This is a genomic window from Pseudoxanthomonas sp. USHLN014, from assembly GCF_037153335.1.
In the GTDB taxonomy this organism is placed as follows: domain Bacteria; phylum Pseudomonadota; class Gammaproteobacteria; order Xanthomonadales; family Xanthomonadaceae; genus Pseudoxanthomonas_A; species Pseudoxanthomonas_A winnipegensis.
In genome coordinates, this window is sequence record NZ_JBBCKO010000002.1 from 456,533 (window position 1) to 570,447 (window position 113,915).

General features: G+C 68.6%; 96 protein-coding genes and 3 pseudogenes (1 of these 99 cut by a window edge). 38 read left to right on the forward strand and 61 right to left on the reverse strand.

Annotation, left to right across the window (positions count from 1 at the left end):
* Nucleotides 1-412 precede the first annotated feature (412 nt).
* Genes WFQ05_RS05945 through WFQ05_RS05955 form a run of 3 tightly spaced genes read right to left on the reverse strand, consistent with a single transcriptional unit; the run spans nt 413 to nt 4,133 of the window.
* Nucleotides 413-1,216 carry an SDR family oxidoreductase gene (locus tag WFQ05_RS05945; protein WP_337053068.1) on the reverse strand — a complete coding sequence of 268 codons (804 nt, stop codon included), beginning with the start codon at nt 1,214-1,216 and terminating at the stop codon, nt 413-415.
* A gap of 29 nt (nt 1,217-1,245) precedes the next feature.
* On the reverse strand, nt 1,246-2,769 hold the full coding sequence (locus tag WFQ05_RS05950; protein WP_337053069.1) for a GMC family oxidoreductase: 1,524 nt from the start codon (nt 2,767-2,769) through the stop codon (nt 1,246-1,248).
* A complete protein-coding gene (locus tag WFQ05_RS05955) occupies nt 2,766-4,133 on the reverse strand; it encodes an alpha/beta fold hydrolase (protein WP_337053070.1) in 1,368 nt (455 codons plus the stop codon). Before WFQ05_RS05955 ends, WFQ05_RS05950 begins: the two co-directional genes overlap by 4 nt.
* 450 nt (nt 4,134-4,583) lie before the next feature.
* On the opposite strand from WFQ05_RS05955, the gene WFQ05_RS05960 reads away from it, so the two are divergent.
* Complete coding sequence (locus tag WFQ05_RS05960; protein WP_337053071.1) at nt 4,584-5,690, forward strand: catalase family protein; 1,107 nt, start codon at nt 4,584-4,586, stop codon at nt 5,688-5,690.
* A 211-nt stretch (nt 5,691-5,901) separates the two neighbouring features.
* On the opposite strand, the gene WFQ05_RS05965 is transcribed toward WFQ05_RS05960, so the two are convergent.
* On the reverse strand, nt 5,902-6,762 hold the full coding sequence (locus tag WFQ05_RS05965) for an SDR family oxidoreductase (protein WP_337053072.1): 861 nt from the start codon (nt 6,760-6,762) through the stop codon (nt 5,902-5,904).
* 281 nt (nt 6,763-7,043) lie between these two features.
* On the reverse strand, nt 7,044-9,170 hold the full coding sequence (gene glgX / locus WFQ05_RS05970; protein ID WP_337053073.1) for a glycogen debranching protein GlgX: 2,127 nt from the start codon (nt 9,168-9,170) through the stop codon (nt 7,044-7,046).
* A 228-nt stretch (nt 9,171-9,398) separates the two neighbouring features.
* Here glgX and WFQ05_RS05975 point away from each other — a divergent pair, with 228 nt between their 5' ends.
* Nucleotides 9,399-9,809 carry a MarR family transcriptional regulator gene (locus WFQ05_RS05975; protein ID WP_235872472.1) on the forward strand — a complete coding sequence of 137 codons (411 nt, stop codon included), beginning with the start codon at nt 9,399-9,401 and terminating at the stop codon, nt 9,807-9,809.
* Nucleotides 9,810-10,112: 303 nt separating this feature from the next.
* Here the strand turns inward: WFQ05_RS05975 and WFQ05_RS05980 are convergent, their stop codons facing one another.
* On the reverse strand, nt 10,113-12,059 hold the full coding sequence (locus tag WFQ05_RS05980) for a peptidase M61 (RefSeq protein WP_337053075.1): 1,947 nt from the start codon (nt 12,057-12,059) through the stop codon (nt 10,113-10,115).
* 277 nt (nt 12,060-12,336) lie between these two features.
* On the opposite strand from WFQ05_RS05980, the gene WFQ05_RS05985 reads away from it, so the two are divergent.
* Complete coding sequence (locus WFQ05_RS05985; RefSeq protein WP_337053076.1) at nt 12,337-13,737, forward strand: hypothetical protein; 1,401 nt, start codon at nt 12,337-12,339, stop codon at nt 13,735-13,737.
* 10 nt (nt 13,738-13,747) lie between these two features.
* Here the strand turns inward: WFQ05_RS05985 and WFQ05_RS05990 are convergent, their stop codons facing one another.
* On the reverse strand, nt 13,748-14,449 hold the full coding sequence (locus WFQ05_RS05990) for an SDR family NAD(P)-dependent oxidoreductase (RefSeq protein ID WP_130524029.1): 702 nt from the start codon (nt 14,447-14,449) through the stop codon (nt 13,748-13,750).
* A gap of 131 nt (nt 14,450-14,580) precedes the next feature.
* Between WFQ05_RS05990 and WFQ05_RS05995 the strand changes: the two genes are divergently transcribed.
* Nucleotides 14,581-15,489: a LysR family transcriptional regulator gene (locus WFQ05_RS05995; protein ID WP_337053077.1), complete on the forward strand. Its 909-nt coding sequence runs from the start codon at nt 14,581-14,583 to the stop codon at nt 15,487-15,489.
* Nucleotides 15,490-15,736: 247 nt separating this feature from the next.
* On the forward strand, nt 15,737-16,354 hold the full coding sequence (locus tag WFQ05_RS06000) for a glutathione S-transferase N-terminal domain-containing protein (protein ID WP_205954209.1): 618 nt from the start codon (nt 15,737-15,739) through the stop codon (nt 16,352-16,354).
* 770 nt (nt 16,355-17,124) lie between these two features.
* Here WFQ05_RS06000 and WFQ05_RS06005 read toward each other — a convergent pair.
* Entirely contained in the window at nt 17,125-18,789 is a 1,665-nt protein-coding gene (locus WFQ05_RS06005; protein WP_337053078.1) for a diguanylate cyclase, read from the reverse strand.
* Between the two features lie 385 nt (nt 18,790-19,174).
* Between WFQ05_RS06005 and WFQ05_RS06010 the strand changes: the two genes are divergently transcribed.
* Entirely contained in the window at nt 19,175-20,068 is an 894-nt protein-coding gene (locus WFQ05_RS06010) for a type II toxin-antitoxin system RelE/ParE family toxin (RefSeq protein ID WP_337053079.1), read from the forward strand.
* A 278-nt stretch (nt 20,069-20,346) separates the two neighbouring features.
* Nucleotides 20,347-20,889, forward strand: coding sequence for a GNAT family N-acetyltransferase (locus WFQ05_RS06015; RefSeq protein WP_337053080.1), 543 nt, complete (start codon nt 20,347-20,349; stop codon nt 20,887-20,889).
* A gap of 28 nt (nt 20,890-20,917) precedes the next feature.
* On the opposite strand, the gene WFQ05_RS06020 is transcribed toward WFQ05_RS06015, so the two are convergent.
* Nucleotides 20,918-21,643, reverse strand: a complete 726-nt coding sequence (locus WFQ05_RS06020; RefSeq protein WP_337053081.1) for an SDR family NAD(P)-dependent oxidoreductase — start codon at nt 21,641-21,643, stop codon at nt 20,918-20,920.
* A 94-nt stretch (nt 21,644-21,737) separates the two neighbouring features.
* Here WFQ05_RS06020 and WFQ05_RS06025 point away from each other — a divergent pair, with 94 nt between their 5' ends.
* A complete protein-coding gene (locus WFQ05_RS06025; protein ID WP_337053082.1) occupies nt 21,738-22,154 on the forward strand; it encodes a MarR family winged helix-turn-helix transcriptional regulator in 417 nt (138 codons plus the stop codon).
* A 203-nt stretch (nt 22,155-22,357) separates the two neighbouring features.
* Here the strand turns inward: WFQ05_RS06025 and WFQ05_RS06030 are convergent, their stop codons facing one another.
* On the reverse strand, nt 22,358-22,996 hold the full coding sequence (locus WFQ05_RS06030) for a DUF2306 domain-containing protein (protein WP_337053083.1): 639 nt from the start codon (nt 22,994-22,996) through the stop codon (nt 22,358-22,360).
* Between the two features lie 342 nt (nt 22,997-23,338).
* Nucleotides 23,339-23,599 (reverse strand): annotated as a pseudogene (locus tag WFQ05_RS06035) (hypothetical protein); the annotation flags it as partial.
* Nucleotides 23,600-23,728: 129 nt separating this feature from the next.
* Here WFQ05_RS06035 and WFQ05_RS06040 point away from each other — a divergent pair.
* The 5 genes from WFQ05_RS06040 (at nt 23,729) to WFQ05_RS06060 (ending at nt 27,324) form a co-directional block, all read left to right on the forward strand.
* Nucleotides 23,729-23,977 (forward strand): helix-turn-helix transcriptional regulator, encoded by a 249-nt coding sequence (locus WFQ05_RS06040; protein ID WP_337053085.1) that lies wholly within the window; start codon nt 23,729-23,731, stop codon nt 23,975-23,977.
* Nucleotides 23,978-24,145: 168 nt separating this feature from the next.
* Complete coding sequence (locus WFQ05_RS06045; RefSeq protein WP_337053086.1) at nt 24,146-24,976, forward strand: restriction endonuclease; 831 nt, start codon at nt 24,146-24,148, stop codon at nt 24,974-24,976.
* A gap of 158 nt (nt 24,977-25,134) precedes the next feature.
* A complete protein-coding gene (locus WFQ05_RS06050; protein ID WP_337053087.1) occupies nt 25,135-26,055 on the forward strand; it encodes a hypothetical protein in 921 nt (306 codons plus the stop codon).
* Between the two features lie 71 nt (nt 26,056-26,126).
* A complete protein-coding gene (locus WFQ05_RS06055; protein WP_337053088.1) occupies nt 26,127-26,870 on the forward strand; it encodes an abortive infection family protein in 744 nt (247 codons plus the stop codon).
* Between the two features lie 121 nt (nt 26,871-26,991).
* On the forward strand, nt 26,992-27,324 hold the full coding sequence (locus WFQ05_RS06060) for a hypothetical protein (RefSeq protein ID WP_337053089.1): 333 nt from the start codon (nt 26,992-26,994) through the stop codon (nt 27,322-27,324).
* 581 nt (nt 27,325-27,905) lie between these two features.
* Here the strand turns inward: WFQ05_RS06060 and WFQ05_RS06065 are convergent.
* Entirely contained in the window at nt 27,906-28,442 is a 537-nt protein-coding gene (locus tag WFQ05_RS06065) for an MAPEG family protein (protein ID WP_337053090.1), read from the reverse strand.
* Nucleotides 28,443-28,860: 418 nt separating this feature from the next.
* Here WFQ05_RS06065 and WFQ05_RS06070 point away from each other — a divergent pair.
* Nucleotides 28,861-29,022 (forward strand): annotated as a pseudogene (locus WFQ05_RS06070) (SDR family oxidoreductase); the annotation flags it as partial.
* Nucleotides 29,023-29,478: 456 nt separating this feature from the next.
* On the opposite strand, the gene WFQ05_RS06075 reads toward WFQ05_RS06070, so the two are convergent.
* From WFQ05_RS06075 to WFQ05_RS06085, 3 genes are all read right to left on the reverse strand, one after another.
* Nucleotides 29,479-29,886: a hypothetical protein gene (locus WFQ05_RS06075; RefSeq protein ID WP_337053091.1), complete on the reverse strand. Its 408-nt coding sequence runs from the start codon at nt 29,884-29,886 to the stop codon at nt 29,479-29,481.
* A gap of 380 nt (nt 29,887-30,266) precedes the next feature.
* Nucleotides 30,267-31,034 carry a tetratricopeptide repeat protein gene (locus tag WFQ05_RS06080; protein WP_337053261.1) on the reverse strand — a complete coding sequence of 256 codons (768 nt, stop codon included), beginning with the start codon at nt 31,032-31,034 and terminating at the stop codon, nt 30,267-30,269.
* Between the two features lie 36 nt (nt 31,035-31,070).
* Nucleotides 31,071-35,597 carry an RHS repeat-associated core domain-containing protein gene (locus tag WFQ05_RS06085; RefSeq protein WP_337053092.1) on the reverse strand — a complete coding sequence of 1,509 codons (4,527 nt, stop codon included), beginning with the start codon at nt 35,595-35,597 and terminating at the stop codon, nt 31,071-31,073.
* A 541-nt stretch (nt 35,598-36,138) separates the two neighbouring features.
* Between WFQ05_RS06085 and WFQ05_RS06090 the strand changes: the two are divergent.
* Nucleotides 36,139-36,472: pseudogene (locus WFQ05_RS06090) on the forward strand (hypothetical protein).
* Between the two features lie 132 nt (nt 36,473-36,604).
* Here WFQ05_RS06090 and recD read toward each other — a convergent pair.
* The 4 genes from recD to WFQ05_RS06110 form a co-directional block, all read right to left on the reverse strand.
* The gene (gene recD, locus WFQ05_RS06095) at nt 36,605-38,662 is read right to left on the reverse strand and encodes an exodeoxyribonuclease V subunit alpha (RefSeq protein WP_337053093.1); all 2,058 of its coding nucleotides are present in this window, start codon (nt 38,660-38,662) and stop codon (nt 36,605-36,607) included.
* A gap of 301 nt (nt 38,663-38,963) precedes the next feature.
* Nucleotides 38,964-42,722, reverse strand: coding sequence for an exodeoxyribonuclease V subunit beta (locus tag WFQ05_RS06100; RefSeq protein ID WP_337053094.1), 3,759 nt, complete (start codon nt 42,720-42,722; stop codon nt 38,964-38,966).
* 292 nt (nt 42,723-43,014) lie between these two features.
* Nucleotides 43,015-46,419 carry an exodeoxyribonuclease V subunit gamma gene (gene recC, locus WFQ05_RS06105; RefSeq protein ID WP_337053095.1) on the reverse strand — a complete coding sequence of 1,135 codons (3,405 nt, stop codon included), beginning with the start codon at nt 46,417-46,419 and terminating at the stop codon, nt 43,015-43,017.
* Between the two features lie 274 nt (nt 46,420-46,693).
* Entirely contained in the window at nt 46,694-47,116 is a 423-nt protein-coding gene (locus WFQ05_RS06110) for a hypothetical protein (protein ID WP_337053096.1), read from the reverse strand.
* 750 nt (nt 47,117-47,866) lie between these two features.
* Between WFQ05_RS06110 and WFQ05_RS06115 the strand changes: the two genes are divergently transcribed.
* From WFQ05_RS06115 to WFQ05_RS06140, 6 genes are read left to right on the forward strand one after another with little or no spacing between them, the layout of a single operon-like run.
* Nucleotides 47,867-48,655, forward strand: a complete 789-nt coding sequence (locus WFQ05_RS06115; RefSeq protein ID WP_337053097.1) for an ATP-binding cassette domain-containing protein — start codon at nt 47,867-47,869, stop codon at nt 48,653-48,655.
* 11 nt (nt 48,656-48,666) lie between these two features.
* A complete protein-coding gene (locus WFQ05_RS06120; RefSeq protein WP_130520537.1) occupies nt 48,667-49,416 on the forward strand; it encodes an MlaE family lipid ABC transporter permease subunit in 750 nt (249 codons plus the stop codon).
* Between the two features lie 10 nt (nt 49,417-49,426).
* On the forward strand, nt 49,427-49,963 hold the full coding sequence (mlaD, locus tag WFQ05_RS06125) for an outer membrane lipid asymmetry maintenance protein MlaD (protein ID WP_130520535.1): 537 nt from the start codon (nt 49,427-49,429) through the stop codon (nt 49,961-49,963).
* The gene (locus WFQ05_RS06130) at nt 49,960-50,625 is read left to right on the forward strand and encodes an ABC transporter substrate-binding protein (protein ID WP_130520533.1); all 666 of its coding nucleotides are present in this window, start codon (nt 49,960-49,962) and stop codon (nt 50,623-50,625) included. The genes mlaD and WFQ05_RS06130 overlap by 4 nt, the downstream gene beginning before the upstream one ends.
* Nucleotides 50,626-50,632: 7 nt before the next feature.
* Nucleotides 50,633-50,932, forward strand: a complete 300-nt coding sequence (locus tag WFQ05_RS06135; protein ID WP_130520532.1) for an STAS domain-containing protein — start codon at nt 50,633-50,635, stop codon at nt 50,930-50,932.
* Between the two features lie 51 nt (nt 50,933-50,983).
* Nucleotides 50,984-52,006 (forward strand): VacJ family lipoprotein, encoded by a 1,023-nt coding sequence (locus WFQ05_RS06140; RefSeq protein ID WP_337053099.1) that lies wholly within the window; start codon nt 50,984-50,986, stop codon nt 52,004-52,006.
* Nucleotides 52,007-52,078: 72 nt separating this feature from the next.
* On the opposite strand, the gene WFQ05_RS06145 is transcribed toward WFQ05_RS06140, so the two are convergent.
* From WFQ05_RS06145 to WFQ05_RS06170, 6 genes are all read right to left on the reverse strand, one after another.
* Nucleotides 52,079-52,621 carry a glutathione peroxidase gene (locus WFQ05_RS06145; RefSeq protein WP_130529948.1) on the reverse strand — a complete coding sequence of 181 codons (543 nt, stop codon included), beginning with the start codon at nt 52,619-52,621 and terminating at the stop codon, nt 52,079-52,081.
* Between the two features lie 35 nt (nt 52,622-52,656).
* Nucleotides 52,657-52,983 (reverse strand): hypothetical protein, encoded by a 327-nt coding sequence (locus tag WFQ05_RS06150; RefSeq protein ID WP_337053100.1) that lies wholly within the window; start codon nt 52,981-52,983, stop codon nt 52,657-52,659.
* 61 nt (nt 52,984-53,044) lie between these two features.
* On the reverse strand, nt 53,045-53,326 hold the full coding sequence (locus WFQ05_RS06155) for a hypothetical protein (protein WP_337053101.1): 282 nt from the start codon (nt 53,324-53,326) through the stop codon (nt 53,045-53,047).
* A gap of 445 nt (nt 53,327-53,771) precedes the next feature.
* Nucleotides 53,772-55,358 (reverse strand): DNA recombination protein RmuC, encoded by a 1,587-nt coding sequence (rmuC, locus tag WFQ05_RS06160; protein ID WP_286576043.1) that lies wholly within the window; start codon nt 55,356-55,358, stop codon nt 53,772-53,774.
* Nucleotides 55,359-55,412: 54 nt separating this feature from the next.
* On the reverse strand, nt 55,413-55,910 hold the full coding sequence (locus WFQ05_RS06165; protein WP_337053103.1) for a hypothetical protein: 498 nt from the start codon (nt 55,908-55,910) through the stop codon (nt 55,413-55,415).
* Nucleotides 55,911-56,010: 100 nt separating this feature from the next.
* Nucleotides 56,011-57,021 carry a zinc-binding alcohol dehydrogenase family protein gene (locus tag WFQ05_RS06170; RefSeq protein WP_337053104.1) on the reverse strand — a complete coding sequence of 337 codons (1,011 nt, stop codon included), beginning with the start codon at nt 57,019-57,021 and terminating at the stop codon, nt 56,011-56,013.
* A 100-nt stretch (nt 57,022-57,121) separates the two neighbouring features.
* Between WFQ05_RS06170 and WFQ05_RS06175 the strand changes: the two genes are divergently transcribed.
* Nucleotides 57,122-58,036, forward strand: a complete 915-nt coding sequence (locus WFQ05_RS06175) for a LysR family transcriptional regulator (RefSeq protein WP_337053105.1) — start codon at nt 57,122-57,124, stop codon at nt 58,034-58,036.
* Between the two features lie 292 nt (nt 58,037-58,328).
* Here the strand turns inward: WFQ05_RS06175 and WFQ05_RS06180 are convergent, their stop codons facing one another.
* The 4 genes from WFQ05_RS06180 to WFQ05_RS06195 form a co-directional block, all read right to left on the reverse strand.
* The gene (locus WFQ05_RS06180; RefSeq protein WP_337053106.1) at nt 58,329-58,835 is read right to left on the reverse strand and encodes a hypothetical protein; all 507 of its coding nucleotides are present in this window, start codon (nt 58,833-58,835) and stop codon (nt 58,329-58,331) included.
* 66 nt (nt 58,836-58,901) lie between these two features.
* Nucleotides 58,902-60,347 (reverse strand): heavy metal sensor histidine kinase, encoded by a 1,446-nt coding sequence (locus tag WFQ05_RS06185; protein ID WP_130524062.1) that lies wholly within the window; start codon nt 60,345-60,347, stop codon nt 58,902-58,904.
* Nucleotides 60,344-61,027, reverse strand: a complete 684-nt coding sequence (locus tag WFQ05_RS06190) for a heavy metal response regulator transcription factor (RefSeq protein WP_130520616.1) — start codon at nt 61,025-61,027, stop codon at nt 60,344-60,346. Before WFQ05_RS06190 ends, WFQ05_RS06185 begins: the two co-directional genes overlap by 4 nt.
* Nucleotides 61,028-61,349: 322 nt before the next feature.
* Nucleotides 61,350-64,097, reverse strand: a complete 2,748-nt coding sequence (locus WFQ05_RS06195) for a TonB-dependent receptor (protein ID WP_337053107.1) — start codon at nt 64,095-64,097, stop codon at nt 61,350-61,352.
* A 257-nt stretch (nt 64,098-64,354) separates the two neighbouring features.
* Between WFQ05_RS06195 and WFQ05_RS06200 the strand changes: the two genes are divergently transcribed.
* A complete protein-coding gene (locus WFQ05_RS06200) occupies nt 64,355-65,785 on the forward strand; it encodes a glycoside hydrolase family 30 beta sandwich domain-containing protein (protein ID WP_337053108.1) in 1,431 nt (476 codons plus the stop codon).
* 15 nt (nt 65,786-65,800) lie between these two features.
* On the opposite strand, the gene WFQ05_RS06205 is transcribed toward WFQ05_RS06200, so the two are convergent.
* From WFQ05_RS06205 to WFQ05_RS06230, 6 genes are all read right to left on the reverse strand, one after another.
* Nucleotides 65,801-67,789 (reverse strand): S9 family peptidase, encoded by a 1,989-nt coding sequence (locus WFQ05_RS06205; protein ID WP_337053109.1) that lies wholly within the window; start codon nt 67,787-67,789, stop codon nt 65,801-65,803.
* Nucleotides 67,786-68,769: an alpha/beta hydrolase gene (locus tag WFQ05_RS06210; protein WP_337053110.1), complete on the reverse strand. Its 984-nt coding sequence runs from the start codon at nt 68,767-68,769 to the stop codon at nt 67,786-67,788. Before WFQ05_RS06210 ends, WFQ05_RS06205 begins: the two co-directional genes overlap by 4 nt.
* On the reverse strand, nt 68,766-69,407 hold the full coding sequence (locus WFQ05_RS06215; protein WP_337053111.1) for an FMN-binding negative transcriptional regulator: 642 nt from the start codon (nt 69,405-69,407) through the stop codon (nt 68,766-68,768). The genes WFQ05_RS06210 and WFQ05_RS06215 overlap by 4 nt, the downstream gene beginning before the upstream one ends.
* Nucleotides 69,407-70,858, reverse strand: coding sequence for an amidase family protein (locus WFQ05_RS06220; protein ID WP_337053112.1), 1,452 nt, complete (start codon nt 70,856-70,858; stop codon nt 69,407-69,409). The genes WFQ05_RS06215 and WFQ05_RS06220 overlap by 1 nt, the downstream gene beginning before the upstream one ends.
* Nucleotides 70,858-72,411 (reverse strand): amino acid permease, encoded by a 1,554-nt coding sequence (locus WFQ05_RS06225; protein WP_337053113.1) that lies wholly within the window; start codon nt 72,409-72,411, stop codon nt 70,858-70,860. The genes WFQ05_RS06220 and WFQ05_RS06225 overlap by 1 nt, the downstream gene beginning before the upstream one ends.
* A 150-nt stretch (nt 72,412-72,561) precedes the next feature.
* Entirely contained in the window at nt 72,562-74,811 is a 2,250-nt protein-coding gene (locus WFQ05_RS06230; protein ID WP_337053114.1) for a TonB-dependent receptor, read from the reverse strand.
* A 317-nt stretch (nt 74,812-75,128) separates the two neighbouring features.
* Here WFQ05_RS06230 and WFQ05_RS06235 point away from each other — a divergent pair, with 317 nt between their 5' ends.
* On the forward strand, nt 75,129-75,617 hold the full coding sequence (locus WFQ05_RS06235) for an Lrp/AsnC family transcriptional regulator (RefSeq protein WP_130520497.1): 489 nt from the start codon (nt 75,129-75,131) through the stop codon (nt 75,615-75,617).
* 10 nt (nt 75,618-75,627) lie between these two features.
* Here WFQ05_RS06235 and WFQ05_RS06240 read toward each other — a convergent pair whose 3' ends face one another.
* The 15 genes from WFQ05_RS06240 to WFQ05_RS06310 form a co-directional block, all read right to left on the reverse strand.
* Nucleotides 75,628-75,837, reverse strand: coding sequence for a hypothetical protein (locus WFQ05_RS06240; RefSeq protein WP_131660505.1), 210 nt, complete (start codon nt 75,835-75,837; stop codon nt 75,628-75,630).
* Nucleotides 75,838-75,917: 80 nt separating this feature from the next.
* On the reverse strand, nt 75,918-76,343 hold the full coding sequence (locus WFQ05_RS06245) for a VOC family protein (RefSeq protein WP_337053115.1): 426 nt from the start codon (nt 76,341-76,343) through the stop codon (nt 75,918-75,920).
* A gap of 69 nt (nt 76,344-76,412) precedes the next feature.
* Complete coding sequence (locus WFQ05_RS06250) at nt 76,413-77,024, reverse strand: nucleoside deaminase (protein ID WP_337053116.1); 612 nt, start codon at nt 77,022-77,024, stop codon at nt 76,413-76,415.
* Between the two features lie 62 nt (nt 77,025-77,086).
* A complete protein-coding gene (locus WFQ05_RS06255) occupies nt 77,087-77,506 on the reverse strand; it encodes a hypothetical protein (RefSeq protein ID WP_337053117.1) in 420 nt (139 codons plus the stop codon).
* 346 nt (nt 77,507-77,852) lie between these two features.
* Nucleotides 77,853-78,248 (reverse strand): hypothetical protein, encoded by a 396-nt coding sequence (locus WFQ05_RS06260; protein WP_337053118.1) that lies wholly within the window; start codon nt 78,246-78,248, stop codon nt 77,853-77,855.
* A gap of 6 nt (nt 78,249-78,254) precedes the next feature.
* Complete coding sequence (locus WFQ05_RS06265; protein ID WP_131660500.1) at nt 78,255-78,629, reverse strand: hypothetical protein; 375 nt, start codon at nt 78,627-78,629, stop codon at nt 78,255-78,257.
* Between the two features lie 42 nt (nt 78,630-78,671).
* Nucleotides 78,672-79,079 (reverse strand): hypothetical protein, encoded by a 408-nt coding sequence (locus WFQ05_RS06270; RefSeq protein ID WP_337053119.1) that lies wholly within the window; start codon nt 79,077-79,079, stop codon nt 78,672-78,674.
* Between the two features lie 123 nt (nt 79,080-79,202).
* Nucleotides 79,203-79,550 carry a hypothetical protein gene (locus tag WFQ05_RS06275; RefSeq protein WP_337053120.1) on the reverse strand — a complete coding sequence of 116 codons (348 nt, stop codon included), beginning with the start codon at nt 79,548-79,550 and terminating at the stop codon, nt 79,203-79,205.
* 239 nt (nt 79,551-79,789) lie between these two features.
* A complete protein-coding gene (locus tag WFQ05_RS06280) occupies nt 79,790-80,623 on the reverse strand; it encodes a trypsin-like serine protease (RefSeq protein ID WP_337053121.1) in 834 nt (277 codons plus the stop codon).
* 23 nt (nt 80,624-80,646) lie between these two features.
* Nucleotides 80,647-80,898 (reverse strand): hypothetical protein, encoded by a 252-nt coding sequence (locus WFQ05_RS06285; RefSeq protein ID WP_337053122.1) that lies wholly within the window; start codon nt 80,896-80,898, stop codon nt 80,647-80,649.
* A gap of 16 nt (nt 80,899-80,914) precedes the next feature.
* The gene (locus WFQ05_RS06290; RefSeq protein WP_337053123.1) at nt 80,915-81,322 is read right to left on the reverse strand and encodes an MAPEG family protein; all 408 of its coding nucleotides are present in this window, start codon (nt 81,320-81,322) and stop codon (nt 80,915-80,917) included.
* 50 nt (nt 81,323-81,372) lie between these two features.
* Nucleotides 81,373-82,614, reverse strand: a complete 1,242-nt coding sequence (locus WFQ05_RS06295; protein WP_337053124.1) for a dipeptidase — start codon at nt 82,612-82,614, stop codon at nt 81,373-81,375.
* Between the two features lie 73 nt (nt 82,615-82,687).
* The gene (locus WFQ05_RS06300) at nt 82,688-84,778 is read right to left on the reverse strand and encodes a S9 family peptidase (RefSeq protein ID WP_337053125.1); all 2,091 of its coding nucleotides are present in this window, start codon (nt 84,776-84,778) and stop codon (nt 82,688-82,690) included.
* Between the two features lie 2 nt (nt 84,779-84,780).
* A complete protein-coding gene (locus tag WFQ05_RS06305) occupies nt 84,781-86,928 on the reverse strand; it encodes a TonB-dependent receptor (protein WP_337053127.1) in 2,148 nt (715 codons plus the stop codon).
* A 264-nt stretch (nt 86,929-87,192) separates the two neighbouring features.
* Nucleotides 87,193-88,161 carry a LysR family transcriptional regulator gene (locus tag WFQ05_RS06310; RefSeq protein WP_337053128.1) on the reverse strand — a complete coding sequence of 323 codons (969 nt, stop codon included), beginning with the start codon at nt 88,159-88,161 and terminating at the stop codon, nt 87,193-87,195.
* 420 nt (nt 88,162-88,581) lie between these two features.
* On the opposite strand from WFQ05_RS06310, the gene WFQ05_RS06315 reads away from it, so the two are divergent.
* The 3 genes from WFQ05_RS06315 to WFQ05_RS06325 are packed head-to-tail and all read left to right on the forward strand — an operon-like array spanning nt 88,582 to nt 90,898.
* Nucleotides 88,582-89,079: a hypothetical protein gene (locus WFQ05_RS06315; RefSeq protein ID WP_337053129.1), complete on the forward strand. Its 498-nt coding sequence runs from the start codon at nt 88,582-88,584 to the stop codon at nt 89,077-89,079.
* An 18-nt stretch (nt 89,080-89,097) separates the two neighbouring features.
* Nucleotides 89,098-90,507 (forward strand): XVIPCD domain-containing protein, encoded by a 1,410-nt coding sequence (locus tag WFQ05_RS06320; protein ID WP_337053130.1) that lies wholly within the window; start codon nt 89,098-89,100, stop codon nt 90,505-90,507.
* Between the two features lie 28 nt (nt 90,508-90,535).
* Nucleotides 90,536-90,898: a hypothetical protein gene (locus tag WFQ05_RS06325; RefSeq protein ID WP_337053132.1), complete on the forward strand. Its 363-nt coding sequence runs from the start codon at nt 90,536-90,538 to the stop codon at nt 90,896-90,898.
* A gap of 210 nt (nt 90,899-91,108) precedes the next feature.
* Here WFQ05_RS06325 and WFQ05_RS06330 read toward each other — a convergent pair whose 3' ends face one another.
* From WFQ05_RS06330 to WFQ05_RS06340, 3 genes are all read right to left on the reverse strand, one after another.
* The gene (locus tag WFQ05_RS06330) at nt 91,109-91,702 is read right to left on the reverse strand and encodes a hypothetical protein (RefSeq protein WP_337053133.1); all 594 of its coding nucleotides are present in this window, start codon (nt 91,700-91,702) and stop codon (nt 91,109-91,111) included.
* An 88-nt stretch (nt 91,703-91,790) separates the two neighbouring features.
* The gene (locus WFQ05_RS06335) at nt 91,791-92,375 is read right to left on the reverse strand and encodes an ATP-binding protein (RefSeq protein WP_337053134.1); all 585 of its coding nucleotides are present in this window, start codon (nt 92,373-92,375) and stop codon (nt 91,791-91,793) included.
* Nucleotides 92,376-92,829: 454 nt separating this feature from the next.
* The gene (locus WFQ05_RS06340; RefSeq protein WP_337053135.1) at nt 92,830-93,996 is read right to left on the reverse strand and encodes a class I SAM-dependent rRNA methyltransferase; all 1,167 of its coding nucleotides are present in this window, start codon (nt 93,994-93,996) and stop codon (nt 92,830-92,832) included.
* Between the two features lie 359 nt (nt 93,997-94,355).
* Here WFQ05_RS06340 and WFQ05_RS06345 point away from each other — a divergent pair, with 359 nt between their 5' ends.
* Nucleotides 94,356-96,587: an NADP-dependent isocitrate dehydrogenase gene (locus tag WFQ05_RS06345; protein ID WP_337053136.1), complete on the forward strand. Its 2,232-nt coding sequence runs from the start codon at nt 94,356-94,358 to the stop codon at nt 96,585-96,587.
* 72 nt (nt 96,588-96,659) lie between these two features.
* Here the strand turns inward: WFQ05_RS06345 and WFQ05_RS06350 are convergent, their stop codons facing one another.
* A complete protein-coding gene (locus WFQ05_RS06350; protein ID WP_130524084.1) occupies nt 96,660-96,854 on the reverse strand; it encodes a hypothetical protein in 195 nt (64 codons plus the stop codon).
* Nucleotides 96,855-96,957: 103 nt separating this feature from the next.
* On the opposite strand from WFQ05_RS06350, the gene WFQ05_RS06355 reads away from it, so the two are divergent.
* On the forward strand, nt 96,958-97,896 hold the full coding sequence (locus tag WFQ05_RS06355; protein WP_337053137.1) for a LysR substrate-binding domain-containing protein: 939 nt from the start codon (nt 96,958-96,960) through the stop codon (nt 97,894-97,896).
* Between the two features lie 26 nt (nt 97,897-97,922).
* On the opposite strand, the gene WFQ05_RS06360 is transcribed toward WFQ05_RS06355, so the two are convergent.
* The 5 genes from WFQ05_RS06360 to WFQ05_RS06380 all read right to left on the reverse strand — a co-directional run bounded on the left by WFQ05_RS06360 (nt 97,923) and on the right by WFQ05_RS06380 (nt 100,512).
* Nucleotides 97,923-98,567 (reverse strand): Vat family streptogramin A O-acetyltransferase, encoded by a 645-nt coding sequence (locus WFQ05_RS06360; RefSeq protein ID WP_130534233.1) that lies wholly within the window; start codon nt 98,565-98,567, stop codon nt 97,923-97,925.
* Between the two features lie 61 nt (nt 98,568-98,628).
* Nucleotides 98,629-99,012: a TfoX/Sxy family protein gene (locus tag WFQ05_RS06365; RefSeq protein ID WP_337053139.1), complete on the reverse strand. Its 384-nt coding sequence runs from the start codon at nt 99,010-99,012 to the stop codon at nt 98,629-98,631.
* 18 nt (nt 99,013-99,030) lie between these two features.
* Entirely contained in the window at nt 99,031-99,645 is a 615-nt protein-coding gene (locus WFQ05_RS06370) for a glutathione S-transferase N-terminal domain-containing protein (RefSeq protein WP_130532273.1), read from the reverse strand.
* Between the two features lie 9 nt (nt 99,646-99,654).
* Complete coding sequence (locus tag WFQ05_RS06375) at nt 99,655-100,020, reverse strand: glyoxalase (protein WP_337053140.1); 366 nt, start codon at nt 100,018-100,020, stop codon at nt 99,655-99,657.
* Between the two features lie 12 nt (nt 100,021-100,032).
* Nucleotides 100,033-100,512 (reverse strand): Lrp/AsnC family transcriptional regulator, encoded by a 480-nt coding sequence (locus WFQ05_RS06380; RefSeq protein ID WP_337053141.1) that lies wholly within the window; start codon nt 100,510-100,512, stop codon nt 100,033-100,035.
* Nucleotides 100,513-100,644: 132 nt separating this feature from the next.
* Here WFQ05_RS06380 and phhA point away from each other — a divergent pair, with 132 nt between their 5' ends.
* From phhA to WFQ05_RS06405, 5 genes are all read left to right on the forward strand, one after another.
* Nucleotides 100,645-101,535, forward strand: a complete 891-nt coding sequence (phhA, locus tag WFQ05_RS06385) for a phenylalanine 4-monooxygenase (protein WP_337053142.1) — start codon at nt 100,645-100,647, stop codon at nt 101,533-101,535.
* Nucleotides 101,536-101,601: 66 nt separating this feature from the next.
* Nucleotides 101,602-102,045 carry a hypothetical protein gene (locus WFQ05_RS06390; RefSeq protein WP_337053143.1) on the forward strand — a complete coding sequence of 148 codons (444 nt, stop codon included), beginning with the start codon at nt 101,602-101,604 and terminating at the stop codon, nt 102,043-102,045.
* Between the two features lie 98 nt (nt 102,046-102,143).
* On the forward strand, nt 102,144-103,115 hold the full coding sequence (locus WFQ05_RS06395) for an alpha/beta hydrolase (RefSeq protein WP_337053262.1): 972 nt from the start codon (nt 102,144-102,146) through the stop codon (nt 103,113-103,115).
* 369 nt (nt 103,116-103,484) lie between these two features.
* Nucleotides 103,485-104,138: an HAD-IA family hydrolase gene (locus tag WFQ05_RS06400; RefSeq protein ID WP_337053144.1), complete on the forward strand. Its 654-nt coding sequence runs from the start codon at nt 103,485-103,487 to the stop codon at nt 104,136-104,138.
* A gap of 108 nt (nt 104,139-104,246) precedes the next feature.
* Nucleotides 104,247-104,561, forward strand: coding sequence for a hypothetical protein (locus WFQ05_RS06405; protein ID WP_130532269.1), 315 nt, complete (start codon nt 104,247-104,249; stop codon nt 104,559-104,561).
* A 63-nt stretch (nt 104,562-104,624) separates the two neighbouring features.
* On the opposite strand, the gene WFQ05_RS06410 is transcribed toward WFQ05_RS06405, so the two are convergent.
* A complete protein-coding gene (locus tag WFQ05_RS06410; RefSeq protein WP_337053145.1) occupies nt 104,625-105,539 on the reverse strand; it encodes an NmrA family NAD(P)-binding protein in 915 nt (304 codons plus the stop codon).
* 239 nt (nt 105,540-105,778) lie between these two features.
* Nucleotides 105,779-107,683: a sigma-54-dependent Fis family transcriptional regulator gene (locus WFQ05_RS06415; RefSeq protein ID WP_337053146.1), complete on the reverse strand. Its 1,905-nt coding sequence runs from the start codon at nt 107,681-107,683 to the stop codon at nt 105,779-105,781.
* Nucleotides 107,684-107,923: 240 nt separating this feature from the next.
* Here WFQ05_RS06415 and adh point away from each other — a divergent pair, with 240 nt between their 5' ends.
* The 4 genes from adh to WFQ05_RS06435 form a co-directional block, all read left to right on the forward strand.
* Nucleotides 107,924-109,453, forward strand: coding sequence for an aldehyde dehydrogenase (gene adh / locus WFQ05_RS06420; protein ID WP_337053147.1), 1,530 nt, complete (start codon nt 107,924-107,926; stop codon nt 109,451-109,453).
* Nucleotides 109,454-109,738: 285 nt separating this feature from the next.
* A complete protein-coding gene (locus WFQ05_RS06425; RefSeq protein ID WP_337053148.1) occupies nt 109,739-111,991 on the forward strand; it encodes a TonB-dependent receptor in 2,253 nt (750 codons plus the stop codon).
* Nucleotides 111,992-112,035: 44 nt separating this feature from the next.
* On the forward strand, nt 112,036-113,748 hold the full coding sequence (locus tag WFQ05_RS06430; RefSeq protein WP_337053149.1) for a methanol/ethanol family PQQ-dependent dehydrogenase: 1,713 nt from the start codon (nt 112,036-112,038) through the stop codon (nt 113,746-113,748).
* Nucleotides 113,749-113,772: 24 nt separating this feature from the next.
* Nucleotides 113,773-113,915, forward strand: the 5' end (the start) of a protein-coding gene (locus WFQ05_RS06435) for a cytochrome c (protein WP_337053150.1). It continues 1,090 nt past the right edge of the window; only the first 143 of its 1,233 coding nucleotides appear in the window; its start codon is at nt 113,773-113,775; its stop codon lies beyond the right edge, outside the window.

A 113,915-nucleotide genomic window follows, 5' to 3' on the forward strand; every position in this document is an offset into this window, starting at 1 on the left:
CCAACCCACCGTCACTCCCGCGAACGCGGGAGTCCAGCGACTTCGCGCGATCGGACAGAAAGTCCCTGGATCCCCGCGTTCGCGGGGATGACGAATTCAAGTGCTCCGCGGATGATGCAGCCTCCCTCTCCGACATCCAAACGCTCGTCGCTCTCGCGGAAGCGGGAGCCCATGGACGTTGTGCGACCTGGCCGGACGTCCATAGATCCCCGCGTCCGCGGGGATGGCGAATTTAAGTGCTTCGCGGGCGGCGCAGCTCTCTCTCCGACATCTAAACGCTCGTCGCTCCCGCGGAAGCGGGAGTCCATGGACGTTACGCAACCCGGCCGGACGTCCATGGATCCCCGCGTTCGCGGGGATGACGGCGTGGAGTTGGAGGGGATAAAAGGCGACCGCGCGCCTCTGCGTGCGATCACCCTGCGATGGTGAACACCGAGCCCGAATCCACGCGCAGGCCGGCGCCGTTGATGAAGCTGGCGCGCTCGGAGCACAGGAAGGCCACCGCCGCGGCCACTTCCTCGGCGCGGCCGCGGCGCTTGAGCACCATGCCGGGCCGCTCCTCGTCCAGGAAGCTGGCGATGGCCTCCTCGAAGCTCACGCCCTTCTCCTTGGCGCGCTTTTTCATCATCGCGTCGGTCATGGGCGTGGCGATGAACGCCGGCGAGACCGTATTGACCAGCACGTTGTCGCACCCGTAGGCCTTGGACAGGCCCTTGGCCAGGCTGAGGATGCCGGCCTTGGAGGCGCAGTACGGCAGTTCGTCCACATAGGGCTGCACGGCGTCCTCGGAGGCGAACAGCACGATGCGGCCCCAGCCGCGCTTGCGCATCGCCGGGATCGCCTCGCGGCACATGCGCACCGCGCCCATCAGATTGATGTCCAGGGTCCGCAGCCAGCCGGCATCGTCCACCTCGAGGAAGTCGCCGGTGGCGCCGGTCACGCCGGCGGCGTTGACGTAGATATCCGGCTCGCCCAGCCGCGCACGCACCTGCTGCCAGATGTCCTCGACGTCCTGCGCCTGGGTGACGTCGCCGGGCACGGCGATGACCTCGCCCAGCGGCGAGAGCTCTTCCAGCGCCTGCGGCAAGGTGCCGTCGGCGCGGTCGGTGATGGCCACGCGCACGCCGGCCTGCAGCAGCAGGCGCGCGGTCTCCTTGCCCATGCCGGAGTCGGCGCCGCTGATCAGGGCGATGCGGCCGTTGATTTCGAGATCCATGCTGTGCTCCTCGTGGTGGATAGGGGAAGTCAGGCCGCCAGGAAGCGCTCGGCCGTACGCAGGCCCAGCGCCATCTGGGTCAGGGCCGGGTTGGCCGCCAGCGCGCTGGGGAAGGTGGAGTTGTCGCAGACGTAGAGGTTGTCGATGTCGAAGCTGCGGCCGTCGGCATCGACCACGGCGTGCTCGGGATCGCTGCCCATGCGGCAGGTGCCCAGCGTGTGCGCCGAACGGTCGGCGGCGAGGATGTCGCGCGCGCCGGCGGCCTCCCAGATGGCGGTGAGCGTGCGCCGGGCATGGGCATCGAGCGCGCGTTCGTTGGGGCCGTAGCTGAAGTCGATGCGCGCCTTGCGCAGGCCGAAGGCATCCACCTCGTCGGACAGCGTCAGGCGATTGCCCTGCGCCGGCAGGCAGTCGCCGTTGATGCCGATGCCGGCCAGCTGGTTGTAGTCGCGCAGCCGCGAGGTCAGCGCACGGCCCCACAGCCCGGCGCCGCGCGCCAGCGTGTTGGCCAGGGTCAGCGGCTGCACGCCGAGGCTCTGGATCAGATAGCCGCCGGCGAAGTCGGCATCGGCCGGCGCACGCATGTCCTCGCTGATCAGGGACGAGGGGTAGCCACGGTTCATGCGCATGTCCGCGTCGAACCTGCCCCACACCTGGGTGGCCACGTGCGCCATGAAGTTGCGCCCGACCTGGCCGCTGGAGTTGGCCAGCCCCAGGTTGAGCAGCAGGCGCGGGGTCTCCACGCCGCCGGCGCACAGGAACAGCGCGTCGCAGCCCACGCTCACTTCGCGCCCGTCATGGCGATAGACCACACCGGCGATGCGGCCGCGCGCGTCGCGATGCACGTCGACCACGCGGCAGTCGGCGCGCACCTGCGCACCGTGCGCACGCGCCAGCGGCAGCCAGCTGGTGTCGGTGGCGGCCTTGGAGGCATAGATGCAGCCCTGATGGCAGGCGCCGCAGTTGGTGCAGGCGCGCCGCGTGCCCCAGTGCGGCTGTGCGTGCGCGGCGGTGACCAGCGCGGCGGGGCTGTCGGTGGCGGTGATGCCCAGCGCAGCGCAGCCGCGCGCCATGGCCTGCGCCGGCGCATTGCGCAACGGCGGCGCGTACGCATAGGCGCGCGCCGGGTCCCAGGGATAGGGCGAGGGGCCGGACACGCCGATGAAGGCCTCGACCCGGGCGATGTAGTCGATCAGCTCGGCGTGCGCGATCGGCCAGTCCCAGCCCTGGCCGCTGCTGCGGCGCAGGCGCAGCTCGGCCGCATCCGGACGCGGGCAGAACGCGCCCCAGTGCAAGGTCGAGCCGCCCACGCCCTGGCCGGAGTTGTTGGCCCCGAAGGCCGTCGGCGTGGCGCCGCCGCTCAGGCGTTCCTCCATCCAGTACAGGTCGGTGGTCAGCTCGTCGGGCAGATGATCGGTCGGCGCGAACGCCGCACCCGCTTCCAGCACCAGCACCGAGACACCCGCCTGCGCCAGGCGCGCGGCCAGCGGCGCACCGCCGGCGCCGCTGCCCACGATCACCGCTTCGACGCGGTCCGTCCGCGCCACCGTCATTCGCGCGGGTCCGGCAGCCGCTGCCAGGGCTCGCGCTGGTCGGCGCCGGCCAGGACATAGCCTTCGCCCTCGCCTGGCGCGCTGCCGGTGGCGAAGCCGTCGTAGCCCATCGCCGCCATCGTCGCCGGCAGGCTGGCCCAGGTGCGCGCGATCTCGGCGCGTACGTCCTCGAACCAGCGCGCCAGCTGCGCGCCATCCAGCGCGCTCTGCGGGCCGGGCTGCGCGTCACCGCGCGCGATGCGGGTCAGCCACGCCTCCTGCGCGAGCGAATCGCGCGCGCACCAGCCGCCGGTCATCGCGTCGAGCGCATCCAGCCCGAGCGGCCAGGCCTGCGCATCGGCCGGCAGATCGGCGAAGCGCCAGCCATCGCCGGCCTGGGTGGCGAGGCCCACGTCCAGGCGACGAGCCAGGTCGGCCGCCTGCGGCGCATCGTCCAGCGCCAGCACGCTGGCCACCACGGCGGCCAGCACCGCGCGCTGCGCGTCGGACAGCACGCGCGGCGCATCGCGCGGCGGGCCGCGGTGGCGCGCCAGCAGCGTGGCGCGCATGCGCGGCTGCACGCGCGGCAGGTTGAGCAGGTCGATGAACGCGGGCGGCAAGGCGCTGGCTTCCGCCCATTGCAGCAACGCGTCGATGTGCGCGGCCAGCGCTTCGGGCTGTTCGTAGGGAATCAGATGCGCGGCATCGGCGATGGCGACGACCTCGCCCGCCTCCGGGTAGTGCGGCAGGTTCAGGCGCCGCTGCGCATCGGCGTCCAGGTCGCCGTCCTCGGCGCCAGCCAGGAGCAGCGCCGGCAATGCGATCCGGCCTGCCTGGGCGGAGGCATCCTGCTTGCTGCCCTGTTCCAGCCAGGCGCGCCAGGCGCGCGGATCGCTGCGCCGCACATCGGCGATGGCCTGCTCGCGCGGTGCCTCGTCCAACCGGCGCGCGCTGTTGTCGTCGACGAACTGCGCGGCTTGCCCGGGCGTGGGCGCGCCATCGGCGAACCAGTCCAGCATCTGTTGGCGGCGCTGCTCCTCCATCGGCTCGGGCGATGGCGGCGAAGCGGCGACCAGCACCACCCCACACAGGCCGGCCAGGCCCGGCGCGCCCTCCCGCGCGCGCGCGGCGGCGAGCGTGGCGATCTTGCCGCCCATGCTGTGGCCGACCACACACCAGCGCGAGGGCGCACGCGCGGCCACGGTGGCGCAGAACCAGTCCACCAGCGCCGGCACATCGGTGCATTCGCCCGCGGACGTGCCGCCGAAGCCGGGGATATCCAGCGCAATGCAATCGGCCCGGTCTCCCAGCCGCGCGATCACCCGCTCCCATTCGCCCGCACTGGCGCCGAGCGCGTGGAGGAAGAACAGCTGGAGCTGGGGCATGGCCTGGCCGGGGGGTTGAGGTGGAGCGCGAGCATTGCGTCCGCCTGGTGTGGGGCGTGTGCAGGTTGGCTTCGCACGGCGTGTACATCGCGCGGCCGAGGAAACTGCCTCAGCCAACCTCGGCACGTCATCCCCGCGAACGCGGGGATCCATGGACGTCCGGTCCGGTGGCGCAACGTCCATGGGCTCCCGCGTGCGCGGGAGCGACGAGGATTTGGATCGCGCGACAGTTCAGAGCCCGGCGAAGGCCAGGTCTACGGCAGCGTCCCACGGTGCTCGGTTCGACAAGCAGGCGCGTGGAAAGTCCAACGGGTTACACACGCCCCTAGCCCCGCGCTCGCGTAACGCCAGGTGAGGCGTGCGCGCCGCTTGCTTCGCAGCCCATTTACCGCACCCGGGCAAGGCTCGCGCGATCTCGCTCGCCTCCGCCGGCCACAGGACCGCCCCGCCATGTCAGACGCCCGCCGCTATGCCGCCTACTCACCGCAGATGGCCCTCCCCCATCCGGACGAGGCCGCGCTGGCCGAGGAGATGAGCGAAGTCCTGCTGCGCATCTCGCAGCAGACCTGGGAGGACAGCCACCACGCGCTGCGCAGCGTGCACGCCAAGAGCCACGGCCTGCTCGCCGCCACGCTGGAGGTGCTGCCCGGCCTGCCACCGGAACTGGCCCAGGGCCTGTTCGCGCAGCCCGGCCGCTACGAGGCGGTGATGCGCTTCTCCACCACGCCCGGCGACCTGCTGCCCGACCGCGTGTCCACGCCGCGCGGGCTGGCGCTGAAGTTCCTCGATGTCCCCGGCGAGCGCCTGGAAGGCAGCGAAGCGGCGCACTGCCAGGACCTGCTCATGGTCAACGGCCCGCAGTTCAACGCGCCCAACGCCAAGGCCTTCCTGCGCAGCCTCAAGCTGCTGGCGCCGACCACCGACCGCGCCGAGCGCACCAAGCAGGTGCTCTCCGCCCTGCTGCGTGGCACCGAACGCGCGCTCGAAGCGGTCGGCGGCCAGAGCGCCAAGCTCAAGGCGATGGGCGGCGAGCCGCCGCACCACATCCTGGGCGAGACCTTCTTCACCCAGCTGCCGCTGCGCTACGGCGCGCACGTGGCCAAGCTGCAGCTGGTCCCGGTGGACCCGGCGCTGCTGGCGCACCAGGACGAACGGATCGACCTCAAGCAGGCCAATGCACTGCGCGATGCGGTCAGCGCACACTTCGCCTCGCAGGGCGGCGTGTGGGAACTGCGCGCGCAGCTGTCCACCGATCTGGAGCGCATGCCCATCGACGATGCCACCGTGGTCTGGGACGAAGACGAGAGCCCGTTCCGCACCGTGGCGCGCCTGACCGCATCGCCGCAGGTCGGCTGGAGCCAGGACAGGGCCCGCCTGGTCGACGATCAGATGGGCTTCAGTCCCTGGCACGGCGTGCAGGACCACCGCCCGCTGGGCGACATCATGCGCATCCGCAAGCGCGCCTACCAGGCCTCGCAGGACTTCCGCGCCCGCAAGTCCGGCTGCCCGCTGCACGATCGTTCGCTGTCGGCCAGCGCGCAGGGCGAAAGCGAATAAGCCGACCTCGCTCGGGCAATGCCGATAGCGCTTCATTGCCGCCATTGGCCGAAAAAGTCACAACGGCGCCGCCCACCTGTAGAGCGGAGCTTGCTCCGCTGGGGCCTTCCCTACGAACCAGAAGCAGGTGAGCCTGCTCAGCTGGAGGCTTCCCACGAACTGAGCGAAGAGCAGCGGAGCAAGCTCCGCTCTACAGGTGAGGCGCTGCGCCTTACAGCACCGCCTGCGCCCCGGCGATGGTGATCAACGCACCCGAGGTGTAGCTGGAGCTGTCGCTGGCCAGCATGACGTAGGTCGAGGCGAGTTCCGCCGGCTGGCCAGGACGGCCGAAAGGCGTCTGCGAACCGAAGTTCTTCACTTTGTCCTCGGCCATGCCGGCCGGAATGAACGGCGTCCATATCGGCCCCGGCAGCACCGCATTGACGCGGATCTTGCGCTCGGCCAGCCACTGCGCCAGGCCCAGAGTGAGGTTGGCCACCGCACCCTTGGTGGTCGAGTAGGGCAGGATGTTGGGCGTGGGGTCCTTGGAATTGACCGAAGCCGTATTGATGATCGAAGCACCCTCGCCAAGCAGCTCCAGCGCGCACTTGGTCAGATAGAAGGTGCCATGCACGTTGGTGTCGAAGGTCTTGCGCCATTCCTCCAGCGTGACCTCGTCGATGGACTGGAAGTACTTCTGGTAGGCCGCGTTGTTGACCAGCACGTCGAGGCCGCCGAAGGCGGACTTCACCTCGCCGACCAGGCGCTCGACCTCGCTCGGCTGGCTGATGTCGCAGGCCACCTTGAGCACTTTGACGCCGGCCTGCTCCATCAGCGAGGCGACCTCATCGGCATCGTCCTGCTCGCTGGGCAGGTACGCGATAGCCACGTCGGCGCCTTCGCGCGCGAAGGCCAGCGCCACGGCCGCACCGATGCCGCTGTCGCCACCGGTCACCAGGGTGCGCTTGCCCTTGAGCAAGCCATGACCCTGATAGCTGTCCTCACCGATATCGGGCTTGGGGTCCATCTTGCTGGTCTTGCCCGGGAAGCTCTGCTGCTGCGGCGGGAACGGCGGGCGGGGATAGTCGGGCATGGCGAGACTCCTGCGGTCGATGTGTCGATGGGGCACGGCGATGCGCGTGCGGGAGTGACCCATCCTCATGGCTCGCGTAAAAAGCGACCGTGAACTTATCCGCGGCGATTCGTCATGCGGGCATGACAAAGCGCTGCGACACGAGTGCCACGCATGCGCGAAGCCGCACCACGCCCCAGCGCGCGCACAACGCAAGAAGCGCCGCCCTCGCAAGCGACGCTTCACCTTGCATCTTCAAAAAAGGCGCGCGGCGCCGATCGCTCAGCTTCTGCGCCCGGCCCTCAGCTCTTGCACTCGAACACACTGATGCTGCGCGGCGGTGCCAGGAAATCCTGCGCCCCCTCGGGCACCACATCGGTACCGAGCGCCTCGTCTGTGGACAGCACCAGCTCCCACTTCAGATGCGTCTCCGAATCGGGCAGCCTGAAGTTGACGCCCTCGTGATACGCGTTGATCAGGATCAGCAGCGTCGCGTCCTGACCGTACTCGCGCACACCGGACACCTGCGCCTTGCCCTCCAGCAGCAGACCCACCGAACGCGCGCCGCCATCGCTCCAGTGCGCGTCCTCCATCTCGCTACCGCCCGGGTTGAGCCAGGTCAGGTCGCGCACCCCGGCCTGCTCGTTGTACTGGCCATTGAGGAAGCGGCCACGGGTCAGGATGGGATAGCGACGACGCAGCGCGGTGAGCTGGCGCACGAAGTCGGCCAGGCGGCCCTCGGTCGGGTCGGCGTCCCAGTTGATCCAGGTGATCTCGTTGTCCTGGCAATAGGTGTTGTTGTTGCCGCCCTGGGTCTGCGCGCGCTCGTCGCCGGCCAGCAGCATCGGCGTGCCCTTTGCCAGCAGCAGCGTGGCCAGCAGGTTGCGCATCTGCCGCTCGCGCAGCGCGTTGATCTGCGCATCGTCGGTCGGCCCCTCCGCACCGTAGTTGCACGAGCCGTCGTTGTTGGAGCCGTCCTGGTTGTTCTCGCCGTTGGCCTCGTTGTGCTTCTCGTTGTAGCTGACCAGGTCGCGCAGGGTGAAGCCGTCATGGGCGGTGATGAAGTTCACCGACGACCACGGCCGCCGCCCGCGTCGGTCGAACAGATCGGCCGAGCCGGTGAAGCGCGTGGCGAACTCGGCGAGCTTGCCCTCGTCGCCGCGCCAGAATGCGCGGGCGTTGTCGCGGAACTTGTCGTTCCACTCGGCCCAGCCCGGCGGGAAGTGACCCACCTGGTAGCCACCCGGCCCGCAGTCCCATGGTTCGGCGATCAGCTTGACCTGGCTCAGCAGCGGGTCCTGGCCGCAGGCGTCGAGGAAGCCGCCGCGCTGGTCGAAGCCGCTGGGTTCGCGCCCCAGGATGGTCGCCAGGTCGAAGCGGAAACCGTCCACATGCATCTCGCGCGCCCAGTAGCGCAGCGAGTCGTTGACGAACTGCACCACGCGGAAGTTGCTCAGGTTGAGCGTGTTGCCGGTGCCGGTGTCGTTGATGTAGTAGCGCGGGTCGTCGGCCAGGCGGTAGTAGCTGGCGTTGTCGATGCCCTTGAACGACAGCGTCGGCCCCATCTCGTTGCCTTCGGCGGTGTGGTTGTAGACCACATCCAGGATCACCTCCAGGCCCTTGCGATGCATGGCCTTGACCATGTCGCGGAACTCGTCGCGATGGCCGCTGGCCAGGTAGCGCGACTTCAGCGCGAAGAAGCCCAGCGTGTTGTAGCCCCAGTAGTTGCGCAGGTCGCGATCCAGCAGGTGCTGGTCGTCCAGGTACGCGTGCACCGGCAGCAGTTCGACCGCGCTGACGCCCAGCGACTTGATGTAGTCCAGCACCGGCGCCTGGGCCAGGCCGGCGAACGTGCCCTGCAGGTCCTGCGGCACCTGCGGGTGGCGCTTGGTGTAACCGCGCACGTGGGTCTCGTAGACCAGGGTCTGGCTCCACGGCGTGAGCAGCCGCTCGTCGTCCTCCCAGTCGTAGTCGTCCTGCACCACCACGGCCTTGGGCATGAACGGCGCGCTGTCGCGTTCGTCGAAGCTCAGATCGCCATCGGGGTGCCCGACGGTGTAGCCGTAGAGCTCGTCGGCCCAGATCAGGTCGCCCTCGATCTCCACCGCGTACGGGTCCAGCAGCAGTTTGTTGGGGTTGAAGCGGTGGCCCTCGGCCGGCGCGTAGGGGCCGTGCACCCGGTAGCCGTAGCGCTGCCCGGGGCCGACGTCGGGCAGATAGCCGTGCCAGATCTCGTTGGTGTACTCGGGCAGCTCGATGCGGGTCTCGTTGCCGGCCTCGTCGAACAGGCACAGCTCCACGGCGGTGGCGTTGGCACTGAACAAGGCGAAGTTGGTGCCCTTGCCGTCATAGGTGGCGCCGCGGGGAAACGGGCGGCCTTCGCGCACGCGCGAGGGGCTGGCGTACTTCGGGGTTGGAGCGTTGGGCATCGTGGGGGGGCCGCAGTGGGGAGGACGGAGCATGTGGGCGCTCTTGTCGAGGTCGCGTCAGCACATGGCGCCCGTCGCCCCGCGGTCGGCTTCGATCGCCGTCCGCGCCGCCCAGACAAAAAGAGCGTGAATTCGGCGTGACAAGCGTCGCGCAATCGATAGTATGTTCATCACTCCCCGCGCGTCCCCACCGCCCCGATGGCCGCCTCCGATCCGCTTCGTTTCCGCATGTCCTCCGGCCTGATGCAGGCCGGCCGTCAATGGCAGAAGGTGGTGGACGCGGCGCTGGCCGGCCACGGCCTGTCCAACGCAATGACCACGCCCCTGCTGATGATCGGCCGTGCCGGCGGCGGCGTGCGCCAGATCGAGCTGGCCCAGCTGATCGGCGTCGAGGGCCCCTCGCTGGTGCGCATCCTGGACAAGCTGGCCGCCGCCGGCCTGGTCCGGCGCGAGAACGACGTCAGCGACCGCCGCGCCAACAAGCTCTGGCTGACCGAGGCCGGCGAAGCCATCCGCCAGCAGCTGGAGACCCAGTTGAACGCCCTGCGCAAGAAGACCTTCGGCGACATGAGCGACGCCGAGATGGAGGCAGTCCTCAAGCTTTACCGCATCGTCGAGACCGCGGCGCGCGGCGGCTGAGCGCCGGGCCGGCGGCCTACGCGGTCGTTCCGGCGAAGGGCGATCGCGCTGCGCAACGCAGCGCCGCTTCAGCACACGCAGACCGCTCTACCGTCATTCCCGCGAAAGCGGGAATCCATGGACTCCCGCGCCAACGGCAAAGGCGCTGGATGGTCAGACATGCGTCTGTAACGCGCTGCGCAAACGTCCATGGGTTCCCGCGTTCGCGGGAACGACGGCTGTGGATGCGCGGACGAGTGGAAGTTCTTACGGGATGACCGTGGCTTGTCCGCCCCCCGGCCACCACCGCCCCGCCAGCCGCCGTCAACCCCGGGGCTGGATGATCTGACTCAAGTAATCCGGCGTGCCCTCCACGCGCACCAGGTGCGGATACTGCAGCCCGTCGTGGTAGTCCACCTGCACCGTGCGCAGCCCGCCCTGGAACTGCAGCAGCAGGGTGATCGGCGTCTGGCCGCCCTTGGCCGCGGTGATCGCCTGGGCCAGCGTCTCGGTTGAATATTCCTGCCCGTTCACCGCCACCAGCTTGGCGCCGGTGCTGACCCCGGCCTTGAACGCCGGCCCGTTCCAGCGCACGTCGTTGATGCTGCCGTCCGGGTTCATGGTCAGGCCGATCGACCAGGCGAAGTTGTAGCGATGCCGCGGCGACTGCGCGGCGCGGTTGTACTGGGCCTCGTACTCGCTGGGCGTGTCGGTGTAGACCAGCTTCCAGCCGCTGGCGGCGATGCCGTCCAGCAGCGGCGGGGCCACCGTCTGCACGCGCGTCTTGAGGAAGCCCGCCCAGTCGTCGTGGGCCACGCCATCCAGCGTGTTGACCACGTCCTGGAAGGTGTAGGGATGGACCACGTAGCTGCCGTCGTCCACGCCGAAGAAGGCCTTGGCGAAATCGTCCAGCGACTTGCGGTTGCCGGTGAGCTGGCGCAGGCGTGCGTCGATCTGCAGCCACACCATCTGCCCGGCGCTGTAGTACTCCTCGCTCATCTGCCAGCTGCGGTAGGGCAGCGCCTCGCGATGGGCGGCGGTGGGATCGTTGGTGGTGTCCTCCAGCGTGCGCCACTGGAAGCCGACCCGGTTGCGGTCGTAGTTGGCCGCCACCATCGCCAGCGCGTCGCGGAACTGCTGCGGCGTCCACAGCCCGGCGCGCGCGGTCAGCACGAAGCCCCAGTACTGCGTGGCGCCCTCGTACACCCACAGCAGCGAGTCGCCCATCGGCTCGCTGAAGTTGGGCGTGGACAGGTCCGCGCCGCGGCGGAACTTGCCATTCCAGGAGTGGGTGAACTCGTGCGCCAGCAGGTCGCGTTCGGTCGGGTTGTCCTTCCAGCCGGTGAAGTAGCTGCGGTCCAGGCCGTTCTCGCTGGACTGGTGATGCTCCAGGCCGTTGCCGGCCAGCTCGTCGGACAGCGAGAACAGGAAGTCGTAGTGGTCGTAATGGTGCGAGCCGAACAGGCGCGTGGCCTGCACCGGCAGCGCGCGATGCGCGGCCAGCTGCTCGGGCGTGATCTCCAGGTCCTTGGGCTCGTCGGCGACAATGTTGAGCATCACCGGCGCGCCGCCCTTGGGCGTCAGATCGACCTGCTTGAAGTGCAGGCCGGCGTAGATCGGCGAATCGACCAGCGTCTCGTAGGACACCGGGTTGAAGGTGGTGCTGGCGCCGTCCTTCGACGCCGCGCGCAGGGCGCTGCCGAACTGCCAGCCGGCCGGCAGCGTCACGCTGGGCTGCACCTGGATGCCGTGCGTGTAGTAGCCGGCCGGATACAGCGACATCTGGTCCCAGTCCAGCATCAGCATGCGGTCGGTCATCTGGAAACCGCCGCCGCGGCTGGACAGATACTGGAAGTCCGCCTCCAGCGTGGTCGCGCCGGCCGGCACGTCCACATGGAAGGCGTAGACGTCATAGGGATCGCGCTTCCACGGCAGCGGCTTGCCGTTGGCGCTGAAGCTCAGCCCGGCCAGCTGCGCGACCGGGCCGCTGGGCGAATGCGCGCCGGGGATCCACTCTGGATACAGCAGCGTGACCCGGCCGGCCTGCACCAGCAGGGACTCGTGGACGCGGAAGATGCCCTGGCGCGTATCGCTGGCATCGACCTTGAGCTGGATCTGGCCGGGATAGGCCACGTCCTGCGGCGGCGGGACATCGGCCTTGCGCACGATCTGCGCCGAGGCCGTGCCGGCCAGCAGCGCCAGGCCCAGCGCGGCGGCCAGTCGGGTGTGGGGACGCGGCACCGAAGCGGCGGCGCGGTGGATGAAGGGCATGACGGGCTCCAGCACAGGATCAGGGCGATGGACCACCGTAGCATCGGTCCGCCGACCTGACATCGGGCGCCCGTCCGGTCTGGATCCTGCCCGCTGTAATCCCCGTGCGGTGCGCTGTCGCCGCGACTGCATCATCGCCGACCCCGCCGATGCCGGATGCCATGCACATGGCACCGGCGACACGTCACACGCATGCCGTTGCCGATGCGGCACCCCGCGACCTATCCGCCGACGCGGGACGCCCCTACACTCGCCCGCGGGGAACCGGGGAGTCAGGATGGATCACACCGACCAGGCCGTGCAGGACGGCGACGCCGACATGCCTGCGGGTCGCCGCATCAGCTTCGAGCGCCTGCGCGAGCGCACCGACGAGCTGGAACTGCTGATCTCCGGCCTGCTCGCCTTCGCGCTGCTCACGCTGCCGCCGCGCCTGTTCGAGGCCTGGGTCGGCAGCGAGCTGCACGCCGAGGGCGCGACCTGGTACGTGCTGCAGTTCGCCTTCAACATCGGCGTCGGACTGAGCTACGCGCTGGGGTTCGCCTTCCTCGTCCACCTGGCGATCCGCGGCTACTGGGTCGGCCTGGTCGGCCTGAAATCGCACTTCCCCGGCGGCATCCGCTGGGAGCGCCTGTCGGCGATGGGCCCGGTCTCGCGCCGCTTCTATCGCGGCGCGATCGGTGACCTGGGCCAGGTGATCGATCGCGTCGACCGCACCGCCTCGGTGTTGTTCGCCACCACCGTGCTGGTCGCGCTGACGCTGGCGTGGATCGGCGTGCTCGGCCTGGGGCTGCTGATCCCGGCGACGCTGATCGGCCTGCTGTTCGAGGACAGCGAGCGCGCGACGTTCATCGCCTTCGCGGTGCCCTATGTCGCGTTCCTGTTCGGCGGCATGGCGATCTTCGTGCTCGACAAGCTCGTTGCGCGCCGCGCCCAGCGCGATCAGCCCGCGCAAGGCCTGGAGGGGACGACGGATCGCCTGCTGCAGGTGTTCTCCACGATCGCGCTGCAGCGCCTGGGCGGCCCGGTGCAGTTCACCCTGCAGAGCAATCTGGGCAACCGCGGCTTCAGCGCGGTGTATTTCCTCGTCCTCTCCGCGGCGATGGTGATCGGCGGGATGCAGATCGTCTCCTCGGCCAGCTTCTCCCTGCTCAGCCGCTATCGCGTGGTCACCAGCGAGGCGGTCGATCACGGCATGCTCAGCGCCCACTACGAATCCATGCGCGGGCCGGACGATGTGATGCTGCGCTATCCGATGATTCCCTCCGACCGTATCGAGGAGGGACGGCTGCGGGTGTTCATCCCGCATCGCCCGCGTCTGGACAATCCACGCGCCGAGCAGGCCTGTCCGACCCTGGCGCACGGCCGCAACGCGGCCCAGGGCCGCGCCGCCGCCGATCAGGCCGTCGCCTGCCTGGCGAAGATCTGGACCGTGACGCTGGATGGCCGGCCGGTCACGCTGACCGACTTCGTCCCGATGGAGCGTCGCGACCTGGGCATGCGCGGCCTGGTCGGCTATCTCGACCTGGAGGGCGAGGCGCCGGGCCGGCACGACCTGCGCCTGCTGTGGAACGCCGGCGGCGGGGAGCGCGGCGTGCAGCGCCAGCGCGACTACTTCATCCCGTTCTGGTACGACCCGCAGGGCGCCCCGCCGCCCGCCGCACAGGCTGCCGACGCCTGAGCCGCCTGCCTCACCATGGCACCGTGCGGCCCAGATAATCCAGGTACTGCAGCCCGGCGCGGCCGCGCTGCGCCTCCATGGTGTCGAGCAGGTTCGGGATGCTCTCCTCGATGGTCAGCCGCGCATCCGGCCCGCCCATGTCGGTCTTGACCCAGCCCGGCGCCATCAGCAGCAGCGTGCGCGGGTCCTCGGCATGGCGCGCGGCGAAGCTGCGCATGCACATGTTCAGCGCCGCCTTGCTGGCCCGGTAGGCCTCATGCCCGGCCCGGGTGTTGTTGGCCAGGCTGCCCTGGCCCGAGGACATCAGCCCGATCGTGCCGCTCGGCGGCACCAGGTCCTGCAGCGCTTCGACCACGCGCATCGGGCTCAGGGTGTTGGTCAGCATCACCCGCAGGAATTCGTCGGTGGCCACGTTCGCCACGATCGCCTCGTCATCGGTGTTGACCACGCCGGCATTGACGAACAGCAGGTCGATCGTCTCGCCTTCCAGGCGTGCGCGCAGAGCGGCGACCTGCGCCGGCTCGGTGATATCCACCGTCTCCACGCGCAACGCCCCGGGATGCTGGCGCGACAGCGCGTCCAGGCGCTCGGTGGAATGCGCGCGGGCCGTGGCGATCACCCGCCAGCCGCGCGCCAAGTACTGCTCCACCATCGCGTAGCCAAGCCCGCGCGAAGCGCCGATCAGCAGGACGGTGTTGGATGAGGGTTTCATGGTGCGACTCCCGTGCGGCGCCATGCGCCAGTCCCCTCAGGCTAGGGGCGGCCCCACGCATGCGGAAGACGCACGGCATGCATTGATAGAGTGCATGGCATGCACGCGTCCCCGACCCGCCGCCGCACGCCATGTCCGTCCCCGACCTCAACCTGCTGATCGCCCTGGACGCGCTGCTGGCCAGCGGCAGCGTCGCCGGCGCCGCGCGCAGGCTGGGCCTGAGCCCCTCGGCGATGAGCCGCACGCTCACCCGGCTGCGCGACACCACCGGCGATGCGCTGCTGGTGCGCGCTGGCCGGCAGATGGTGCTCACGCCCTATGCCGAGGCGCTCCGCGACCGTGCGCGCACCGCGGTCGAGGATGCGCGCGCCGTCCTGCAGCCGCCGCCGACGACACTCGACCTGGCCACGCTGCAACGCGTGTTCACCCTCCGCGCCAACGACGGCTTCATCGAAGCCTTCGGCCCGCGCCTGATCGCCGCCGTCGCGCACGCGGCCCCTGGCGTGCAGCTGCGCTTCGCGGCCAAGGCGCAGAAGACCGCCGCGCCGCTGCGCGCGGGCGAGGCCGATCTGGAGATCGGCGTGCTGAACGCCATGGGTCCTGAAGTGCGCGTGCAGGCGCTGTTCCGCGACCACTTCGTCGGCGTGGTCCGCGCTGGACATCCGCTGGCCAGGCCACGCGAGGTCACGGCACAGGACTACGTCGCGCATGGCCATGTGGTCGCCTCGCGCCATGCGCGCGACCACGGCCCGGTCGATGACGCCCTGGCCAGGCTCGGCCTGCGGCGTCGCATCGTTGCGGTGGTACCCGGCTTTCCAGCCGCGGTGGCCGTGGCCCGCGCTTCGGACCTGATCGCGCTGGTGCCCGCCTCCTATGCCGCCAGCCAGTGCACCGCGGACGCGGCGGCGCTCCACGCTTTCAAGTTGCCGGTGCCGCTGGCCGGCATCACCGTCTCGCAGATGTGGCACCCGCGCCTGCACGGCGACGCGGCGCATCGCTGGCTGCGCGAGCTGGTCCTGGCGCAATGCCGGGAGCCGTAAGAACGCGGCACTGTTCACCCGGCGCAGGCGACCGGCACGGCGGCGATTGATGCTGCTGCTTTTGACGACGCCGACCAGCAGCACAGTGGGAGAGCGGACGACATGGCAGGAGGAAGCTCGGAATCCGCATCGACCATGCCCGATGGCACGGGCCTGCAACGCCGCAGTGCACCCGACGACAGCAGATCGACCCGGCACATGGAATCATGCGGCCCGCACCCGCCGGACATACGCAAGGAACAGTCCCATGATGAAGCTCTACTACGCCCCCGGCACCTGCGCCCTGGCCTGTTGGATCGCCCTGGAATGGGCCGGTGCCGACTACGAGGCGGTGAAGGTCGACCCGCACGCGGACGCCTACCGCGCCATCAACCCGCTGGGCACGGTGCCGGCGCTGGACATCGGCGGCGCACGCGCGATGACCCAGGCCGATGCCATCCTGCAGTACATCGTCCAGCGCCATCCCGAGGCCGGGCTGGGCGCCGACGCAGGCATCGAGGCGCAGTTCGTGTTCAACGAGACGCTGGCCTTCCTGACCGGCGACATGCATCCGGCGTTCTGGCCCTTCTTCACCCCTGAGCGCTACACCACCGACGCCAGCGAGGCGGCGCTGCAGGCGGTGCGCGACGCCGCACCCGCACGCATCGCGCGCGTGCTGGCCCACCTGGACGCGCTGATCGGCGACACCGACCACGTCTACGCCGGCCGCCGCAGCGTGGCCGACGCCTACGCCTTCGTCATGGCACGCTGGTCGGACAAGGCCGGCGAGAGCTGGCGCAAGTACCCCAACCTGGCCCGCTTCATGCAGGCCATGGCGCACGACCCCGCCGTCAAGACCGTGCTGGAACGCTCGAGCGGCCGCTGAAGGCGCAAGGAACCGTCAATCCCGCGAAGGCTGGCATCCAGCGCCTTGGGCGCTGTGCGCGAAAGTCCCTGGATTCCCGCCTTCGCGGGAATGACGGGAGGAAGTGGCTGGCGGCTATCAGTCACTGCACTTGTGGGGACAACTGTCTCCTCAAATCCCGCGACGGTCTGCCTGTAGAGCGGAGCTTGCTCCGCTGGGGCCTTCCGCCACGAACTGAACGAAGAGCAGCGGAGCAAGCTCCGCTCTACAGGGGAGCCGCCCGTAGCGACGGGCTTTCCCCCCCTTTCTTGGCCCTCCCAGCTGTACCCAGAAATCAGACTTTCCTTCCTGAGAAAACCCAACCCGTCGTTCCCGCGAACGCGGGAATGACGGCAGGAAGTGGCTGGCGGCTATCAGTCACTGCACTTGTGGGGACAACTGTCTCCTCAAATCTCGCGACGGTCTGCCTGTAGAGCGGAGCTTGCTCCGCTGGGGCCTTTCCCACGAACTGAACGAAAAGCAGCGGAGCAAGCTCCGCTCTACAGGGGAGCCGCCCGTGGCGACGACGGGCTTTCCCGGGAGAGCCCCATCGCTGGCATGCCGCCTCTCACCACAAGCACTGCGCTGGCTGCAAATTTCGCATTACTGAGGCAGAACGGCCCGCAACCCCGTCGCTGCCAAGATCTTCCCCATCCGTCATTCCCGCGAACGCGGGAATCCATGGACGTCGACGCTTTGATGCAAAAGTCCCTGGGTTCCCGCCTTCCCGGCAACGACGGTAGCCGCACCCATCACCCCTCCGACGCAAGCGTCTGGCGCACGATCACGTACTGATCGCGGCCGCGGCGCTTGGCTTCGTACAGGGCGGCGTCGCTGGCGGCCAGGATGGTCTCGACCTGGTCCGGCGCCGCGTCATGGCAGACCACGCAGCCGCAGCTGATGGTCAGGATGCCGGCCTGGGTCCCGGCGTGGGCGATGCCCAGCGCATGCACGCGCTCGAACACGCGCCGCAGGAAGGGCTCGGGGTTCTCCGTGCCGGCGAGCACGAAGACGAACTCCTCGCCGCCATAGCGCGCGACCAGATCGGTGGGCCGCACCGCATCGCCCAACGCCTGCGCCACTTGGCGCAGCGCGCGGTCGCCTTCCAGATGGCCGTGCAGGTCGTTGAACGCCTTGAAGTCGTCCAGGTCGATCATGCCTACGCACACCGGTGCGCCGCCCGCGCCGGCCAGCAGGTCGTCCAGCTGCCGGTCCATGCCGCGCCGGTTGGCCACGCCGGTCAGCGCGTCTTCCTGCGCCTCGCGGCTGAGGACATCGCGCTCGTGCCGCAGCCGGCGGTTGGCGTCGCGCAGGGCGTGCTCGCCGCGCATCGCATCGGTGACATCGACCGCGAAGCCCACCGCGCGCGGCGCGGCGCCGCCGCGGGTCTCCATCCGCGCGGCCGAACGGATCCAGCGCACCTCGCCGTCCGGACGCACGATGCGGTAGGCCGTCGAATACTGCTTGGCGCCGGTCAGCATCTCGGCGGCGAGCGTCTCCACCTGGGTGGCGCGCTCGCGATCGTCCGGATGGATCAGCCGCCGGAACTCCTCCAGTGTGGACACCGCCTGCCCCGGCGGCAGGCCCATGATCCGGCACCAGGTCTCGTCGCAGTCGAAGTGATCCTCGGACACGTTGTAGTCCCAGATGCCCAGCCCGCCGACCTGGGCAGCGACCACCAGCCGCGCCTCGCTGTCGCGCGCGGCCTCCAGCGCCAGCCGCTCGCCGGTGATGTTGCGCGAGATGCACAGGATCGCCGTGGGCTGCTGGGCCTCGTCGAGCATCGGCGTCAGCAGGTTGTCCCAGTATTCCGGCGCCCCGCCCTCCACCTCGCTGCGGCCGGTGAAGCGGTCGGCGTGCCCCTCCCGCACGCGCTCCAGGGCCCGTGCGCCGGGCCGATGCACGTCCTGCGGCAGCAGCGGCAGCCACGGCATGCCGAAGCCCGAGTCGGCCGCCACGCCCAGCGCCTGGCAGCCGGCCCGGTTCATGTGCAGCAGGCGGCCGTCGAGGGAGATGATCTTGATGCAGTCCTGGCTGACATCGAGCATGCGCGACTGCGCCGTGGTCAGCCGTTCCAGCTCGGCGATGCGCTGCTTGTAGCGGTGGATGTCGGTGCCCTGCCAAAGCAGGATGGGCGCGCCGCCGTCCAGCGCCGGCTGCGCGCTGACTTCGAAGGCGCACCAGCGCAGGCCGGCCGGCGTGCGCAGCGGCAGCTCCAGCGTCTGCGGCGCGGCGTCGGACGCCAGCGCATCCAGGGCGTCGCGCAGCCCGGGCCGGCCCTGCACCGCCACCAGGTCGAGCAGCGAGGTCGGCATCTCGGCCTCATCGGCCAGGGTCAGCCGCCGCAGGTCCTGGCCCAGCTGCAGCAGGCGGCCGGCGCGGTCGGTGACGCAGGCCAGCCCGTGCAACGGCGCCATCGCCAGGTCGGCACCTTGGCCAAGGTCGGGGCCCCTGGCGGGGTCATGGTGTTGCACGCTTTCGTTCTGCACTCGCCGCTCCTCCCGACACCCGGGCCGTTCCGCGCCGGGTTCGCATCGATCCAACGGCTGTCGTATACGTGGATCGCACACTGCGCGTCCAGAGCGTGTCTTGGCCCCGCCGTGCCGCGCCACGCCCGGCTCCCGGAGCGCGCCGGGCAGCCCGGCGCGCACGGCATTGCGCCGCCCGCGCGCACCCCGACCCACGCGGCCTTGCGTCAACGCCTGCCACGGAAGCCGCGCGCCGGCGCGCTACGATGCGCACACCCCACCGCCGCACGCACCAGAGCGCCATGAAGTCCCGCCCCCTCGACGCACCGACGGCATGAGCGACGCGTCGAACCCCGCGCGTGCGCGGACCCGGCCCTGGAACGACCGCGTCGACCCCTGGGTCGGCGCGCTGCTGAGCCTGCTGCTGCACCTGCTGATGCTGTGGGTGCTGCTGCATGCCGACGTGCCGGTGGTGCAGACCACCCAGGGCGCGCCGGCCGGCGGCCGCACGCGGGTGGACTTCATCGGCGAGAGCACCGCGCCGGCCGATCCGGCCCCGCCCAGCCCGCCGCCCTCGCGCCAGCCCACCCCGCCCACGCCGGTCCCGCCCAAGCCGAAGGTCGCGCGCAAGCCGCCGCCGGCCTCGCGCCTGCAGACCACGCGCGTGGACCACCCGGCCGACCCGCTGCTGACCGAGACCGACACCACGCCCGCGCCCAGCGCCACGCCCAGCCCGCCCGTGCCCGCGCCGGCGCAGACCCCGCCCCAGGCGTCCACGCGCCCGCCGGCCAACCCGCCGCCGACCGACCGTCGCTCGCCCAACTGGGGCCACCCGCCCGGCTACATCGCCCAGGACAGTGCGCCGGAGAACGCCGGCTTCGACGACAGCCCGGCGCTCAACCAGGGCCGCGGCCGCGACAGCGGCATGGATGGCGCCAGCCTGTCCGTCGGCGGCTACCAGGCCTACTACGAACCGCGCGTGGAAGAACGCGTGCGCACCTGGATGGCGCAGGGCATGAAGGAGTTCTTCATCCCCCTGCCCGGCACCGAATACCTGATGGTGTGCCCGCTGGAGATCGTGCTGCGCAACGGCTCCGGCCCGTGCCGCGCGCTGCCGCCGGATTCGCCCGAGCTCAAGGGCATCGGCGACTCGCGCGACATCATCAACATGCAGCGCGTGTATCACCGCGGCGAGCTGGTGTGGAAGGGACCGGGGCCGTATCGCTAAGGGCGGGGCGGGTTGGCGCGAGCGGATGATCGGATATGCGCTCCGGCGTTGGCCGATGGCCTGAGGCAGGGCGAAGGTGGGGGTGCCGGCGCCTTCGCTTCGGCGCCCAGTCACGTGATTTGCGCACGAGTGCAGAGCATCAAACGCCCCGCCTGATGAGAAAGCGGGCAGGCCCTCGATCGCGCGTGCGCAAGACCCCGGCACCGCGCACGACCTTGCACCGGATCGACACCGACTGGCCCAATACGGCTTCTCACCTGCCTGATCGGCCCGCTTCCATGTCGCCTGCCACGCCCACCTCCGCCGCGACCGTTCCCCTGCTGGAGACGCCGCGGCTGATCCTGCGCGAATACCGCGCCAGCGACTTCGAGCCCTTCGCCCGGCACCTGTCCGACCCGATCAGCGCCGAGTTCCTCGGCGTGGTCGACCGTCCCACCGCCTGGCGCTTCTTCTGCTCGCACGTGGGCATGTGGCAGCTGTACGGCGCCGGCTGGTGGTCGGTGACGCTGCGCGAGGGCGGCGAGCCGGCCGGCCATGTCGGCGCCTTCCTGCGCGAGGGCCACAACGGCCTGGAACTGGGCTGGAGTATCTACCGCCCGTTCTGGGGCCAGGGCCTGGCCGGCGAGGCCGCCGCAACCGTCCTCGACTACGCCTTCCAGACCCGCCGCGAGCCGCAGGTCCACGCCCTCATCGACCCCGGCAACATCGCCTCGCGGCGCGTGGCCGAGCGCCTGGGCCTGCATTTCGACGGCAACACCGAGCTGCACGGCAAGCCGGTGGAGCGCTACGTGGGCAGCGCGACGTCCTCCGCGATCGCCTGAAGAGTCGCCAGCAACCACGGCGATCCGCCTAACCGTTGCGCCGGGCGAACGCCTCGAATCGCGCATGCTCGGCGGACAGACGCTCGCGGAACTCCGCCGTGTCGGTGGGCCCGAACCCGACCTCGGCCTCGCCGCGCTCGATGCGCGGGAACACCGCATCGCAGAACGCATCCAGATCCGCGCCGTGCGCCTGTCCCGGCCCGGCCAGGGCGGTGGCTACCGCCGGCGGGATCAGCTCGGTGACCGTCACGCCGGTCCCGGCCAGGGCCCGGCGCAGATTCATCGTGTAGCTGTGCAACGCCGCCTTGGCCGCGCTGTAGCCCGGCGCGAAGGTCTGCGGATTGAAGGCGCCGCCTGAAGTGACGTTGACCAGCTGCCCACCCTGGCGGGCCTTGCGCAGCAGCGGGATCAGCAGGGTGCACAGGTGGATCGGCGCGCAGAACAGCAGATCGATCTCCGCCTGACGCTCGGGCCAGGCCGCGGTGTCGTGGGCGATGTCGACCCGACGCTGGATGCCGGCATTGTTCACCAGCACATCCAGGCCGCCCAATTCGGAGGCGATGCGGTCGGCCAGGCGCTCGCGCGCGTCGGCGCGCGCCAGGTCGCCGGCGATGGTCACGCAGCCGGGCAGCTCGGCCCGCGCCTGCTCCAGGCGCTCGGTGGAGCGGCCGGTGATCACGACCCGCGCGCCGCCTTGGGCATAGCGCTTGGCCAGCCCCAGGCCAATGCCGGACGTGCCGCCCGTGATAAGCACCGTGCATTGTGTTGTCATGTCAACAGCATGCGTCCGCTATTGTTGCCATGTCAACAAGGCGGGGATGCGCATGAGCAGGCTTTCGGAACAGGACATGCAGCGATGGATCGCCTGGAAGCGCGCCACCGAGGCCGTGATGGCCGCGGTCGTCGCGGAGATCACCGCACACACGGGCCTGTCGGCGGCGGACTTTTCCGTGCTGACGCGCGTGGTCGAAACGCCCGCGGGCCAGATCCGCCAGCAGCGCCTGTCCGATGATCTGGGCTGGGAGCGCAGCCGGCTCTCGCGTCAACTGAGCCGCATGGAAACGCGCGGGCTGCTGCGCCGCGAAGGCTCGACCGCCAACTGGCAGGTCGTCGCCACCGCCGACGGACGCGACGCCGTCCGCGCCGCCCGCCGCGTCCACGCCGACGCCGTGCGGCGCGCCCTGACCGACGCGGTGCCCCCGGAAGACGCCGACGCGTTCTGGCGCGTGGTGGCGCGGCTTGGGGCGGGAGATCCGTCGCCCTGACCACCTAGGCATTGCCTTCAGCTTCCCCTGCGCCAAGGCTTTTATCCCTCAGCAGGCGGATGGATTGGAGTTCAAATCAGTAGCGTCACACCCACGGCGCGATCAGCGCCGTGTCCACCGAACACGCCGATATCAGCGCTGGACGACGTACGCCGTCGACCTGGCAAGTCCACCCAACTGGATGCGCCTGCCAAACGCCTGAGCTACGCGCGGTCATGGCGCAGCGCAGCGCCCTCCGCCCATGACCCGCGACGCGCCGCGCCAACCAGCTTGAGCCACAGCGCATACAGCAACAGCGGCACCGCCCAGCTGCCCCACAGCATCCACGCGATCAGGTCCGGCGATGGCGCCACGCCCTGCGCCACCACGCCCGCAAGCGACAGCCGGAACACCGCCGGGGCCAGCGTGACCAGATACGCGCCCAGCATCCAGCGGCGATGCGCGGCCACGTTGCGACGCAGGATCGCCACCAGGCCCGCACCGCCGGTGACCAGCCACGCCAGCAAGGTGGAGCTGAAGGCCACGCGGATGCCCGTCGGTGCCGGCGAGGTCGCGATCAAGCCGACCGCGCCGACCATGGCCACCAGCATCGCGGCGAAGTACACGCGGCCCGACACGCGATGCACGCGCCACAGCCGCGGCCAGCGCTGGGTCAGCAGCTGCACCAGCCCCAGCGCGATGCCCAGCCCGCCACCGGCCAGATGGCACCACAGCCAGCCCCGCCGCAGCAGGAACATCGCGTACGCCGGCGAATCCAGCGCGGCGTACTTGAGATACGCCGCATGCAGAAAGCCGATGCCCAGCCAGCCCAGGGCCAGCACGACGGCCGCGAAGGCCGCCACCGAGATCCCTCGCCCGCTCCGCCCGCCTTCCCATGCCATCGCGCGACTCCCGTTCGCGGTGCTGCCGGTGCTTCGTTTCCTGGCGCCGGCAGGTGAGATCACCTGGCCTTGCGGACCAGCCCCACCCCACCAGAACAGGAAGCGGCGAGGCGGGCGGGTCGCAAGGTGTCCCCGCGCTTCAGCGGCGCGGTGCTGCTGCCAATGCTACGCGGGATTGCGGGCCCGCTCATTCGTGGCCGTCCTCATCTTGGACGGATGGCCGACGCCGGCGCTGCCCCCTCGCTGCGCCCGGCGCTGACGGGGCGGAGCGGAACCCGCGAGCGCCGAAGCCGACAGCGGCTCCTCGCCGCACAGCCGCTGCGCGTAAATCGTATCGACCAGCACACGCACCTCGTGCGCGGCATGGAAGATGCTCTCCCCCAACGTGCTCAGGCTGGCATCGTCCAGCTGCGCGCCCGCGCACACCGCCACCATGTCGCTGTGCGCGCTGATCGTGCGCAGCAGCTGATGGCACCGATCGATCTGCGCCAGCGTCGCGCCGAACGCGTAGGTCGCACTGGGCGGCGCGGCCGCCTTCGCCCGGGCTTTTGCGGACTTTTTCAAGGCCTTAGAAGTTGTCACGGCATCCTTCCTCGACAGGGCGGACAGAGCATCCGCAAGTCGAACTTATCTGTTTTTCGGATATTTGAAAAGGGGATATAGCGTCTTTGCTCCTGCGCGACTTTCCCCGTCATGTCCACCAAGTCGATCCATAAAGCGGAGTACGCGATCCTGCTGCAACAGCTGCGCGATCTCCGCTTGGCTGCGGGGCTGACGCAGGTGGGCCTGAGCGTCGCACTGGGCCGTCCCCAGTCCTACGTAAGCGATGTCGAACGCGGTGAGCGGCGGATGGATCTGCTGCAACTGCGCGACTTCTGCACCGCCTGCGGAACCTCTCTCAAGGCATTCGTTTCGAAGTTCGAGCGAGCGCTGGCCGGCTGACCACGGCTGGCTTTTTTTGGTGCGGCGCCGCACTTGGTCGTTCACGGCAACATCTTGGTAGTCGCGACCTCTTAACCGCTCCGTGTATTCACTGGGGCAATCTCGCTCACCGCTGACAGGAGGCCCGCCGAAGGCTATTGTTCGGGCAAGGACTTTGGGGGGTCTTGCATGGGACGCAGGCGCAAGCAGAACGGGATCGAAGTATTCGCCGCGTTGCCGTGGCCAGTCGGCGTCGCCGCTGGTCTGATCGGCTTTATCGGGGTCCGGTACGGCCTGGCCTGGTGGATGGGTCGGCAAGGGGGGCCGCTCTCCCAAGGCTTCTATCAGGGCGTGGGCACCATGCTTTCGCCGCTGGCGTGGATGGTGCTGGCCATCTGCTGGATCGGCGCGGTGGCGTCTTTCATCGGCAGCCGCCATCGCCGTAAGCTGCTAGACACGCGCACCGATCTGGAAAGTCTCAGCCGAGGCGGCTGGCGCCAATTCGAGCTACTGGTGGGCGAAGCCTTCCGCCGCCAAGGTTATATCGTTGAGGAAACCGGCTTGGGCGGCGCCGACGGCGGCATCGACCTCATCCTGCGCAAGGATGGCCGCCGCACGCTGGTGCAATGCAAACAATGGAAGCGCCAGCAAATCGGCGTCAGCGTCGTGCGCGAAATGGCCGGCCTGCTCGCCCACCACCAGGCCCACGCGGTGAAGATCGTCTGCATCGGCAGCTACACCAAAGAAGCCGAGCGCTTCGCTCAAGGCAAGCCGATTCAGTTGATGGGCGGCGCGCAGCTGCTGGAGATGATTCGCGCGGTGCAGCGCGACTCGGCGCCCTTGCCCGACTCGCGAGCCCACATCGAGCCCGCACTGGTCTCGTCCGAACCTGCCCTAGTGCGCGCCGCGCTTGCGACATGTCCGCGCTGCGGCAGCAACCTAGTGCAGCGGACCAATCGACGGACTGGTGAAAACTTCCTGGGCTGTAGTCAGTTCCCGAAGTGCCGGGGAACTGGATGAACACGTGGAAAGTGCACTCTGACCCATGTTTCCGATCAAATAAATTCCAAGTCTTAGTCAGGAAAATTCCTTGACGCCACAGACTTCACAAATGAACAATTCGAGCAACGCCCCGATGCCGGGGTCCAATAAACTTTAGACCTCAATTGGAGAGACCCATGGGTCTTTTGGCAGACATCCAAGCTGCGGTCGTCGAAGGCCAGTCTGATATTGCGCCAATACTACTGAAGCTGCGGCTGCTAGCCGCGCGACTCGGAAGTCAACCGCTCGCTGATTGGGTAAAGCATGAATCGGAGGGGTATCCCGAAGGCATAGGCGTTCCTAACTACCGAGTTCTTGAAATTGCATATCACGGAACATTCTCCGGACCATTCGGTGCGGGAATCAGGAACGCACCTATTTCGCCGTATCTCATAGAAAAATTTGCTGGAGAAAGCTGGACGCACTTTGAGATGAGGCAAAGCATTGCTGCAGTAGATGAGTTGCTTTCAAGCTCCAAGAAGGAGGGCTCACTATGCATAGAGGCGGCGAACCTAATCTTGCTGCTGCAAGGCAAAATATATAAGGGTTACGCCTGCAACTCGGTAACAGGAACGATCTCTCGCGCATCTTTAGCTGCAATTCGTCACGCCGTCATGAATCGCGTTCTTGAGCTCACGATCGAGATAGAGAAATCTGTTCCGGAGGCGGCAGGCGTCACTCTATCAAGTTCAGGAAACCTTGCAGGCAACGCAGCAGGCGTCACCACCCAGATCGCGCAGCAGATCATATACGGCAACTACACAACCGTTTCCGCTCAGAGGGGCGCAACGGTTTCGGTATCCATCGATACTGGCAACAAGACCTCACTGTCTCAATATCTCGTACAGGCGGGGTTACCGGAGAATGACGCGCAGGAACTCGCCGAACTCGCGTCGTCTGAGAAGCCGGAAAGCACGGCGGAGCCGATGGGCCCCAAGGTAAAGGAGTGGCTGCTAGACAACCTCAAGAAAGCTGGCTCAGGCACGTGGAAAGTCGGCTTGGCAGTCGCTACGGACGTCATCAAAGAAGGCTTGTTAAAGTACTACGGGCTGAAATGACGTCTAACAATTCGTTCAAGCCGATGCCGCTTCGTGGCCCGGCTTAACCCAGTCGTTAGGCGACCGATCAAGTGAACGAACTACTCGACCAAACCGAAGCATTTCAGAACTTGCTGATCGCCCACGCAACTGGCGGAAGCGAGGACGAGGCTGAGTTCATACGGTTGCGGCAGATGCTGCTATCTAACCCAGCACTAGACGCACTTGTCCCGCGCTTCGTACGAACGTCTCGGAACCTTGCACAGTTCTGGCAGTTTATTAAGTACAAGTACTCCACGTACGCGGAGCGCCGCCAGTTCATCTGGGACGAATTTCGTCCGCTACTAGAGGTCCTAGAACGCGGCCCGCTCTCGCCCGCCGACCAACTGGTGACGGAGAAGCTAGAGAAATTTGATGCATCTCATGTTCAAGCTGCTTGGTCCAAAGCTCTTGAACGGCGTGCCTCCGATCCCGAGGGCGCTATTACGTCCGCCCGCACGCTCATTGAGTCTGTCTGCAAGCACATCCTCGATTCTTCCGATATCAGCTACGACGACGGGGCGGAGCTGCCAAAGCTTTACAAGCTCACCGCAGAAGCGCTGAATCTGGCGCCGTCTCAGCACACCGAAACAGTGTTCAAGCAGATCCTCGGCGGCTGTACCGCAGTTGTTGAGGGCTTAGGGTCGCTCCGCAACCGTCTCAGTGACGCTCATGGAAAAGGCAAGGTTGCTTCAAAGCCAGCGCCCCGCCATGCAGAACTCGCCGTTAATCTGTCGGGCGCTCTAGCAACCTACTTGCTGGCCACGTGGGAAGCCCGTAGTGAAGCGACCGCTTAACAATTAGTTTGAAAAAGGGGTCTGAGTGCAGTTTTCCACTGGGCGCGCCCGACAGCCTTGACCTCCTCTGCATCCCCCACTCGGCATCCTTCCCGCCAGCTCAACCGACGGAGTACACACAATGATGAAATGGATGGGAGCCGCACTGGCCACGGCGTTGCTGGTGTCCGGCTGCGCCAGGGTGGAGGGCGAGAAGTTCGTGGGCCACTGGGTCAACGTGCAGACGCAGGACGAGACGATGGACATCGAGCGCAGCGGCGAGGCCTTCATGGTCCGCAGCACCACGCCGAAGTTCTTCAGCCGCAAGCCCCAGACCGACAGCTACCCGGCCATCTACAAGGACGGCGCGCTGCAGGTGAACAACGACGGCGAAACGGTCACCTTCGCCATCGACGAGGCCAACGGCCACCTCAACACCGGCAGCGACCAGTACCGCCGCGTAGAGGCTAAGTAATCCATTGGGCTGGGCCTGCGACCGCGGGCCCAGCCCGATCATTCGATAAACAGTACGCTTCGATCGACCCATATTGGAGTAGCACAGGGGTCAGAGTGCACTTTCTGATAAATCCCGCCCCACCCCAATTTTCTATCGACGTCCCCCGCTTTCAGTAGCGGGGCTCTTTAGAGTCCGGGCTTCATCCTAGCGGCTTTGGCCGCTAGCTGTTGGCGCGCTCTTGTGAAAGGCACGCTAGCTCGTTCGAAAGGCACGCTAGCTCGTGATTTCCCTGCCGCGTCTTATCAGTTCCCGAAGTGCCGGGAGACGGAATGAGCGCCGCAAGCGCCCAAAAGCTGCACTCTGACCCCTATTTTCCCCCTGCGCCGGGGCACGCACTCCCCAAAGTACCGGGCGCCCTGGGCAGCTGGGCCGGCACTGGGCAGCGGGGGACCGTCAGGCTGGCGGGGCCACCAGGCTCACCACGACGCGATGCACGCACGGACGGCCAGGACGCTGAGGATGAGGAAGAGGACGAGCTCCAGCATGGGCGTCTGCGCATGGAGGAAGCCAACGGGCACGCCCCCATCGGCGTGGAGGCCTCATGGGCTGCCGAACACGCGCACCGCGAACACCGCGGCGCCGAGCAGCAGCAGGACGGTGGGGTAGAACGTCAGCGCGAAACCGAACGCCCGGCCGCGCGCGCCCCGCGCGTACCCGACGAAGAACAACGCCCGCCCCAGCAGGAACATCCCCGCCGCCACGGGCAGCACTCCGAGCCAGCGCGCAGGCGCCAGCGCCCCCCACGCGGCGTAGACGGGCACGGCCAGGGCCAGCTGCTCCAGCGTGTTCTGCAGCAACGCCTGGAGCAACCGCGCCTGGCGGGTGCCTTCGGTCATGCCACTGCCATCCAGGTCGGCCGGCGTATGGAAGCGATGGGCTGCCAGCCGCGCGATGCAGAAGGCCAGCGCCAGGGCAGGCGCCAGCGCCGCAAATGCGACCAAGTGCAAACGCCCCTCCAGCGTGTCCTCCGCCCACGCGCCCGGCATGGCGAGCGCCGCGCCCAGCCCGACCGCCGCCAGCACCAGGGCCGACGCCATCCCGAAGGCAACACCGCGCTGTGGCGTGGACAAGCTCATCGGGCCTCTGGATCGCATATCCCCCGGTTGCGCCGTGCCGCAAGGCGGCCGGCCGGACGGATGGTGGTTCGGCTACAGCGCGCCCGACATGACGCCGGCCGCGAGAATGCCGCACAGCATGGCAGAGAACACCGCCAGGATCGTCATGCCCGGACGCCGCCCTGCCAACCCTTGAGGGCATCCCATTGCGCGGCCAGCTCCCGGAACGGAACCCCGGTCACAGCCTGACCCAACCCGATCATCGCCAGCACCACCAGCAATGCGTAGAGCCAACCGAACGGCTTGAAGCGCCGCAGGTCATAGCTGACCGCCGCCCAGCCACCGACAATCAGGTGTCGAAGTGCATTTTATGTTCCCGAAGGCACGATTACGATCCTGTCGCTCGGGTGCAAAACCGTACTCCGACCCCTATTTTTCAATGATCGGCGCGCAGTTCCCGCCCGAGGCGATCAAGCAACTGGTCCCCGCCGCCCGCGCCGGCAAGCCCGAGGAAGTCGCGGCGCTGGTGGCCTTCCTCTGCTCCGACGCCGCCGGCTACATCAACGGCCAGGTGATCGGCATCAATGGCGGGATGGCTTAGATCTAGTGCGCTATTTCGGCAAGAGCCAATGATCGCATGGGTCTCAACAGTAGCGTAGTCGCTTGGTTGGTCTCGCTGAGGTTTTACATGGGATGACAGTCTTTAGTGCGCGAGTAAATCGCATTATTTCCTGTGCGTGGCGAGGTGAAGGTGAGAAGTTCGTGATTCTTAGATGGAACATAGGCTATAGCGATAGGGCCCTTCGGAGATCTCCAAGTAACAAATAAGGTGCCGTCGTAAAGGTGGCTACGGCCGGACGCTATCTCGCGGCATTGACTGTCGTAGGCGAGCACAGTTCCATCAGCGAGTACTTGGAAAGTGTCGTCCCTCGCTTGACCATCTTCGTCCTTGATCTGAAGCCAATAGCCCGTTGGCCAGTTAGCCTTGCTCGACGCGATCAACGAATAGGGATCAGTTCCGTTAATTAGCTGGAGCATAAAGAACACTGGCGCAATGTTAGTCATGTAATGCGGTCGGAGCTGTTTTCGACTTGCAGTAGGCGGGGGAAATTGGATCGGAGGACCAGCGAACTGAAATAACGGAATAACTTTCTGGCCTTAGCCCTTGCTCACTAGTCAACGATAAGCGCCCCTTACAGAAGAAATCTTCTCTGAAGTACGCGCCAGACTGCGTCCGAACCTTCAGCCATCCGTTGCGGTCAGCTGTCTCGAAGAAAAGTGTTTTAGGGACCTCTCGCTCGGATCGAATTGTTACACCAACCAGGGATGAGCGATTGAAGTAATGAGGCCTGGGGCTGTCGAGCGCGGAAAGGAATGGCTGGATTTCCGCAAGCAACTGCACACGAGTAGGCATGCCTGTATTGTCTTGACTCGCCATCTTTCTTGCGAACAGGGCGGCGGCCATCAGGAAAATGACTCCGATGACCGCTGCCGTTGCTTTCCTAAGTCTATTTGCTACCAACTCCAGCCCCATCCGTCGTTGCTCATGATGTAGCCGGTGTCCGCGCCGACCCCGCCAGTGCCGAGGCCGCCAGTGGCACTGACGCCCCAGCCCACGCCTACCTCTGTGGCAGAACCTTCGCCAGGGGACCAGGCTAAGCCGCATCCGATGTCGGCATATGCAGTGGCGACAGACATCCCTTGGCCCGTATTGAATCGATCAAAATTTAGGGGTCAGAGTGAAATTTCATATCTCAGAAAGCACTATGCCGCTCCTGTCACTGGGATACGAAAGCGTACTTCGATCCTGCTTTTAGACCCTTGCTTTTCACTAATGGCGAGCCATTAAAAATCAAGGGGTTTTATAGGGTCATCGCCTTCACGGAGGTTTTCGATCCAGCGCATCCTCACTTTTCGATGCAAATCATCCAATTGGGAAAGTTGCTCTGCCCGATGCTCGTGGAATTCGGCTAGGGATGGATTGAATGGAAACCCATCCTGTCCCATCGCATAGGAGAAAGCCAACATTCTGTGCGCCATGGAGCTACCTAGCGCAGCGGAGGTCTCATACCAGTGCTTTGACAGGCACTCGTCCTTCGCGACATTCCTTCCCTCTCCATAAGCCTCGCCTAGCCGAAATGCAGCATGAGAATCCCCTAATCTCGCGGCGAATTCGAACCACTCAAGTGCCGTGTATGGCGCGGCCTCCTCCAAAGTAGCCTTTCCTTCTTCCACAAGCTCACCCATGTGACACGCGGCTGCAGAATGAAATTTCAATGCGGCCTCACGAATCCAATGGATTGCCTCTTTGAGGCTGCCATCCCTTGCTAGAGCAAGGCCCAGATTGTACATGGCGACTACCGCTCCAGTTTGCGCCGCCTTCCGTAGCAAGGGCACGGAACTTTGCGCGTGCGGATTATCGGCACTCGGCGTTATCAGCTCCGAGGCCATGAGATATCCGAAGGAGATGCCGTGGTCTCCGGCGGCTTCGCACCATGCAGCCGCTTCGGCTAAACCCTTTTCTGTTTTACCAGCGACAGCGAGAACACCGTACGCAAGCATCGCTCCGGCGTCGCCCTGCAGAGCAAGATTTTTAATAAATGTCGCATCCATATTCTTCAAGTGCCTCTGTGCAACCTAGTTCGTTAGCTATCGCGTAATACCAATCAATGGAACCTTTGGTGAGCAAACCCGATTGTATCTCTGCGCCAAAGTATTGAATTCGTGGATCTGCTTCGCTAAGCGCTGCGCCTCCATATCCATGTATGGAGTTCGATAGCCGTGCCACTTGGCGTCCTCTGCCGTCATCCAATCCGACCAATCTGTTATTACTTCCCGTTGCCTCATAAGCGCTTCATACATTTTTTTGCAGCTATCTGAATTCTCGCAGTGCCCATCATTTTCCGCTTCGGGGAGGTCGAGGCCAATTTTGTATACTCCGCAAGGCGGACCTCCCGGCATTTCGCATGGAGCACTGCCCATTTCGTTAGGAATCAGTGAGCCTATAATTCCACACACAATCGGATTGGCAATGCACGCCTCCATCAGGAGCGGCAACTGTCTCGGCGCATTAGCCGGCCCCATCCCTGGCGCGATGGGGCGAATGCCCGGAGCTGGAGAAAACTGTGGGCCAGGAGTTGGACGCAACGCCGGAGCAGGTTGTGCAAGCCCACTCGAATCGGCGCCGGTCAAAGGGGCTCCTCCTACATAACCGTATGTACTGATTCCGCCCTGTAGTCCGATGGGATCACTCTGCACATAGCGCCCCGTGCCGGGGTCATAGTCTCTGAAGTAGTTGTAATTCACTCCGGTGTTGGCGTCGTACCGCTGCCCGGGGAGCCGCATATCCAGATTGAACGCCGTGCCGTTCCCATCCGGGTCCTGTTCCGGCGCCGTGGCGCCGAAGGCTTCGCCCTTGATGTCCCACTTCCAGATCGCGGTGTTGGCCACCGGGTCGATGACCACGCGTGGGCTGCCCAGATGGTCGGGCTCGATGTAGCTCACGGTGCCGGCGGCTGCGGTGCGCAGGCCCACCGGTAGGTCGTCCATCCAGATCGCCTGCTGGACCGGGGTGCCGTTGGCGCCGTAGTCGCCCACCCAGTGGCCGGCCTCGTCGTACAAGGTGTAGGTGTTGGCCGTGCTCAGGTAGCTGCGCACGCGCTCGCCCTTGCCGTTGTACTTGTAGTTGCGGGTGGTGGTTCCTACGGCTTTGACGCTGCTCATCCGACCGGTGTCGTCGTAGACGAACTGCTTGGCCGTCCCGTTGATGCCCGTGGTGTTGCCGGCTGCGTCGTAGGTGCGGGCGATGCCGCCTACATTGGTGAGCCGGTGACTGGTGGTCGGATAGCTGTAGGTCGAGGTGCCTGCCGCCGTGGTCAGGCTGGTGCGGTTGCCGGTCTTGTCGTAGCCGTAGCCATCGATCACCGTCCCGGTCGGGCCATCCTTGAATTGGGTCAACCGCCCCAGGGCGTCGTAGCCGAAGCCGACCTGCGGCAAGGTGCTGCCAGGCTGGGTCAGCTCCACCAGGTTGCCGACCTCGTCGTAGTTGAAGCCGACGGCGAGCCCGCCCGTGCTGGCGTCGTGGATGGTGGCAGGACGATAGTCCAGATCCAGCGTGCGGGCCATCTGGCGGCCGTTGCCATAGGTCCAGCCCGCCACCGGACCGAACGGGTGATAGCTCGCGCCGGTGAGCAGCACCTGGCGGACGCCAGCGCTTGGTTTGACGCCGACTTCGGTGATCCGCCCTTGGCTGTCGCGCACATAGTCCACCACGGCGCCATCGGGATAGGTCATGGCGGTGAGCTGGCCGCCCGGGGCATAGCTATAGCGCAAGGTCAGGGCCACGCCGTTGACGGTCTGCACCTTGCGGGTCAGGTCGCCAAAGCGGTTGTAGCAATACTGCGTGGTGCCGCTGCCGTCCTGCATCTTGGTCAGGCGTCCCACCGAGAAGCTCTCGGCGGCCGTGCACACGCTCTGGTTGGCGTCGTAGGTGTAGGTGACGTTGAAGCTGGTATTGGCGTAGGCGATGCCGGTCAGACGGTTGAGCGCGTCGTAGCTGTAGGTCGTGGTCTTGCTGCGCGCGTCCTTCTGGGTGATGCGATTCCCCGCGCTGTCGTAGGTGAACAGCGTGGTTCCGGTATCGGGGCTGACCTGCTTGGTCAGATCGCCCAGGCCGTTGTAGGTGTAGGTGGTCTTCAGGCCCTTGGGATCGGTGACCTCGGTCAGGTTGTCCAGCGCGTCGTAGGCGAACTTGGTCTCTGCGGCGATGCCGCCCACGTCCTGCAGTGTGCGCTTGAGGCGGTTGAGCGGGTCGTACTCGGACTGGGTGACCCGCGACAGGGCGTCTGTAGCCGAAGTCGTGTTGCCGTTGGCGTCGTAGCCGTAATCCGTGGGATTGCCCACGGCATCGGCCTGCGTCGCCAACTGGCCGAGCTGGTTGTAGACCCGGCTCAGGGTGCGCTTGAGGTTGCCGTTGGCGTCCTTGGTGTCTTCAGCGATCCGGTTGCCGGCATTGTCCAGGGTGTAGTGAATCGTGTTACCGGCGTTGTCGCTGACGTCGGTCAGGCGATGCGCCGCGTCATAGGTGTAGGCGGTGAAGGCGCCGTCGGGCTGAGTAACCCGCTTGACCAGGCCGGTGGGCCAATACTCGATGCGGGTGATGCGGTCGTCGGACTCGGTGCTGCTGTCGGCCCCCCGCACCTTGGTGGCGGTCAGCCAGCCGCGCAGGTGGTACTCGTAGTCGGTGATGACGCCGTTCGGGTCTTTGACCGAGAGCGGGCGGCCTGCGCCGTCGTAGGCGAGGGTTTCGGTGACATGCCCGAGCGCGTCGGTCACCTTCCACAGGTCGCCCTTGCGATACGGGCAAGTGGTCGGTGCCGAGATGCAGGAACTGTGGTCCGCCAAATAGTATGTGTAGGCGGTCAGATCACCGACATCAGTGCGCGCCCCATTGACAGAGCTAACGAGCCCAAGCAGAGGGCAGGTGCCGGCGTTCACGTTCGGCTGCTCGCAGTAAGTCGTTGTCGTGCTTCGGGTACCGCTGGTTGCAGGGTCGACCTGTGTCACGGTAAGCGCCTGTCCTCGCGAGTTGTAAGTCCAGGTTTGGCTTGCAATTAACTTGCCGGCGGAATCCAGAATGCGCCGTTCGGCGGGCAGCGCTAAATCCGTGCTCCAGTCAGTCTGAACCACGGATTCAACCGGTGTTCCTCGTCCAAGAATACGAGATATCATCAGCCCCCTTGGATTAAACGACCTATCCTCGGCAAAACTACCGCGCGTTATCCGCTTGATCTGGCCTTCAGGACTGAATTCGTAATCAGTCTCGATGGAGAGTTCACCGGCGGTCTCGACTGATGAGTTGGCCAGCACTCTTCCCGCTACGACAGAGAATTCAAGATTTTTAACGGCACCTAGCGCACTGATCGCGGCTACGCTTGTAGGGATACCATACACTCCCGCTGAGTCATAAGAAATTGACTCTGTGCTAATCCCTCCCATGTCGGTCGAAATCGCTCTCGATTTACTATCGTAGAACGTGCTGGATATCCTGACCCCCGCCTCGGATATTACACCCGTGAGCAGTCCACTTGATCGAGCAGGAGCGTGACCGCTCTCGTCGTAAAGGTATTCAACCACCGAAAGATCTTGGTAATGAACCCTCCATAAAAGACCGGCTTGATCATAATCCAGATTTATTTGGTTATTGTCCGGCGTTGTAATCCGATAAAGAAGTCCATCTGTATTCACCGAAAAAATCAGCTTTCTCCCTTGCTGATCTGTCGCAGAAGCCAAATTTCCATCTGTATCGTAATCGACCGTAATCACTGACCCACTGAGGTAACGAATATGAGCCAAACGACCGTTGGTATCAAAGTCCTCGATTACTCCATCCGCACCTTGAAAAGCATATGTATCGACGCTGCCGGAAAGCGTGATCAAGGATGATCCATCCGGTGCGGAAGGCACCCAAGGCCCGCCGTTATCAGAATAAAAGGATGTCACCTTGCCGTCGGGCCTGAGCACTTTGGCCAGCACACGATTACCAACGCTGGTGAAAGTGAGCGCCCACGAGAACGTGTGCGTTCTGTGCGTACCAAGTAAGAGATCGAAAGGAGCCAGCACGGGCTCCATGCTGTTATAAGTCCAACCAAAACTCAGCTGGTCCGCGCCTAAAGTAAATTCGGTCTTGTGCTCGAATTTGTTGCCATTGGCCGCGTTGATCGGATCTCCTACACATTGCGTGCAGTTTAGAGGCGGCCCTTGCGACAGCCCAGGCTCAGGGCCTTCCTCGCCCCCCTGCCTCCAACTTGCTGACCCCAAAGAGTATTCCCACACATATCCCTGCCCGCACATATTTCCTGGATAGCTTGCCCACTTAACAAAACGGTAGGCTTCCTCTCGAACTTGAATATTCCGAAGGTCACAGGCGGCGGAAGCGGGCGGGATAGTAAAAGATGAGACAAGCGTGTAGGCCTCATACTTAGAGTCGCATAACCAGTCCCCGTCTCTGCTTGCCTCGTTATATGCGCCTATTACCACGCACTCTGCGGCAGCAGTTCGCGGAAAAAATAGCGCGACACATAGCGTTAGCACTGCGAAGACTGGCGATAAGAATGATCGCGTTAGAACAGTAATGCCTTTGAATCCAACGCTGGCCCACGCAGGAAAGCGCCTCATCGCATTACCTCCTTGTGAAAATTTTTTTCAAGCCCTAGACCAGAGCGTCGCCGTTCATGGCACAAGGCGTTATACGTGCTTTTCTCAAACCGCACAACGCTGGTACCAACGCGCCCGAACGTCAAAAGGCTAACTTAGCGGTCGTGGAGATGATTGTTGGCCCTGTAGCTGGATTAAGCAGACCCGTAGAGCGGACTCGAGCCAGGTGCGTCGTTACACCTGATACCTCCAGGAAAGGCGAGGATATGACCAGTCGAAGAAGCCAATGTTGAATAGGAAGTAAGCCCAACCCTGAGGTATCCCACGTTTCTAGGCCAATCATCCTAAATCAGGGCAAAGTGCAGTTTCATTTCCCGGAAAGCACGATTCAGACCCTGTCGCTTGAATGAAAAAAACATGCTCCGCCCCCGATTTTCGGCGGACAACCCGAAGGGCGAGTGAGGTGTTTTGCGAAACAGGAGTCAGAGTGCGGTTTCTTCGCAAGATACGCCGGCCGCTGCCAACACTCTGATCTACATCCTCAACTGACAGATTACACACGATGATGAAGTGGATGGGGGCCGCAACTGGCAACGGCGTTACTGGTGTCCGGCTGCGCCAGGGTGGAGGGCGAGAAGTTCGTGGGCCACTGGGTCAACATGCAGACGCAGGACGAGACGATGGACATCGAGCGCAGTGGCGAGGCCTTCATGGTCCGCAGCACCACGCCGAAGTTCTTCAGCCGCAAGCCCCAGACCGACAGCTACCCGGCCATCTATAAGGACGGCGCGCTGCAGGTGAACAACGACGGCGAGACGGTCACCTTCGCCATCGACGAGGCCAACGCTCACCTCAACACCGGCAGCGATCAATATCGGCGCGTTGAGACCAAGTGATGCTCTTTCGTCGATTGCAATGACCCCGCGGCCCGCGTTGCGGGCCTCTCTTTTGTCTCGTCGATTTGCGTGGAAAGCCACTGGATCCCCGCCTGCGCGGGGATGACGACTGACGCGCCGCGAATGCCTGCGTCAGAACAGGTCGCCCTGGACAGGCGTTCCCGCATCTGCAGGGCGTGCAGGTTCGGGCCGGCTCTCTTGTCCGCCCAATCGCCACGCCAAGCCCGACATCCGCTCGGCGTGGCGGGCCAGGGCGTCGCGCAGGACCTGGGCGCTGCCGGCGATGTGCAGGCGGGTGCGGGCGCGGGTGATGGCGGTGTAGATCAGTTCGCGCGAGAGGACGCGGCTGTCGTTGCGGGGCAGCTGTAGCCAGACTTCATCGAATTCGCTGCCTTGGGCCTTGTGCACGGTCATGGCGAAGGCGCTGTCGTGGGCGGGCAGCGTGGCGGGGTGGAAGGCGCGCACTTCGCCCGGTGCGTCGCCGGGGAACCAGGCCATCAGGGTGGCGCTGTCGTCCTGTGCCGCGGAAGCGCTTGCTTCGCTGCGCCCCGAGAAGGGACTTGCTTCGCTTCGCCCCGAAAGGGGAGTTGCTTCGCTTCGTCCCGAAAAGGGACTTGCTTCGCTTCGCAGACAGATGCCGATGTCGCCGTTGAACAGGCGGTGGCGGTAGCTGTTCTGGGTGATCAGCAGCAGGCGGCCGTGGAACCAGGCCGGGGTGGGGCCGGTGCGGCGGCCGGAGAGCAGTTCCTCGATGCGGGCGTTGAGGCCGCGCGCGCCCTGTGGGCCTTCGCGCACGGCGGTGAGCAGGCGCAGGCGCTGGGCGCGGGCCAGGGCGGTGGCCGGGTCGGGGGCGTCGGCCAGGCTGCGCCAGTGCGCCAGCAGAGCCTCGCGCTGCACGTCGAACGGGTCCAGCACGTCTTCGTGGAAGTGCACGCCCTGCAGCCCGCCGCCGCGCAGCAGGGCCAGCGCGGTGTCGGCCTCGCCGCTGCGCGCGGCTTCGGCCAGCGGGGCGAGGTCGAAGTCCGCGTCCTGGCGGTAGCCGCGACGCAGCTGCACGCGGTGGCCGCGCAGGCCGGCGGCGTCGGCATCGATGGGCGTGCCGGGGCCGAGCAGCGGCTGCAGCGCGCGCGCGTCGTCCTCGCGCAGGGCATCGCCCGGGCCGGCGGCGGCGAGGATGGCGGCCAGCACGTCGCCGGCTTCGACCGAGGGCAGCTGGTCGGCATCGCCCAGCGCGATCAACTGGGTGCCGTCGGCCACGGCTTCGACCAGCTTGCACATCAGCGGCAGGTCGACCATGGAGGCCTCGTCGACCACCAGCACGTCCAGCGGCAGCGGGTTGTCGGGCGTGTGGCGGAAGTCGGGGCTATCCGGGATGACGCCGAGCAGGCGGTGCAGGGTGCTGGCGGTGTCGGGCAGCGCGGCGCACAGGGCCGGGTCGATGCCGGCGGCCAGCATCGCGGCCACGGCGCGGCGCAGGCTTTCGGCCATGCGCTCGGCGGCGCGGCCGGTGGGCGCGGCCAGGGCGATGCGCGGCGGCGGCGCGCCCGAGGCGGCGGCCAGGGCGATGCGCAGCACCAGCAGGCGGGCGATGGTGGTGGTCTTGCCGGTGCCGGGGCCGCCGGTGACCAGCAGCAGGGCGCGGCGCAGGGCCAGCGCGGCGGCGCGGGCCTGGCGGTCCTCGCCCTGGGCAGCGTGCGGGAACAGCGCGGCGAACACCTCGCGCACGCGGCCGGGGTCGTCGGTGAGCGGTGGCTGCGCGGCGATGCGGCGCAGGCCGGCGGCCAGGCGCGCTTCGTACTCGCGGTAGCGGCGCAGGTAGAGCAGGCCGGTGCCCTCGCCGGTGTGTTCGAACACCAGCGGCGCGTCGGTGGCCGAGGCGGCGAGCGGATCGTCGGGTTGCGCGATCCAGGGCGAGGCGCGCAGCTGTTCGATCCAGTCGGCTGGATCGGGCCAGGGCAGCGGCGGGTCGGCGCTGGGGGCAGGGCCGGCGTCGATCAGCAGGCGCGGGCGCGCGGGGTCGAAGCCGGCGTGGCCGTTGGCCACGGCCAGCGAGGCCAGGGCGGCGGCGGCCAGCACCGCGTCCGGGGTGTCGGGGCGCAGGCGACGCAGGCTCTGTGCGAACGCGTGGTCGAGCGTGCGCAGGTGGCCTTGGGTGTGGAGGGCGGTGAGGAGGGAGGGGGTGGAGCTCATGGTGTGCGCTCGCTTGGTGCTCCGGCACCGTGATTGCGAGCGTGCTTGGGGTCGTGGGTGGGGATGGGAAGGAAGCGCGTGTTCTGTTGAACGCCACGGAGCGGCAGCGTTTCTTCTTCGGATTGGGTGTTGCGCGCGTTTTGTTTGTGACTTCGGAGGCACCCCCTCACCCCCTCAATCGCTAGCCGCGATTTCGAGCTCTCCCCCGCGAGCGGGGGAGAGGGGGCAGAAGATGGCGCGCGCCGTGGAGAGGGGGCAGTGAAGTGCGCGTGCGGGTGAACCGAAGCGTGCAAGTGAGCGCTCATGCTGCGGCCTCGGCGGCGTTGCCGGCGAACAGCGCGTCCAGGGCGTGGATCAGTTCCGGCGCGAAGCGCTGGGCGTGGACGCCGGGCGAGTCGGTGCGGGTGGCGTCCAGGCCGCGGCAGAACAGGTAGCGCAGGCCGCCAAAGTCGCGGGCGTAGTCGTAGGCCGCGCCCAGGCGGAAGCGCAGCCAGCGGTGCAGGGCCAGGGTGTAGATCAGCGCCTGCAGGTCGTACTCGCTGTGCGCCATCGCCTGGGCCATGGCCGCCGCGTCGTACTGGGGCAGGCGGTTGGACTTGTAGTCCAGCACGTACCAGCGCCCGTCATGGGTGTAGGTGAGATCGATCAGGCCGGTCATCAGGCCTTCCAGCACGCGGCGCAGGCCGAAGCCGTGGCGCTCGCGGATCACGCCATGGGCGTGCAGCAACTGCAGCAGCGCGTCCACCTGGGTGGGCTGCAGGGCGAACTGGAATTCGATCTCGGCGCGGCGCGCCTCGGGCGGCAGCTCGCACAGGCGCAGGCCTTCGGGCAGGGCGACGGTCAGCGTCTGGCCGATCAGCTCGGTCAGCGTGACCACGCCATCGTCGAGGGCGTCGAGCGGGTAGCCGCCGGCCTTGAGCGCGGTCTCGATCGTGCCGCGCTCGTCGGCCGGCGCGGGGTCGCCGGCCTGCCAGTCGCGCCAGGCGCCGAAGTCGGCCTCCTCCAGCGCCGCGTGCAGCACCACGCCGAAACGGTTGCCGGAGAAGCGCACATCGAAGGCCTCGGCCGGCTGGGTCGCGTCCGGCGCGGGGTCGGCCTCGGGTTCGTCGCGGCCGCCGGCAGTGGCCACGGTGGCCCGCGTGGAGGTGTCGACGCTGCCGCCCTCGGCGTTGGCCAGCTGGGTGAAGCTGTAGACCCACCAGTCCGGCGCCAGGTGGCGCGTGGCTTGGCGGGCGGGCGGCGTGTCGCCGGCGTGCGGCGGCGGCAGCCACGGCAGCGCGGCGGGCTGGGTATCGTCGCGGGCGATGTCGGCGAGCTCGGGCAGACCGTCGAGCATGGGCCACAGCGGGGTCCTGCGGTGCTCGTAGAAGGCGCCGGTGGCGATCCACAGCGCGTGCTCGGCGCGGGTCAGGCCGACATAGAGCAGGCGCGCGTCCTCGGCGCGCTGGGCGTCGACCCAGCGCTGCCTGGCGGTGGCCCAGCCGGAGGTCTCGACCTGCAGTCTCCAGTGCAGCGCGCGCGTGCCGTCCTCATCGGCCACAACGCAGGCGCGGCCCGGGTCGGGCGGCTTGCCGCCGATGCCGGCGAAGGGCAGGAACACCAGCGGGTACTCCAGGCCCTTGGACTTGTGCAGGGTGACGATCTGCACGCGGCGCGCGTCCGATTCCAGCCGCAGCAGCTGGGTCTCGTCGTCCGGATCGGCCTGGGCGATGCGCTGGCCCAGCCAGTCCACCAGCCCGGCCAGGCCCAGCGCGCGCGCATCGGCCTGCTGCAGCAGTTCGCCCAGCTGCAGGTAGTTGGTGAGGCGGCGTTCGCCATCGAACAGGCCTAGCAGGCGCTCGGCGTTGTCGGCGCACAGGTCCGAGACCAGGGCCAGCGGGCCGCCGCGCTGCCAGCGCTCGCGCCAGGCCACGGCGCGCTGCTGCCAGGCGCCGAGCGCGGCGCCGTCCTCTTCCAGCGCGGCGATGCCGGCCGCGTCCACGCCCAGCAGCACGGTGGACAGCGCGGCGCGCAGGCGGCCGTCGTCGGCGGTGTGCAGCAGCGCCAGCAGCAGGGTCAGCAGGTCGCGCGCCTCAGGGGTGGCGAACAGGCTCTGCTTGCCCGCCGCCACCGCCGGGATGCCCACCGCGGCCAGCGCCTGCTGGATGCGGGTGGCCTCGCGGTGCGTGCGCACCAGCACGGCGATGTCGCCGGGCTGCACGGGCGCGTCGTTGAGCGTGGCGCTGCCGGCGCGGGCCTCGCTCAGCACCGCGTGGATGGCCGCCACGCAGGCCTGGGTGGCCAGCTCGCGCGAGCGCTGCGCGCTGTAGGGCTTCTGCTTGCCGGCCTCGTCGCTGGGCGGCGGCTGGGCTTGCCACAGCGTCAGTGCGGGCGCGTCGCGCCCGGCGCGCCGGTAGTCGGCATCGCGGCGCTGGGTGCCGGGCAGCACCGGGTGGAAGGCGATGTTCTCGTCGAGGAAGGCCTGCGCGCCGGCCTGTGCGTACAGCGCCTGGATGGCGCGCAGCACGGCCGGGCGCGAGCGGAAGTTGCGCTCCAGCGGCGGCGCGGCCTGCGCGGTGGCCGCGGCGCGCAGGTAGGTCTGCACATCGCCGCCGCGGAAGCCGTAGATGGCCTGCTTGGGGTCGCCGATCAGGGCGAGGAAGCGGCCGTCCGCGCCCTCGCCCGCGCCTTCGCCGAACACCGTGTCGAAGATCGCCCACTGGCGCGCGTCGGTGTCCTGGAATTCGTCCACCAGCGCCACCGCGTACTGCGCGCGCAGGCGCTGGGCGAGCGCGGCGCCGTGCGGGCCGGCCAATGCGTCGGCCACGCCATCGATCAGGTCGTCGTAGGTCTGCACGCGCAGCTGGCGCTTGCGCTGGGCCAGGCGCGTGCGGGCGGTGTCGCGCAGGGTGTGGAGCAGGCGCACGCTGGCACGTTCCTGGGCGTCGGTAAGCTCGGCGAGCGCGGCCAGATACGGCGGGGTCAGCGCGCACAGCGGCGAGGTCGGCGTGGAGGAGGCCTTGCCCTTGTTCGTCCTGGCCTCCAGCGCCTCGGGCGCCAGCATCGCCAGCTTGGGGTGCGGCGGCGTGGCCCAGTCGCCGCGCGCGCAGCGCTGGGCCAGGTCGTCCCAGAGTTCGTGGATCCAGGCGGCCTTGTAGCTCTGGCCGTTGAGGATCTTGGCTTCGACCGCCTCCAGCAGCGCGGCGCGCAAGGCATCGCCATGCGTGGCGAAGGCGTCGGCCAGCGCCTGCGAGGCGCGGTGCAGTTCGGCCGCGCTGCGCTCGGGGTCGTCGGCCTGCGCGGGCAACGGCGGCAGCAGTACGGGCTGGCGGATCAAGGCGTCCAGATCGCGCGCCAGGGCCTCGGGGCCGGCGGACCACAGCGTCATCAGCAGCGGCGCCTGGGTCGCGACGGCGGCGGTGGTGCGCCACAGGTCGGCGGCCAGCTCGTCGCGCAGCGCGCGGTCGTTGGCCAGCAGCTCGGGCGCGGCGAAGGTCTGGTCGCTTTCCAGCGCGTGCTCGCGCAGCACGCGCGCGCAGAAGCCGTGGATGGTGAAGATGGCGGCCAGGTCGATCTCGTCGGCGGCCTGGCGCAGGCGGCGACGCAGCTGCGCGGGCGTCTCCTCGCCGGTCTGCAGGTGCGCGGCGATGATGGCGCGGCTGAGGGCGATGTCGGGCGCTTCGGCTGCGTCCTGTGCTGGGTCCTGTTGCCCCTGTGGGAGCCGCCATGGCGGCGAGGGGCTTTCCCCGGTTACTGCGTCTGCGCCGTCCTGCTCTTGTTGGAAATCGGAGGAGTCGGCGAGTTGGTCGGGGGAGCCACTCGCCGCCATGGCGGCGCCCACCGGGTCGGGGACCAGGGAGGCGGCCAGGGCCAGGCGCTCGCGGATGCGCTTGCGCAGTTCCTGCGTGGCCGCGTCGGTGAAGGTCACCGCCAGGATCTGGCCGATGCGCAGGCGTCGCTCGACCACCAGCCGCGTGACCAGCGTGGCCAGGGTGAAGGTCTTGCCGGTGCCGGCGCTGGCCTCGATCAGGCGCGTGCCGGTCAGGGGCAGGTGGAGGAAGGGGTCGGAGGGCGGGGTCATGCGCGGGCGTGGTGCGCTGTGCGGCGGGCGCATGGGGTATGGGGCGCGTGCGGTGATGTGCCGCGCGTTTGCGTGGACGGGCCGGACGTCCATGGTTTCCCGCTTTCGCGGGAATGACGGAATTTAGGTTTGGGGCGAGGTTCGCGTGCATCGCGACTGGAGGACGGCTGTGTCGTTGAGCCGCTCGCGAACACACCGAAGGGCCGCCGGGCGCGTCCGCCGGGCGCGCCATGTTCGCGGTGTCCGACGTGCGCACCTTGCGTGCAGTGCCCGCGTGAGCCTCCCTGCCCCGTCATGGTTCTCCCTCGCTTTCGGCTTCTGCGACGAAGGCGTGCGCGTCGTCGAAGCCGGCATGCAGGGTGCCGTGTTCGACCGCGCCGAAGATGTCGAAGCTGGTCTGCGCGAAGTCGCGCAGCAGGGCCGGGTCGGTGAAGGGGTCGCGGCCGCGCAGGGCGAGCTGGTAGGCCTCGCCGTTGCCTTCGCCCCAGCTGCGCTCGCTGCCGCGCCAGCGGGCGGCGGCCGCCTTCAGCGCCTTGTCGGCGTCCTCGGCGTTGAAGTATTCCCAGCCGCTGTACGGGCCGAACGGCAGCGGCGCCTGCAGGCCGCGGGCGCGCACCTCGAGCAGGCGCTGCAGGGCGGCGCGGGCCTGGTCCGGGGCGAGCGGCGCGCGCACGAACGGCCCGACGCCGGGCAGGTCGCGGCTGCCCGGCTCGAAGAAGCGCACCAGCGGCAGCGCCAGCCCGGCCGCACTGGCGAGCAGCCAGTCCAGTCCCTGGCGAATCGCGGCCGGTCCGTTCATCGCGCCCAGGCGCACGTGGGCCAGGCCGTGTTCGTAGATGCCCTCGAGGCGGCCCTGCAGGCGCAGCGCATCGAGCTCGACCTCCACCCGTACGCTGCCGCGCGGCGCCGCACCGCGCCAGGCGATGAAGGCCTCGGCATACGGCTGCAGCCGTGCGACCAGTGCCGTCAGCTGCTGGCGCCCCAGCGGCCCGGACGGCAGCAGCGCACGCGCGCGCAGCGTCTCGTACAGGCCCTCGTCCCTGCCTTCGAGCAGTGCGTCGAACACCTGCTGCTGCAACAGCGCCTTCTCCAGCCCGGCGGCGGGCGCGAGCAGCGGCTCGACGTCCTGGCCGACGTCGTGGTCCTCGGCCAGGCGCAGGCCCAGGCGCTGGCGCAGGAACTGCTCGGCCGGCGCGGTGAGGAAGCGGCGCAGCGCTTCGAGCGGCAGCACGCTGTCCGGCTCGCCGCCCGACGCGGGCAGCCCCGCCTGGTACCACGGCGCCAGCGCGGTGCGTGCGCCGCCGATGCGGGCCGAGGCCGGCTGCCACTGGGTGCGGTAGCTGAAGCGGCGCGGATCGCCGTTCGCGCCGAACGCGGCCGGCGCGAACGGCTGCAGCGCGTGGCGCACCGTCAGCCCCTTGGCCGCCGCGACCGGATCGGCGTGGTAGCGCGCGGCTTCGGCGATCAGCTCGCTGACCAGCGCCGAGGGCTCGCGCACGCTGCCATCGCGCGCATCGGCGCCCAGGTAGCTGACGTAGAACACGTCCTGCGCGGCGGCGAACAGCTGCAGGAACAGGAAGCGATCGTCTTCGCGCGTGGAGCGATCGCCGTGGCGGCGCCGCTCGCTGCCCAGTTCGGCGGTGAGGCGGTTGAGGCCGGCGGCCGGGTCGCGGCGCGGGAACTCGCCATCGTTCATGCCCAACAGGCAGATCACGCGGAACGGCAGCAGCCGCATCGGTACCATGCGCCCGATGCTCACGCCGCCGGTCAGCAGCGGCGCGCGCGTGTCGGCCTGGCCCAGCACCGCGGCGAAGTGCGCGCGCACCACCTCGGCCGGCACGGCGGAGGCGAAGCCGGCGCGCGCGGCGTCCTGGGCGAAGGCATCGATCAGCGTGCGCAGGCGATCCAGCGCGCGCTGGGTGTTCGCCGCCGCCGGCGGCTGCGGCAGCAGCGCGTCGAGCAGGGCGAGCAGGCGCTCGCGCCACTGCGTGGGCGAGAGCGTCTCGTCCAGGCTGCGCTGGGTGCGGGCCAGCACCCGCAGCAGGCGCAGCAGCGCATCGAGCGCGTCCAGCGCGCCGCCTTCCAGCGCCGGGTAGGGCGCGACGCCGGCGATCTCGTCGCTGCTGCCGCTGGCGTGGCCCAGCAGCAGCCGGTCCAGCGCGAAGGCCCAGGTGTAGGCGTCGTCGGCCGGCGCGCCGTGGCGCGCGCGATGCGCCGCGTCCACGCCCCAGCGCGCGCCGGCGGCGGCCAGCCAGCCGTGCAGGCGTTCGAAGGCGGCCGCGTCCAGCCCGGCCGCGTCGGCCAGCGGCGGGCTGGCGAGCAGGTCCAAGATCTCGTGCAGGCCGAAGCGCGAGACCGGCAGGTCCAGCAGGCGCACGAACACCTCGGCCAGCGGCTCGCCGGCCAGCGGGCTGGTGTCGGCCAGCGCATAGGGAATGCGCGCGCCGGCCGTGTCGCCGCCGAACACGGCTTCCAGATACGGCAGATAGGGATCGATGTCCGGCGCCAGCACCGCGATCTGGCGCGGCTGCAGCGGCGGGTCGAAGCGCGGGTCTTCCAGCAGGCCGCGCAGCTGGTCGTGCAGCACCTGCAGTTCGCGCAGGCGGGTATGGCAGGCGTGCACCTGCAGGCTGGGATCGGTCGGGTCCAGCTTGGTGAGCGGCGCGGGCTCGGGCGGGGCGGCGCGGCGCAGCAGGTCGTGCTGCAGGCGGCGCAGCAAGGTATCGCCCAGGCCGCCCTCGGCCAGGGTGCGCTGGCCGGTGTCGAGCGGATCGGCGTAGACCTCGATCTCCGCGCTCGGGTGCACCACCTCGTAGCTGCCCAGCATCGCCATGAAGTCGCGCCCGGCCGCGCCCCAGGCCTGCAGCAGGCGGTTGTCGCCGGCGGTGCCCTCGAACAGGTCCGCATCGGCCGAAGCCGCTGCACGCGCGCGTGGGCCCAGCGCCTGCAGGTCGCCCCAGTAGCCCTGCGCGGGCGTGGGCAGGTAGAAGTGCAGCGTGCCCACGCGCGCCTGCGTGGCCAGCACGCGCAGCACGTCGGGCGAGACATTGAGCGTGGCGAAGGCGAACACGCGCCGCGGCAGGCCCTGCGGCAGCGCGCCGGTCTCGAACCGGTCCAGGTACTCCTGGATGCGCCGCGCGCGGTGCGTGGTGCCGGCGGCGACATGGCGCCACAGCAGGGCCTGCGGATCGCGCGGGTCGGCGCCGGCTTCCCAGCGCAGCAGCCAGTCGCGGCGCCAGGCCTGGTACTTCTCGAACACGCCGGCCAGTTCGCCGGCCAGCGCCCACGGCTTGAGCGCGTCGTCGCCGCGCAGATAGCTGGCCAGCTGCGCCAGCGCCGGATTGGTCAGCAGCGTCGGGTCGGTCAGCGCCGCATACAGGCGCCAGTGCAGCGTGGCCGCGTCGAGTTCATCGCGGGCCGCGTCCGGCGCTTGGCCGGGTGCGAGGTTGGCCGCCAGCGCGCGGGCGACGAATTCGCCCGGGGTGAGGAACTCCAGGTTGGCCGCCACGCCGTGCTCGGCCGCCAGCGTGGCCTGAAGCCAGCGCCGCATCGCCACCTGCGGGATCAGGATCACCTCGGGCGTGAGGATCGACTGGCCGGGCACGGGCGTGCGCAGCTCGGCCGCCAGCAGCTGCGCCAGCAGGTCCAGGGCATTGGAGGGATAGAGCCGGAAGTCGGCGGGCGGCGGCGCGGGCATCGTGCGGGATTGTGCCGCAGACAGGTCGCCGGGGTTGAGATCGGGTCAGGGGCTGCAACTGCTGGCGGCAGCGGTTCTTTCAAGATGCTTCCTCGCTCGAGGTGGCTCGGAACGTGGCTGGATGCCTGCAGGAGCCTTGGCCGTCAAAGGCTGAGCGAGCTGATCGGCGAACGTCGCCGTCGCAAGAGGAGCGACATGTGCGTTTCAGCGCTGGATTTCTGCGGAGATCGCGCGCAGCGGTTGCCTCAGGTTGGTCCTGAGCCTGGCCGGCAGCTCATGGGTCGTCTTCCCAGGCAATGGAAGCGATCCGCCAGCCGCGGAGCGTTCGCACGAGTTGGAACAGTTTGGCGCCCCCGCCGTCGTAGGGCGCGCCCTGGTAGAGGCCGCGCTTCTCGTAGGTCGAATGGCGGCACGCGATGTCGCGCAGCACCTGTGTCCGCGCGTGCGTCTCCCATTCGTGGAAGTCGGTAAGCATGCCGTCGGACAGCATCCGCGCCCGGGGCGCGATGAAGCTGTCGACCGTCATCGTGTCCGTTCCGCTGCCGGCTACCCGCGTGACGATGGCCTCGGGCAGGAACATGTCACGCAGCGCCTCGGCCGGAATCGCCCGTCCGCCGCGATTGTCGAACGCGCCATAGAAGGCGACGATCAGCGCATCGATCTCCGCGTGGTCCTGCGCGTCGTCAGCGCCTGTCATGTCGTGCCAATCGCGTTCTTTGGGAGAGACGATCGGAGGCGTCTCGCGGGGATTGCGTCGAAGCATAGGTGTGTCGGGGCAGGTGCGCCATGGCGGCTCCAGGCAAGGGGCTTCGGATGGGCGGCGGTCCGGCGGGCAATGGTCCGCTACCGCGCGGGTCAAGTCACAAGGCTTCGGTTTGCGCGGTCACTCGAGCCCCCTCCCTTGCGCGTAGCGCAGGGGAGGGATGGGGAGGGGTTGGGGCTTTACCGAGCAAGCCACAGAAGCAAGGGCAACAGCACCCCACCCCCTCAGCCGCTAGTTCGCGACTTCGAGCTCCCCTTCGCCTACGGCGAAAGGGAGGGGGCAGATCAGGATCAGGGTGGGAAGTCGTCGACTTGCGGCCCCCTCCCTTGCGCGGAGCGCAGGGGAGGGATGGGGAGGGGTTGGGGCTTTACCGAGCAAGCCACAGAAGCAAGAGCAAAAGCACCCCACCCCAACCCTCCCCTTCGCCTGCGGCGAAAGGGAGGGGGCAGATCAGGGCCAGGGGCGGGAAGTCGCGGCTAGCGACTGACACGCGAAAGAACCACCGCCACACCGCCGATGTCACGCAGCGTTGCGACAGCGGGAACGGACCGGCGTGCAAGCATCGACGCCGACGGGCTACAATTTCTGAACTGGCCAGTCCAGTCATGGTGGCATTCAGTCCGTGCAGGCCATGCTTAACCGATTTTTCGCATTCCGCCCTCCTCTCGCCTCGCCTGCCCACGCATGCCGCATTCCAACTCCCCTGCTGCGAAGTTTGAGGCGGTCCGCCTGGATCGCGGCGGGCGCGCGATCCTGTCCGGGCTGGACCTGGTGGTGCCCCAGGGCAGCATCACGGCCGTGCTGGGCCCGTCGGGCAGCGGCAAGTCCACGCTGCTGGCGGCGCTGACCGGTGAGCTGGTGCCGGCGGCCGGCACAGTGGAGCTGTTCGGCCAGCCGATCCCGCGCAATGCGCGCGCCTTGCTGGAGCTGCGCAAGAACCTCGGCGTGCTGCTGCAGGGCAATGGCCTGCTGACCGACCTGACCGTGGCCGAGAACGTGGCGCTGCCGCTGCGCACGCACACCGCGCTGCCGGGCGAGCTGATCGACCAGCTGGTCGATCTGAAGCTCAACGCGGTCGGCCTGCGTGCCACCGGTGGGCTGTATCCGCGCGAGCTGTCCGGCGGCATGGCCCGGCGCGTGGCGCTGGCCCGCGCGCTGGCGCTGGATCCGCCGCTGATGATCTACGACGAGCCGCTGACCGGGCTGGACCCGATCGCCTCGGGCGTGATCATGTCGCTGATCGGCCGGCTCAATCATTCGCTGGGGCTGACCAGCGTCATCGTCAGCCACCACGTGCACGAGACCCTGCCGGTCTGCGACCAGGCGCTGGTGATCGCCAACGGCAAGCTGGTGTTCTCCGGCACGCCGGCGCAGCTGGAGGCCAGCGAGGACCCGCTGGTGCTCCAGTTCCTGCGCGGCGCGCCCGATGGCCCCATCCCCTTCGACAGCGCCGCCTCGGCGCGCGCCGCATAGGACCCGCGCCGATGGCCTTCGCCGCTTCCATCCGCTCGCTGGGCGCCGCCGGGCTGTTCTCGCTCTCGGTGCTGCGCGCCTCGGTGCCGACGCGCGACTTCTGGGCCGAGCTGACCAAAGAGATCTACAAGATCGGCGCGCGTTCGCTGCCGATCATCGCGGTGGGCGGTGCGTTCGTGGGCCTGGTGCTGACCCTGCAGGGCTACCGCACGCTGACCACCTTCGGCGCCTCCGACGCGCTGTCCACGCTGCTGGGCCTGTCGCTGTACCGCGAACTGGGCCCGGTGCTGACCGCACTGCTGTTCATCGGCCGCGCCGGCAGCTCGATCGCCGCCGAGCTGGGCCTGATGCGTGCCACCGACCAGATCAAGGCGCTGGAGCTGATGGCCATCGATCCGGTGGCCAAGGCGGTGGCGCCGCGCTTCTGGGCGGCGGTACTGACCGTGCCGCTGCTGACCGGCTTCTTCTGCTCGCTGGCGATCAGCGCCAGCTGGTTCGAGGCGGTCAAGGTGCTGGGCCTGGACAACGGCACGTTCTGGTCTGCGCTGCAGGGCAGCGTGGATCTCTGGGACGACTTCGGCGTGGCCCTGCTCAAGTCGGCGGTGTTCGGCGGCGTGGCGGCGCTGGTCGCGGCCTACGTGGGCTTCAACGCCGAGCCGACCATCGAGGGCACCTCGGTGGCCACCACCCGCGCGGTGGTCAACGGCTCGCTGCTGGTGCTGATGCTCAACTTCATCCTTTCCGCCCTGTTGTTTCAGTGAGAGACCTCTAATGGCCGCACGCGGACCACGACTCGAATTTGCCGTCGGCGCCTTCCTGCTGCTGGCGCTGGCCTCGCTGCTGGTGCTGGCGCTGGCCTCGACCAACCGTTCCTTCGGCTTCGGCGGAGGCGGCTACGACCTCAAGGCCCGCTTCACCAACCTGGGCCAGCTGCGCGTCCAGGCGCCGGTGAAGATCGGCGGGGTGGTGGTCGGCCAGGTCGCCAGCATCGCGCTGGATCCCAAGTCCTTCGACTCGGTGGTGACCCTGCGCATCGACGGCCAGTACAAGGGCCTGCCGGCCGACACCGCGGCCGGCATCTTCACCAGCGGCCTGCTGGGCGAGAACTACGTCGGCCTGTCGCCGGGCGGCGACCCGGACGTGCTCAAGGCCGGCGACGAGATCACCTACACCCAGCCCGCAGTGGACCTGCTGCAGCTGGTCGGCAAGTACATGTTCAGCGGCGGTGGCAAGCCGGCTGGCGACGATTCCACCGCCAGCCCGGCGCCTGCGCCGGCGGCGACCGCCCCCAAGGGAGATACCCCATGAAGCGTTCCACGATCACTCTCGCCCTGGCCGCCGTCCTGGCCGCCGCCGCACCGACCGCCGTCCTGGCGCAGGCCTCGGCCGCTTCGGCCGCCGCGCCGGCGCAGGGCTCGGCCAGCGCGGTGGTGCTGAGCCAGTCCACCCGCGTGCTGACCACGCTGGAGCAGCGCCGCGCCGAGTTCAAGGCCAACCCGGCCGCGCTGAAGGCGTTCATCAAGACCGAGTTCAACACCGCCTTCGACGGCAACTACGCCGCACGCCTGGTGCTGGGCGTGCACGGCCGCGGTGCGTCCGATGCGGAGGTGAGCGGCTTCGCCGATGCGCTGGCCGACAACCTGACCGCGCGCTACGGCCAGTCGCTGCTGGACTTCAACTCGCGCCTGCGCGTGCGGATCAAGTCCGAGACCCCGCTGCCCAACGGCAAGGGCGTGCGCGTGTCCAGCGAGATGCTGCGCGAGAGCGGCGACCCGGTGCCGGTGGACTACCTGATGCGCAACGTCGGCGGCCAGTGGAAGATCTTCGACGTGATGATCGAAGGCATCTCCTACGTGCAGACCTTCAAGAACCAGTTCGACGGTCCGCTGCGGCAGAAGTCCATCGCCCAGGTCACCGCCGACCTGCGCGCCGGCCGCATGCAGGCCTCCGGCGACACCGGCCAGCGTTGAGCCACCGATGAGCACCGCGACACTCCGGCGCGAGGGCACGGCCCTGGTCTTCAGCGGGGCGCTGGACCGGGCCGCCGCGCAGGCCCTGTGGCCCTCCGCGCAGCGTGCGCTGGACGGCGCGCAGCGGCTGGACGTGTCGGCCGTGTCGGCGCTGGACAGCGCCGGCCTGGCGCTGCTGGTCGCGCTGGCCGCGCGCCTGCGCGCCGCGGGCAGCGGCCCGGTCACCGTGGAAGGCGCCGCGCCCGGCCTGGCCGAGCTGTGCGCTGCGTATCGCCTGACACCGGCGCTGGATTATCAGCCGGCTTGATTGCCCGGCACCGACATTAGCGTCGGTCCGCCCCCCAGAGGGATCTTAGGAATGAAGACCTTGCATCTGTTGTCCCCGCTGCTGACCGGCCTGCTGCTGGTCGGCTGCGCCTCCAACGCCACCAAGCCGGCGGCGCCGTCGGCCGGCGCCACCGTGCCGCCCCCGCCTCCTGCCGCCGCCGCGCCCGCGGTCGAACCGCCGCCGGCAGCGCCGGCCGCCCAGGCGACCGCGCCGACCACGGCCGCGCCCAGCACGGCGACGAGCGCGCCGCCGACCAGCGCCGAGAACGACTACAGCGCGATCTACGACCCGGTCGCCGATCCCACCCTGCCGCCGCCGGCCGAGGGCGCGCCGCCCAGCTACGACCCGTGGGAGAAGTGGAACCGCAAGGTCCACGCCTTCAACAACGTGGTCGATCGCACGGTCGCCAAGCCGCTGGCCACCGCCTACATCAAGGTAGTCCCGCGCCCGGTGCGCAACGGCGTGCACAACTTCTTCGACAACCTGGGTCAGCCGCTGACGGTGGTCAACAGCCTGCTGCAGGGCAAGCCGGGCGAGGCCTGGGACGCGCTGGGCCGGTTCCTGATCAACACCACCGCCGGCGTCGGCGGCGTGGTCGATGTGGCCACGCGCGATCAGGTGCCCAACACCAGCGAGGACTTCGGTCAGACCCTGGGCGTGTGGGGCTGGCGCCAGTCGCGCTATCTCGAGCTGCCGCTGTTCGGGCCGCGCACCGTGCGCGACACCTTCGGCCTGATCGGCGATGCGCCGCTCTCGCCGGTGCAGCGCGTGGAGAACGACAAGGCGCGCATCTTCCTGCAGGGCCTGCAGCTGGTCGACGTGCGCACCCAGCTGATGTCGCTGGACTCGATCCGCGAAGGCGCGGTGGACGAGTACGCGCTGTTCCGCGACGGCTGGCTGCAGCGCCGCAACTACCAGATCAGCGACGAAGGCGAGCGCAGCCGACGCAAGGGTCACGCCAACGACGACCTGCCGGCCTATCTGCGCGACGACGACGACAATCCGACCGTGCCGATGGACGCCATTCCCACCATCATGCCCAACGCGCGCTGATACCAGGCGCGCCTCAACGAAGAAGGCCGCCCTCGCAGGCGGCCTTCTTCGTTTGCGGCGGGACGTTGGCGATCAGGCGGCCAGCGCGGCGTCCACGGCCTCGCGCAGGCGCGCGTCGTCGGCCGCCACGTCCGGCGAGAAGCGCGCCACGACGCGGCCGTCGCGACCGATCAGGAACTTCTCGAAGTTCCACAGCACGCCGGGCGCCGGATTGACCTTGATGTCCAGGCCCTTGAGCTTCTCGCGCAGCGGGCCTTCGCCGATGGCCACCGGCTGGGCGTTGACCAGCGCCTGGTACAGCGGATGCACGCTGTTGCCGGCCACCGAGATCTTGGAGAACAGCGGGAAGGTCACGTCGTACTCGGTGCTGCAGAAGCTGGCGATCTCCGCATCGCTGCCCGGCTCCTGCTCCTTGAAGTTGTTGGCCGGGAAGCCGAGCACTTCCAGGCCGGCCGCGTGCTTGTCGCGATACAGCGCTTCCAGGCCGGCGTACTGCGGCGTCAGGCCGCACTTGGACGCGACGTTGACCACCAGCAGCACCTTGCCGCGGTAATCGCCGAGCTTGGCCGGCTGGCCATCGATGGTGGTGAGGGGAATGTCGTACAGGCTGGTCATCGGCGCGGACTCGGGCTGGATGGGAGAACGGGCCGCTAGTCTAGGCTGGAAATGTTGACGCCCGCTTCCGCCGACCCTGCAGGCACGTGAACGCCCGTCTCGTCCCGCGCGCGGGCGACCAGGCCACGCCGGTCGAGCACCGGCGCGGCGGCCAGCAGCCAGTCCGGATAGGCGCGCACGCTGACGACCAGCGTGCAGGTGCCCGCCGCATCGACGCAGGGCGGGCCGTGGATGGCGCCGATGGACACGGTATGGCCGAGCAGGCCCAGCTCCTCGAGCGAGCCGATGACCTCGCGCATCATCCGCTCGGTGCTGGTATTGGCGCGGACGAAGCGGTAGTAGCGGCGGACCTGGTCGTTCATCGAAGACTCCTGCGACGCACGTGGGACGGCGGGACCTTCGTGACGGTCTGCTTGCGCGGGATCAGACACCGGCAATGCCGCAGAGCGTGACGACCCTGGCATTCAGATGCCGGGCCTCGAGCAGGGCGCACAGGCGCTGGCTGACTTCGCGCACGCCGCACAGGTTCTGCGGGCCATACAAGGTGTAGGTGGGACGGTCATCGCCATAAGGCTGAAGGCGCCGGCCCACGTGGACCGCATTGATGCCGCTGGCGCGGGCCCAGAGCTCACGCAGTTCGGCCGGTCCGATGCTGTTGTTCCCGCCAAGGGTGAACGAGAACATCGCCACCTGCGACTGCGCCATGGATCCAGCTCCTGGTATGCGCCACATGCCGGTCGCACCCAGTCGCAGATCTGGAACCTACGCGCGCGGCCGTTCCGGAAACGTGAGGGGCCGCACAGACGCAGCGCTTCATGGCGGCGCGGATGCCACGCTCCGCGCGATGGACGCGCACTCGCTATGAACTTTGAACTGCCTTCCAAGACTGGACACGCGCACAACGCGCACAAAGCGTCGGTCATTCCCGCAAACGCGGGAGGTACTTTTCGGCAGACGCATGTCTGACGATCCAGCGTCTTTGCTGTTTGCGGAGGAAGTCACTGAATTCCCGCTTTCGCGGGAATGACGGTAGTGAGGTCTTACGCGACGGAGCCTGCGCGGCGGCACTCGAGCGCGTCTGTCGCTGCAGACGCAGGATCGCACGGCTGAAGGTGTCAGCGAATGCGTCGCCAGACACCCAGCCGCGCGATCAGGCCTCCTCGTCCTCGCCGCCCGCGGCGGCGCCCTCGTCGGCATCGCCGATCAGGTCCTCGCCCAGCAGCGCCTGCGATTGCGCGCCGACCAGCGTTTCCACGCCGCGCAGCTTGCGCTCGATGGTGCGGGTCTTGCGGCTGGCATCGCCCAGGCTCTTGCCGACGGTGTGGATCTGCTTCTCGGCCTTTTCCAGGATGCCGGCGAACTTGCCGAACTCGCCCTTCACCGCGCCCAGCAGCGCCCACACCTCGCTGGAGCGCTGCTCGATGGCCAGGGTGCGGAAGCCCATCTGCAGGCTGTTGAGCAGCGCGGTCACCGTGGTCGGGCCGGCGATCACCACGCGATGCTCGCGCTGCAGCAGATCGACCAGGCCGGGGCGGCGGATCACTTCGGCATACAGGCCTTCGGTAGGCAGGAACATCACCGCGAAATCGGTCGTGCGCGGCGGCACGATGTACTTCTCGCAGATGGAGCGGGCCTGCACGCGGATGGCGCGTTCCAGCTGCGCGCCGGTGGCGCGCACGGCCTCGGCGTCGCCGGCCTCCTGCGCGTTGAGCAGCTTCTCGTAGTCCTCGTGCGGGAACTTGGAATCCAGCGGCAGCCACACCGGCGCATCCTGCGCGCCGCGCCCAGGCAGGCGCACGGCGAAGTCGACCATCTCGTTGCCGTCCTCGCGCAGCTTGACCCCGCGCTGGTACTGCTCGGCGGTAAGGGTCTGTTCGAGGATGCTCTCCAGCTGCACCTCGCCCCAGCCGCCGCGCGACTTGACGTTGGTCAGCACGCGCTTGAGGTCGCCCACGCCGGTGGCCAGCTGCTGCATCTCGCCCAGGCCGCGCTGCACCTGCTCCAGCCGCTCGGAGACCAGCTTGAACGACGCATCCAGGCGCTCGTTGAGCGTGCCCTGCAGCTTCTCGTCCACGGTCACGCGCATCTGCTCGAGCCTGGCGGCGTTGTCGGCCTGCAGGCGCTGCAGCTGCTGGTCGAGCGTGGCGCGCATCTCGCTGATGCGGGTCTCGTTGCGCTGGGTCAGCTCGGTCAGGCGCAGGCCGAGCTGCTCGTTGAAGCGGCCCAGCGATTCGCCGCTTTCGCTGCGTGCCTTGCGGCTGTCCTCGGCCAGCTGCTCGCGCAGCGTCGCCATGTGCGTGTCGCTGCGCGCGATCAGTTCGGCCAGCTGCTGGCCGAAGGCGACGATGCGCGCCTCCTGCTGATGGCCGAAGGCGTCCAGCTGGGTGCGCATGTCCTGCAGGCGCGCGCCGAGCAGTTCGGCGGTGCGCTGCTGGGCCTCGCTGCCCTCGGCGCGGGCCTTGCGCGCGTCCTCGCCCAGCGCCTCGCGCAGCTGGTCCAGGCGCGTGTCGGTGCGGGTGGACAGATCGGTGAGGTTGCGGGCGAACAGGTCCAGCCGCGCGTCCTGCTGGCGGGCCAGGCCGTCGAGCTGTTCGCGCAGTTCGCTGCGGCCGTTGCGCTGTTCCTCGCGCAGGGCGTGTTCGAGCGCGGCGTGCTGGCCGCGGCGCAGCAGCAGGACCAGCTGCAGGAGCAGGACGAGGGCGATCAGCGCGCCCAGGATCAGAGTGTCGACTTGCATGGCGCGCAGTGTATCGGCCGCGGGTCTCAGGCACTGCGCCTGGGTGCCCGGCTTCTAACGTCTGGGCAACTGCCAGATGCGGCGCGCCAGGCGGCGCGCGGCGGGCGTGTCGGCCACTTCGATGCGCACGCCGTAGGGCGCCAGGCGGCGGCCCAGCTCGACCAGCGCCGCCGCCGGCAAGGCCTGCAGGCCGATCACCAGCGGCGGCCCCTGGCGCGGCGCGAGCCCGAGCATGGGCACGGCGCGGCCGTAGGACCACAGACCGCGTGGCGCCGACAGCCAGGCGCGCGCGACCTGCGCCAGCGCGATGCGACGCACGCCGAACAGAGTGCGGACCTCTAGCGAGCCGGCCTCGAGCGTGAGCCGCAGCCGCCACACGCCGGCGACCAGCAGCGCTGCCGGCACCAGCGCGAAGAGCGCCAGCCCGAGGCTGCCGCCGCGCAGCCCGGCCGCGCTCAGCGCCAGCAGCAGCGCCGCCAGCACGCCCGCGCCGATGCGTGCGGCCGGCGTGGCGCGGTAGTGCTGTGCGGTGTGTGGCGCTGGCGCGTCCAATGGCGACTCGCTCCCTGTGTGGGCCGCGAGTATGCCGCGCGCGCACCGCGCACGGCAGGCGCGGGCCGAGGCGCCGCGCCAGGCGTGGAAGCGGCCGAGCTCAGTCGAAGCCTTCCAGCACCAGCTTGCCCTTGGCCTTGCCGCTCTCGATCAGCGCGTGGGCGCGGCGCAGGTTGGCGGCGTTGATCGTCCCGTAGTGCTCGCCGAAGGTGGTGCGCAGGGTGCCGGCGTCGATCAGCGCGGCCACGCGGGTGAGCAGATCGTGCTGGGCCTGCATGTCCGGGGTCTGGAACACCGAGCGGGTGAACATCGATTCCCAGTGCAGCGAGATGCTCTTGGGCTTGAGCGGCATCGCATCCAGCGAGGGCAGGTCGTCGATCAGCGCCAGCTGGCCCTGCGGCGCCAGCAGCTCGATGAACTGGCTGTAGTAGCTGCCGGTGTGGGTGAGGCTGGCCACGTGCTGGACCTGTTCGATGCCCAGCGCCTGCAGCTGCGGACCCAGCGGCTGGCTGTGGTCGATCACGTGGTGCGCGCCCAGTTCGCGTACCCAGGCCTGGGTCTCGGGGCGCGAGGCGGTGCCGACCACGGTCAGCGCGGTCAGCTTGCGCGCCAGCTGCACCAGGATCGAGCCCACGCCGCCGGCCGCGCCGGTGACCAGCAGCACCTGGCCCTCGCCCTGGCCCTCGGGGATGCGCAGGCGGTCGAACAGCAGCTCCCAGGCGGTGATGGCGGTCAGCGGCAGCGCCGCGGCCTGGGCGTCGTCCAGGCTGGCCGGCTTGCGCGCGACGATGCGCTCGTCCACCAGCTGGTATTGCGCATTGCTGCCCGGGCGGTTGATCGACCCGGCGTAGTAGACGACCTCGCCCGGCTTGAACAGGGTCACCGCCTCGCCCACCGCCTCGACCGTGCCGACCGCATCCCAGCCGAGCACGCGCGGCTCGGTCACCTGCGCGCGATGGCGCACCTTGGTGTCGACCGGGTTGACCGAGACGGCGTGGACCTTGACCAGCAGGTCGCGCGGGCCCGGCACGGGCTGGGGCAGGTCGACATCGACCAGCGCGGCCGGGTCGTCGATGGGCAGACCAGCCTGGAGATAGGCGACGGCTTTCATGGGGAAGCTCCGTGAGGTGGGGACAGGCGCCCATCTTCCTCCGCGCGTTTTGCCATGTTAACCGGCAGAATCGAGCATCACTTTCACTCCAGGAGCGCAAATGATCCGGCTCGAGGACCTGGCCCTGTTCGTGCGCACCGCGGCGCTGGGCAGCTTTTCGGCGGCCGCGCGCGAGGCCGGCCTGCTGCCCGGCCAGGCCAGCGCGGCGATCAAGCGGCTGGAGCGCGAGCTGGATCTGCGCCTGTTCGTGCGCACCACCCGCGCGCTGCGCCTGACCGCCGAGGGCGAGCAGTACCTGGAGACCGCGCGCGAGGTGCTGGACACCCTGCGCCAGGGCCGCGAACGCCTGCGCGGCGACGATGCGCCGCTGTCCGGCACCCTGCGCCTGGCCGCGCCCTCCGACCTGGGCCGCAACATCCTGCTGCCGTGGCTGGACGACTTCCACGCCGCCCACCCCAGGCTGAGCGTGCAGCTGCTGCTGTCCGACCAGGTCACCGACGTGTTCCGCGAACCGGTGGACGCGGCGGTGCGGCAGGGGCGCTTCGACGACGCGCGCTACGTGACCCTGCCGCTGCTGCCCGACAACCGCCACGTGCTGGTCGCCTCGCCGCGCTATCTCGCCCAGCGCGGGCGGCCCGAACGCGTGGAGGACCTGCGCGAGCACGAGGCGGTGCTGTACATGCTCGGCGGCCGCGCCTACGACCGCTGGAACTTCGAGGTGGACGGCCAGCGCCAGGTGGTGCAGGTGCGCGGCCAGCTGCTCAGCAACAATGCCGATGTGACCCGGCAGTGGGCGCTGGCCGGGCACGGCATCGCCTACAAGTCGTGGCTGGACGTGCACCGCGACATCGCCGCCGGCCGGCTGGAGTGGCTGCTGCCGCACTTCGGCGAACCCTTCCCGATCCTGCTGGTGTGCCCGCACCGGCGCCAGTTCTCGCCCGCCGTGCGCCAGCTGCACGCGCTGCTGGCGCAGCGCCTGCAGGCGCTGGCCGGAACGGACCGATTGCAACCTTAGGGGATTGAAGAAGCGCTGCGTGGGAGCCGGCACGCCGTCGATGAGGCTTCGCCGTTCAATTCCCTCGCCGCCATCGGCCCAAAGCGCCCCCACCTGTAGAGCGGAGCTCGCTCCGCTGGGGCCTTCCCGACGAACCGAACGAAGAGCAGCGGAGCAGGTAGAGCGGAGCTTGCTCCGCTGGGGCCCTCCCCACGAACCGAACGAAAAGCAGCGGAGCAAGCTCCGCTCTACAAGGAGGGCGCGACGCGATTGGAAGAGACAGCTGCTCCCGCAGATCACCCGCGGCTGGCGGTCAGGTCACACAGGTGATCATCGCGAAGAAGGCGGTGGCCTCGCCGTCGATGGTGGCGCTGAAGCCGCCGGCCGGGGCGTCCAGGCCGCAGCTGTCCTGGCGGATGCGCAGCGTGGCCGCCAGCGCGTTTGACTGCGCCGACCACACCGCCACGCGGCCGGCCTCGATCAGCGGGATCGCCACGTAGCCGGCATCGTGCAGCGGCGCCAGCGACACCGGCTGGCAGCCCTGCGCATCGGCCAGCTGGTCCTTGGCCGCGGCCAGCACCGCCTTGGCGCGCTTGGCCATGATCCGCACCATGCGCGCATCCAGCGGCAGGCCGTCGCCGCGCTCTTCGGCCAGCGCCTGCAAGGTGTCGGCCGAGACCAGCAGATGGCTGCCGTGCGGCGCGTCCTGGTACAGGGCCAGGCAGTGGGCCGGCACCTGCGTCTGCACGGTGACGGCGCGCGCGGTCGGCGCGGTGGCCGCGGCGGCGGCCAGGAGGGAAGACAGCAGGGGGGCGAGCATGGCGGGCGACGCGGTCCTTCGGCACGGCGGCCCCGGGGGCCGACCCGTGCACTGTAAACGCGTCGGTCAGTGCGAGGGCTGCGGCAGCTGCGCGGGTTCGCGCCCGGCGCGGCCAGGCTTGTCGACGCGGGCCAGCGACTGGGCCGGGGTGACCCGCGGCAGGCGCAGGCCGATGGCGACCTCGCCCCCGCGCGACTGCGCGAACACGCTGCCGCCATGCAGCTGGGCCACCGCCTTGACGATGGCCAGGCCCAGGCCGTGGCTCTGGTCGCTGCCGGTGCGCGAGGGATCGGCGCGGTAGAAGCGGTCGAACAGGTGCGCCAGCTTCTCCGGCGGGATCGGCGCGGCCTGGTTGCGCACGGTCACCGTCACCGCGTCCGGCCCCTCGGCGATGTCCACGTCCACCGCGCTGCCGGCCGCGCCATGGCGCAGCGCGTTGTCCAGCAGGTTGGTGATGGCGCGCGCGTACAGCGACTGCTCCACGCAGGCGCGCGCATCGCCCCGGATGCGCAGCTCCAGGCCAGCGTCCTCCATCAGCATTTCCATGAACTCGGCCGCGTGCGTGGTGGCCTCGTTGAGCGAGACCTCGACCAGGTCGCGCGCAGTCTCGCCGCGGTCGGCGCGGGCCAGGAACAGCATCGAGTTGACGATGTTGCGCAGGCGCTCGAGCTCCTCCAGGTTGGACTGCAGCGTGGCCTCCATCTCCTCGGTCGTGCGGGCGCGCGAGAGCGTCACCTGGGTCTCGCCGATCAGATTACCCAGCGGCGTGCGCAGTTCGTGGGCCACGTCGGCGTTGAAGGCGTTGAGCTGTTCGTAGGCGCGCTGCAGCCGGGTCAGGGCCTCGTTGAGCGAGACCACCAGCCCGTCCAGCTCGGTCGGCAGATCGTTGGCGGGCAGGCGCAGGGTGACGTCGCGCACGTCGAGACGGCGGGCGTGCTCGCTCAGCCGGTCCACCGGCGCCAGGCCGCGCCGGGCGATCCACCAGCCCAGCCCGGACACCGCGCCGATGGCGACCACGCACAGCACGACGATGCCCACGGCCTGCAGCCACTCGGCCGCCTCCACGTCGCGCCGGCCGGCGGCGACCATCAGCTGCACCGCCGGGCGCTCGCCCATCGCCGGCAGGGCGTGGGTCAGGGTGATGTAGCGCTGGCCGTTGGGCAGCGAGGCGCTGCCGAAGCCCTCGCCATGCGCATCGAAGCTGGCCCGGTCCAGGAAGCCGTTGCCTACGCGGAAGCGTGCGTCCGCGCTGTCGGCCAGGAAGTACAGGCTGCCGTCCTCGGGCGTGAAGTCGGCCAGCTTCTCGCGGAAGTACGACCAGTGCTCGGCGTCGTTGGCGCGCTGGGCCAGGCGCTCGACCAGCATCAGCCGCGCGCTGAGCTGCTCGCGCTGGTTGCGCTGCAGCTCGTAGGACTGGAACAGGAACAGCGAGACGGCCAGCACCGCCAGCACCACCGTGGCCGCCAGCCCGAACATCAGGGCCAGCCGCGCCGCGATGGAGCGGGTGGTCATGCCACTTCGCCCTCGCGCTGCTCCAGCACGTAGCCCATGCCGCGCACGGTGTGCAGCAGCTTGGTCTCGCCCGGATACTCCAGCTTGGCGCGCAGGCGCTTGATCGCCACTTCCACCACGTTGGTGTTGGTGTCGAAGTTGATGTCCCACACCGTCTCGGTGATCACGGTCTTGGACAGGATCTGCGAGCGGCGGCGCGCCAGCGCGGCCAGCAGCGCGAACTCCTTGGCCGACAGGTTCAGGCGGCGGCCGCGGCGGGTGGCGCGGCGGGCGAGCAGATCGATGTGCAGGTCGCCGACCTGGATCTGGGTGGACTCGTGGGCGCGGCCGCGGCGGGTGATGGCCTGCACGCGGGCGAGCAGCTCGAGGAAGGAGAACGGCTTGATCAGGTAGTCGTCGGCGCCCGCGCCCAGGCCGCGCAGGCGGTCGTCGACCTGGTCGCGCGCGGTGAGCATGATCACCGGCGTGTCGCGCTGGGCGCGCAGGGACTGCATCACCTGCAGGCCGTCCATGCCCGGCAGCATCACGTCCAGCACGATGGCGTCGTAGTCGCCGGTCAGGGCCAGGTGCAGGCCGTCCACGCCGTTGGCGGCGTGATCGACGCTGTAGCCCTGCTCGCCCAAGCCCCGGGTCAGGTAGCCGGCGGTCTTGGGCTCGTCCTCGATGATCAGCAGTTTCATGGCGTCGTGGTAGGTGGCGGGAGCGATGCTCATGCGGCGGTCCTGTCGAAAGGTACGGACCCAGTGTGTCCACCGGGTCCCAACGCCTTCCTGACAGCACGCTGACGATTCTGTCAGCAATTCAAGCAGTGTTGCATGAACCGCGCCGCCGCCCCGGTAGAGCGGAGCTCGCTCCGCTGAGGCTTTCCCGGCGATCCGGCCGATGTAGAGCGGAGCTTGCTCCGCTGAAGCTTTCCCAACGATCCGACCGATGTAGCGCGGAGCTCGTTCCGCCGGGGCTTTCCCAAAGACCCGGCCGAAGTGCAGCGGAGCAAGCTCCGCTCTACAGCTCGTAGCGGAAGCCGAGCAGGTACTGGCGGCCGTACTTGGTGTACTCCTCGGGGAAGAACAGCCCGGTGCCGGTGCTCTCGCTGACCTCGGTGCGGAACGGCTCGTCGGTCAGGTTGTTGACCTGCCCGATCAGGGTCAGGCCCTCCAGCGCGCTGCCCTTGGGGAAGGCGTAGCTGAGCTGGAAGTCCAGCGTGCGCTCGCTGAGCGTGTTGCGGTACTGGCGCTGGCCGAACAGGGCGCTGTACTCGCCGCGGTAGCCGTCGCGGTAGCGCTGGCTCAGCCGCGCCGAGAACCCGTGCTGCTCGTAGTACATCGTGGCGTTGGCCACGATCTTGGACAGGCCCGGGATGGTGTCGGTGCCGGGCGTGTTGTCGTTGGGGTCCGGATCGATCGAGGAGGCGGTGTAGCTGATGTTGAGCTGGGTGCCGAAGCCGGACAGCGCATCGCTGATCATCCCGCCCGACAGCGCGGTGGACAGCTCGGCGCCGCGCATGTAGCCGCCCTTGCCGTTGGCCCAGGTGTTGAAGTTGCCGATGTTGGAGATCGGCTGGGTGCCGTCCGGATCGGGCGTGTAGCCGCTGAAGTCCCAGGTCAGGTTCTGCCGGTAGATGTAGGTCTGCAGGTTCTTGCGGAACAGCGCCAGGCCGACATAGCTGCCCTCGCCGAAGTACTTCTCGAAGGACAGGTCGAAGGCCATCGCCCGGTACGGCTCCAGCCGCGGGTTGCCGCCGCTGCCCGACCAGCGGCCGGCCTCGGCGCCGCTGTCGATCACGCCGGCGCCGGCATCGGCGCTGAGGTAGTTGATCGGCGGGCGCATCATCACCTTGGCCGCCGAGGCGCGGATCAGCCAGCCTTCGCCGAAGTCGAAGATCAGGTTCACGCTGGGCAGGAAGTCGCTGTACTGGGTGCCCAGCGTCAGCGGGGTGATCTGCGAGGTGTTGGAGGCGTTGAAGCCGGTGGAGGACTGGTCGGTGGTGATGTACTGCATGCCCGCATTGCCGCGCACGCGGATGCGGTCGGTCAGGTCCATGTCCAGGTTGGCGCGCACGTAGTAGGTGTTGACCTTCTCCTCGACGGTGAAGTCCTTGCGCTGGTCGTCGTTGGATTCGCTCAGCACCACGTCGTAGTAGCGGTCCATCAGCGCCCACGGATTGAACGTCATGACATCGCCCATGCCGGTGAAGTCCAGCGACACCGGCGCGCCCAGCAGCGAAGGATCGACCCGCTGCGGCACCTCGCCCGGCAGGAAGGCGAAATACACCTCGGCCGACTTCTCCTTGGTGCGCTTGTTGAGGTTGACGCCGACATCGACGCTGCGCACCACGGCGTTGTCCAGCTCGTGGTTGAAGTTGAAGCGGCCGGCCTTGATGGTGTCCTTCTGCCGCGAGTTCTCCAGGCGCCCGTCGTGGTTGTAGTGCTGGGGATCCCACAGATAGACGGCATTGGGATCGGCCATGTCCGGCAGGGCGAACTGCGAATAGCCCGGCGAGGTCTTCAGGTCGAAGTCGATCGACTGGCCGTCCAGGCGCCCGGCGTACAGCTCCAGCGCGGACTGGTCGCGCTTGGCGCGCGAATAGCTCAGGTCGGCGGTGAGCGTGCTGGCCTGGCCGAGCTTGAAGACGTTGTTCCAGCCGACCGAGAACAGTTTGTCCTGGCGCCGGTTGCTGTCGTTGCGCACCAGCGGCTGCACGTTGTTCAAGGTGCCGCTGGTCACCACCGGACGGCCGTCCTTGTCGGTGGTGGCGGCGTTGGAGAAGCTCACGCCCTGCCCGTTCTCGCCGACGAACCACGGGTCGTTGTTCCACATCGTCCCGTGCATCACCTCGTCCTGGTCGAACTTGGAGTAGTACAGGTCCAGGATCGAGTGGAAGCGGTCGTTGGGCTTGAACTCGAACACGCCCATCACGCCATCGCGCTGCAGGTCGCGCGACTTGATCCAGCCCTCGGCGCCTTCCAGCGTGATCGCGTTGGCCGGGCGCCCGGCCTGGGGCGGATCGCCCCAGTCCACGCCGTCCAGGTCCGCCCACCACCACGACTTGTAGTGCTGCTCCTGGAAGGGCGAATTGAGCCGCGCCACGCCCAGGGCCACGCCGATGGTGTCGCCCGCGAACTGGTCCACGTACGAAGCGCTGGCGCGATAGCCGCGCTCCTTGCCATCGTCGCTGAGCTTGCCCAGCGAGTTGTACTCGCCCTGCCCGCCGAACACGATGCGGCGCTCGGACAGGTCCAGCGGGCGGATGGTCTGCAGGTCGACCGTGCCGGACAGGCCCTGGCCGATCAGCGCCGCGTCCGGGGTCTTGTAGACGGTGACCGCGTTGATCAGCTCGGACGGGTACTGGTCGAATTCCACGCCGCGGCTGTCGCCGGTGCTGACCTGTTCGCGCCCGTTGAGCAGGGTGCCGGCGAACTGCTCGGACATGCCGCGGATGTTGATCACCTGGGCGCGGCCGTCCACGCGCTGCGTGGCCAGGCCGGGAAGGCGCGAGAGCGAATCGGCGATGGACACATCGGGCAGCTTGCCCAGGTCCTCGGCCGAGATGGTCTCCACGATCGAGGTCGCTTCGGCCTTCTTCTCCACCGCGTTGGCGATGGCCGCGCGGATGCCGGTGACCTTGACGCTGTCCAGGGTCTTGGCGTCCTGCGTCTGGCTTGCAGGGGCCGGATCGGTCTGCTGGGCCTGCGCCTGCAGCGCCAGCAGCGCCAGGCAACAGGCGCTGGCCAGACGGCGAACGACGGGCATGCGACGGGCGGAGGCGCACGGCCCCCGTGATGGAGTGGACGTCATCTTCATTGCCCTCCCAGGCGTCTGACAGGCGCCGTGATACGGCCATCTGCCAAAGCGTGTCAATCGATTGCACGCCTTGAAGCAATCGATTGCACGCGCGCCACGCCAGAGCGTCGCCGACACACGCCGCGCGATGCGGATCTTGCGCGGCGCAGCATGTCATTGGCGCAGGCTTGAGGCAGGTTGTGGGGCCGTCGATGAGGCCACGCGGCATGAACCGGCAGTCGTTTCGCGCAGGCCTGCCCGGCCTGTTCCTCGCCTTCGCCCTGTGCGCCGGCGCGTCCGAGCAGCCGCCGCGGGTGCAGGCGTGGCTGACCACGCACGATCATCGCCAGGCGCTGGCGCCGATGGCGCCCATCGCGCTGGGCGCGCCGGTGGCGCTGCCGATCGCGATCGAGGTCCAGGCCCAGGCGCCGCGCCAGGCGATGGTCGGCTTCGGTGCCTCGATCACCGATGCCTCCGCGCAGGTGCTGCAGCAGCTGCCGGCGCCCGCGCGCGAGGCGCTGCTGCGCGAGCTGTTCGGCCGCCAGGACGGCGGGCTGGGCCTGGGCTTCACCCGGCTGACCATCGGCGCCTCGGATTTCTCGCGCTATCACTATTCGCTGGACGACACGCCGGGCGATGCGCCCGATCCGCAGCTGGCGCATTTCTCCATTGCGCCCAACCTGGGCGACGTGGTGCCGGTGACGCGCGCGGCGCTGGCGATCAATCCGCAGCTCAAGGTCATGGCCTCGCCGTGGAGCGCGCCGGCGTGGATGAAGTCCAACCGCAGCCTGGTGCGCGGCACGCTCGACCCGGCGGCCTACGACGCGTTCGCCCGCTATCTGCTGCGCTATGTCGACGCCTACGCACAGCAAGGCATCCCGATCTGGGCGCTGACCGTGCAGAACGAGCCGGACTTCGAGCCCAAGGACTATCCCGGCATGCGCCTCAACGCGCCGGCGCGGGCGCGCTTCATCGGCGAGCACCTCGGCCCGCTGCTGGCAGCGCGCGGCCGGGCGGCGCCGCTGCTGTTCGACTGGGATCACAACTGGGACAAGCCCGAGGAACCGCTGGCCGTGCTGGGCGATGCCAAGGCCAACCGATACATCGCCGCGGTGGCCTGGCATTGCTACGGTGGCACGCCGGACGCGCAGTCCAGGGTGCAGCAGGCGTTCCCCGACAAGGACGTCTACCTGACCGAGTGTTCGGGCGGCGACTGGGAACCGCTGCGCAGCGGCGGCCTGACCCTGCAGGCGCGCCGCCTGATCATCGAATCGGTGCGCCACGGCGCGCGCGGCGTGCTGTTCTGGAACCTGGTGCTGGACCAGGACGGCGGCCCGCACGCCGGCGGCTGCGACACCTGCCGCGGCGTGGTCGACGTCGACATCCGCAGCGGCGCGGTCACCCGCACCGACGAGTACTACGCGCTGGCCCATGTCAGCCGCTTCGTGCGGCCCGGCGCGCGACGCGTGGCGTCCAGCGGCGAGGTGGACGGCGTGGACAATGTGGCCTTCGTCAACGCCGACGGTGGGCGCGTGCTGTTGGTCACCAACAGTGCGCAGGCGCCGCGCACGTTCTCGGTGCGCGAGGGCGCGGTCGGCTTCCACGCCACCCTGCCCGCGCGCACCCTGGCGACCTTCACCTGGGCGCCGGCGCGCTAGGGCCTGTCCCCAGCCTCAGCGCAGGTGCGTGTCCAGCCAGTCCAGCACGCGCTGCTGGACGTCGCGACCGGCGGCCTGCTCGGTGAACCAGTGCGGCCCGCGCGGATAGGTCACCATCTCCACCGGCGTGCCATGGAACTTGAGCGCGCGATAGAACATCTGTCCCTGGCTCAGCGGCACGCGCGCGTCGGCCTCGCCGTGCAGGATCAGCACCGGCGCGCTCACCCGGTCCACATAGCGGATCGGCGAATGCGCGTCGTACTCGGCGCGGTGGGTCACCGGGTCGCCGAAGTAGCCCGGCGCGTAGGTCGGCACATCGGTGGTCAAGGCCGCGGCGCCGATGTCGATCACGCCCGCGCCGACGATCGCGGTCTTGAAGCGCCTGGATTGGGTCACCGCCCAGGCCGACATGTAGCCGCCGTAGCTCCAGCCGCCGATGCCTAGGCGCTGCGGGTCGATCACGCCTTCGCGTTCGAGCATGTCCACGCCGTCGAGCAGGTCCTGGAAGTCGGCGCCGCCCCAGTCGTGGCGGGCCAGCTCGGTGAAGGCGCGGCCCTGCCCTTCCGAGCCGCGCGGGTTGGGCAGGAACACGGCATAGCCGCGCGTGGACAGCAGCTGCGCCCAGTCGTGCCAGGAGCCCATCCAGCCCGACCACCAGGCCTCGGCCGGGCCGCCATGCACCTGGACCAGCGTGGGCAGCGGCGTGCCGGCCTTCCAGCCGGGCGGGATGAGCAGCACGCCGGTGATGCGGCGGCCGTCCTTCGAGGACGTCCACGCCAGCTCGCGCACCTGGCCATGCGCCCAGCCGGCGACCTGCGGATTGGTGTCGGTGCGCGCGGTGAGCTTGCCGCCGTCCAGGGTCCACACCTCGGCGGGCTGGGCGTCGCGCAGGCCGATGAAGGCGGTGCGGCCGGTGCGCGCGGTGCTGAAGCTGGGATAGGCGATCTGCGGCGCGGCCAGGGTGCGCCATGCGCCGGTGGCGGCATCGACGCGCAGGAATTCGCCGCGCACGCCGTGCAGCCCCTGCGCGATCAGCGTGCGGCTGTCCTGCCAGCGCGCCAGCCATAGCGTGCCGGGCCAGTCCTCGGCCAGCGCCACGCGCTTGCCGCTGGCCAGTTCGTGCGCGTACACGGTGGCGACCATGCCGTAGGGCGCGATGCGGCCGTACAGCAGCCGGGTCCCGTCGGGCGAGAACTGCAGCGGGAACGCCGAGGCCATCGGCTCCAGCGGCGGGCTGAGCGTGCCATCGGCCAGCGACAGCAGCACCACGCGCGACCGGTACCAGTAGCCGTTCAGCGTGGTGTCGTCGGACACGCGCAGCGCCAGCGTGCGGCCGTCCGGCGCCCAGGCCACGTCCTGCACCTGCAGGTCGGGCGGGCTCAGCACGCGCGCCGTGCCACTGGCCAGGTCCTGCACCCACAGGCGCTTGAACAGGCGGGGATGATCGACCTCGACCGCATCGTCCTTGGCGGCGATGCGCGCCTGCATGGCCGGCGAGGGCGGATCGATCGCCAGATACGCCAGCCGCGTGCCATCGGCCGACAGCGCGAAGCTGGCGACGTCGCTGGCCGCGCGGGTCAGCGCCTGCGCGTGACGGCCTTCGGCATCGACGCGCCAGACCTGCGTGGCCGCGGGCTTGGGCGCCGCCTCGGCGCCGGGCAAGGCACGATCGGACAGGAACAGGAGCTGGCGCCCGTCGGCCGACCACTGCGGGGCGCTGTCGTCGGCCTTGCCGGCGCCGTCCAGCGGACGCGGTGCGGCCTTGCCGGTCGCGGCGATCAGCTGCAGCTGGCGGTGCGCGGGCTTGCCATCGCCCTGCGGCGTGGCCACGCCGTAGGCGATGCGCGCGCCGTCCGGGCTGATCTGCGGATCGCCCACCTGCGCCAGCGCGACGAAGTCGGCCGGCGTCGGCAGATGCGGGGACGCGGGCGTCTGCGCTCCCGCCGACATCGCGCCCATGCCGCAGCACACGGCGAACAGGCAGCTCAACACGATCCGCTTCATGCGGCGCTCTCCTGCGAGGAAGAAACCAGATGGCGGCGCAGCCAGGCCGCGCCCGTGGCCACCGCCGCGCACGCCTGCTCGGACACGGCCATGGCCTCGACGAAACTATGCGGCGCGCCGAGGTAGCGGCGCAGCTCGACCTCGCCACCGGCCTCGCGCAGGCGCTGAGCCATGAGGACGCTCTGCTCGCCCAGCACGTCGCGATCGCCGTAGAGCAGCAGGGCCGGCGGCAGGCCGTGCAGGTCGGCGCGCAGCGGCTGCGCCAGGGGATCGTCGTTGCTCATCGCGTCGGGGCCGAGGTAGCTGGTCCAGAATTCTTCCATCTCGGCCACGGTCAGCAGATCCTCCGGGGTGCCCAAGCGCGCCGCGGCGGCGGAGATCCGCATATCGAAGGCCCCGTAATTGAGCAGCAGGGCCCGCACGCCGGACAAGGCCTGCGCCTGGCGCAGCCGCAGCGCGGTGGCGACGGCCAGATTGCCGCCGGCCGAATCGCCGCCCAGCGCCAGCCGTCCGGCGTCGATGCCCAGCGTCCCTGCCTGCGCGCGCAGCCAGGCCAGCGCGGCCACGCACTGCTGCAGCGCCAGCGGATAGCGATGCTCGGGCGAGAGCGCGTAATCGATCGCCACCACCACCACGCCGGCCTCGTGCGCGTAGGTGCGCAGCAGCCGGTCGTGCGTGTCGATGCTGAACATGCACCAGCCGCCGCCGTGGAGGTAGAACAGGGCCGGTGCGACCTTCGGTGCGGTGGCCGGGCGCAGCACGCGCACGCGGAAGGCCTGGCCTTCGGCTTCCAGCCCATGGTCTTCGACGTGCTGCATCGCCGGGCCGCCCGCGCACCAAGGCGCGCGCACCTGCGCGGCGATCTCGCGTCGCTGCGGCCAGTCCAGCGCGCGGCCTGCGCGCAGGCGCGCGCCCTCACCGCAGACGTCCTCGACGAAGCGGCGCAGCTGCGGGTCCAGCGCATCCAGCGAGGCGCTCATGCGGCGCCTCCGTGTTCGCGCCCGGCGAAGTCGCGCATCCACGCCACCAGCGTGTCCTCGCCGCCGGCGCTCAGCCCGGCCAGGATCTGGGCGAAGTCGTGGCGGGCCTCGTCCTGGCCGAGCTTGAAGGTCGAGTGCCGGGCCACGATGCGGCCGCGCAGCGCGGTCACCCCGAGCGCCAGGCGCGCATAGCGCTCGCCCATCTCCTCCAGTGCCCAGGCGCGCGCGCGCCCGGCTTCCATCTGCGTGACCAGGGCGTCGAGTTCGGCTGCGATGTCCTGCGGCGCGTCGCTTAAGGTGACCTCCAGCTGGAACACCGCTGCGGCGTAGTTCCAGGTCGGCGCCTGGGTGCGATCGTCCAGCCAGCTCGGCGAGACGTAGGCCTGCGGGCCCAGCACCAGCGCGGTGGCCTGCGGATCGCGCGCCAGGCGCGCGACGTGCGGATTGCGCCTGGCCAGGTGGCCCATCAGGCCGATCAGTTCGCCGGCCTCGTCCAGCTGCGCGCGCAGCGGCAGCGGGCTGAAGCAGGCATCCTCGCCGCCGGCCGACACCAGCCAGGCCAGCGGCTGGGTGGCGAGCAGGCGCAGCAGGTCGTTGCTGTCGCGCGCGGCGAAGCGGCTGTCGCGGGCATGTCCCATCAGTGTGTGTCCTTGCCGGATTCAGAAGCGGCCACCGACACCGGCGGCCAGCGGTCACGCCAGGGCGCGGCCGATTCGAGCTGCAGGGCCAGGGCCAGCAGCAGCGATTCCTGGCCGCGATCGGCGGCGAACTGCATGCCGATCGGCAGGCCGTCCTCGCCGTGGCCCAGCGGCAGGCTGATGGCCGGCGTACCGGCCAGGTTCTGCAGCGGCGTGTAGCCCATCCAGTCGAACATGCCGCCGAACACCGCGGCGAAATCGCCGTCCGGCGCGAAGCTGCCGATCAGCGGCGGCGGCGCGCGCAGGGTCGGCGTCAGCAGCACGTCGTAGCGCGCGTGGAAGGCCTTGAACGCGGCCGGCAGCGCGGCCAGCACCGCATAGGCGCGCTCCAGCTCGGCCACGCCGCAGTGAGCGCGGTTCCAGTCGGACAGGCCGACGGTGAACGGCTCCAGCGCCGCGCGCGCGCCGGCCGCGCCGAAGGCGATCTCGGCCAGGTCCAGCGCATCGGCGCCCAGGTGCGACCACAGCGTCATCGCCGCCTCGAACACCTGCGCGCCGCACAGCGGCAGCGAGGCGAGCTCGACCCGATGTCCCAGCGACTCGCACAGCGCCGCCGCCTGCGCCAGCGCCGCGGCCACCTGCGCATCGGGCGCCACGCCCTGCAGCGTCTCGGCCGCCAGCGCGATGCGCAGCGGACGCGTCAGCGGCGCGGTGACCGGCGCCGGGCGATCCGGATGCAGCGCCGCGAAGGCCCAGGCGCTGTCGCGCACACTGCGCGACATCAGGCTGTCGGCGACGATCAGGTCCTCGATCGGATGGCGCGCCCGCACGCGCACCGTGGTCCCGCGGCCGGGCTTGAGGCCCACCACCCCGCAGGCCGAGGCGGGGATGCGGATCGAACCGGCGCCGTCGCTGCCGTGCGCCAGCGGCACCACGCCCGCGGCCAGCGCCGCGCCGGCGCCGCCGCTGGAGCCGCCGGGCGAATAAGCCTGCGACCACGGATTGCGCGTGACCGGGCCGAGCAGCGATTCGGTCACGCCCATCAGGCCGAACTCCGGCATCGCGCTCTTGCCCAGCGCGACCAGGCCCGCGTCGGCGCAACGTTGCGCGAACGCGTGCTGGTCGCTGGCCGGCACGCCGGTGCGGCTGCGCGAACCGCCGCGGGTCGGCATGCCGATCACGCGCAGCGAGTCCTTGGGCAGCCACGGCACGCCGCGCATCGGCGCGTCGGCGTCGGGACGCGACAGCGCGGCGGCCTGCGCCAGCGCGCGCGCGAAGTCGGTGTGGCTCAGCGCGCCCAGCGCCGGCTCGAAGTGCCGCGCGCGGGCGATCGCGGCGGCGGTCAGTTCGGCCGGCGACAGCTCGCCGCGCGCCAGCAGCGCGGCCTGGTCGTGCGCGTCGAGGCGTCCCAGCGACAAGGCCTGGGACAGGGACACAGAGGGCAAGGACATCAGGATTCCGTTGGCTGCGCGGCGGCATACGCCAGGCGCCGCCCGCGGCGCTGGCCATAGAAGACGTAGACGAGCGCGCCGGCCAGGACATAGCCGGCCAGGATCAGCGCGGCCAGCGGATCGCCGCGGCGCACCTGCTGGACCATGTCGCCCAGCACCGGCGCCATCATGGTCAGGCACAGCACGATGCCCAGCACCGGCACGGTGCCGATCCAGGCCTTGCCGATCCACACCCCGCCCAGCGGCACGCGGAAGCCGCCGCGCAGCTCCGGCCGGGCCGAACGCAGCCACATCACCGCGATGCACACCACGATGAAGGCCGAGGCGATGCCTAAGCAGATCAGGTCGCCGAGCACGCCGATCGGCAGCAGCGCCGCCAGCACCGCGGCGATCACGCCGAAGGTCAGATTGCCCAGCCACGGCGTGCGCCGGGTGCGATGCACGTGCGCGAACAGCCCCGGCAGCAGCCCGTCGCGACCGATGTTCACCGCCACGCGCGACACGCCATAGCCGTTGGCCAGCAGCACCGAGCCCAGGCCGGTGAGCGCGCCGATCTTGATCAGCACCGCGAACCACGGCCAGCCCATACGATCCACCGCCAGCGCGACCGGATCGGGCACGCCCAGCTCGCGGAACGGCACGATCCCGGTCAGCACCGCGCCGGCGGCGACGTACAGCAGCGTGCACACCACCAGCGAGCCGAGGATGCCGAAGGGCACATCGCGGCGCGGGTTGCGCGTCTCCGAGGCCGCCATCGACACGGTCTCGAAGCCCAGATAGGCGAAGAACAGCATCGCCGCCGCGCGCAGCACGCCCGGCCAACCGTAGGCGAAGCCGCCTTCGTTGGCCGGCAGGAACGGCTGCCAGTGCGCGCTGTCCACGTAGCGCGCCCCGACCGCGATGAAGGACACCAGCACGCCCACCTTGATGACCACCAGCACCGCATTGACCAGCGCCGACTGGCTGACCCCGGCGATCAGCACGCAGGCCGCCGCCAGCACCGCCAGCGCGGCCACCAGGTTGAGGCCGCCGCTGTTCGCCAGCACGGTATGGCCGTCCTGCTGCAGCGCGGTGATGGTGGAGGTGGCCAGCCACGCCGGCACGTGCACGCCGATATCGCCGAGCAGGCTGGTGAGATACCCCGCGAAGCCCGCCGCCACCGCCGAGGCCGACAGCACGTATTCCAGGATCACCATCCAGCCCAGTGCCCACGCGCAGCCCTCGCCCAGGGTCACGTAGCAATAGCTGTAGGCCGAGCCGGACACCGGGATCACCGAGGACAGCTCGGCATAGCACAGCCCGGTGAAACCGCAGGCCAGCGCGGCCAGCACGAAGGACAGCAGCACCGCCGGCCCGGCGAAGCTGGCCGCGGCCTCGCCGGTCATCACATAGATGCCGGCGCCGAGGATGTTGGCGATGCCGAGGATCAGCAGACTGCCGGCGCCGAGCTTGCGCTGCAGGCCGGCGCGTTCGGTGTCGGCCACCACCACGTCGATCGACTTGCGGTGCAGGGCTTGGCGCCAACGGTCCAGCGGGCGGGAGGCATCAGCCATGGCGGGGATCCTGGGGGTCATGGGACGTGCGTGCACCGGCGCGCCCATCGAAGGCGAAGCAGGCGGACACGAGGTGGAAGCTCAGGCGGCGCATCGATGCGATCCGGGCCGATGCGCCGCAGCACGGCGCCGCATCGACCCGCCGGCGGCTCAGTACTTCCAGTGCACCGTCATGCCGACGGTGCGCGGCCGCACGATGCCCTGGCCGATGCCGTTGACCTCGGCCACCTCGCGGGTGATGCCGCGCTTGTCGGTCAGGTTGGTGCTCCACAGGCTGACCTCGGTGCCGCCGAAGGTCATGCTGTAGCGCAGATCGAACAGGTTGTAGTTGCCCTGCACGTTGGGCGTCATCCCCGGCACGGCCGAGTTGAGATCGCTGATGCCCTTGGACAGGTACTGGTGCGACAGCGACAGGGTTGGGTCGTAGGCCGCATCGAAGTGGTAGCGCAGCGTGTTGTTGATCGACCAGTCGGCCGAGCCCGGCAGCTGCGAGCCGGCCGGCGCGGTGCCGTAGTAGAGGATGAACAGATCCTGGTCCAGACGCGCGTGCTGCCACGTCACGCTGCCGGCCCATTCGAACTGGTCGGTCGGTCGCCACTGGGTGGACAGCTCGATGCCGCGGCTATAGGCCTTGCCGCCGTTGGCCGCGTAGTTGTAGAAGTCCGGCGTCTGCAGGCGCAGCTGGATGTCCTTCCAGTCCACGTAGAAGGCGGTGGCGTCGAGCAGGAGGCGGCCGCCGGCCCAGCTGGTGCGCGTGCCCAGCTCGTAATTGACCAGGCTGTCGGACTTGGAGCCGGAGGGAATCGGATAGGCGCTCAACCCGCTGGTATTGGGCGTGCCGAAGCGGAAACCCTCCGAGACCAGGCCGTAGAACATGACCGTCTCGTTGGGCGTGTAGGACAGCGCGACCTTGGGGTTGAAGCCGTCCTCCTTGGTCTGCGACGGGGTGACGATCGGATTGCCCGGATAGGTGGAGAAGCCGACCTGGGTCGAGCGCGCGTCGACCTTGGTGCGGAACAGGCGGCCGCCGAGGGTGAGCTTCCACTCCGGGGTGAAGGAGAACGACCCTTCGCCGAACAGCGCCGCCTCCGAGCCCGACAGGTGGGTGTAGTACGCATTGAAGATGCGGCCGTCCGGCGCGATCACCGCGCCGGCGCCCGGGCCGTACAGCGAGGACTGGTCGAAGGCCGCGGCCGCGCCGTCGGCGCCGATGGTCTCGTACAGATCCTTGCTGGTGTCGAAGTACATGCCGCCGACCAGCCATTCGAAGCGGTCGCCCTTGTCCGAGGCCAGGCGCACCTCGAGGCTCTTGCCGGTGCTCTCGCCGCCCGAATAGATCGACAGCGGGCTGGTCAGGTCCAGATCCAGATCGGCGTTGTAGGCGCCGCGGATGGGCGTGTAGTCGAAGCGCCAGTCCTGCTGCTTCTTCTGGTAGGCCAGCAGCGCGGTCAGGGTCATGCCGTCCAGGTCCTGGTCCAGGCGCAGGCTGTGCACAGCGACCTTGGTGTTGGTGTATTCGGGCACCGCGGTCTTGCGGGTCAGGTCGGCCAGGCCCTTGATCTGGTAGGCGTTGTCGTCCGAGTCGGTGTTCTGCAGCAGGCTCAGCCACGACAGCGTGGTACCTTGCGCCGGGGTCAGCACCGCGGAGAAGCGCCCGCCGGCCAGCGTGGTGGTGTTGGCGCCCTGCTTGCCGGTGCCGATGTTGTCCAGGTAGCCCGGGTCGTCGCGGTACTGGGCCACGGCGCGGAACGCCAGCAGGTCCTGCTTGACCGGCACGTTGACCATCGCCTTGGCGCCGAAGCCGACATCGGCGTTCCTGGTCTGGCTGACGGTGGCCTCGGCCGCCGCGTCGAAGCCGCTCGTGTCGGCCAAGTTGGCGATGTAGTTGATCGCGCCGCCCATCGAGGCCGAGCCGAACAGCGTGCCCTGCGGGCCGCGCAGCACCTCGACGCGGTTGAGGTCGAAGGTGTCGATGTCGGGCACCACGATGGTCCAGCCCGGCTCGGTCAGCGGCACCTCGTTGAGGAAGAAGCCGGTGGTGGCCTGGCCCTGCACGTTGCCCGCGCTGGTGGCGATGCCGCGCATCACCACCTGCGACACGCCCGGCTGATAGCTGTTGAACACCACGCCGGGCGTGCGCTGGATGTAGTCGGACAGGCTCTGCGCGCCCAGCGCGTCCAGTTCGGCGGCGGTGACGGCGCTGACCGAGCCGGCGATCTCGCGCACCGATTCGTTGCGCTTGCCGGCGGTGACGACGACGGTGTTGAGGTCCTTGGTCTGCGGCGCGGCCGCGCTGTCGCCGTCCTGGGCGAAGGCCGGCGCGGCGCCGGAGGCGGCGATGCCGAGCAGACAGGCGGCGCGCACGGCGCGGGAGAGAGCGGTGATCGGCAACGACTTCATGGCGGACGGTCCCCTTTGGACGGTTGGCGGGTTGGCGGAACCTCCGATGTCCCCCTGATGGCCAGCGCGACCTCCCCATCGCCTGGCAGCGAACTCCTGCTCGGGATCAGTAGTAGGTGAAATCCCAAACCGCGTCCAGCAGAAACCACGGGAGCGCTGACGCCCTCAATCGATTGATCTAGAAAGGAATTAATTCAGCACACGCCGCAGGAACGGCGGGTTACCATCGGCAATAACGCAGGATCTGCAGTCCCGGCCCGCCAATTGCGCACATCGTGCAGCGCGGCGCTTGGCCCCAACGCCCCAAGAAGCCCGCCATGTCAGCCAAAGCGCCCGATCGCACCGACCTGAAGATCCTCGACGTCCTGCAGCAGGATGCACGGATCACCAACCAGGCCCTGGCCGACCGGGTGGCGCTGTCGCCCAGCGCCTGCCTGGCGCGGGTGCGGGCGCTGGAGCAGCGCGGCCTGATCCGCAGCTACCGCGCCCACGTGGCCGTGGACCGGATCCGCTCGGCGACCATCGTGCTGGCGCAGGTCACCTTCAAGCAGCACGCCCTGGACGAGTTCACCGAGTTCGACCGCCGCATCCTGGACATGCCCGAGGTGGTCGAGGCCAGCCGCGTCTCCGGCTCGTACGACTACCTGCTGCGCGTGATCGTGCACGACGTGCACCACTGGAAGGACATCGCGCGCGGCCTGCTGGGCGGCGACTACGGCGTGGAGAAGATCGTCTCCCACTTCCTGATGGACGAGGTCAAGCCGTTCTCCGGCTACCCGCTGACGCGCGACGCACCGCGCGGCTGACTCACACCGATCAGGTGCCGCCGAACAGGCTAAAAAGCAGCCCTGCCAGCGAGGCGAGCCATGAAATGCCCACGTAGAACCGCAGCTCCCTCGCCGTGAGCGTCCAGGCGAACCAGTCCAGCGTCACCAGAGCTCGCCATCCCTCCAGCGTGTCCGCGCCGTCCAGGAACACGACCCAGAAGCAGAAGACCGAATAGAGCGCAAAAAAGAGGATGGCCATGGCGTCGCGAGTCCCTGTGCGTAATGGGGCATCGCCCCTGCGGCATCCTGCCACAGGATTCGCCGACACCTCGCCGGCAATCAATCAGCGGTAGGCGCGTCTTCGTCCTGCGCATCGCCCGCGTCCATCCACATCGCACCCCAGACGTGGCCATCCGGGTCGCAGAAATCGCGGCCGTACATGGTGCCGTGGTCCTCGACCGGATTGATGTCGGTCGTGCCGCCATGACGGCCGGCCGCCTCGGCCATCGCATCCACCTCCTGGCGCGAGGCGCAGGAGATGTTCAACGCCACCTCGCTCGAGGTGCTCGGCGGGATCGGCCGCGTGGTGAACGTCGCCCAGCGCGCATGGGTCAGCAGCATCACGCTGATGGCCTCGCTCCACTCCATCAGCGCCGCCGTGGGATCGGCGAACTTCGCACTGGGCGTGAAACCGACGGCCGTGTAGAACGCCCTGGACGCCTCCAGATCGGCGACGGGCAGGCTGATGGTGATGGTCTTGGTCACACCTAGCTCCAGGGGTCCGGGAACGGATTGGCCGGGCAGCCGACCATAGCGCGTCGGCTTGGCGACGCGTCAGGTCCCGACGCAGAACGAAACGACGGATTCGTAGAGCGCCGCAGGGCCGACCGACGCATGCCGCCACTGCGCATGAGCGCCCTCGGCGGCCAGACGCCTGCCGACGGCGAAAGCCACGGGCTGATAGGCCTCCCACGCGGGCTGCCAGCGCGTGTGACCCGTCCGCATCCGATGCTCGGTCACCAGCGCAACGACAACCTGTTCGAGCGCGGGAATCCGCGGCGCATGCACCGCACAGGGGATCTCACGCATGAAGCCGTCGTCCTGCAGCAGGCGGGTGGCGCCAGCTGCCGGATCCCTCGCCGCGAAGTGGACGTTGCCGAGCTGCATCATGCGCAGCGCCCCCGCGCACATCGGACACGGCTCCACCGTCACGAAGAGCCAGGCCGCGCGCCGATCCAGCGTCGCCGGGACACCGGCGAAGGCCTCCATCTCGGCGTGCGCCAAACGGTGGCTCGAGATCGCGTTGCCACCCCTGGAAACGATCGTGCCAGCCCCGTCCGTGACCACCGCGCCAATCGGCGCAGCGTCCCGCCTGAGGTACGAATCCACGGCAAGGGCAAACGCCTCTTGCCAGGCGATGGGCAGCGATGACCAGCTTGACTTCATTTGCGCCCCACGCTTTCAGCTAAGGCGACTCGCGCCGCAGCAGCTTCGGATTGAATGCATTGTCAGGCCGCTGCCAGTTGTGGCAAGCCGAACGTGACGAGCAGCCATGCCACCAGTGCCCACGCGCCAAAGGTAATAGCCGCCGCGACCTTGTGGTACGTGACGTGCTCAGTAAGCGCGGACCGCCTTTGCGCCGCCTGTGCCAGCCTAAGTTGCCAGGCGATCACGACAAATGCGAGAAGAGCGATCGTTGATGCGCACAGAAGGACCGGATGAGCGCTTGGCAGGAACCCACGTATGTACCCGCCGTGGTTGGGCACTGCGGCTTCCCAGCCCGTGGGAATCGCGGCGCCCGTTGCCCGAACGGCGTCCGCTGGCTGCGACGCCACGAAGGCGACAACGAGATAGAAGCTGGCGAACAGCGGAGCCGCTAGCAGGACTTCAAGCACATAGACCCAGGGAAACGGTAGACGATTGAACATGGTGCGAAGGATTTCACTAGCGGCCTGACGCCGAGAGTAAGCCAAGCTGCGAAGCAGATTCAGCTTGATTGAATTGCCAGCGCCCACGCCGCCTGATCTAAGCACGCTCAGGGGAATGAGTCCTTGTGGCCAAGTCTGCTTGGACCGCAGCTACGTATCGAGCCTAATCTGGGTCAGCGCCGCGGGCATGCGCCCGTGCCCACTCTCGCGATCTGGAAAAATTAGGAGCACCGGAGCAAGCGCCGCAAGAAGCGAGAGTTACCGCAATGAATCCAGCTATTGTTGAGCTACTCATAAGAAAGCCCCCTGCCCATTTCTCCATGGTTTGGACAAATTGCTGTGCGTGCTACCCCGCCCCATAGGTCTGAAGCATATGCGACTCGAAGGCTGGCGAACCAGTCACCTCCCAGAACGAGGAGTCCACGGCTCGCCGCTCAAACACGCGCTCACCTCCAGCCAAGCCGACAAAGTGGCCATCTATCGTTTGATGGATATCGCGATACATGTCTCGAAAGGCCGGGTCCGACATCGACAGGCCTCCGGCGGTGCGGTTCTCGATCTCAAGGGCGTTACCGCCCACGCATTGATCAACAACCACCAGCCAGGTTTCTGGCTTCGCGAACCGATCGACGGCGCCAAAGAAGCTTGCCATGTCGAAGAGTTCGCCGTTCTTTCCGTGCTGCCTGATGATGACCATACGCGCCTCATATCTTTCGGCAATGCCCTGAAGGGCGTCGACCATTCGTTGCTAGGGCCACACCAGCTGCACATGCTCCTTTCCACGATCGTCCAGCACGTACGACCTGACGTGCACCTGACGATTTTCGGCAAGATACACTTCGGTACGCATCTGAGAGATAGCGCCCACATCAATCTGATGCCGCAGGAGATGCTTTGGCAATGCTTCGCGATAGTGCTTCAACGACTCCTTGATGCGGGCGGTCAACCCAGGCAGATCATCCGGAGGCGTCGGGATCCAAGTAATCGTTATCTTCTCGCCTCGCCGATCTCGGGCAAGCTGGTACATGTCTTTGAAAACGAAGTCATTGAACACATAGTTGGTGCCACTCATGAATGAGTGGGTCCAGTTATGTGCCATGGCGCCGATGAGCTTGTACTTCATGAAAGATGATCTCAGCGCGAGTGCTGACCGACGTAAGCTTTTCTAGGACTCGATCACTAGCGTGATCTCACGCTCTGCGCCGAGGATAGAACGCAAGTCTGCGTCGAGCTTCGAAAGAGCGACACGTGTGTCTGGCTTGCCGAAGAGGCGCTTGAAAAACGAAACTTCTGCGGCAGCGAAGCAGTGCCAAATAATATCGCCATCGCTTGAGCAGCTAGCTGCTGAGTCTTCAGCGGTGCCACAACCAACCCACAATAAGAAAGGGTCGCGAGAAAGCATGAGACAGCGCCCCCAGTCCTCTGTGATCACCGGCTCTACGCTGTAACCGCGAGACTCAAGTTGCGCTTTAAGCCAAATGGCCAGTTGACGTCCGTAACAGCCAGGATTGGTTTCCTCGTCTTCTCCTGGCTCGACCACGAACAGGCTTGAGGTGAACCGATACCCGTTCATGTCGTCATATCGCCTCAATCTGTCGGCGGCCCCTCCCCGCCTTGAATGAAATGATCGTATAGCTCAGCGCTTTACATCAAGCCACGCAGCGAAGCGGCATCACGCTGGATGCGCTGCCAGATCTCAAGCCGAACACTGCAGCGCAAGGTGGAGATCCCTTACGGTCGCCCAGGTCTTGGTATCCACGGTACCAGTCGCCGTGACCTTATAGCTTCCGCAATCGCTGTTGTCGGGCAGCGGATTGAGCTCGCAGGTGCCGCTGTAAGTGAACTTGCTCGCCTTACCGCGCGACAGCGTTTCTGCTGTGCAAGGCCCCAGCACTTTGACGAACACTTCGTTGGTGGCCTTGATGTGGCGTATGAGAGCCGCGTCGTCCTGGGTGAGATCGGCGCCGCTTGCTGCGCTCGAGAACGCGGCGCAAGCCAGCAGGCCTGCGATGAAGACTTGACGGGCTTTCATGAGGGCCGACACCGCGTGGACTCCGTCCGGAGCATCGCGGCGATTGTTCGTCTGGGAAGATGGACCCGTCAAGATCATTTCCGCCCTGCAAGCATGATTCTTCTCGCCTCGTCGGGAAAAAAAATGCATGTAGTCGCGAATATGCCTGCCGCGTCCGCATATGGCTTATGCAACAAAGCGCAGGCATCGCGGGACAAGGACGGCCATCGCTCGTCAAGGCGCGTCGGTCGGCCCGACGACCGGCGTGCGGATCAAGCTGAGCCTGGGCGAGGACCGGCCTGCGCAGCTCCGGCGATGACACTTTTGATCCAATCCTGGTAATGGCTCAGGCGCACGTTGCAGGTGATTTGGCCATACCGCCCTGGCGTCCTGATGCCGCTCTGCGGGTCCGACCATGAGGTCAGTCCGGCCAGTCGCCAGTTGTTCCCGGCCTGGAGCAGGACCGGACCGCCGCTGTCGCCGCTTCCGGAGCCGCCCTCGAGCGGCAGCGCTGCCGATGGCGGATCGAACATGTAGCAGAGCCAGCGGCCATCGGCGCTGGTGACCTTGTTGTAGGCGCGACGAAGCGCGGTGCGATGCGGGCTGCTGAATGCGTAGCCCTTGATCCCGTCGCCCGTGGCGCCGGCGCCCAGGATCTTGATGGTCTGGCCGAACTCGTCCTCGCCTTCGTTGAGCGCGACGGGCGTGACGTCGGTAACCGGGCGCGCCAGCTTGATCAGTGCGATGTCATCGGAGGAGGAGAGCACCACGCGGAACAGCGTCCAGTCCCAGGTCGCCAGCGCCTGGTCGAGCAACGCCTGCGACGGCTTCCTGTAACCAGGATGGACCACGAGGCGGTCGACGTCCCTGGGCATCCCGTTCAACGTCACCTGCTTGATCTCGGTCTGCCACATGACCGCATGGGCGGCGGTCACCACCCATTGCGGCGCGATCAGGACGCCATGTCCTTCGCCAGGCAGGTCGACCAGGGCGGGGAACTCCGACACCGCGACGCGATACTTCGCATCGGCCACATCGTCTCGTATGACGATCGCGCCCGCGCCGAAGGGCACGGCGAGTAGTACGAGCAGCAGTATCCGGCGCATGGCGTGGTTCCTTATTGGTGGTCTCATCCGCTTCTTTTCCTGGTCCTGTCCCGGACGACAAAGAGCGCCGCGGCAATCAGATACGCGAGCGCCGCGGCCAGCACGAGGGCGCCGTCTCCGAAAAACCACAGCTCGCCCCGCCCGCCGCGGGCAAGCGTGAGGGCCAGCGGCGCAGCGGCCCACAGGAACAGGGCGACGACCGACGCGGCGATTGCGGTCAGCGTCCAGAACAGCGCCCGGCGCAGCAAGCGCCAGCGATACGCGCGCTCCCTCATGACCAAGGCAGCGGACTCAGTGAAGCCGCACGACCGGTGCCACCAGGACCGCCCACAGCGCCAGCACCGCCAGGAAGTTCACGATGAACACCAGCCCGCGCAGGCGCAGGTTGGGGATGAAGATCTGCACGAGGCTGTGCAGCACGCGCCCGGCGACGAACAGCCAGGCCAGGCCGACCACCAAAGGCCCCGTCGTACCCTGCATCAGCAGCAGCACACAGGCGACATGGAAGAACAGCGGCCATTCGAACTGGTTGGAGAGGTTGGCGCTGATGCGCGGCTCCAGCTGCGCGAAGGGGTTGCCGCCGTCGCGCGCGCGGCCGATGCCCCACACGGCCGGTGCGCGCGCCACAGTCAGGGCGACGTAGAGCAGGGCGGCCAGTGCGACATGCGCAGCCATCGGCGGGATCAGCGTGGATGTCATTGGCGATGCGTCCTTGTCCTGGGGCGGTCGTGCGGCGCGGCCGGTTTGCGCTAGGACTTCGGCTGCGCCGCCGCCCACTCCTGCGCCTGCTGCATCACGCGCAGGACGTTACCACTCCAGATATCGGCGATCTGCTGTTCGCTATAGCCCTTGCGCAGCAGCCAGGCGGTGATCTTCGGCAGGTCGGCGACATCCTCCATGCCGGGCAGCCCGCCGCCGCCGTCCCAGTCCATGCCGATGCCCACGTGCTCGGGGCCGATCAGCTTGAGCACGTGGTCCAGATGGGCGAAGAAGTCGTCCAGCGTGGCGTGCCTGACCGGGTACTTGGCATCCAGCGCCTTCAGGTCGGCGGCCAGGCGCACGCCGTCGGCCGTCCTCATGCCCGCCTCGCCGCCGTACTTGTCCTGCAGCGCCTGTTCGGCGGCCTTGCGCTCGGGCGTGGCGCCGGTGTCGATCAGATAGCCCTGGTAGGAGTTCATCTGGATCACGCCACCGTGCGCGGCCAGCACCTTCAGGCGCGCATCGTCGATGTTGCGCGGATGGTCGTGCACGGCGCGCGCGCCGCTGTGCGAGAGCAGGATGGGCACCGGCGAGAGCGCGATCAGCTGGTCGAACACCTCGTCCGAGGCATGCGACTGGTCGATGACGATGCCGAGCCTCTGCGCGGCCTGCACCAGCTGCCGGCCCGCCGGGCTCAGGCCATGCCACTCGGGCCCCTTGGGGTCGGTGGCCGAGTCGGCGAACTCGTTGTTGATGAAGTGCACCGTGCTCATCAGGCGCAGGCCCTGGCCGTAATAGAACGACAGCAGCGTAGGGTCGGCCGCCAGCGGGCTGGCGTTCTCCATGCTGATGTAGACCACGCGCTTGCCCTGCGCCTTGATGCGCGCCGCGTCGGCCGGGGTGGTCGCTTCGGCGAACTGCTGCGGGTGCGCGGCCAGCATCTCGCGGATCTGCGACAGGCGCTTGAGGCCGGCGTCGCGGTCTTCCAGGTGCGCCTTGGCGCTGCGATCGCCCTGCTCGGTATAGATGGCCCAGAAGCCGCCGTCCAGCGCACCGGCCTGCATGCGCGGCAGGTCCACCTGCGAGAGCGCGTTGTCCGGATGCCCGACGAGGATGTCGAAGTCCGGCCGCGGGAAGTTGGTCGGCGTGTCCAGGTGCGAATCCAGCGTCAGCAGCCTGCTCTGCAGCGCCTTCGCGCGCGCCAGCTCCTGCGGGCTGAACTCGATGGCGTGTGCGGCCGACAGCGGCAGCAGGGAGAGCAGGCAGGCGGACAGCAGCGATGAGCGGGCCATGGCAGAGGTGCGTTGCGGCGGAAGCGGCCAACGCTAGCAGCGTCGCGCTGGACGAACCAGCGCGACGTGGGGATCACGGCTTGGCGTGCGCCGGTGCCGGCGCCGATTCCGAGGCAGGTACCGATGCCGCACCGGCTGCGGTGGGCAGCTGCGTCTGCATCCAGTCCAGCACGCGCTGCAGGATGTCGCGGCGCAGCGCTTGCTCCTGCGGCCAATGCGTGGTGCGCGGGTACAGCGTCAGCTCGGCAGGGGTGCCGTTGAAGCGCAGCGCACGGTAGAACGCCTCGCCCTGGAAGGTCGGCACGCGCTCGTCGGCCTGGCCGTGCAGCACCAGCACCGGCACGTGAACGTCGTTGGCCGCGCGCAGCGGCGAGCGCGCATCCAGCAGCGCGCGGCGATCGAGCGGGTTGCCGTCGAAGTAGCCGGGCAGGAAGTCCAGCACATCGGTGGTCAGGGCCATGGTGTACAGGTCGGTCACGCCGGCGCCGACGATCGCGGTGCGGAAGCGGTCGCTGTGGCCCACCGCCCACGCCGCCAGGTAGCCGCCGTAGCTCCAGCCGCCGATCGCCAGGCGCTGCGGGTCGGCGATGCCCTGCGCGACCGCCAGGTCCACACCATCGAGCACGTCCTGGAAGTCGCCGCCGCCCCAGTCGCTGCGGATCGCCTCGGTGAACGCCGCCCCCTGCCCTTCCGAACCGCGCGGGTTGGGCAGCAGCACCGCGTAACCATGCGAGGCCAGCATCTGCGCCCAGTCGTGCCAGGAGCCCAGCCAGCCCGACCACCAGGCCCAGGCCGGGCCACCGTGGATCTGCACCAGCGTCGGCAGCGGGCCGTCGGCCGGGGTCCAGCCCGGGGGCAGCACGACCTCGCCATGGACCGTGCGGCCGTCATGCGTGTTGTGCCAGGTCAGGGTCTGCAGGCGGCCCAGCGACCAGCCGGCCACCTGCGGATTGGTGTCGGTCAGCGCGCGGGCGCGCCGGCCGCGCAGCAGCCAGACCTCGGACGGCTGATGGGTGCCCTGGCCGAGGAACGCCACGGTGCCGTCGTGGGCCAGGCTGAAGGCCTGCCAGGGCGCCTGCACCTGCGCCAGCGGCTTCCAACGGCCATCGCAGGCGCCGGCCTGGAGAAACTGCGCGTCCATGCCCTGCAGGCCCTGCACCACCACGGTGTGCGCATCGCGCCAGCGTCCGCCCCACGGCGTGCCCGGCCAGCCGGGCGCGACCTCGCAGACGCGGTCGTCGGCCAGCGTGCGCACGATCAGCCGATAGGCCATCTTCGAGGCCGATTGCTCGCGGTAGAGCAGGCGCGTGCCGTCGGGCGACCACTGCGCCGCCTCGCCGCCGACGGTACCGGGCAGGGTCTTGAGCAGGCGGCCATCGCCGGCATCGACGATCACCAGCCGCGCGCGGTTCCAGTGCTCGTTCAAGCCCGGCCGGTCGGCCACCCGCAGCGCCAGGCGCCGGCCGTCGGGCGCCCACGACAGTGCCGAGACCTCCTGCTGCGGGGGGCTGACCGCCACCGGCGCGCCGTCGGGCAGGCGCTTGACCCAGGCCTGGTTGAATTCGCGCGGGTGGTCCACCTCGATCGCGTCGTCGCCGGCCTTGGTGCGCGCCTTCTGCTGCGCCGACGGCGCCTGGCGCGCCAGCCAGGCGATGGACTGGCCGTCGGGCGACCAGGCGAAGTCGGAAAGCCCGCCGGGCGCATCGCTGAGCCGCTGCGCCGCCGCACCCGGCGCATCGACGACCCAGAGCTGCTGCTTCGGCGCGTCGTCCTCGCCCTCGGCCTTGTCGGCGGACGGCGTCGCCACTGGCGCCGGCGCCGCACCCGGCGGCTTGCGATCGGACAGGAAGGCCAGCCGGCGCCCGTCCGGCGACCAGCGCGGGTGGTTCTCGCTGGCCGCCTCCGGCGCGTCCACCTGCCACGACGGCGCGCCGTCGACCCCGACCACCCGCACGCGGTCCTTGGGCGGCTTGCGCGCAGGCCCCGGGGTGGCCACCACATAGGCCACCGCCTTGCCGTCCGGGGCGATCTGCGGGTCGTCGACCTCCTTCAGCGCCACCACGTCGGCCGGCATGATCGGCCGCCCGGACTGGGCGGCGGCCACCGGCACCGCCGCCAGCAGCGCCAGGCAGGCCGCGGCCCGCCACGCCATCGCGGTGGACATGCTCAGAAGTCCAGCTTGAGGTTGAGCGCGACGGTGCGCGGCGCGCCGATCGCGAACTCGTTGAAACCGCCCTGCCAGTAGTTGCGGTCGAACACGTTGTCCACGCCCAGGCGGAGCATCGTCGGGTGGCCGCCCCAGCGCGTGGCGTAGCTGCCGCCCAGGTCGGTCACCGCATAGCCCTTGGCATAGACCGTGGCCTGCGAGGCGACGTTGTTGTAGACGGCGGTCTGTCCGTACCACTTCATGCTGGCGTAGGCGGCCAGGCCCGGCACTGCGTCGAAGGCATAGCTGGCATCCGCGGTGGCGCTGAAGCGCGGCGTGCCGGCGAGCTGGCGGCCGACCAGCCACGGCGTGCCGGTCTTGTCGTAGGTCGCATCCATCCAGATCGCCGAGGTGCCGACCTCGAACTGCGGGGTGAAGTGGTAGCGCGCTTCCAGCTCCAGGCCGTCGTAGCGCAGGTTGCCATCCTGCACGTAGACGTTGGCGGCGTTGGCGTACTCGGCGCCGCGGTTGATGCGGAACAGCGCCGCGCCCGTGGTCAACGCGCCGGTCTCGATCTTGTAGCCCAGCTCGTACTGGTCGCTCTGGATCGGCCCGAGCTGCTGGCCCGCGTTGGCATACCAGCTGCCCACGGTCGTGCCCTGCTCCAGCGACTCCACGTAGCTCAGGTACAGGGTCGAGTCGGGGGTGGGCTTGAACATCAGCGCCACCGTCGGCGTCCACACCGGCTTGCGGTAGCGCACGCTCACATCGGTGGTGTCCCAGGTGTAGGCCACCTGGCGGTAGCTGTTGAAGCGCGCGCCCAGCAGCGCCGACCAGCGATCGCTGAAGTGGATCGTGTCGCTGCCGAAGGCCGCGAACTGCTCGGTCTGCGAATACAGGAACATGTTGTGCGTGGCCGCGGCGGCGGTCCAGGCCAGCCGCACCCGGTCGGCCAGGCGCGCGCTGCCGATCACAGCCCACGAGCCGATGTTGCCGTCGCCCAGGTCCAGCTTCATCAGCTGCCAGGATGCGCCCACGACCAGATCGTGGCGCAGGGGACCGGTGTCCACGCTGCCCTGCACCAGCCCCTGGATGAAGCGGAAATCCCAGGCGTCCTTGCCGTCGAACACCCAGTCGTCATAGCGCCCATCGGGGCCGTCCAGTTCGAAGTACTCCTGCTTGAGCCGGTAGTGGTCGCGCAGTTCGCCGGCGCTGAGCGTGGCGCTCCAGTTGGGCGCGAAGTCCCAGCGCAGACTGGAGGTGAGCATCGAGAAGGTGTTGTAGTTCAACGTCGCCGGCGAGGAATAGTTGGTGCGGCCGGTCACGCCCTTGGGCAGGTACTTCAGGGCGTAGGCCCAGGGGTAGAAGTACGGCGTCGGCTCGTCGATGCGGCGATCCTGGTAGAGCGCATCGACCGACAGCACCAGATCCGGGGCGATCTTGTACTGCAGCGCGACGGCGGCGGCGTCGCGGTGGATCTCGCCGCCGGAATAGAAGCTGCCGGCCTCGTGCGTGGCGTTCAGTCGGTAGCCGAAGCGGCCGTCGTCGCCGGACTGTCCGCCGTAGTCCACATGCGCGCCGAACACCGCGTCGGTGCGGTAGAACAGGTCCACGCTGGCCACATCGCCCGCCGGCTTCTTGGTGACGTAGTTGACGATGCCGCCGGGCTGGCCGAAGCCGTACATGAAGCCGCTGGCGCCCTTGAGGATCTGCACCTGGTCCATCATCTCCAGCGGCAGGTTCACACCAAACAGCGCGGTCGGCATGCCGTTGACCTTCATGCTGTCCTCGAAGCTCAGCGGCAGGCCACGCACGACCAGGCGCGAGGACCAGCCGTTGTAGTCGCTGCCGGCGCTGCGCGAGACGCTGGCGTCGCGCGCGAACACGTCCAGCAGCGAGACCGGCTGGTACTTCTCCAGCTGCTGCGCATCGACGCTGTTGACCGAGAACGGCGTGTCCACCGCGGCCTTGTCGCCCAGCGCGCCGTTGCCTTCACTCTCGCGCTTGCCCTTGACCTGCAGCTTGTCGAGTTCCTTGACGTCCTTGCCGTCGGTGGTGGATTGGGCGGCCGCCGGCGACGCCGACAGGGCAAGCAGCAGCGCGGCAGCCAGCGGGCTGCAGACGAGGGCGGGGAGGCGCGAGGACAGGGAACGACGGGCGGCGGACATGGAGGTCTCCGGGACAGGCAGGCGTGGAGGGACAGGCCGCCACCTCGTCCCCCATCAGGAGACAAGCGGCAGCGGCGCGGGATGCGGGTGTTGAAACAGGTGGCAGTCGATGTCCGGCCATGAAGGCCGCGGCAATCGGCGGATCGGTCCCCTTACGCCGCTGACCGCTCCGGTCAGCGGGGATCCGCCTGCGGTCCCTGCACGCACATGGTCTGCGTAAAAACGGCGTGATCGCAATGCAGCATTTCTATCGAATGCATCAGGTCAGCTAATGGATTTCCCGCTGATCCCGAGCCGTTCCAGCGTCCTGGCCTGGCTCGTCTCCATGCGCAGCAGCAGCCAGCGCACCAGCTGCTCGAGCGCCGAGCCGGCCCGCATCGGCGCCAGCGACATCATCCGGTAGTGCGCGCTCGGGACCGGCACCACGCAGCAGGCCGGCACCAGCTGCCGCGACTGCAGCATGCGCTCGACGCTGACCGAGCGCGCCATCGCCAGGCCGTCGCCGTACATCGCGGCCTGGTAGGCCAGATAGGCCAGGTTGAAGCGCTGCTCGGCGGTGATCTTCCACGCATCGGCGCAGCGCGCGCCGCCCCCTTCGAACCACTCGCGCCACTCGGCGCCCTGGCGCTCGCCTTCCTGCCAGACGTTGTCGTCGTGCAGCGCCAGCACCTCGCGCCCGCCGGTGCACGTTTCCAGGCGGGAGAGCGTGGCCGGCGAGCACACCGGGAAAATCAGTTCGCGGAAACTGGCCAGCTGGTGCAGGCCGCTGACCTGCACGTGCGAGTAGCCGATCACCAGGTCGACCCGCTGGTCCTCCATCCAGTAGACGTCCGGCGCGACCATCTCGGCGCGGATGTGCACTTCCAGGCCCGGGCTGCCGCGGTACAGGTCGGGCAGATTGGGCATCAGCCACTCGATGGCCAGGGTCGGCGGGCAGGCGACCACCAGGGTCTGCTGGCGCAGGCGCCCGATCTGCACCAGCGCCTCGTTGACCGTGCCGGAGGCATCGTTGAACGCGGCCAGCAGCACCTCGCCGGCCCGGGTCAGGGAGATGCGGCGGTTGTGGCGCTCGAACAGGGGCACGCCCAGGCGCGCCTCCAGCCGCAGCACGCGCTGGCTGACCGCGCCCTGGGTCACGCTCAGCGCGGAGGCGGCCTGGGTGATGCTGCCCGCGCGCGCGGCCGCGCGGAAAAACCAGAGATCGGACAGCAGCTGGCTGTCCAGCCGCTGCAAAGCAGGTTGGCACCCCTCAAGCGATGGTGTGGACACGCAGCGGCCCCGGATCTGGGTGGCGTACCGCCTCCCCCACGGTCGCCCCCAGGGCCGCATCATGCAGAGCCGACGCGTCGGCGCGCAAGACACCGCGCGGGCGTTGGCGAGTGGTCTGAGCACGGCGATCCATCCCTTGCACCTTCGGCCGAAGCGCCGCGCGGCGCCGATCTCCCCAGGTTGCACGGCACGGGCCCAGGTGGTTCACTCGGCCCCTCGCCTGGCTGGATGCCACCCTGGGGCCAGCAGCGACCTACCGCTGTGTGAGGATTGCCCGCCCCCATGCGCCTTGCCGCTTCGATCCTTCCCCTGCTGGCGGCCTGCGTGGCATTGCCGGCCTGTTCGCGGGCCCCGCTGTCCGCGCCTTCCAAGGAGGAACCCGCCGTGACCACCGCCCCCCCTTCCGCCGCCGCCACGCCGCCCCCGCAGGCGGGTGCCGTCCTGCAGCGCGTGCTCGACCTGATCCAGGGCAGCCATGCGCTGGCGGATCTGACCCCGGCACGGGTCGAGCAGACGATGGGCATCCGCCTGGAGCGCGCGCGCGACGGCAGCGCCCGCTACGGCGTCGGTGCCGCGCTGGACCCACCGTGGTCCTACACGATCGAACTGGACGCCACGGCCCCGGATGCGGCCAAGTTCGCGTTCAACTTCACGCCGGCCTCGGCGGACGCGGCGATGACCCCGGTCTGCCAGCTGGACTACGACGCCTTCGGCCAGCGGCTCGAGGCGCTGGGCTTCACCCGCACCCCCTACAACGCCGAGCACGGGCGCCTGGTCAAGGAATGGTTTGACAAGCCGGGCCTGCGGGTGAGCGTCTATCCGCAGGGTGAGTCGGACGGCGCCGCCGAGCATCGCTGCGTACGCACGGTGACCATCCCCTAACGGCCAGGGAGTGCCGACATGCCACTGACCAAGGAAGCACAGGCGCTGGTCGATGCGCTCGCCAAACAGCCCGGCGTCACCGCCGACCAGGCCGCCAATCTCTCCGGCGTGATCAACCATTCGCCGGCGCTGGTCGACCAGATCAACCAGGCCGTCAAGCTCGGCCATCTCAAGCACATCGTGCCGCTGCCGCTGGGCACCCATGCCGGCGGCGAGTACAACGGCACGGCCAAGGAGATGCGTCTGCCTCTGTCGATGCTGACCAGTCCGCCCAAGGGCGTGCCCTTCGACGCCGGCGAACCCACCTTCGTGCTGGGGCACGAGTTGCAGCACGGCTTCAACCACGCCGCGACCGAGCAGGCCACCACGGCCTTCATCGCCGCCGCCAAGCACGTGGCCCAGGGCAAGGGCCCGACGCACGACTACACGGCCGCGCTTGGCGCGCTGATCGCCGCCAACCGTCGCGACGAGGCGGGCGCGGAGGTAGCCGGCTGGAACGCCCTGGTCAGCCGGGTCCAGCACGACAAGCCCAAGGCGACGCTGGAGGATGTCTACAACGCCAATCCCTTCCGCGCGGGCGATTTCATCGACCGCACCGGCGCACCGCCCAACTACCACTATGCCGCCAAGCCCAACATCACCCTGGGCAAGGACCTGCACATGCAGGCGACCTCGGCCAACCTCGAGGGCATGGGCCGCAATTACTTCGATCACCCGCCGGCGCAGGCGCGGCTGGGCCATCACGGCAACTCCGACTACGCCAACTACTACGGGGCCTGGGGCACGGGCGTGATCGTGCAGTCCGAGCGCGCCTATGGCGATGGCAAGGCACAGCTGCAGATGAACCTGAAACAGCTGCATCTGTCCGAGAAGCTGATGGAGCAGAACGGGCTCAACCTGGGCAGCGACACCTCGCCCATGCCCTATCGCGACACCAGCACCACCCCACCGACGGCGCACCACTTCGACCACACCGCCACGACCTTCACCCACGTCCCCATCGTGTTCCAGGGTGTGGCCGGTCCGATGGTCGAGCCGGCGCGCGAAGGGCCCTCGCGGCCCGGCCATCCCGACCACGCGTTGTTCAAGCAGATCGAGGCCGGCGTGGCCGCGCAGGGCCTGGCCCGCGGCGAGGATGCCGACCGCATGAGCCACAGCCTGCTCGCACTGGCCAAGGAACAGGGCATCAGCCGCGCCGACCACATCGTGCTCGGGCGCGGCGGCGAGGGCGGGCAGGTCAACGTGTTCGTGATCCAGGGCCAGCTGCAGGATCCCGCCCAGCGCCGCGCTTCGATCGACGCGGGCCAGGCCATGCAGACCCCGCAGGGCGCGTCGATCCAGCGGATCGAGCAGGCCAACGCCGCCCAGACGCCGGCCTCCCCGCAGCCGTCAGCGCCGGCCCAGGAGCCGGCGCGGCTGACACACTAGGCGCCCAGCCGCCAGAAGGTGCATCGCCATGCGGTTCCACAACCTGATCCCCAAGATCTTTTACGACCGGCTGGAGGACGGGCTGGCCTTCTTCGTCGATGCGCTGGGCTTCGCGGTGCTGTACCAGGACGCAGACATGGCGGTGGTCGCGCGCGACGGGGCCAAGGCCTACTTGGTGGAGAACGCCGAGTGGGCGGCCAAGGACCGGCCCGAACTGGGCATCGAGGTCGACGACATCGAGGCGGTGCACGCCGAGCTGGCCGCGCGCGCGCCGCAGCGGCTGCACCCCAACCTGCCCACGGTGCGGCTGCAGCCGTGGGGCGCGCGGGAATTCGCGATGCTCGACCCGAGCACGGTGTGTGTGGTCTTCCGCGAGTGGCCCAAGGCCTGACGACCCGGCCGTCGCCTTGGGTCAGAACGCCCTGAAGGCATCAACGCAGGCGTTGTCATCATTGCTCAGCAGAAACTCAGAAGGGGCAACGCATCGCTGGCGCCTGCAGCGGCGCTGATCTGCGTCTCTGACTCGTCGAACATTCTTCTCGTTGCGGCCTAACACCTAAGTTAAGTCGAGCCGTGAAGCGGCACCCATTTGAATTGAATGTCAGTCGCCAGCCGGCTCGCCCGAACTGGGCTTCGCTCTTGCTGTACTCGCCATGAGCTGGAGACCCTTGCGGCTAATGTAAAAGCCAACTTGTTGCCTAGATGAAGCGAGGTCGGCGGTACCACGAGGGCATTGGATCTGAAAGTTGAGTTGTGACAGGCGAAGCGCAAAGTTCTGCAAGTACTCAACATTGAAGTGGCTAGTAAGTATCTCGCGTCTCCTGACCCGTATCGTGCTAATCAGGTCCCGGCTCTCGGGCGACCACTGCCACATGCCATGGACTAGCGCATCTCGCGGCTCCTTCATTCTGAGAATTTCGTCATGGACCTTTTGCAGGACGGTAGCTCGCTCGCCTTCTGCTTTGTCTACAACTCGCCCTTTCCACAAAGCAAGTACTTGCGTGAACTGAATATTGTTCATCGCTTTTGGCAGGTCAGTAGCTTGAATATCAGGATCGTCGAAGCTGCGAAGGGCCTGAATAAAGACTTCATGCTCCAATGCTCCCCAGTGAGCTACGATCATTCCTATAAGAAAAATTTCACGCTCGGATAGCTGAAGATCCAGTGTTAGAATTCCTTCTTGATCACTGGTCATTGATGATCTCCAGCTGGTGCCGAACCCTTGAATTAGGCCTCTTAGGCCTCGCCGCGAAGCGGCGTCGGCTTGAATTAATTTTTAGACATCACGCGAATATGTCTAACAAATGCTTTGCTATCGTTCCAAGGACCGCGCCAACTATGGCGATTCCGATCTTGCGAGGAACAGAGTTCGCCTTACGCAGCTCCTCGCTCATCTTGTCAATAGTTTCAGCTTGCTTTACCGAATTGGCAGAGAGGTCGGAAAGTGACTTCTCGATTGTCGCATTAGAAAGAGAGCTGGACTTTATTTCATCCGCCGTAAGCGGACGGATGGATGAGCCATACCTTGCATAATATCCGCCAGACGATGCAACCAGTGATGCGGCCTTTTTTACTTTTACGTACGCAACATTGGCGCCTCCAACCTGGACGATGCCGGACTCTGCCTCGATGTTAGGACTTACCTTTTTGAGCGCAGTGGAAATTGCATATTTTGCTCGGTCCGGCTTGATGCCGACAAATGTTGCTGGTTCTTTGATTCCAATTAGGAGAGTGCCTCCTTTGGTGTTCGCAAAAGCGGCAAGATGACTGGCAATCGTGTCTGGGGTTGGGACAGATGTTTTAAGCTCGAGAGTCTCGCTCTCGCCGGCGGACACAAGGCTGTTGATTTCACTTGGCTGTAGCGACACGACTCCCCCTAATGACGTCTAATGCCTAAGTTAAACCGACTCGCTAGCTAGCAATCTCAACACAAATGCGGCGACTGCGAAAATCCCCAAGAGCCTGAGAACAGCTAGACCTGTCCTGGGAGCCCTCGGCCATGACATTCTCCTCATAGCACCCCAACTACTAGTAGATCCCAGTCAGGGGTTCTCTCCGGATTCTGTCTAGGGGCCCACCCTGCGTCAATCAGCAAGTTCCTACTGTGCGTCGCGGTTTGCGGTGAGGGCGCGCGCACTACTTTTAGTTGCTTTGAGCGGGTCTAGCGCAGTCGGCCCCGCGATTACTGAACCATGTCCAGGCACTAGTGAGACACAAGCGTAGTTCCATCCCGAGCAGATCTAGCTGTGCGGTGGATTGAGCAGCCACTTCCACAGCCACCGCGCTCGAACGGATTGTCGCATCGTCAAACCATTCCGGTTCTCATAACACCCGGCAGAACACCGCCTTGAGGTAGCGCGATTCCTGCACGTGGGCCATGAAGGGATGGTCCGGGCCGGCGCCGGCCACCTTGAGGATCTGGATGGTGCGGCCGGAGAAGTAGGCCGCGCGGCGCAGCATGTCCAGGAACTGCTCCTCGCTCACCAGCCCGGTGCACGAGAACGTGGCGAACAGCCCGCCGGGCTTGACCACGCCCAGCGCGAGCTTGTTCATGTCCAGGTACTTCTTCAGCGCGGCGATGACCTGCTCGCGGTCGCGCGTCATCTTGGCCGGGTCCAGGATCACCACGTCATAGGCGTCGCCGCGCGCGGCCGCATCACGCAGGTACGGGAAGATGTCGGCCTGCACGAACTTGGGCTTGACGTTGTTCAGGCGCGCATTGCCCTTGGCGATGGCGATCACGTCCTGGTCGATGTCCACGCCCAGCACCTCGCTAGCCCCGCGCGCGGCGGCGTACACGGCGAAGCCGCCGGTGTTGCAGCACAGGTCGAGCACGGTCTTGCCTGCCACGTGCTGGCTCAGCCACTGGCGGTTCTCGCGCTGGTCGGCGAAGAAGCCGGTCTTGTGCGCGCCGGCCGGGTCGGCGCGGAACTTCACGCCGTACTCGGTGATGACCTCGCTCTCGGTGCCAGAGGTGCTGTGGAAGTCGAAGCTCTCCTGCTTCTGCACGTGCTCGTCGGCGAAGCTGTGGAAGCGGCAGCCCGGGAACTGCGCGCGCAGCGCGTCGAAGATCCACTCGCGATGGCGGAACATGCCGGCGGCGAAGAACTCCACCACGATCAGGTCGCCATAGCGGTCCACCACCAGGCCGGACAGGCCATCGCCCTCGGCATGCACCACGCGCCAGGCGTCGGTGGTCTCGTCCAGCCTGAGCACCTCGCGGCGCAGAGACACGGCCTGGGCGATCTTGTCGTGGAACCAGGCCGCATCGACCTGCACGTCCGGATCGGTCTCCAGGATGCGCACGGCGATGCGCGAATGGCCGTTGTAGAAGCCGCGCCCCACCCAGTCGCCGTCCACGCCGAACACATCGACGATGGTGCCCGGCTTGGGCTTCTGCGGCGGCTTGTCCACCAGTTTCTGGAAGATCCACGGATGGCTGGAACGCCAGGCGTTCTTCAGGCGGACGGCAGGATTGGGCATGTTCATCGGCCTATTGTAGAAGGCCGGGCACCTGTAGAGCGGAGCTTGCTCCGCTGGGCCTTCCCGATGATCCGGCTCAAAGGCAGCGGAGCGAGCTCCGCTCTACAAGGGGTCGCGGGCTGATTGGGAGAGGCGGCGGCGCCTACGGCAGCGCACTCGTCCCGGCTGCCGGAACACTGCGGTCCCCGCATGCCGGCTGCGGCGCTTTGCCCCGCCCTGCCCGGGGGGCCACAATGGCGCGCTTGGTCGCCGCCAGCCGCTGCCCCCGCCTCGATGCCCGGGCCGCCTTCGCCACCGGCGGCGTCACCCGTGCAGTCGCCCCCGCGCCTGCTGCCCCTGTCACTGCAAGAGAGACAACGCCCGCAATGTCCAGCACGCCCAAGATCCTGTACACGCTGACCGACGAAGCCCCGTTCCTGGCCACGCAGTCGTTCCTGCCCATCGTCGACGCCTATACCGACACCGCCGGCATCGTGGTCGAGACCCGCGACATCTCGCTGGCCGGGCGGATCCTGGCGCAGTTCCCCGACCTGCTGAGCGATGCGCAGAAGGTCTCCGACGACCTGACTGAACTGGGCGCGCTGGCCACCACGCCCGAGGCCAACATCATCAAGCTGCCCAACATCTCCGCCTCGGTGCCGCAGCTCAAGGCCGCGATCAAGGAGCTGCAGGACCAGGGCTATCCGCTGCCGGCCTACCCCGACGAGCCCAAAACCGACGCAGAGAAGGACGCCAAGGCGCGCTACGACCGAGTCAAGGGCAGCGCGGTCAACCCGGTGCTGCGCGAGGGCAACTCCGACCGCCGCGCGCCGCTGTCGGTGAAGAACTACGCCCGCAAGCACCCGCACCGCATGGGCAAGTGGTCTTCCGATTCGAAGACCCATGTGGCGCACATGGAGTCCGGCGACTTCTACGGTAGCGAGCGTTCGGCCACGCTGGGCGCGGCCGGCGCGCTGAAGATCACCTTCGTCGGCGCCGATGGGAGCAGCACGGTGCTCAAGGACAAGGTGGCGGTGAAGGAAGGCGAGGTGGTCGATGCCTCGGTGCTCAGCCGCAAGGCGCTGGCCAGCTTCATCGATGCGCAGATCGAGGACGCCAAGGCCAAGGGCGTGCTGTTCTCGGTGCACCTGAAGGCCACGATGATGAAGGTCTCCGACCCGGTGCTGTTCGGCATCGTGGTGGGCGAGTTCTACAAGGACGTGCTGGCCAAGCACGGCGAGGCGCTCAAGTCGGTGGGCTTCGACCCCAACAACGGCATCGGCGACCTGTACGCGGTGATCGGCAAGCTGCCGGCCGAGCAGGCCGAGGCGATCAAGGCCGACGTGGAGGCCGAGTACGCCAAGCGCCCGGCGCTGGCGATGGTCAACTCCGACAAGGGCATCACCAACCTGCATGTGCCCAGCGACGTCATCATCGACGCCTCGATGCCGGCGATGATCCGCGACAGCGGCAAGATGTGGAACGCCAAGGGCGAGCTGCAGGACACCAAGGCCGTGATCCCCGACCGCAGCTATGCCGGCGTGTATCAGGTGGTGATCGAGGACTGCAAGGCGCGCGGCGCGTTCGACCCGGCCACCATGGGCAGCGTGCCCAACGTCGGCCTGATGGCGCAGAAGGCAGAGGAATACGGCAGCCACGACAAGACCTTCGTCATCCCCGGCGACGGCAAGGTGGTGGTGACCGACGATGCCGGCGCGACGGTGTTCGAACACGCGGTGGAAGCCGGCGACGTGTGGCGCATGTGCCAGACCAAGGACGCGCCGATCCAGGACTGGGTCAAGCTGGCCGTCACCCGCGCGCGCCTGAGCGGCACGCCGGCGGTGTTCTGGCTGGATCCGCAGCGCGCGCACGACGCGCAGCTGATCGCCAAGGTCGAGCAGTACCTCAAGGACCACGACACCACCGGCCTGGACATCCGCATCCTCTCGCCGGTGGAGGCCACCGCGCTGTCGCTGGAACGCATCCGCAAGGGCGAGGACACCATCTCGGTCACCGGCAACGTGCTGCGCGACTACCTCACCGACCTGTTCCCGATCATGGAGCTGGGCACCAGCGCCAAGATGCTCTCCATCGTGCCGCTGATGGCCGGCGGCGGGCTGTTCGAGACCGGCGCCGGCGGCAGCGCGCCCAAGCACGTGCAGCAGTTCGTCGAAGAGGGCTACCTGCGCTGGGATTCGCTGGGCGAGTTCCTGGCGCTGGCCGCCTCGCTGGAGCACCTGGGCCAGACCTACGACAACCCCGCGGCGCTGACCCTGGCCAAGGCGCTGGACGTGGCCAACGGCCAGTTCCTGGACAGCAACAAGTCGCCGGCGCGCAAGGTCGGCGAGATCGACAACCGCGGCAGCCACTTCTACCTGGCCCTGTACTGGGCCCAGGCCCTGGCCGCGCAGGACGAGCATGCCGAGCTGAAGGCCAAGTTCGCCCCGCTGGCCAAGGCGCTGGCCGAGCAGGAGGCCACCATCGTGGCCGAGCTCAACGGTGCCCAGGGCCGTCCGCAGGACATCGGCGGCTACTACCACCCGGACCTGACCAAGTGCGCCGCCGCCATGCGCCCGAGCCAGACCTTCAACGACGCGCTGGCCAAGCTGGGCAAGTAAGCCGCCTCGACGCGTGACCCCGACGGGCCGCCTGCCGCAAAGCAGGCGGCCCGTCTGCGTTTGGGGCCGTCCTCAGCGGAACCCGGTGAGCGGTGCGTTCGCGCGCGCCGACTGGGCCTGCTTGCGCGCCAGGCGCCGCGCGCGCTTGATCCTGCGGGCGCGCTGCGCGGCGGTGTCCTGCGCGGGCTCGACGCCCGCCAGGGAGCGGGCCAGCTCCACATCGACGATATGCCCGTGGTGGAACAGAAGGGCCTTGAACAGGTTCATATCGGCATCTCCACTTGAGTGGAATCGACAATAGGCGCAGGCTCAGGCCCCGAGAAGCGAAGCTTTCGCAAGCGAGTCTTGAATCCAGCTCAAGGGAAGTTCCATGTCGCGTCCCCCGCTGCACGCCCTGCAGGGCTTCGTCATCGCCGCGCGCTTGGGCAACCTCTCGCGTGCCGCCGACGCGATGCATCTGACGGTCAGCGCGCTCAGTCATCAGATGCGCGGCCTCGAGCAGCGCCTGGGCTACCGCCTGCTGGAACGGCACGCACGCGGCGTACGCGTGACCGGGGACGGCCAGCGCCTGCTCGATCGCATCGGCCCGCACCTGGATGCCATCGCCCAGGCCTTCACGCCCTACGCGGCGCGGCGCGAGGACGTGCTGACACTGAGCATCACGCCCTCCATGGCGTCGGCCTGGCTGGTACCGCGGCTGAGCGGGTTCCTGGCACTGCATCCCAAGATCGAGGTCAACCTGCTGTCGAGCGAGGCGCTGGTGGACTTCGCCCGCGAGCCGCAGATCGACGCGGCGCTGCGCATCGGCCACGGCGTCTGGCCCGACGTGATGGCCGAACCCCTGTTCGAGGAATGGCTCACGCCCATGGCCAGCCCCGCGCTGATCCGGCGCATGGGCGGCAAGCGCCGGCCGCTGGTCGAATGGCCGCTGCTCGGCGACCCGGACGGCGAGTGGGAGCGCTGGTTCGCGCAGGAGGGCCTGACACCACCTGCGCGCTACGTGGCCGTGCTCAACAGCTCCGAATCGCACCATCGCGCCGCCATGGACGGCGTAGGCGTGGCCCTGGGCCGGATCACGCGCGCGCGGCTGCTGCTGGAGTCGGGCGATCTGGTACCGCTGTCGACGCGGCGGCTGAAGACCGCCTGGTCGCATTATCTCGTCTATCCGGAACGTTCCGCCCACCACCGCGGTTTCCTCGCCTTCCGCGACTGGCTGCGCGGCCAGGCACAGGAGCACGCGCAACAGACGCAGACGATGCCGGGCAGAACGACGACGGCGAGCGCCGCGCGCCAGCGACGCCGCCGCTGAGCCGGCATGCGCGTGCAGCAGCGCGGTCAGTCGCGCGCGGGCGCGACGCGTTCCAGCGCGTCGATGTCGCCGGCGACGATCCGGTCCAGGTGCGCGGTGATGTGCGCGACCGGCCAGTCCCACCAGGCGATGGCCTCCAGCCGGGCAACCTGCTCGGGCGCGAAGCGCGCCTTGATCGGCCGCGCGGGGTTGCCGCCGACGATGGTGTAGGCCGGCACGTCGGCGGTGACCACCGCGCGCGCCGAGACGATCGCGCCGTTGCCGATGCGCACGCCCGGCATGATCAGGGCCTCGTAGCCGATCCACACGTCGTGGCCGATCACCGTATCGCCCTTGTACGGCAGCTCGCCCGGCTGCGGCATCACTGTCTCCCAGCCGTGGCCGAAGATCTGGAACGGATAGGTCGAGATGCCGGACAGCTTGTGGTTGGCACCGTTCATGATGAACTTCGCGCCGCGCGCGATCGCGCAGAACCTGCCGATCACCAGCCGGTCGCCGATGAAGGGAAAGTGGTAGAGCACGTTGCGCTCGAAGCCCTCGGAGTCTTCCGGGTCGTCGTAGTAGGTGTACTCGCCGATCTCGATCAGCGGGTTGCGCACGGTGTTGCGGATGAAACACACCTGGGGAAAGCCCTGCATCGGATGCGGGGTCTCGGGACTGGGGCCGTGCATGCGGCATGCCTCGTCATCGAAGGAGGGCGCCGATGGTAACCAGTGGCGGGAGGCTAGGCGGTCAGCCGCGCGGAGGCTTCCTGGCGGGCGCCTTCTTGGCCGCGGCCTTCTTTGCCGGCGCCTTCTTGGCCGCCTTCGGCTTGGGCAGGGGCAAGGCGTCGGCGGTGGCGCGCAGCAGGCGCCGCAGCGCGTCGGTGTCCTCCAGCGCATCGGCCAGCAGATAGTGCGGCTTGGCGCCCGGATACGGCGGCTGTTCGATCACCTCGTGCAGCAGGCCCCGGCCGGGCGCGGTCGGCTTGAGGAAGACCTGGTTGTCGCACACCAGCGCGACCACCTTGCCGTCCAGGTACAGCGCGTACTCGCCGAACATCTTCTTCGATTCCAGCGCCGCGCCCAGCCCGGCCTGGGCGTGCACGTAGTCGATGAAGTCCGCGTCGGTTGCCATGGGTGTCCTCAAGCTTCTTCAGGGAATGCCGTTGCCGCCGTGGGCACGATAGCCGGCCCGCGTCTCCAGGCGTGCGATCCAGGCATCGACGGCCGGCAGCACCGGTCGCGCCATCGGCGTCATCCGCCAGCGGTTGGCCGACAGCCCCAGCACGATGTCGGCCAGGGTGAAGTCCGCGCCGGCGACGAAGGCGCCGGTCGTGGCCAGCTGCGCGTCCAGCAGGCCCATCAGCCGGTTCCAGGCCGAGATGCTGGCCTCCACCGCGCCGGCGTCCTGGGTCAGCGGCGCGCGCCGCACCAGCGCCATGAAGGCCGGACGCCACGCGCCGTTGAGCTCGGTGGCCTGCCAGTCCATCCACTGTTCCACCCGCGCCCGCGCCAGGGGCTCGATGGGCAGCAGGTCGTGACGCCGCTGGCGCGCGGCCAGGTAGCGGCAGACGGTGTTGGATTCCCACAGCACCGCGCTGCCATCGATCAGCACCGGCACCAGGCCGTTGGGATTGAGCGCACGCAGCGCGTCCGCATCGCCGGGGCCGTCCATCGCGTCATGCGCCAGCGCCAGGTCCAGCTCGTCCGCCAGCCACAGCACCTTGCGCACGTTGATCGAGGTGGGCTTGCCGAGGAGTTTCAGCATGGCTTCGCTTCAGTCGCTGGCGATATGCCAGCACACGCCGGCCAGGTCGATCATGTGCACTTCGCGGCCCCAGGGGAAGTCGGTCGGCGTGCCGAGGCGGAAGCCGGGAAAGCGCTGCTCCAATCCGCGCCCGGCCATCTCGCCCCACCATGCATCCACGTCGGGCACGACCACGCGCAGCATCAGGTTGCGGGCGACATGGTCGTCGTGGAAGTCCTGCAGGATGAAGGACACCGGGCCGCTGCGGAATCCGCACACATCGCCGGCCTCCCAGTCCTCGACGAAGTCCAGCGCGGCGAACAGGCGCCGGCTAGCGGCGAAATCCGCGCCGCCCGGCACGAAGGGCTGCAACGCGGTCAAGGTGGTGGCCTGCATGTTCGGCTCCGGTCAGGTCGTGGGTAGGGGGATCCCCGCGGCATCCTTGACGGTGCGCAGGACGAAGCTGGAGTTGACGTCGGCCACGCCGGCCTGGGCCAGCAGCCGGTCCAGCAGGAAGCGCGAGAAGTGGTCCAGGTCGCGCACCAGGATGTGCAGCAGATAGTCCATGTCGCCGGTCAGCGCATGGCAGGCGACGACCTCGTCCCAGCTGGTCACGGCGGTGGCGAAGCGCTCGATCGCCGGCTGGTCGTGCTGGGCCAGCTGGACGCGCACGAAGGCCTGCAGGCCCAGGCCCAGCGCGCGCGCCTCCAGCCTGGCGCCGTAGCCGGCGATGACACCGGCCGCCTCCAGGCGCTGGATGCGGCGCAGGCAGGCCGAGGGCGAGAGGTTGATGCGCGCGGCCAGCTCCGCGTTGCTGGCGCGGCCGTCGGTCTGCAGCAGGGCCAGCAGACGAAGATCCGTGCGATCGAGCGGGCTTGGTACGTCCATTTGTCGCGTCGCAACATGCAATGACGCAACAAGATTGCGCCCTGATGGCTAGATCCTGCAACTTTCGCAAGCCCGTTGCGCGCGCTTGCCGGTAGCGTGGGAGCCTGCCTTTGCTGCCCGCGGGAGACCGCCATGGACACCACGCCGCGCCGCGTCGAGAACCAGCTCACGGACAAGGGCTATGTGCCTGTCTACACCACGGCCGTGGTCGAGCAGCCCTGGGCCAGCTACAGCGCCGCCGATCACCGAACCTGGGGCCAGCTGTTCGAACGCCAGCGCGCGCTGCTGGTGGGCCGTGCCTGCGATGAGTTCCTCGCCGCGCAGGATGCGATGGGCCTGAGCGCGGACGAGATCCCGCGCTTCGACGATCTCAACGTGGTGCTGGGCGCGGCCACCGGCTGGCAGCTGGTGGGCGTGGAAGGCCTGCTGCCGGAGCTGGACTTCTTCGAGCACCTAGCGCACCGGCGCTTCCCGGTGACCTGGTGGATCCGGCGGCCCGAGCAGATCGACTACATCGCCGAGCCGGACCTGTTCCACGACCTGTTCGGCCATGTGCCGCTGCTGATGAACCCGCTGTTCGCCGACTACATGCAGGCCTACGGGCGCGGCGGGGTCAAGGCGCATGGCATCGGCCCGCAGGCGCTGGTCAACCTGACCCGGCTGTACTGGTACACGGTGGAGTTCGGCCTGATCGACACGCCGCAGGGCCTGCGCATCTACGGCGCCGGCATCGTCTCGTCGAAGGGCGAGTCGCTGTACTGCCTGGAGTCGGCCGCGCCCAACCGGATCGGCTTCGACCTGACGCGGGTGATGCGCACGCGCTACCGCATCGACGACTACCAGAAGACCTACTTCGTCATCGACAGCTTCGAACAGCTGATCCAGGCCACCGCGCCGGACTTCACCCCGCTCTACGCCGAGCTCGAGCATGCCGAGGCGCTGCCCGCCGGGCGCGTGCTGGACCGGGATCGCGTCTTCCAGCGCGGCACCGGTGAGGGCTGGGCCGACGGCAGGGACGTGTGAGGCGCGGCGACGCGGAGGAGATGTCGCCGCGCTAAGCTCGCCGCATCGGTCCCGGAGGGCGTGGCGATGAAGCGATGGATGCTGCTGCTGGCGTTGTGCTGCGGTGGCGCGGCCGATGCGACCTCGATCGTCCACCTGCCGCTCTCCGAGATCCTGGCCAAGTCCGATCACGTCATCGTCGGCCGCGTCGTCGAAGTGGACATGATCGATGGTCAGGGACGGCCGGTCACCGATCTGGAGGCGCGCACGGGGCCTGGATTCGCGAATCTCATCCGCTATCGCGTGCACGTCGAGGACGTCATGCAGACCAATGCGGCGCGCGTGCCGGCGGTGCTGGTGATCCAAGAATGGCCCGGCTGGATCATGACGCTCGGCGGCATGAAGGCATCGGTCACCGGCAAGCAGTTCGTGTTCCTGCTCAGCGGCGCCGATTTCCATCCCACCAATGCGGCGCAGTTCCGCTATCGGCTGGATTCGCAGGAGTGGAAGGACCTGAGCCCATCGCCCTGAGCTCCGCGGCACGTGTCGCGTCCGCGCGACGGCGCGCCATCTGCGAGGATTAGCATCCGGGCCTGTTCCATTGGGCAAGGGAAACGGCGATGCGCTGGATGCAGGTCCTGCTGTTGCTGGTCGTGGCGGTCTCGGCGCAGGCCGCCGAGCGGCCTTCGGCCGAAACCCCCGAAGAGCTCAGACACCGGATCCTGCTGTGGCCGGGTGGCACCGGGCCGGGCTCGGAAGGCGCACCGGCGCAGCCGACCATCGTCGACCACAGCGACGATCCGGCGGTGCCGGACCGTTCCATCCGCGGCATCCGCGCGCCGTACATGGTCGTGTACCGGCCGGCGCATCCGAACGGCAGTGCGCTGCTGGTGGTGCCCGGCGGCGGCTATGCGCACATCGTGATCGACAACGAAGGCACCTCCCTGGTGCCGGCCTTCGCCGACCGGGCCGGCATCACCCTGTTCGTGCTGCGCTACCGGCTGCCGGACGAGGGTCATGCCGATGGCCGCGACGCGCCGCTGGCCGATGCGCAGCGCGCGCTGCGCCTGATCCGGGCGCATGCGAAGGAGGACGGCCTGGACCCGGCGCGCGTAGGGGTGATGGGCTTCTCCGCCGGTGGCCATGTCGCGGCCAGTCTGTCCACGCGCTTCGACGATGCGGTGTACGCGCCGGTGGATGCGGCCGACCGCCTCAGCGCGCGGCCGGATTTCGCGCTGCTGATCTATCCGGTGATCGACATGGGCAATGCCATCGGCCATACCGGCTCGCGCAAGCGCCTGCTGGGGCCGCGTCCGGATGCGCAGCTGGTGCACGACTTCTCCATGCAGAACCGCGTGAGCGCGCGCACGCCGCCGACCTTCCTGCTGGCCGCGCAGGACGACGACGTGGTGCCGGTGCAGAACACGCTGGTGTACGAACAGGCGCTGCTCGGTGCCGGAGTCTCCAGCGAGCTGCATATCTTTCCCAAGGGCGGCCACGGTTTCGGCGTGCGCCGCGTCCAGGGCCTGCCCCTGGCGGCCTGGCCGCGGCTGGCGGTGGATTGGATCGGCTGGCAGACGACGCCGCCGCCAGCGCGCTGAGCGCGCCTTTGCCCCCTCCCTTTCGCCGCAGGCGAAGGGGAGGGATGGGGAGGGGTCGCTCTTCGCGGGGAGCCTTGGGTGCCGGAGATTCACCGCGAAGAGCACCCCCTCCCAGCCTCCCCCTTGCGCTCCGCGCAAAGGGGAGGAGCAGGTCTTGCAAACTGGCGCACCCCGCATGTCGCAGGCGCCGTCCACCCCTCGCACCGCGCACGCTTTTTGCCTCCTCCCTTTCTTGCACGGGTTGGGACTGACGCACCTCGCGCTGGTGGGAGAAGCGCGACCAGCGTGTCGAGTCGCGCGCGCCTTCGCGCGTGGCCTGCGGGTGAGGCGGTAGGCTGGTGGGCCCCTGCGTCGCTTCGGTTGTGCTTCTTGAATCCCTCTGCGCTTTACCCCGCCTTCCTGTTCGATATGGATGGCACGCTGCTGACTTCGATCGCCGCCGCCGAACGCGTGTGGACGCGCTGGGCGCTGCGGCATGGCCTGGACCCGGCCACCTTCGTGCCGACCATCCACGGCGCGCGGGCCATCGACACCATCGCCGGCCTCGGCCTGCCGGGCGTGGATGCGCAGGCCGAGGCGGAAGGCATCACGCGCGATGAGATCGCCGACGTCGAGGGCGTCGCGCCCATCGCCGGCGCGGCGGCGTTCATCGCGGGCCTGCCGGCCACGCGCTGGGCGGTGGTGACCTCGGCGCCGCGGGCGTTGGCGCTGCGCCGCATGCAGGCCGCCGGCCTGGCGCTGCCGGCGGTGCTGGTCACCGCCGAGGACGTGGTCCACGGCAAGCCCGATCCGGCCGGCTATCGCCTGGCCGCCGCGCGGCTGGGCGTGGCGGCCGAAGACTGCCTGGTGTTCGAGGACGCGCCGGCCGGCATCGCCGCGGCCGAGGCCGCCGGCGCGGACGTGCTGGTGATCCAGGCCGCGCATGCGCACCCGCTGGAGACGCCGCACCGGCAGGTGCGCGACTACCTGGCGCTCCAGGCGCGCGTGACGCCCGATGGCCTGCAGTTGCTGGACGCCGGCTGACGCACCACGCCGCCACCGGGCCGCCCTAACCCGGCGTTCACGGTGCTGACCGGAGGATCCTGCGAACCCCGTTCCTGTTCTGAACAGGGGATCTGCCGGATACGACCGATGCGCCCCAATGCCGATGAGCTGTTCGACGAACTGGCCCAGCTTGACCTGACCCTGGACGCGATCGCCGCCTGCGCCGGCGGCGCCAACCTGGCCTTGCAGCAGGCGCTGCAGCGCCATGTGCGCAGCCTGCGCATCTTCCTGGACATGGACGCGGCGGCGGTGCTGCATGACGTCGCCGAGGCGGCCCAGCGTCTGCTCGAAGCGAACGAACCGCGCGTGCTGGAAACCGCCCAGCGCGACCTTGCCCGCATGCGCGCCCTGATGGACGCGATGCTGCGACGTCAGGCCGGGCAGCAGGCCACGGCCGCCTGAGGCGGCCCGCGGCGATCCGGAGAGCGGTCTCCATTTCGGCCAACGCCGGGCAGGCCGCCAGCGCTACTCCTCCAGGAACGCGGCGCGGTGACGCCGCACCCAGGCCGTGACATCGGTGCGTTCGAGATCCGTCAGCGGGAAGGGGTACGGACCTGGCTGGGTGAGAATCGCATCGGCCTCATCCGGAAAGGAGGCAAAGTAGCGGAACTTGGACGCGATCCGCGCGCCCATGCCAGCGCCCAGGGCGGCCTCCACCTCCTGTTCGAATGCGTCGACCGGCTGCGCCCGGTAGACGACAGGCCGGCCGAGCCCCTCGCTCAGGCAGGCCGCCAGCGCGGGCCCGTCCAGGTCGCGCGCGCCGCCGATCCGGTAGTCGCCCGTCGCGCCGCTTCCCAACAAGGCGACGGCGGCGCGCGCGCAGTCGTCGGCCGAAGTCCAGGCGATGCGCTGGGTGGCGGCGATTGGGGGCGAGAACACGCCGTCCTCGACGATGTCCCTGCGCGCCGAGGGCTTGAGCAGGTTGTCCAGATACATCGTCGGGCGCACGCACGCGAACGACAGCCCCGCCTCGCGCAGCGCCGCTTCCACCCGCGCATTGCCAACGAAGCTCGGTTCGGCGCAGGGCGCCGGGCGGCTCGCGCTGGCGAGCTTCAGCACCACCGCACCCACGCCGGCCGCGACGGTCGCCTGTGCCGCGCGCCGCGCCTGCGCCACCATGGTGTCGGACGGGCCGGTGGGAATCTGCAGCACCACGGCATCCACGCCGACGCTGGCGGCGCGCAAGGCGTCCAGATCGTCGAGGTCCGCCTCGACGGTTTCGACGCCGCTTTCGGAGGACCAGACGGTGTGGGCGCGGAGACGCACCATGGCGCGCACGGCGAAGCCGCGCGCGAGCGCGGCCCGCACGACGGCGCCGCCCTGGACGCCGTTGGCGAGATAGACGAGCACGCGGGGCATTGGGGTCTCGGAAAAGCGCATCGATTCGACTCCTGCAGGGGGGGCCTGATGGAACCGGATCGCGAGCGATGGCACCGAACAGGCCCGCGAGCGCACAAGGGCGCGGGACTGTCGGGGGCGCACACCGTGACGGTGTGGCCAGAGCTTTCCTCGGGGAGAGAAAAGGGCTTGGGCCTACCCAGACCAAGCGCTGCCATTTCGACCGGCGCAGTCTAGCAGCCGCGCGGCGGCCCACGTCATGCACGCCGGTGTTGAGGCCGTCAGTGCGTGGTGTCGCGCAGGTCCTGGCCCAGGCGGCGATAGAGGGTGCTGCGGCTGATGCCGAGCTTGCGCGCGGCGCGGGTGACGTTGCCGTCGCAGTCGGCCAGGGCCTGGCGCATCGCGGCTTCGGCCAGGGCGTCCAGGTCCTGTGCGCTGGCCGGGGCGGCGAGCGCGGTCGGGGCGACGAGCAGCGTCGGACGCTGGATGTGCAGGTAGGAGGGCAGCATGTCCACGCCGATGGTCTCGCCCGGTTCGCTGAGCGCCACCAGGGTGCGCAGGCAGGCGCTGAGCTGGCGCAGATTGCCGGGCCAGTCGTAGCTGGCCAGCAGGGCGTGGGCGTCGTCGGTCAGGCGCCGGCCCTGGCCCAGGCGCTGCCAGAGCGCGTGCACCAGCCCGGCGCGATCGCCGTGTTCGGCCAGCGCGGGGATGCGCACGGTGTGGTGGGCGATGCGGTAATACAGGTCGGGGCGGAAGCGGCCCTCGGCGATGGCCTGGTCCAGTTCGCGGTGGGTGGCGCAGATCAGGGCGAAGTCCAGCTTGACCGGCTTGCCGCCGCCCAGCGGCAGCAGCTCGCGCTCCTGCAGGACGCGCAGCAGCCGCGGCTGCAGGGCCAGCGGCATGTCGCCGATCTCGTCCAGGAACAGCACGCCGCCGTCGGCCTGGCGCAGCAGGCCGGGGTTGCCGTGCTTGCGCGCGCCGGTGAAGGCGCCGTCCTCGTAGCCGAACAGTTCGGCCTCGATCAGGCCCTCGGGCAGGGCGGCGCAGTTGACCGCGACGAACGGTCGGCCGGCGCGCGCGCAGCGGCGATGCAGTTCGCGTGCGAAGACTTCCTTGCCGGTGCCGGTCTGGCCCTGCACCAGCACCGGCAGGCCGGCATCGAGCACGCGCCGGGCGCGCGCCAGCGCGGCGTCCTGCTCGGCGTCGAACAGCGGCGCGTCGCTGGCCTGCGGGTCGACGGCGGCCGAGACGGTGATCGGCGGACGCGCGGCCGGACGCCGGGCACGGGCCTGGCCATCCTCGACGCGGCCGTGCAGCGCGCGGCCCTGGCGGTCGAGCAGCACGCCGTCGTCGCGCAGCCGGCTGGGCGCGTCGGCGAACAGGCCGGTGTAGGAAGCGCGGCCCAGTTCGCCGCGCTCCAGGCCGAACAGCTGCAGGCCGGCCTGGTTGGCGGCCACCAGTTTGCCGTTGCGGAAGGCCAGCAGGCCCTCGCGCGCGGTGCCCAGCAGCGCCGGGTCGCGGTGCAGGCGCAGCAGCTCGGCATCGGGAATGCCGTCGTCGAAGTAGCGATGCTCGATGCTGGCCACCGCCATCCGCGCCAGCCCCAGCGCGTGCATGTGCGAGACGCGCGCGTCGCCGGAGATGTCCAGCACGCCGATGCGCGTGCCGTAGGGGTCGAAGATCGGCGTGGCCGAGCAGCTGAGGATGCCGTGCGGTGCCAGGTAGTGCTCGCCGCCGTGGACGACCACCGGGCGGCCTTCGACGATGGCCGTGCCGATGGCGTTGGTGCCGACCTGGGCCTCGTTCCAGCAGGCGCCGGGCATCAGGGCCACGCGGCCGGCGCGGTCGAGGAAGCTGGCGCTGCCCTCGGCATCGAGGATCCAGCCGTCCTCGTCGGTGAGGATGACGATGCTGCCGGTGGCCGCCGCGTCGGAGGACAGCAGCTCCAGCTCGGCGCGCGCCAGGCGCCAGAGCTTCTCGTGGCGCTCGCGCATCTCGCTCAGGCGGGTGGCGCTGACCGGCTCGATCTGCGGCGCGCCCTGCGCCGGCAGGCCCAGCCGCTGACAGCGCACCCAGGAGCGCAGGATGGTGTCGGGCACCTTGCCCACCGGCGCGCCGCCGTGCTCGAAGAACGCGCGGCGTGCGGCGCCCAGGGCGCGATCCGAAGCAGTCAGCGGCTGTGCCATTCCCAACTCCTCAAGGTGTCGCATTTTGCGACAGCGCAACGGGGCGATGTCCCAATAAACATCACAGCGCGTCGACGCTTGCAACGGGTGGACGTGGTGCGCCGCAACAGCCGCGGGGCATGAACCTCGGCCCGCCGCGGCCCGGGGTCGTGACGCGGCGCAGCACCGCGTTTTTGGCATCGGGCTTGCGCTATTGGGCACACCCATTGGGCGACACACACCCCGCACTAGGAGAACGCCATGAACGCCGTCACCAGCACCAAGCCGATGTCCACCGACCCGCAGTCCATCTTCAAGAAGCGCTACGCCAACTTCATCGGCGGCGCGTGGGTCGAGCCGAAGAGCGGCCAGTACTTCGACAACATCACGCCGGTGACCGGCAAGGCCTTCACCCAGATCCCGCGCTCCAACGCGCAGGACGTGGACGCCGCGCTGGATGCCGCGCATGCCGCCAAGGACGCCTGGGGCGCCACCTCGCCGACCGAGCGCGCCAACATCCTGCTGAAGATCGCCGACCGCATCGAGGCCAACCTCGAGCTGCTGGCCTACGCGGAGACCTGGGACAACGGCAAGCCGATCCGCGAGACGCTCAACGCCGACGTGCCGCTGTGCGCCGACCACTTCCGCTACTTCGCCGGCGTGCTGCGCGCGCAGGAAGGCAGCATCTCGGAGATCGACAAGGACACCATCGCCTATCACTTCCACGAGCCGCTGGGCGTGGTCGGCCAGATCATCCCGTGGAACTTCCCGCTGCTGATGGCGTGCTGGAAGCTGTCCCCGGCGCTGGCCGCCGGCAACTGCGTGGTGCTCAAGCCGGCCGAGCAGACCCCGGCCTCGATCCTGGTGCTGATGGAAGTCATCGGCGACCTTCTGCCGCCGGGCGTGCTCAACGTGGTCAACGGCTTCGGCCTGGAGGCGGGCAAGCCGCTGGCCTCCAGCCCGCGCATCGCCAAGATCGCCTTCACCGGCGAGACCACCACCGGCCGGCTGATCATGCAGTACGCCTCGCAGAACCTGATCCCCGTGACGCTGGAGCTGGGCGGCAAGTCGCCCAACATCTTCTTCGCCGACGTGATGGCCGAGGACGACGATTTCCTGGACAAGGCGGTGGAGGGCTTCGTGCTGTTCGCCTTCAACCAGGGCGAGGTCTGCACCTGCCCCTCGCGCGCGCTGATCCAGGAATCGATCTACGAGAAATTCATGGAGAAGGTCATCGCCCGCGTGGAGGCGATCAAGCAGGGCAATCCGCTGGACCCCAACACCATGATCGGCGCGCAGGCCTCCGGCGAGCAGCTGGAGAAGATCCTGTCCTACATCGACATCGGCAAGCAGGAAGGCGCGCAGGTCCTCACCGGCGGTGCGCAGAACAAGCTGCCGGGCGAGCTGGAGGGCGGCTTCTACGTCAAGCCGACCGTGTTCAAGGGCCACAACAAGATGCGCATCTTCCAGGAGGAGATCTTCGGGCCGGTGGTGTCGGTGACGACCTTCAAGGACGAGGCCGAGGCGCTGGCCATCGCCAACGACACGCTCTACGGCCTGGGCGCCGGCGTGTGGAGCCGCGATGCCTCGCGCCTGTACCGCATGGGCCGCGCGATCCAGGCCGGCCGCGTGTGGACCAACTGCTATCACGCCTACCCGGCGCATGCGGCCTTCGGCGGCTACAAGCAGTCGGGCATCGGCCGCGAGACGCACAAGATGATGCTCGACCACTACCAGCAGACCAAGAACCTGCTGGTGAGCTACTCGCCGAAGAAGCTCGGCTTCTTCTGACCGGTTGGAAGGATCGCATCGCACCTCCCCGCGTCGGGATGCGATCCATCGCCGCGGTGCGCCGACCTGACCCCAGGCCGGCGCGACACGGCCCCTGCAACCGCGCTCAAGGAGCTCCACATGGCCGTCTGCAACGACGACCAGCGGCGAAGCGGTGTCCGGCACGTGCCGGCCGCTGCCCGTCCTCGCACCCCGTCTTCCACCCATTGCCCGCAGCGGATGCCGTCGCGGCGCGCGCTGTGCCGTGCGCTGGCGCTGGCCCTGCTTGGAGCCTGCCCTGCCCTCATGCCCGCGCTGGCCGCCGACACCGCCACACCCGGCATCACCACGCTGCCCACGCTCGACGTGGTCGGCGTGACGCCCAATGGCGATGCCACGCTGCCGGCGGACAAGTCGCCCTATCCGGTGCGTGGGCTGGATGCGGACCAGCTGGACCGTATGACCTCGGTCGACCTGACCGAGGCCATGGATCGCCAGGTGGCCGGCATCAGCCTCAACAGCGTGCAGGGCAATCCGCTGCAGCCCGATGTGCAGTTCCGCGGCTTCACCGGCTCGCCGCTGCTGGGCATCGCCCAGGGCATCGCGGTCTACCAGGACGGCGTGCGCGTCAACGAGGTCTTCGGCGACACGGTCAACTGGGACCTGCTGCCGCAGCAGGGCATCGACCGGCTGGACCTGGTCACCGGCGCCAATCCGGTGTTCGGCCTGAACACGCTGGGCGGGGCGATCGTGCTGCGGTCCAAGAACGGCTTCGACGATCCGGGCACGGCGCTGTCGTATGAGGCCGGTTCGTTCGGCCGCGAGGTGGCCAGCGTCGAGTCCGGCGGCAACAACGGCACGCTGGGCTACTACGTGCTGGCCGACCATCTGTACGAACAGGGCTGGCGCGATCTCTCGCCCACCCACGCGCGCCATTACATGGCCAACTTCGGCTGGCGCGGCGAACGCGCCGCGCTGGATCTGGACCTGGCCAAGGCCAGGACCAATCTCACCGGCAACGGCGCGCAGTCGATCCAGGCCATGCGCCGCGACTACGCCAGCATCTTCACCGCGCCGGACCAGACGCAGAACGACCTGACCCAGGCCAGCCTGCACGGCCGTTACGACATCGCCGACGACCTGGTGCTGAGCGCGATGGCCTACCAGCGCACGGTCAAGACGCGCTCGTTCAACGGCGACACCAGCGACGCGGAAGCCTGCGAGGACGATCCCGCCTTCCTGTGCGAGGACGAGGACGACCAGGGCCAGCAGGCCTTCGTCACCGACCAGAACGGTGATCCGGTCTCCTCCGAGTACGACGCGGTGAACAACATCGGCCGCCGCCGCCAGCGCGCGCACGGCGGCAACGTGCAGCTGGTGTTCTCGCGCCCGCTCGGCGGCCACGACAACCAGCTGGTGCTCGGCGGCGACTGGCTCAGCGGCAACGTGCGCTATTCCAGCATCGTCGCGCCGGCGGTGCTGCTGGAGGACCGCAGCACCTCTCGCGATTCGGGCCTGCAGATTCCCGATCAGGCGCTGGACGTGTTCGCCAGCACGCGCACCTACGCCTGGTACGCCACCGACACCTTCAGCCTCACCGACGCGCTGGCGCTGACCCTCTCGGCCCGCTACAACCACACCCGCACGCGCATCGCCGATCGCTCGGGCGAGAACCCGGACCTCAACGGCGAGCACACGTTCTCGCGCCTGAATCCGGCCGCGGGCCTGGCCTGGAAGTTGAGCACTTCGCTCACCGCCTATGGCAGCTACAGCGAGTCCACCCGCGCGCCCACGCCGGTGGAACTGACCTGCTCGGACGAGGACGCGCCGTGCAAGCTGCCCAACCAGTTCGTCGCCGATCCGCCGCTCGACCAGGTGGTGGCCAAGAGCTGGGAGGCCGGCCTGCGCGGCCGCGGCGCCGGCGTGCAGTGGCAGGCGGGGGTGTTCCGCACCACCAGCCATGACGACATCCTGTTCCAGGCCGTCGGTGGGGCGACCTCCAACGAGGGCTTCTTCGCCAATGTCGGCGACACCCGCCGCCAGGGCCTGGAGCTGTCCGCGCAGGGCCGCCTGGCGGGCGACCGGGTGGAGTGGTCGGCCAGCTATGTGTGGCTGGATGCGACCTACCAGGACGGCTTCACCGAGAACGCGGTCCACAACCCGCAGGCCGACGCCGACGGGCAGATCACCGTGCAGCGCGGCGATCGCATCCCGGGCCTGTCGCGGCACCAGCTCAAGGCCGGGGTCGAGTTCGCGCTGAGCGACACCCTGCGCATCGGCATCGATGGCCAGTACCGCAGCAACCAGTACCTGCGCGGCGACGAGTCCAACCAGCTCGCGCCGCTCGGCGGCTATGCGCTGTTCGGCCTGCACGCGCGCTGGGACGTGACCCCGCGCCTGCAGCTGAGCGCGCGCATCGAGAACCTCACCGGCAAGCGCTACGCCAGCTTCGGCACGTTGGGCGAGCCGGGCGACGTCTTCCCCGGGGATTCCGATCCCCGGTTCCTGGGGCCGGGCGCCCCGCGCGGTGGCTGGGTCGGGGCCCGCTACCGCTTCTAGTCCACCGCATCCCCAAGGCAACCCATTACCCAGGAGAGCGACACATGCACATCCATCGTCCCACCACCCAGGCGCTCAAGGCGCTGGCCGTGGCCAGCGTGCTGGCCTGCAGCGGCGCGGCCAGCGCCGCCGATGCCCCGTATGCCCCGGTGACCGACGCGCGCCTGAAGGCCGCCGCCAGCGACAGCGGCTGGCTGATGTACCGCCGCGACTACACCAGCCGCGGCTATGCGCCGTTCAAGACCATCGACACCGGCAACGTGGCCAACCTCAAGCCGGCCTGGGACTGGAAGAGCGAGTTCGACATGGGCCACGAGGCCCCGCCGATCGTCAACGGCGACTATCTGTTCATCACCACGCCGAAGAACCACCTGATCGCCTTCCAGGCCAGCACCGGCAAGAAGCTGTGGGAGTACGCCCACGACCTGTCCAACGTCGGCCTGAAGACCATCTGCTGCGACGTGGTCAACCGCGGCGTGGCGCTGTACGAGGACAAGGTCTACGTGGCCACCCTGGACAACCACGTGGTCGCGCTGAACGCGCAGACCGGCGACGTGGCCTGGAACGAGCAGCTCAACGCGCCCGACGTGGGCTATGCGATGACCCTGGCCCCGCTGGTGGTCAAGGGCAAGGTGATCGTCGGCGTGTCCGGCGGCGAGTACGGCGCGCGCGGCTTCATCGAGGCGCTGGACGCCAAGACCGGCAAGCAGGTGTGGAAGCTGCACACCATCCCGCTGCCGGGCGAGCCGGGCGGCGACACCTGGCCCAAGGGCGCGGCCGAGACCGGCGGCGGCGCGGCCTGGCTGACCGGCAGCTACGACGCCGACACCGACACGCTGTTCTGGGGCGTGGGCAATCCTGGCCCGTGGCTGGCCACGCTGCGCCCGGGCGACAACCTGTACACCGACTCGGTCATCGCGGTGAACCCGGCCGACGGCAAGATCAAGTGGCACTACCAGTACACGCCCAACGACACCTGGGACTACGACGGCACCAACGAGACGGTGCTGACCGACATCACCTACAAGGGCAAGAAGTACAAGGCCATCGTCAGCGCCAGCCGCAACGGCTGGTTCTATGCGATCGACCGCACCAACGGCAAGCTGATCTATGCCGAGAAGTTCGCCACGGCCACCTCGGTCAGCGGCTTCAAGGACGGCAAGCCGGTCACCGATCCGGCGATGCGCCCGACCGTGGACAAGGAAGTGTTCACCTGCCCCAGCTTCCTGGGCGGCAAGAACTGGTGGCCGATCTCGGTCAGCCCCGACACGCGCATGGCCTACGTGCCGACCCTGCACACCTGCATGACCATGAAGGGCGCGGCGGTCAGCTACAAGGCCGGCCTGCCGTTCCTGGGCGAGACCTTCCTAGTCAAGCGCGACCCGGCCTTCCCCAACCACTGGGGCGCGGTGCAGGCGATCGATCTGAACACCGGCAAGCAGGTCTGGAACTTCCCGTCCGAGCTGCCGTGGAACGGCGGCATGTTGACCACCGCCGGCGGCCTGCTGTTCTCCGGCAGCGCCGATGGCTACCTGTACGCCTTCGACGCCAAGACCGGCAAGGTCCTGTGGAAGAGCCCGCAGATGGCCTCCGGCGTGCTAGGCGTGCCCTCCACCTGGACCGTCAACGGCAAGCAGTACGTCGGCGTGTACGCGGGCTGGGGCGGCGGCGTGCCGATCTGGGGCGGCGAGATGGCCAAGGACCCGAAGGTCCGCAACATCCCGCTCGGCGGCCACCTGTACGTGTTCTCGCTGTAAGCATTCGCACCCCGGAGCCAGGCCATGAAACACACCCCGCACCCCACCCTCCTCCGTTCCGTCGTGTCGCTGGCGCTGTGCGCCAGCGGCATCGGCGCCGCCCAGGCCGCCGTCTCGGTCTGCGTGGACAGCTCCAGCCCGACCGCGGCGATGGACAAGGCCATCGC

Coding starts and splice junctions, on each gene's coding strand:
- WFQ05_RS06255 (WP_337053117.1), bottom strand. CDS start 77,506: ATGTTCAATCGTCTACCGTTTCCCTGGGTCTATGTGCTTGAAGTCCTG.
- WFQ05_RS06155 (WP_337053101.1), bottom strand. CDS start 53,326: ATGGCGCAGTCGCAGGTGGCGATGTTCTCGTTCACCCTTGGCGGGAAC.
- WFQ05_RS06290 (WP_337053123.1), bottom strand. CDS start 81,322: ATGACATCCACGCTGATCCCGCCGATGGCTGCGCATGTCGCACTGGCC.
- WFQ05_RS06330 (WP_337053133.1), bottom strand. CDS start 91,702: ATGACCAGTGATCAAGAAGGAATTCTAACACTGGATCTTCAGCTATCC.
- WFQ05_RS06345 (WP_337053136.1), top strand. CDS start 94,356: ATGTCCAGCACGCCCAAGATCCTGTACACGCTGACCGACGAAGCCCCG.
- WFQ05_RS06375 (WP_337053140.1), bottom strand. CDS start 100,020: ATGCAGGCCACCACCTTGACCGCGTTGCAGCCCTTCGTGCCGGGCGGC.
- WFQ05_RS06050 (WP_337053087.1), top strand. CDS start 25,135: ATGGGTCTTTTGGCAGACATCCAAGCTGCGGTCGTCGAAGGCCAGTCT.
- phhA (WP_337053142.1), top strand. CDS start 100,645: ATGGACACCACGCCGCGCCGCGTCGAGAACCAGCTCACGGACAAGGGC.
- WFQ05_RS06285 (WP_337053122.1), bottom strand. CDS start 80,898: ATGAGGGAGCGCGCGTATCGCTGGCGCTTGCTGCGCCGGGCGCTGTTC.
- WFQ05_RS06025 (WP_337053082.1), top strand. CDS start 21,738: ATGCAGCGATGGATCGCCTGGAAGCGCGCCACCGAGGCCGTGATGGCC.
- WFQ05_RS06300 (WP_337053125.1), bottom strand. CDS start 84,778: ATGTCCACCGCGATGGCGTGGCGGGCCGCGGCCTGCCTGGCGCTGCTG.
- WFQ05_RS06175 (WP_337053105.1), top strand. CDS start 57,122: ATGATCCGGCTCGAGGACCTGGCCCTGTTCGTGCGCACCGCGGCGCTG.
- WFQ05_RS05975 (WP_235872472.1), top strand. CDS start 9,399: ATGTCCTCCGGCCTGATGCAGGCCGGCCGTCAATGGCAGAAGGTGGTG.
- WFQ05_RS06230 (WP_337053114.1), bottom strand. CDS start 74,811: ATGAAGTCGTTGCCGATCACCGCTCTCTCCCGCGCCGTGCGCGCCGCC.
- WFQ05_RS06360 (WP_130534233.1), bottom strand. CDS start 98,567: ATGCACGGCCCCAGTCCCGAGACCCCGCATCCGATGCAGGGCTTTCCC.
- rmuC (WP_286576043.1), bottom strand. CDS start 55,358: ATGCAAGTCGACACTCTGATCCTGGGCGCGCTGATCGCCCTCGTCCTG.
- WFQ05_RS06115 (WP_337053097.1), top strand. CDS start 47,867: ATGCCGCATTCCAACTCCCCTGCTGCGAAGTTTGAGGCGGTCCGCCTG.
- WFQ05_RS06370 (WP_130532273.1), bottom strand. CDS start 99,645: ATGCTGAAACTCCTCGGCAAGCCCACCTCGATCAACGTGCGCAAGGTG.
- WFQ05_RS06015 (WP_337053080.1), top strand. CDS start 20,347: ATGTCGCCTGCCACGCCCACCTCCGCCGCGACCGTTCCCCTGCTGGAG.
- WFQ05_RS06430 (WP_337053149.1), top strand. CDS start 112,036: ATGCACATCCATCGTCCCACCACCCAGGCGCTCAAGGCGCTGGCCGTG.
- WFQ05_RS06405 (WP_130532269.1), top strand. CDS start 104,247: ATGCGCCCCAATGCCGATGAGCTGTTCGACGAACTGGCCCAGCTTGAC.
- WFQ05_RS05950 (WP_337053069.1), bottom strand. CDS start 2,769: ATGACGGTGGCGCGGACGGACCGCGTCGAAGCGGTGATCGTGGGCAGC.
- WFQ05_RS05980 (WP_337053075.1), bottom strand. CDS start 12,059: ATGCCCTTCATCCACCGCGCCGCCGCTTCGGTGCCGCGTCCCCACACC.
- mlaD (WP_130520535.1), top strand. CDS start 49,427: ATGGCCGCACGCGGACCACGACTCGAATTTGCCGTCGGCGCCTTCCTG.
- WFQ05_RS05945 (WP_337053068.1), bottom strand. CDS start 1,216: ATGGATCTCGAAATCAACGGCCGCATCGCCCTGATCAGCGGCGCCGAC.
- WFQ05_RS06120 (WP_130520537.1), top strand. CDS start 48,667: ATGGCCTTCGCCGCTTCCATCCGCTCGCTGGGCGCCGCCGGGCTGTTC.
- WFQ05_RS05990 (WP_130524029.1), bottom strand. CDS start 14,449: ATGAAACCCTCATCCAACACCGTCCTGCTGATCGGCGCTTCGCGCGGG.
- WFQ05_RS06000 (WP_205954209.1), top strand. CDS start 15,737: ATGATGAAGCTCTACTACGCCCCCGGCACCTGCGCCCTGGCCTGTTGG.
- glgX (WP_337053073.1), bottom strand. CDS start 9,170: ATGCCCAACGCTCCAACCCCGAAGTACGCCAGCCCCTCGCGCGTGCGC.
- WFQ05_RS06320 (WP_337053130.1), top strand. CDS start 89,098: ATGCCACTGACCAAGGAAGCACAGGCGCTGGTCGATGCGCTCGCCAAA.
- WFQ05_RS06045 (WP_337053086.1), top strand. CDS start 24,146: ATGGGACGCAGGCGCAAGCAGAACGGGATCGAAGTATTCGCCGCGTTG.
- WFQ05_RS06260 (WP_337053118.1), bottom strand. CDS start 78,248: ATGGTCGACGCCCTTCAGGGCATTGCCGAAAGATATGAGGCGCGTATG.
- WFQ05_RS06340 (WP_337053135.1), bottom strand. CDS start 93,996: ATGAACATGCCCAATCCTGCCGTCCGCCTGAAGAACGCCTGGCGTTCC.
- WFQ05_RS06060 (WP_337053089.1), top strand. CDS start 26,992: ATGATGAAATGGATGGGAGCCGCACTGGCCACGGCGTTGCTGGTGTCC.
- WFQ05_RS06395 (WP_337053262.1), top strand. CDS start 102,144: ATGCAGGTCCTGCTGTTGCTGGTCGTGGCGGTCTCGGCGCAGGCCGCC.
- WFQ05_RS06135 (WP_130520532.1), top strand. CDS start 50,633: ATGAGCACCGCGACACTCCGGCGCGAGGGCACGGCCCTGGTCTTCAGC.
- WFQ05_RS05995 (WP_337053077.1), top strand. CDS start 14,581: ATGTCCGTCCCCGACCTCAACCTGCTGATCGCCCTGGACGCGCTGCTG.
- WFQ05_RS05965 (WP_337053072.1), bottom strand. CDS start 6,762: ATGCCCGACTATCCCCGCCCGCCGTTCCCGCCGCAGCAGCAGAGCTTC.
- adh (WP_337053147.1), top strand. CDS start 107,924: ATGAACGCCGTCACCAGCACCAAGCCGATGTCCACCGACCCGCAGTCC.
- WFQ05_RS06350 (WP_130524084.1), bottom strand. CDS start 96,854: ATGAACCTGTTCAAGGCCCTTCTGTTCCACCACGGGCATATCGTCGAT.
- WFQ05_RS06305 (WP_337053127.1), bottom strand. CDS start 86,928: ATGTCCGCCGCCCGTCGTTCCCTGTCCTCGCGCCTCCCCGCCCTCGTC.
- WFQ05_RS06130 (WP_130520533.1), top strand. CDS start 49,960: ATGAAGCGTTCCACGATCACTCTCGCCCTGGCCGCCGTCCTGGCCGCC.
- WFQ05_RS06235 (WP_130520497.1), top strand. CDS start 75,129: ATGTCAGCCAAAGCGCCCGATCGCACCGACCTGAAGATCCTCGACGTC.
- WFQ05_RS06365 (WP_337053139.1), bottom strand. CDS start 99,012: ATGGCAACCGACGCGGACTTCATCGACTACGTGCACGCCCAGGCCGGG.
- WFQ05_RS06220 (WP_337053112.1), bottom strand. CDS start 70,858: ATGTCCTTGCCCTCTGTGTCCCTGTCCCAGGCCTTGTCGCTGGGACGC.
- WFQ05_RS06265 (WP_131660500.1), bottom strand. CDS start 78,629: ATGAAGTACAAGCTCATCGGCGCCATGGCACATAACTGGACCCACTCA.
- WFQ05_RS06075 (WP_337053091.1), bottom strand. CDS start 29,886: ATGGCCGCCGCCCTGTTCGCAAGAAAGATGGCGAGTCAAGACAATACA.
- WFQ05_RS06140 (WP_337053099.1), top strand. CDS start 50,984: ATGAAGACCTTGCATCTGTTGTCCCCGCTGCTGACCGGCCTGCTGCTG.
- WFQ05_RS06390 (WP_337053143.1), top strand. CDS start 101,602: ATGAAGCGATGGATGCTGCTGCTGGCGTTGTGCTGCGGTGGCGCGGCC.
- WFQ05_RS06150 (WP_337053100.1), bottom strand. CDS start 52,983: ATGAACGACCAGGTCCGCCGCTACTACCGCTTCGTCCGCGCCAATACC.
- WFQ05_RS06195 (WP_337053107.1), bottom strand. CDS start 64,097: ATGCCCGTCGTTCGCCGTCTGGCCAGCGCCTGTTGCCTGGCGCTGCTG.
- WFQ05_RS06110 (WP_337053096.1), bottom strand. CDS start 47,116: ATGACAGGCGCTGACGACGCGCAGGACCACGCGGAGATCGATGCGCTG.
- WFQ05_RS06185 (WP_130524062.1), bottom strand. CDS start 60,347: ATGACCACCCGCTCCATCGCGGCGCGGCTGGCCCTGATGTTCGGGCTG.
- WFQ05_RS05955 (WP_337053070.1), bottom strand. CDS start 4,133: ATGCCCCAGCTCCAGCTGTTCTTCCTCCACGCGCTCGGCGCCAGTGCG.
- WFQ05_RS06080 (WP_337053261.1), bottom strand. CDS start 31,034: ATGGATGCGACATTTATTAAAAATCTTGCTCTGCAGGGCGACGCCGGA.
- WFQ05_RS06295 (WP_337053124.1), bottom strand. CDS start 82,614: ATGGCCCGCTCATCGCTGCTGTCCGCCTGCCTGCTCTCCCTGCTGCCG.
- WFQ05_RS06145 (WP_130529948.1), bottom strand. CDS start 52,621: ATGACCAGCCTGTACGACATTCCCCTCACCACCATCGATGGCCAGCCG.
- WFQ05_RS06205 (WP_337053109.1), bottom strand. CDS start 67,789: ATGAAGCGGATCGTGTTGAGCTGCCTGTTCGCCGTGTGCTGCGGCATG.
- recC (WP_337053095.1), bottom strand. CDS start 46,419: ATGCCCGCGCCGCCGCCCGCCGACTTCCGGCTCTATCCCTCCAATGCC.
- WFQ05_RS06005 (WP_337053078.1), bottom strand. CDS start 18,789: ATGGCGCCGTTGCACGGGCTGGCCTGCGTCACCGACCGCGCCGGCCGC.
- WFQ05_RS06240 (WP_131660505.1), bottom strand. CDS start 75,837: ATGGCCATCCTCTTTTTTGCGCTCTATTCGGTCTTCTGCTTCTGGGTC.
- WFQ05_RS06280 (WP_337053121.1), bottom strand. CDS start 80,623: ATGCGCCGGATACTGCTGCTCGTACTACTCGCCGTGCCCTTCGGCGCG.
- WFQ05_RS06425 (WP_337053148.1), top strand. CDS start 109,739: ATGCCCGCGCTGGCCGCCGACACCGCCACACCCGGCATCACCACGCTG.
- WFQ05_RS06180 (WP_337053106.1), bottom strand. CDS start 58,835: ATGCTCGCCCCCCTGCTGTCTTCCCTCCTGGCCGCCGCCGCGGCCACC.
- WFQ05_RS06200 (WP_337053108.1), top strand. CDS start 64,355: ATGAACCGGCAGTCGTTTCGCGCAGGCCTGCCCGGCCTGTTCCTCGCC.
- WFQ05_RS06415 (WP_337053146.1), bottom strand. CDS start 107,683: ATGGCACAGCCGCTGACTGCTTCGGATCGCGCCCTGGGCGCCGCACGC.
- WFQ05_RS06270 (WP_337053119.1), bottom strand. CDS start 79,079: ATGAACGGGTATCGGTTCACCTCAAGCCTGTTCGTGGTCGAGCCAGGA.
- WFQ05_RS06210 (WP_337053110.1), bottom strand. CDS start 68,769: ATGAGCGCCTCGCTGGATGCGCTGGACCCGCAGCTGCGCCGCTTCGTC.
- WFQ05_RS06325 (WP_337053132.1), top strand. CDS start 90,536: ATGCGGTTCCACAACCTGATCCCCAAGATCTTTTACGACCGGCTGGAG.
- WFQ05_RS06170 (WP_337053104.1), bottom strand. CDS start 57,021: ATGAAAGCCGTCGCCTATCTCCAGGCTGGTCTGCCCATCGACGACCCG.
- WFQ05_RS06065 (WP_337053090.1), bottom strand. CDS start 28,442: ATGAGCTTGTCCACGCCACAGCGCGGTGTTGCCTTCGGGATGGCGTCG.
- WFQ05_RS06410 (WP_337053145.1), bottom strand. CDS start 105,539: ATGCGCTTTTCCGAGACCCCAATGCCCCGCGTGCTCGTCTATCTCGCC.
- WFQ05_RS06085 (WP_337053092.1), bottom strand. CDS start 35,597: ATGAGGCGCTTTCCTGCGTGGGCCAGCGTTGGATTCAAAGGCATTACT.
- WFQ05_RS06190 (WP_130520616.1), bottom strand. CDS start 61,027: ATGAAACTGCTGATCATCGAGGACGAGCCCAAGACCGCCGGCTACCTG.
- WFQ05_RS06355 (WP_337053137.1), top strand. CDS start 96,958: ATGTCGCGTCCCCCGCTGCACGCCCTGCAGGGCTTCGTCATCGCCGCG.
- WFQ05_RS06040 (WP_337053085.1), top strand. CDS start 23,729: ATGTCCACCAAGTCGATCCATAAAGCGGAGTACGCGATCCTGCTGCAA.
- WFQ05_RS06010 (WP_337053079.1), top strand. CDS start 19,175: ATGAGCGACGCGTCGAACCCCGCGCGTGCGCGGACCCGGCCCTGGAAC.
- WFQ05_RS05960 (WP_337053071.1), top strand. CDS start 4,584: ATGTCAGACGCCCGCCGCTATGCCGCCTACTCACCGCAGATGGCCCTC.
- WFQ05_RS06225 (WP_337053113.1), bottom strand. CDS start 72,411: ATGGCTGATGCCTCCCGCCCGCTGGACCGTTGGCGCCAAGCCCTGCAC.
- WFQ05_RS06380 (WP_337053141.1), bottom strand. CDS start 100,512: ATGGACGTACCAAGCCCGCTCGATCGCACGGATCTTCGTCTGCTGGCC.
- WFQ05_RS06100 (WP_337053094.1), bottom strand. CDS start 42,722: ATGACCCCGCCCTCCGACCCCTTCCTCCACCTGCCCCTGACCGGCACG.
- recD (WP_337053093.1), bottom strand. CDS start 38,662: ATGAGCTCCACCCCCTCCCTCCTCACCGCCCTCCACACCCAAGGCCAC.
- WFQ05_RS05985 (WP_337053076.1), top strand. CDS start 12,337: ATGGATCACACCGACCAGGCCGTGCAGGACGGCGACGCCGACATGCCT.
- WFQ05_RS06215 (WP_337053111.1), bottom strand. CDS start 69,407: ATGGGACATGCCCGCGACAGCCGCTTCGCCGCGCGCGACAGCAACGAC.
- WFQ05_RS06250 (WP_337053116.1), bottom strand. CDS start 77,024: ATGAAGTCAAGCTGGTCATCGCTGCCCATCGCCTGGCAAGAGGCGTTT.